A 110,689-nucleotide genomic window follows, 5' to 3' on the forward strand; every position below is an offset into this window, starting at 1 on the left:
TGCAGCGTGGCCCGCTGATCGACTGGGTAAGCCGCGGGCCATTCCAGGCCAGCGGCCAGGCGCAGCCGGTCGAGCCGGACAGCGCCGATGCGCTGCGCTTCGTCTGTTGCGGGCGGCCGCTGCCGGGGCATCAGGTGCGCGTGGTCGACGGCCGCGACGTGGAGCTGCCCGAGCGCACCGAGGGCCATGTGCAGTTCAGGGGGCCTTCGACCACCGCCGGCTATTTCCGCAATGCCCAGGAGAGCGCGCGGGTTCGGCATGGCGAGTGGCTGGACTCCCTCGATCTCGGCTACATGGCGGGCGGCGAGCTCTACCTCAGTGGCCGCGCCAAGGACCTGATCATCCGGGGCGGGCGCAACATCTACCCCTATGACCTGGAGACCGCCGTCGGCAACCTGCAGGGCCTGCGCAAGGGCTGCGTGGCGGTGTTCGGCAGCGGCGCCGCCAGCCATGGCGGCGAGCGCCTGGTGGTGCTGGCCGAGACCCACGAGCAGGACAGTGCGGCGCGGCGTGACCTGCAGCAGGCGATCAGCCGCGTCGCCGTGGACCTCACCGGGGTGGCGCCGGACGATGTGGTGCTGGCGCCGCCGCACAGCGTGCTGAAGACCTCCAGCGGCAAGATCCGCCGCGCCGCCAGTCGCGAGCTGTACGAGCGCGGCGAGGTCGGCCAGCCGCGCCGCGCCGTGTGGCGGCAGCTGCTGCGCCTGGGCCAGGCGGCGCTGGGTGCCCAGGCCGGACGTCTGCTGCGGGCGCTGGGCGCCTTGCTCTACGCCGGTTATTTCTGGGCCCTGCTGCTGATCATCGCCAGCCTGACCTGGCTGGCGGTGGCGCTGCTGCCGCGGCGCAGCTGGTGCCGACGCCTGACCCGGGTGGCGGCGCGGGGCTTCCTGCGCCTGGCCGGGGTGCCGTTGAGCACCAGCGGCCTGGCCCAGCTGCGCGCGTCCGAGGTACGGGTGCTGGTCGCCAACCATGCCAGCTACCTGGACGGGGTGGTGCTGTGCGCCGTGCTGCCGCCGACCTTCAGTTTCGTCGCCAAGCGCGAGCTGGCCGAGCAGTTCGTCGCCGGGCGCTTCCTGCGCCGGCTCGGCACCTGCTTCGTCGAGCGCTTCGACGTCCAGCGCGGCGCCGCCGATGCCGAGGCCCTGGCGGCGACCCTGGCCAGTGGGCAGTCGCTGCTGTTCTTCCCCGAGGGCACCCTGAGCCGCGAGCCGGGGCTGCAGCCGTTTCGCATGGGCGCCTTCGTCCTCGCCGCGCGTGCCGATGTGCCGCTGCTGCCGATAGCCCTGGGCGGCACGCGCATGGTGTTGCGCGACGGCCAGTGGTTCCCTCACCGGGGCGAGGTCCGGGTCAAGCTGTGCGGCCAGTTGCTGGCCGACGGTCACGACTGGCTGGATGCGATCAAGCTGCGCGACAAGGCGCGGGCGGTGCTGCTGCAGCAGCTGGATGAGGCGGATCGGCTGCTGCTGGCCGGCTGAGCCCGGCAATCGCGCCCAGCAAAAAGCCCGCAGCAGGCGGGCTTTTTGTGTGTCGGCCGAGTGGCTCAGTGGTGTTTGTGCTTCTTGTGCTTCTTGTGTTTGTGGCCATGGTGATGGCCGTGGTCGCCGTGGGAGTGGCGATGGCCGTCATGGTAGTGGCCACGGTCATCCTGGCGGTTGTCGTTGGCGATGACGTTGCCCAGGGCACCGCCGGCGGCGCCGCCGAGGCCGGCGCCGATGGTCGAGCCGGTGCTGCCGCCGACCTTGCCACCGATCACCGAGCCGCCGGCGGCGCCCAGGCCGCCGCCGATGGCCGCCTCGGTCTTGTTGCCGCGCGGTGCGGTGATCACCCCACCGGCGGCGCCGCCGAGGCCGGCACCGACGGCCGCGCCGGTGCTGCCGCCGACCTGCTGGCCGATGACGTTGCCCAGGGCGCCGCCGACACCGCTGCCGATGGCGACCTTGGTGCTGTCGCCGGCGAAGGCGAGCGGGGACGCCAGGGCGCAGAATGCCAGGGCGGTGAGAAGTGTGCGCATAGGGTCGATCTCGCTAAGGTGGAAAGGGCTTGGTCCGGGGGCGATCGGTTTCAGTCGTCGTCGTGGTCGTGACCGTGATGCCAGCCGTGGCGCTTGCCGTGCTTGTGGTGCTTATGCTTGTGGCGGTGGCCATGGTGATGGTCGTCGCGGTAGTGGCGGCGGTCATCGTAGCGGCTCTTGTTGCCGTAGTAGTTGCCCAGGGCGCCGCCACCGCCGCCGCCGATCGCGGCGCCGATCAGGCCGCCGGTGGTGCCGCCGACCTGGCGACCGATGACGTTGCCACCGGCGCCGCCCAGGGCGCCACCGATGGCCGCCTCGGTGCGGCTGCGGCGGTCGGCGCCGACCACGCTACCGGCCGCGCCGCCAACCCCGGCACCGATGGTCGCGCCGGTGTTGCCGCCGACCTGCTGGCCGACCACCGCGCCCAGGACCCCGCCCAGGGCGCCGCCGATTCCGGCTTCGCTGGTGCCGGCCATGGCCGCGCCACTGACCAGGCCCAGGGACATCAGGAGGATCGAGAAATACTTCATGGCTGGGAGGACCTCTTGGTGAACATGGCGGCGATCCTCGGGCCGCGTGACGGTCCGCGCAAGCGCCTGCCGACGAGCTGCACGACTTTGCTCGCAGTTCATAAATATTTGTTTTTTGCGGAGAACTCCGGCGATCTGTGGCGGTCTGAGGCTTCTTGGTCCGGCCAGGATGGGGCGTTTTTCGCCGCGCCGGCAGTGGCGTACTGATGGCTACCCTCGGCCCGCTCCCGGCACCTGTCGGAATGTCCCAGGCCTTGCCGGAGCTGGGCGAGTGGCGCGCGCGGCTAGAGCAGGTTTTCCTTGCGCCATTGCTCCAGGGCCTGGGCCAGTGGCAGCACCTCGCCGGGACGGCTCAGGGCGTAGCCCGGCAACTGGCTGATCTGCGCCTGGAACTGCGGGTTCTGCAAGACCTTGAGCAGGGCGCCCATGGCCGGCAGGCCGAGGCTGTCCTCGCGGCACAGCAGGCAGTAGTTCTCCCGGGCCATGGGGATGAAGGTCAGGCCGAACTGGCGCGCCGCCGCCTCGACGCCGAAGCCGGCGTCGGCCATGCCGCTGGCCACGTAGGCGGCCACGGCGGCGTGGGTGAACTCCTCGTTGTGGAAACCCTTGATCGCCGCGCTGTCCAGGTTGTCGCGACGCAGCAGGCTCTCCAGCAGCATGCGCGTGCCCGAGCCCTGCTCGCGGTTGACGAAGCGCAGGTCGCCGCCCGCCAGATCGGCCAGGCCCTGGACGCCGCGTGGGTTGTCGGGGGCGAGGATCAGGCCCTGGGTGCGCATGACGAAGGTGATCACCCGCAGGTCCGGCCGCAGCCAGGGCTGGATGCGGCTCATGCTCAGGGCGCCGAGCGGGCCGAAGGGCACATGCAGGCCGGCCACCTCGCAGTCGCGGCGGTGCAGGGCGATCATCGCCTCGCTGCCGCTGCGGAACTGCACGTCCCACTCCCAGCTCGGGTCCTGTTCCAGCCATTCGCGCAGCGCCGCCACGGCGAAACCGTGGCTGGCGAAGATGCGCAGGCCCGGGTTGCCAGCCTGCAGCACCCGGTTGAGCTCCAGTTCCAGCTCGCCGGCCAGGTTGTCCAGTTGCGGCGACAGGCGTGCGCGAATCCGCTGGTCGGCCCACAGCAGCTTCTCCCCCAGCGGCGCCAGGCGTGCGCCCTTGCCGCGCTCCAGGTCGATCAGCGGGCTGCCGAAGAACGCTTGCCATTTGCCCAGCAGGTTCCAGGCGTGACGGTAGGAGTAGCCGACCCGGGCGGCGGCCTCGGTGAGCTTGCCGGTGTCGTGCACCGCTTGCAGCAGCTCCAGGCCCTGGGGGTCGAGGCTGCTGCCGTCACCCTGGTGGAAGCGCCAGCGGGGTTGGATTTCGATACGGATCATATGCTCGGTACTTCATATTTGATCGGGGGGTGGCCCATGATACTTTGCCTCATCGGGGCTTTTCTGTGCCCGAGTATAAGAACTTTATTTCATATGTGGCGAGCCAATAGGCACCGCCAGAGATAACCGGTCCATATACCGTGAATGGATCGAGTCGTCTCCCCGACAGCACCGGCTATGCCTGCCGGCTGGAGCAACGAACATGGCCACTCTTCCCCAGCGCTTCGACCCCGAGCAGTGCCAGGCCGTTACCCGTGAGGTACTGGCCGCCCACCGTGGTCAGCCCGGCGCACTGCTACCCATCCTCCACGACATCCAGGACCGCCTCGGCGCCGTGCCGCCCGAGCTGCTGCCGATGATCGCCGAGGACCTCTGCCTGTCGCGCGCCGAGGTGCATGGGGTAGTCAGCTTCTACCACGACTTCCGCGCCAGCCCGCCCGGGCGCCAGCACCTCAAGCTGTGCCAGGCCGAGGCCTGCCAGTCGATGGGGGTCAAGGCGCTGACCGCCGAACTGGAGGACAAGCTGGGCCTGCAACTGGGCGAGACCCGCGAGGACGGCAGCCTGACCTTCGAGGCGGTGTACTGCCTGGGCAACTGCGCCTGCGCGCCGAACGCCATGCTCAACGGTGAGCTGCACGGGCGGGTCGACGCCGAGGACCTGCTGGCCCTGCTGGCAGAACAGGAGGCACAGGCATGAGCGAGGCGAACATGAAAGCAGGCACCCTGACCGTCTACGTGCCGCGTGACGCCACCGCCCTGAGCCTAGGTGCCGACCGCGTGGCCCAGACCATCGCCGCCGAGGCCAAGGCGCGCAACCTGGAGATCAAGCTGGTGCGCAACGGCTCGCGCGGGCTGTTCTGGCTCGAGCCCATGGTGGAAGTGGCGACTCCGGCCGGCCGCGTGGCCTATGGCCCGGTCAAGGCCAAGGACGTGCCGGGCCTGTTCGACGCCGGCTTCCTCGAAGGCAAGGAACATGCCCTGGGCCAGGGCCTGACCGAGGAGATCGACTACCTCAAGCGTCAGGAGCGCCTGACCTTCGCCCGTGCCGGCATCACCGATCCGCTGTCGCTGGAGGACTATATCGCCCACGACGGCTACCGCGGCCTCAAGCGCGCCCTGGGCATGAGCCCCGAGGCGATCGTCGCCGAGGTCACCGAGTCCGGCCTGCGCGGCCGTGGCGGCGCGGCCTTCCCCACCGGCATCAAGTGGCGCACCGTGCTCGGCTGCCAGGCTGAGCAGAAGTACATCGTCTGCAACGCCGACGAGGGCGACTCCGGCACCTTCTCCGACCGCATGGTGATGGAAGACGACCCCTACGTGCTGATCGAGGGCATGACCATCGCCGGTCTCGCCGTCGGCGCGACCAAGGGTTACATCTACCTGCGTTCCGAATACCCGCATGCCGAGGCGGTGCTGCTTGAGACCATCAGCCGTGCCAGCGCCGCCGGCTACCTGGGCGACGACGTGCTCGGCAGCGGCAAGGCCTTCCACCTGGAGCTGCGCCGCGGCGCCGGCGCCTACATCTGTGGCGAGGAAACCGCACTGCTGGAGAGCATCGAAGGCAAGCGCGGCACCGTGCGGCCGAAGCCGCCGCTGCCGGCCATCGAGGGCCTGTTCGGCCAGCCTACGGTGATCAACAACGTGATCTCCCTGGCCTCGGTGCCGATCATCCTCGACAAGGGCGGCGCCTACTACAAGGACTACGGCATGGGCCGCTCGCTCGGCACCCTGCCGATCCAGCTGACCGGCAACATCGCCCGCGGCGGCCTGATCGAGAAGGCCTTCGGCGTCACCCTGCGCGAGCTCCTCTACGAATACGGCGGCGGCTCGGCCAGCGGCCGGCCGATCCGCGCGGTACAGGTCGGCGGCCCGCTGGGCGCCTACCTGCCGGAGTCGCAGTTCGACACCCCGCTGGACTACGAGGCCTTCGCCGCCCTCGGCGCGGTGCTCGGCCACGGCGGCATCGTGGTGTTCGACGACACCGTCGACATGGCCGACATGGCCCGCTACGCCATGGAGTTCTGCGCGGTGGAGTCCTGCGGCAAGTGCACCCCGTGCCGGATCGGTTCGACCCGCGGCGAGGAGCTGCTCGAGCAGATCATCGTGGCCCGTTCCGAAGGCCCGCAGCCGGGTCGCATCGAGCTGCTCAAGAGCCTCTGCGACACCATGCTCGGCGCCTCGCTCTGCGCCCTCGGCGGCATGACGCCCTATCCGGTGATGAGCGCTATCAACCACTTTCCCGAGGACTTCGGGGTGTCGCCAGACACCACCGAAGCCCGCTGATCCGGAGGCACTCTCATGGCCCTGTATCGTGAACTCGACTATGGCACCCCCGCCCGCACCGGCGCCCCGGTAACGGTGGAAATCGACGGCACCGCCATCACCGTGCCGGCCGGCACCTCGGTGATGCGCGCGGCCCAGGAGGCCGGTATTGCCGTGCCCAAGCTGTGCGCCAGCGACAGCCTCGAGCCGTTCGGCTCCTGCCGCCTGTGCACCGTGGAAATCGAAGGCCGCCGCGGCTATCCGGCGTCCTGCACCACCCCGGTGGAGCCGGGCATGAAGGTGCGCACGCAGAGCCCGAAGCTGGCCGAACTGCGCCGCGGCACCATGGAGCTGTACATCTCCGACCACCCGCTGGACTGCCTGACCTGCTCGGCCAACGGCAACTGCGAGCTGCAGGACATGGCCGGCGTGGTCGGCCTGCGCGAGGTGCGCTACGACCCGGTGAAGACCCACCTGGCCGAGGCCAAGGACGAGTCCAACCCCTATTTCAGCTACGACCCGGCCAAGTGCATCGTCTGCAACCGCTGCGTGCGCGCCTGTGAAGAGGTGCAGGGCACCTTCGCCCTGACCATCGACGGTCGCGGCTTCGATTCGCGGGTGGCCGCCGGCCAGGACGAGGACTTCCTCGACTCCGAGTGCGTGTCCTGCGGCGCCTGCGTGCAGGCCTGCCCGACCGCCACGCTGATGGAAAAGTCGGTGATCGAGATGGGCCAGGCCGAGCGCAGCGTCACCACCACCTGCGCCTACTGCGGCGTCGGCTGCTCGTTCAAGGCCGAGGTCAAGGGCAACGAAGTGGTGCGCATGGTGCCGAACAAGGATGGCCACGCCAACCACGGCCACTCCTGCGTCAAGGGCCGCTTCGCCTGGGGCTACGCCACCCACCCGGACCGCATCAAGGCGCCGATGATCCGCGACAGCATCGACCAGCCCTGGCGCACCGTCAGCTGGGACGAGGCGATCGGCTACGCGGCCAAGCGCTTCAAGGACATCCAGGCGCAGTATGGGCAGAACGCGGTCGGCGGCCTGACCTCCTCGCGCTGCACCAACGAAGAAGCCTACCTGGTGCAGAAGCTGGTGCGCGCCGCGTTCGGCAACAACAACGTCGACACCTGCGCCCGCGTCTGCCATTCGCCGACCGGCTATGGCCTGAAAGTCACCCTCGGCGAGTCGGCCGGCACCCAGGACTTCGACTCGGTGCTGGAAGCCGACGTGGTGCTGGTGATCGGTGCCAACCCCACCGACGGCCACCCGGTATTCGCCTCCCAGCTCAAGCGCCGCCTGCGCGAGGGCGCCAAGCTGATCGTCGCCGACCCGCGCGGCATCGACCTGGTGCGCAGCCCGCACATCAAGGCCGAGCATCACCTGCAGCTGCGCCCCGGCAGCAACGTCGCCCTGCTCAACAGCCTGGGCCACGTCATCGTCACCGAGGGCCTGGTCAACGAAGCCTTCGTCGCCGAGCGCTGCGAGCGTGATGCCTTCGAACAGTGGCGCGACTTCGTCGCCGACCAGCGCCACAGCCCCGAGGCCATGGAAGCCAACACCGGCGTGCCGGCCGCCTCGGTGCGCGCCGCGGCGCGTCTGTACGCCACCGGCGGCAACGCGGCGATCTACTACGGCCTGGGCGTGACCGAACACAGCCAGGGCTCCTCGACCGTGATGGCGATCGCCAACCTGGCCATGGCCACCGGCAACATCGGCCGCGCTGGCGTCGGCGTCAACCCGCTGCGCGGGCAGAACAACGTGCAGGGCTCCTGCGACATGGGCTCCTTCCCCCATGAGCTGCCGGGCTATCGCCACGTCTCCGACCCGGTGATCCGTCCGCAGTTCGAACAGGCCTGGGGCGTGACCCTGCTCGACGAGCCGGGCCTGCGCATCCCCAACATGCTGGCCGCCGCCCATGCCGGCACCTTCAAGGGCATCTACATCCAGGGCGAGGACCCGGCGCAATCCGATCCGGACACCCAGCACGTCACCGACGCGCTGAAGGAAATGGAATGCGTGGTGGTGCAGGACCTGTTCCTCAACGAGACCGCCAAGTTCGCCCACGTGTTCCTGCCGGGCGCCTCGTTCCTCGAGAAGAACGGCACCTTCACCAACGCCGAGCGGCGTATCTCGCCGGTGCGCAAGGTGATGCCGCCGCTGGCCGGCAAGGAAGACTGGGAAGTGACCGTGGCGCTGTCCAACGCCCTCGGCTACCCGATGAACTACACCCACCCGTCGCAGATCATGGACGAGATCGCCAGCCTGACCCCAACCTTCACCGGGGTCAGCTACGCCAAGCTCGACCGCATGGGCAGCATCCAGTGGCCGTGCAACGACGAGGCGCCGGACGGCACGCCGATCATGCACGAGGACGCCTTCGTGCGCGGCAAGGGTCGCTTCATGGTCACCGAGTACATCCCCACCGAGGAGCGCACCTCGCGCAAGCGGCCGCTGATCCTCACCACCGGACGCATCCTCTCGCAGTACAACGTCGGCGCGCAGACCCGCCGCACCTCGAACAGCTCCTGGCACTCCGAGGACGTGCTCGAACTGCATCCGGTGGACGCCGAGGACCGCGGCATCAAGGACGGCGACTGGGTCGGCATCAACAGCCGTGCCGGTGAGACCGTGATGCGTGCGGTGGTGACCGAGCGCATGCAGCCGGGGGTGGTCTACACCACCTTCCACCATCCGGAGTCCGGCGCCAACGTGATCACCACCGACAACTCGGACTGGGCGACCAACTGCCCCGAGTACAAGGTCACCGCGGTGCAGGTCAGCAAGGTCGAGGCGCCGTCCGAATGGCAGAAGGAGTTCCAGAGCTTCACCCAGGAGCAGCTCGACTTCCTGCCGCGGATCAAGGTGACCCAGCTCTGACCGACGCCGGCGGGCCCTCCGGGTGAGGGCCCGCCGACATTCTTCCTCCACTCTTCGAGCGCAAAGAGGTTCGCAGATGGGCATGAACGCCACGCAACTGATCAAGATGGCCAACCAGATCGGCGCCTTCTTCGCTTCCCAGCCGAATCCCGCGCAGGCCCGCGCGGATTTCGCCCTGCACCTGAAGAAGCAATGGGACCCGCAGATGCGCACCGCGCTCTACGCGCACATCGACGCCAGCAGCGGCGAGGGCCTGAGCCCCTTCGTCCTCGAGGCCATGCAGGGTGAGCGCGAGCATATCGAGCCGGTGGCCCGGAGCGCCTGATCGATCGGTCGGCACCTGGCCTGGTTCAGGTGTTGCCTACAACAAAAAGCCCGCGCGATGCGGGCTTTTTGTTGTCTGGACCAGACCGGGTTTAGCCCCCGCCGGCAAACGGCGCCGGGCTGTATACCCGCGGGGCGCTGTGGTGCGGCAGGTGGATCAGGTTGAGGTGGTGGCGGCGTGCCCATTGCACGGTGAGGCTGGTCGGCGCCGACAGGCTGACCAGGGTGCCGATCCTGGCGCGCACCGCCTTGTGGATCAGTTCCAGGCTGCAGCGGCTGGTGACCAGGGCGAAGCCTAGCTGCGGCTCGAGGCGCTCGCGCAGCAGGGCGCCGATCAGCTTGTCCAGGGCGTTGTGGCGGCCGATGTCTTCGCGGCACAGGCGGATCTCGCCGCTGCCGTCGACGAAAGCCGCGGCGTGCAGGGCGCCGGTCTGCCGGGCCAGGCGCTGCGCGCTGCCGATGCGCTCGCGCAGCCCCTGCAGGTGTTCGGCCGGCGGCAGCGGGCTGGCGGTCAGGGTGTCGAGTTGCGGCAGTGCCTGCTCCAGCGCCTCGACGCCGCACAGGCCGCAGCCGCTGGTGCCGGCCAGGTTGCGCCGATGCTGCTTCAGGGCCCAGAAGGCGCGGCTGCTGATCTGCACCTCGGCGCTCAGGGCGGCGCCGGCGCGTTTGACCTGGATGTCGTAGATGTCGTCGAGGCCGTCGACCAAGCCGCCGCTGAGGCTGAAACCGGCGACGAAGTCCTCCACCGCCGAGGGCGAGACCATCATCACCGCGTGGCTGATGCCGTTGTAGCTGATCGCCAGGGCGCATTCCTCGGCCAGCACCGCCTCGCCGCGCGCGCCGGCGCCATCCAGTTCCTGGTAGGCGTAGGCATCCCGGGGCTGGTCGTTGGCGCTTTCGCCTGTCGGCGAGTCGAGTGCGGCGCGCGGCATGTTCGGCGTTCCGTAAGGGTTATGGGCCTAGCCTAAGCCCGTGGGGCGCGGGCGTCTAATGCTGCGCGCGGCGATGCCGAGCGCAGGCAGCCGCGGGTCGCTTTTGCCGACGGCCGGGCGCGCTTCATGGCAGCAGCGCGCGGTAATCCTCGACCGCGGCGAATTCCTCGGTGTCCTTCGGCCCCTGGCGGCTGTCCGGCTGGCGCACCGCCAGCAGGTGGGCGACGCCGAACTCGCGGGCGCTGCGCAGCACCGGCAGGCTGTCGTCGATGAACAGGCTGCGCGCCGGGTCGAAGGTCAGGTCCTGGCGCAGGGCGTGCCAGAACTGCTGGTTCTCCTTGGGGAAGCCGTAGTCGTGTGAGCTGATCAGGCGTTCGAAGTAGGGCGCCAGCTCGATGCGCTCGAGCTTGAGCGATAGCGAGTCGCGGTGGGCGTTGGTGATCAGCACCACCTGCTTGCCGGCGGCGCGCAGGGCGGCGAGGAAGGTGTCGGCATCCGGGCGCAGGGCGATCAGCTCGGCCACCTCGCGCTTGAGCTCGCGGATCGACAGTTTCAGCTCGCGGGTCCAGAAGTCGGTGCAGTACCAGGTCAGCTGGCCGGCATGTTCGCGGAACAGCGGCAGCAGTTCGGCGTCGGCCAGTTCACGACTGATGCCGTGGTGCTCGGCGTAGCGCTGCGGCAGGTGCTCGAGCCAGAAGTGGTTGTCGAAGTGCAGGTCGAGCAGGGTGCCGTCCATGTCCAGCAGGACGGTGTCGATCTCGCTCCAGGGTAACGGCGGCATGGCAGGGTCTTCGGCGTCTGGTGCGGAGTCTGTCGCGATTCGGTCGGCGGCCGTCGTCCATCGCGCAATCTCCGGCGGGGCTAATGGAAAAAGCCGGGGTATGATAACCCGCCCGGTCATGCCAAGGAGCCGCACCATGCGCCAGAAGCCCACCGTACTCGCCCGCGAGATAGTCGCCAGCAGTCGCCTGTTCCGCGTCGAGGAGTTGCAGCTGCGTTTTGCCAACGGCGTGGAGCGCACCTACGAGCGCCTGGTTGGCAAGGGCGTCGGCTACGGCGCGGTGATGGTGGTGGCGATGGCCGACGCCGAGCATGCGCTGCTGGTCGAGGAGTATTGCGGCGGCACCGACGCGTACGAGCTGTCGTTGCCCAAGGGCCTGATCGAGCCGGGTGAGGACGTGTTGGCGGCGGCCAACCGCGAGCTCAAGGAGGAGGCCGGCTTCGGTGCCCGCCAGCTCGAGCACCTCACCGAGCTGAGCCTGTCGCCCGGCTACATGAGCCAGAAGATCCAGGTGGTGCTGGCCCGCGACCTCTACGAGGAGCGCCTGCCGGGCGATGAACCGGAGCCGATGCGGGTCGACCGGGTCAACCTGCGCGAGCTGTCGAGCCTGATGCAACATCCCCAATTCAGCGAGGGGCGCGCCCTGGCCGCCCTGTACCTGGCGCGCGACCTGCTTAGCCAACGAGGAGACTTCGTCCTGTGAACCACCCCCTGATTCCCGCGGTGATCCAGCTGGTCCGCGCCGCCGGCAAGGCGACCCTGCCGCACTGGCGCGCCGGCGTGACCGTCACCGAGAAGGCCGATGCCTCGCCGGTGACCGCCGCCGACATGGCCGCCCACCATCTGTTGGCCGATGGCCTGCGGGAGCTGGACGCGAGCATCCCGGTGCTGTCCGAGGAGGCGGCCAACATTCCCCTGAGCGAGCGCAGCGGCTGGAGCCGCTGGTGGCTGGTCGACCCGTTGGACGGCACCAAGGAATTCATCGCCGGCTCGGAGGAGTTCACCGTCAACGTCGCGCTGATCGAGCGCGGGCGGGTGGTGTTCGGCGTGGTCGGCATCCCGGCCAGTGGCCGTTGTTATTACGGCGGCGCCGGGCTGGGAGCCCGGCGTGCCGAGGCCGATGGCACGGAGCAGGCGATCAGCGTGCGCCTGGCGCCGGCGGAAGCCTTCACCCTGGTCGCCAGCCGCCGCCATTCCAGCCCGGCCCAGGAGCGCCTGCTGGAGGGGCTCGTCGAGCGTTTCGGCGACCTGCAGCTGACCAGTGTCGGCAGTTCGCTGAAGTTCTGCCAGCTGGCCGAGGGCCTGGCCGACTGCTATCCGCGCCTGGCGCCGACTTCGCAGTGGGACACCGCCGCCGCCCAGGGCGTACTGGAAGGCGCCGGCGGCGAGGTGCTGACGCTCAAGGGCGAGGCGCTGACCTACGAGGCCCGCGAGTCCCTGCTCAACCCGTCCTTCCTGGCCCTGCCGGCTGCCGCCGAATGGCGCGCCGAACTGATCCAGCTGGCCCGCGCCCTCGACTGAGACTCAGTGGGATGAGGTGGCCCGGATGCAATCCGGGCTACGGGGTTTCGCCGCGCTCAACACGACCGCCGTAGGGTGCGCCGCGCGCACCACAGCAGCGGCAATCAATGCGCCGCGCAGGACGCACCCTGCGCGGATCAGTCGAGCATGTCGCGGTAGCGGTCGTCCTGCTTGAACACCAGGGGCTGGGCGAAGCCGGGCACCTTGACCTGGGTGTCGCCCAGCTCGATGGCCTGATCGTCGATCAGGTCGTTGCCGAAGTTGTAGATGATGTCCAGCTGGCCCAGCAGCGCCTGCTGGTCGTACTGCCGGGCGGCGGCGCGGGTCTGCTCGCGGCGCGCGCAGTAGTCGGCGAAGGCCGCTTCGCCATGGCGCTTGCGCAGCATGCGCTCGACCACATGGGGCGCCAGCACCACGCCGCTGGCGTTGTTGCCGCCGAAGCCCTTGGAGTTGATAAAGCACACGTCCAGCGCCTGCGCGCCGACCTTGCGGTCTTCGGTGGCGATGCTCAGGTGCTGCTGATGGACGTCGTCGGCGACCCCGTCGATGGTCTTGATCCCCGGAATCACCCCGTACTTGAAGCTGCCCAGGGCGGCGATCAGCTGGTCGCCGCTGGCGGTGGCCAGGGAGTGGCCGACGAAGGCCTTGACCGCGGTGACCGGCCATTGCTCGATGGCGAAGGCGGCGGCGATGCGGTCGAGCAGTTCGGACTCGGTGACCCGGTTGGCCGGGGTGCTGGAGCCGTGGGCGTGGATGAAGCTGCGCTGGCGCACGGCGTCGCTGCCCAGCAGCTGCACGGCGCTGGCCACGGCCTTGGCCATGGTCAGGTAGTTGCCCGGACCAGGGGCGGAGATGGACTTCTTGAAGCCGTCGGCGTTGATGAACACGTCCGGCACCGCGCCGTGGATGTCGGCGCCCAGCTCGAGGGCCAGGGCGTCGTCCATCAGCACCACGAACTGGCAGGCCTCGGCCAGGGTGAAGCCGCAGTTCTCGCCGAACGGGCGGCTGGCGCGGCGGAAGTCCACCTGCTCCTTGCCCTCGATCTGGCGCAGGCCGTCTTCGGTAGCGAGGGCGCCCATGGCGCCGTAGCCCTCGATGCACTCCTGGTTGATCGGCGCCTCGCTGCTGCCGACGATGACCACCCGCGCCTTGCCGGCGGCGATCTGCTCGATGCCCTTCTGCAGGTTGTAGAGGAAGGTGGCGCAGGCGCCGGTGATGGCGCCGGTGGTGCCGACGCTGCCGAGCACGTAGGCGTTGATGAAGTCCGCCGGCATGGTATTGAGGCCCAGGGCCAGCTGCTTGGCGGTGACCCGGCCGCCCTTGAGGCGCGACTGCATCAGGCCGCCGAAGCCGTTCTCGTCCAGCTGGCTCATGATGCAGCTGGCGAACACGGCGATCTCGTCCGGGGCCACGCGGTCGACGATCGACTGCCAGGGCAGGCCGGTGGAGCGCAGGGCGTCGGTCACCCCGACCACGGCCATGCTCAGGCCGCGCGGGTGGAAGCGCGAGTTGTACAGCTCGGCCGGCTCGAAGCCGCTGGGCAGCTGGCCGGCGGACTTGACCGGCAGGGCGCGGTAGCTGTCGACCTTGAATTCGCAGTTGTCGTGCAGGGTGACGCGTACCTCGGCGGCGTTGAGCGGCTCGACCGTCCAGTTGGCCGGCAGCGGTTCGGGCAACTGCTTGCGGCTGGCGATAAAGCTCAGCTGGCTGCCGGAGGTCTCGCTGAGGGTGATGCTCTTCTGCCAGTGGGCGGCGTCGACGTCCAGGTAGCTCTTCTCGATGCGCCGCACCAGGGTCGAGGCGAGGATCTGCTCGCCCAGGCGCGCGTCGATCTCGGCCAGGCTCAGGGTCTTGCCGTCCTGGTCCTGGTAGGCGCCATCGACCACGCGCAGCAGCTTCATCATCACCGCCAGGCCGGCGAGGGTTTCCTGGCGCGCCTGGGTGTCCATGGACTCGAGCACGGTGCGACGGAAGCCATGGTGAAAGGAGCTGCGCCCGGCAGCGTTGTAACCACCAAAGCCAACGATCACGGGTAAGCGAGATATCACGTGGAAAACTCCTTCAAATGAATTCGTCAGGACAGGCGCGGCTGACGCGGAGCCGGCTTGTCGCACGGAACGGGAGCCCTCTGGCCCGCGCAAGGGCCGCAAGGGCGAGCGCCGGCTCGACTGTTCGGATGCCTATGCTGACGAGGTTAATGACCTGTGAGTCACGGCTTCGACCAAGGTAGGGCTTGGATAAGGCCCTACGGCTGCTAGGGTTAATGGCGCCCAAGCTTGAGCTGGAGAACAACAATGAACAGCGTCAACCCTTACGAACACGGCATGCCGCGCGATGCGGCGAACTTCCAGGCGCTCAGCCCCTTGAGCTTTATCGAGCGGGCGGCCAGCGTCTATCCGCAGCGCCTGGCGCTGATCAACGGTAGTCTGCGCCAGTCCTGGGGCGAGACTTACAGCCGCTGCATCCGCCTGGCCTCGGCCCTGGCCGGGCGCGGCATCGGCCTGGGCGACACGGTGGCGCTGATCGCGCCCAACGGCCCGGCACTGTTCGAGGCGCACTTCGGCGTGCCCATGTGCGGCGCGGTGCTCAATGCCATCAACACGCGCCTGGATGCCGAGGCCATCGCCTTCATCCTGCAGCACGGCGAGGCCAGGGTGCTGCTGGTCGACAAGGAGTTCGGCGAGCTGGTGCAGCGCGCCGTCGCCCAACTGAGCAATCCGCCGCTGATCATCGGCATCGACGACCCGGAGTACGCCGAAGGCCTGCTGCTCGGCGAGCTGGACTACGAGGCGCTGCTGGCCGAGGGCGATCCCGGATACGCCTGGCAGATGCCGGCAGACGAGTGGCAGGCCATCGCCCTCAACTACACCAGCGGCACCACCGGCAACCCCAAGGGGGTGGTCTACCACCACCGCGGCGCGCACCTCAACGCACTGTCCAATGCATTGTGCTGGGACATGCAGCGCTTCCCGGTGTACCTGTGGACCCTGCCGATGTTCCACTGCAACGGCTGGTGCTTCCCCTGGGCCCTGGCCGCCTACGTCGGCACCAGCGTATGCCTGCGCCAGGTGCGCGCCGAGGCAATCTACCCGCTGCTGGCCGAGCATGGCGTCGACCACTTCTGCGGTGCGCCCATCGTGCTGAACATGCTGGCCAACGCCGCCGATGAACTGAAGGCGCTGAAGACCCGGCCGGTCAAGGTGCTGACCGCCGGCGCGGCGCCGCCGGCGGCGGTGATCGAGGCCATGGAGGCCCTGGACTTCCGCGTCACCCACGTCTACGGCCTGACCGAGACCTACGGCCCCAGCGTGGCCTGCGAGTGGAAGGCCGAGTGGGACGGCGAGAGCCCTGAGCAGCGGGCGCGCCTCAAGTCCCGTCAGGGCGTGCGCGCGCCGCTGCTCGACGGCCTGATGGTCGCCGACCCGGATACCCTGCAGCCGGTGCCCAAGGACGGCCAGACCATCGGCGAGATCTTCATGCGTGGCAACGTGGTGATGAAGGGCTACCTGAAGAACCCCACGGCCACCGCCGAGGCCTTCGCCGGCGGCTGGTTCCATTCCGGCGACCTGGCGGTGTGGCACGCCGATGGCTATGTGGAGATCAAGGATCGCTCCAAGGACATCATCATCTCCGGCGGCGAGAACATCTCCTCCATCGAGGTGGAGGACGTGCTCTACCGCCATCCGCAGATTCTCGAGGCCGCGGTGGTGGCCATGCCCAGCGCCAAGTGGGGCGAGACCCCCTGTGCCTTCGTCACCCTCAAGCCGGGCGCAGAACTCAGCGCCGAGGCGGTGATCGCCTTCTGCCAGGAGCGCATGGCACGCTTCAAGGCGCCGGGCTGCGTGGTCTTCACCAGCCTGCCGAAGACCAGCACCGGCAAGGTGCAGAAGTTCGTCCTGCGCGAGCAGGCCAGGGCCATGGCGGCGGGCGGGCAGACGGCGGCCTAGGCGGCGCGGTCCGCCGCACGGCCGAGCGACGGCTCTGCTGCTACAGGTAGCCCGGATGCAATCCGGGGTTGGTTGGCGGCATGGCACCGCCGCCCCGGATTGCATCCGGGCTACTGGGTCTGGATGTCAGCGAAAAAAAGCCCGGCGCTAAGGCCGGGCGGAGTGGGTACAAAAGCTACCAAGGAAGCGGGTTTCAGTTCATCCCCAGCCAGTTCGGCAGGGCCATGGACACGGCCGGGATATAGGTGATCACCAGCAGGAAGCTCAGCAGCAGCATCAGCCACGGCCAGGCCGCGCGGATCACCGAGGTCAGCGGCATGCCGGTCACCGCCGAGGTGACGAACAGGTTCAGCCCCACCGGCGGGGTGATCAGGCCGATCTCCATGTTCACCACCATGATGATGCCCAGGTGGATCGGGTCGATGCCCAGCTGCACGGCGATCGGGAAGAGGATCGGCGCAAGGATCAGGATGATCGCCGAAGGCTCCATGAAGGCGCCGGCGATCAGCAGCACGATGTTCACCACCAGCAGGAACTGCCAGGGCTGCAGGCCCATCTCGATCACCCAGGCGGTGATGGTCTGGGGGATCTGCTCGGTGGTCAGCACGTGGGCGAAGAGCATGGCGTTGGCGATGATGAACATCAGCATGATGGAGAGCTTGCCGGACTCCAGCAGCACCTTGGGGCACTCGCGGATGGTCATGTCCTTGTACACGAACAGCGCCACGAAGCCGGCGTAGACCGCCGCCACCGCAGCCGCCTCGGTGGGGGTGAACATGCCCGAGTAGATGCCGCCGAGGATGATCACCATCAGCAGCAGGCCCCAGATCGCCTTGCGCCCGGTGGCGATCAGCTCGCGCAGGCTGGCCCGCGGCATGGCCGGCAGGTTCATCTTGCGCGCGACGATGTAGATCGCCACCATCAGCGCCACGCCGAGCAGCAGACCGGGCACCACGCCGGCCATGAACAGCTTGCCCACCGACTGCTCGGTGGCCGCGGCGTACACCACCATGACGATCGATGGCGGAATCAGGATGCCCAGGGTGCCGGCGTTGCAGACGATGCCGGCGCCGAAGGCCTGGGGGTAGCCGGAGCGCACCATGCCGGCGATGGCGATGGAGCCGACCGCGGCCACCGTGGCCGGACTGGAGCCGGACAGCGCGGCGAACAGCATGCAGGCCAGCACCGCGGAAATCGCCAGGCCGCCGCGGATATGGCCGACGCAGGCGTTGGCGAAGTCGATCAGGCGCCGGGCCACGCCGCCGGTGGTCATGAAGGCGCCGGACAGCAGGAAGAACGGAATGGCCAGCAGGGTGTAGTGCTCGCTGGTCTCGAACAGCTTGATCGCCAGCGAGCGCACCGAGTCGGGACTGAACAGCATGATGGTCATGGAGCCGGCCAGGCCGAGGGACACGGCGATCGGCACGCCGATGAACATCAGCAGGAACAGCAGGGCGAAGAGGAACAGGATGGTCATGGCTTGGAGTCCTTCTTCGTGTCGTCGTCGTGCTCGGTCAGCTTCATCGCCTCGGCGGCCTCGTCGGCCAGGCCCAGGCCGGTCTGCTGGTTGCGCAGGATGCGCACGAAGATTTCGAGGAAGCGGATGAACACCATGGCGTAGCCGAACGGCACGATGGCATTGATGTACCACTGCTGGATGCCGTAGTGGCCGAGGTCTTCGGCGCCGATGTCGGCGATCAGCAGGGTGCGCACCCAGTCGAAGCTGGCCACGCTGATCAGCCCGGCGTAGCCCAGGCAGCACAGGCAGGCGATCAGGCCGATGATGCGCTGGGTCGGCTTGTTGGCCAGCTTGACCAGGGCGTCCACGCCGATATGGCCGGCAGTGCGCACGCCGTAGGCCAGGCCGAAGAAGATCAGCCAGGCGAACAGGGCCTTGGTCAGGGCGATGCTCCAGGTCATGGCCTGGGCCATCTCGATCACGCTGTCACCGATGGCGAAGAACAGGTCGCTGGCCGCCGGCCAGCTGTCGCCAAGGCTGTAGAACACCGTGTAGAGGTTGTTGAGGATCACATAGACGAATGTCACTAGCGTCATGGTGCCCAGCAGGAAGGCGATAAAGCCCTCCTCGAAGTGGTCCCAGACGCGCCGCAAGGCGTTCATCGTTCGAGTCTCCCGGTGAACAGAAAGGAAAAGCGCGGGGTGGGTCGGGCGCATGCGCCGACCCACCGGGTGTGGCGAGGCGCTGTCGGCGACAGCGCCGCTATGCCGCCCGGGCGGGAAGTCCGGCCGCGGGCGGCTTTGCCCTTACTGCTGGTTGGCCGCGTCGGCCGCCTTGATCAGGTCGGCGCCGATTTCCGCTTCGAACTTGCTCCAGACCGGCTTCATGGCGTCGCGCCACTGACCGCGCTGCTCCGGGGTGAGGGTGATGATCTCGCTGGTGCCGGCGGCGACGATGGCCTGCTTGGCTTCCTGGTTCAGGGCGTCGGCCTGCTTGTTCACTTCGGCGGCGACTTCGACGTTGATCTTCTCCAGCTCGCTGCGCACATCGGCCGGCAGCTCGTTCCAGAACTTGGTGTTGGTGATCAGCATGTAGTCCAGGACGCCGTGATCGGACTCGGTGATGAACTTCTGCACTTCATGCATCTTCTGCGAGTAGATGTTCGAGTAGGGGTTCTCGGCGCCGTTGACCACGCCGGTCTGCAGGCCCTGGTAGACCTCGGCGAAGCTCATCTTGCGCGGGTTGGCGCGCACGGCCTTGAACTGCTCCTCGAGCACGGCGCTGGCCTGCACGCGGAACTTCAGGCCGCGGGCATCCTTCGGCTCACGCAGGGCCTTGTTGGCCGACAGCTGCTTCATGCCGTTGTGCCAGTAGCCGAGGCCGGTGATGTTCTTGCTTTCCATCGACTTGAGCAGCGCCTGGCCTTCGGCGCTCTGCTGGAAGCGGTCGACCGCATTGATGTCGTTGAACAGGAAGGGCAGGTCGAATACCTGCAGCTGCTTGGTGTACTGCTCGAACTTGGCCAGGGACGGGGCGATCAGCTGCACGTCGCCGAGCAGCAGGGCTTCCATTTCCTTGCCGTCGCCGAACAGCGAGGAGTTGGCGTAGACCTCGACCTGGACCTTGCCCGGCAGACGCTCTTCGGCGAGCTTCTTGAACAGCAGCGCACCCTGGCCTTTCGGGGTGTTCTCGGCGACCACGTGGGAGAACTTGATGACGATGGGATCGGCCGCCTGGGCCAGGCCGGCGATGGTCAGGGACAGGGCGCACGCCAGCGCCTTGGCAGTCAGTTTGAACATGTGAGTGCTTCCTCTTGTTGTGCTTATCGCGTTGAGCGCCGCAGCGCCGGAAACGGGCGAACAGGTTCAAGTCTAGGCGGCCTGTCGGAACACGACGGACGCTGGGCAGCTATGGCCTGGACTCGAGCCTGGTGGATCGCCTGAGAGGAGTAGAGCAACCGCCATGCCAGTCCAGGGGCAAGCGCTGCGCCAGGTGCTGTTCAGGCTGGCACATGGCGCGCCAGGGGCGCGCGCGAGGCGTATATCGGGGGGAGCAGGGCGGCCAACTGGAGGGCTGCCCCGGCGGATTTGGCGGATATCCGCCAGTCACCCGGCCTCGTCTGGCGAGCTTCCGCCAGCATCGGCGAAGCTCAGGCCGTGCTTGCGCAGTTTGTCGTGCAGGGTCTTGCGCGGCACGCCGAGGGCCTCGGCCACGCTGCGCAGCGAACTGTGGGGGCGGCCCAGCTCGGCGGCGATCAGCGCCCGCTCGAAGGCTTCTACCTGCTCGCTGAGGTTGCCGCTCGGCGCCGCGTCGTCGCCCGGAGCCGGGGACTCGAGCTGCAGCTCCAGGCCGAGGTCCAGGTCCAGGCCCAGGGCGAAGCGCTCGGCGGCGTTCTGCAGCTCGCGCACGTTGCCCGGCCAGGGATGGCGCAGCAGCTGCGCGCACTGGGCCGATTGCAGCTCGCGCAGCGGCAGGCCGTGGCGGCTGCCGGCGGCGTCGGCGAAGTGCTGGAACAGCAGCAGGATGTCGTCGCCGCGTTCGCGCAGCGGCGGGATGCGCAGCGGCGCAACGTTCAGCCGGTAGTACAGGTCGGCGCGGAAGCGCCCCTGATCGGCGGCCTGGCGCAGGTCTTCCTTGGTCGCGGCGATCACCCGGATGTCCAGGGGAATCAGCTGGTTGCCGCCGAGGCGTTCGACCACCCGCTCCTGCAGCAGGCGCAGCAGCTTGACCTGCACCTCCAGGCTCATGCTCTCGATCTCGTCGAGGAACAGGGTGCCGCCGTTGGCGAACTCGAACTTGCCGATACGGCGCTTCTGCGCGCCGGTAAAGGCCCCCGGTTCGTGGCCGAACAGCTCGCTTTCCACCACCGACTCGGCCAGGGCGCCGGCGTTGATCGCCACGAAGGGCCCGCCGCGGCGACTGGACAGATCGTGCAGGGCGCGCGCCACCACCTCCTTGCCGGCGCCGGTTTCACCGAGGATCAGCACGTCCGCGGCGATCCCGGCGAGGGCGCCGATCTGCTCGCGCAGGCGCAGCATGGCGGCGGACTGGCCGACCAGGCGGGCCGACAGCTCGTTGCGGTCGCTCAGGGCCAGGCGCAGGCTGCGGTTGTCCAGCACCAGGCGGCGCAGGGCCAGGGCGCGGCGCACGCTGTCGAGCAGGTGCTCGCTGGGAAAGGGCTTCTCGAGGAAGTCGTAGGCGCCGGCGCGCATCGCCTGCACCGCCAGGGGCACGTCGCCGTGGCCGGTGATCAGCAGCACCGGCAGCTCCGGGTCCTGCTGGTGCAGCTGTTCGAGCAGCTGCAGGCCGTCGATGCCCGGCATGCGGATATCGCTGACCACCACCCCCGGCCAGTCGCGCTCGATGCGCGCGGCGGCGCCCTGGGCATCGGCCAGGCTGGCGACCTTGAGGCCGGCCAGGTCGAGGGTCTGGCTCAGGGCCTGGCGCAGGTGGGGATCGTCGTCGATCAGCAGGACCTGGGTGCGGGCGTCGAGGGGCAGGGTCATGGGGCAGAGTCCTCAGGCGGCTGGATATTCACGCCGTGCTCGGCGGTGCGCAGGCGCAGGGTCAACAGGGCGCCGCCGGCGGGGTGGTTGGCCAGCAGCAGCTCGCCACCCAGGGCACGCATCAGGGTATCGCAGATCGCCAGGCCCAGGCCGAGGCCCTGGGCGCTGGTCTTGGTGGTGAAGAAGGGCTCGCGGGCGCGTTGCAGGGCCTCGGCGGAGAAGCCCGGGCCATTGTCGCGCAGCTGCAGCTCGACGCCCTCGGCGGTGCGCCCGGCGCTGAGCCACAGGCGCCGCGGCGGCGGCACTTCGGCCAGGGCATCGAGGGCATTGGCCAGGAGGTTGCCGAGCACCTGGCGCAGGCGGGTCTCGCCGGCCTGGACCCACAGGGTGGCGTCCGGCAGGTCGCGAATCAGCTCGACCTGCAAGCCCCGCCGGCGCTTGGCCAGCAGCGCCAGGGCATCGTCGATGGCCGGCTGCAGGGCGACGCTCTCCGGGGCGTGGCGATCGCGGCGGGCGAAGGCGCGCAGGTGGGCGATGATCGAGGCCATGCGCTCGGTGAGCTGGCTGATCAGGCGCAGGTTTTCGCGGGCGTCCGCGCCGCGCTGGTGGTCGAGCAGCACGCCGGCGTTGTCGGCATAGCTGCGAATCGCCGCCAGGGGCTGGTTGAGCTCGTGGCTGATGCTCGCGCTCATGGTGCCGAGGGCCGACAGCTTGCCGGCCTGGACCAGTTCGTCCTGGGCGCGCACCAGCTCCTGCTGGGCCTGCTCGCGCTCCAGCACCTCCTGTTTCAGGCGGCTGTTGAGCAGTTCCAGGTCATGGGTGCGCTCCTGTACCCGTTGCTCCAGCTGCTGACGGGCTTGCGCGTCCAGGGCGATGCGCTCGAGGTAGTGGCGGCGCCGTTGCATCAGCAGGCCGAGCAGCAGGATGAGCACCAGCAGCGCGGCGCCGCCGATGGCAACGGCCGCGCGCACGGGGCGGTCGAGCAGGCTGCGCGGCGCGAGAATGCTGGCCGTCCAGCCGATGTCCTCCAGGTCGCGCGCCTGGCGCAGCCAGGCACTGTCATCGAGGCGCAGCGGCGGCGGCGACTGGATCAGGTAGGGCTGGGTGTCGGCGATGGTCGCCCGTTCGGCCTTGTCCAGCTTGCGGGTGGCATGGAAGCGCCAATCGGCGTTGGAGGTGAGGATCACCACGCCATGGTTGTCGGTCACCAGTAACTGCTCCGGGCGACTGCCCCAGAGGGTTTCGCTGTGGTCCAGATCGACCTTGACCACCAGCACGCCGATGATCTGCTGGCCTTCGCGTACCGGCGAGGCGAAGAAATAGCCGCGCTTGCGCGAGGTGGTGCCGAGGCCGAAGAAGCGCCCGGCGCGGCCCTGCATGGCCTCGATGAAATAGGGCCGGTAGGAAAAATTGCGCGCGACGAAGCTGTCCGGCCGCTGCCAGTTGGAGGCCGCCAGGGTCTGCCCGTCGACGTCCATCAGGTAGATCACGTCGGCGCCGGTCTGCTGCTGCAGGTCGTCGAGCAGACGGTTGGCGCGCTCGTGCAGCGGGGCCTGGTCGCCCTCATGCAGCAGCTGGCGCAGGGCCGGCAGCTGGCTGAGGATCGGCGGCAGCACCTCGTAGCGGCGCAAGGTGCCGAGCAGGTTGGCCACGTAGAGGTCGAGGGTCTGGCCGCTCTGCCTGTCCAGTGCGTCACGGTAATAGCGTTCGGCCAACTGCTGCAGGGGCCAGAGCAGCGACGCCAGGATCAGCGCCAGCAGGGCCAGGCTGCGCCAGCGCGGGCGGCTGTGTAATGCGGTGGAGGGCATGGGCGGATGACTCGGTCGCGGTAAGGCTCAGTTTAGTAAGGGACGAGGCGCCCCGGAACCGAGCCTGAAGCAATTGTCGGACCAGGCGGCGCCAGGGAGGGCGCTCCACCGGGGGGGCCTGGATCTGGCGCGCGAGCGGCGGCTGATCCTGCTGTTCAACGGTGGGCGCTCGACAACCCGGCGTTGGCTGGCTCGAGCGGTCGATCAAGCCCGGGCCGCGCCGGGCTGCGGCCTGGGGGGTTGGCTTCGACTCCTAGCGCGGACTGGCCAGGCACTCCAGCAAGGCGTCATCCCAGTCCGGCAGCTGGATATGCCAGTCGTGCTGCAAGCGCGTGCAGTCCAGGCGCGAGTTGAGCGGGCGCTGCGCCGGGGTCGGATAGGCGCTGGTCGGAATTGCTTCGAGCTGGGCGGCAGGCTTGCCCTGGGCGCGCAGCTGTTCGGCGATGGCACTGGCGAAGCCGAACCAGGAGGTCTCGCCCTGCCCAGTCAGGTGGTAAGTGCCCCAGGGGCCGGCCTGGCCGGCACGCCAGTGGGCGATCAGCTCGGCGCTGGCGCGGGCGATGCTGCCGGCCCAGGTGGGCGCGCCGATCTGGTCGGCCACCACATTGAGGCTGTCGCGCTCCTGCAGCAGGCGCTGCATGGTCAGCAGGAAGTTGCGCCCGTGCAGCGAGTACACCCAGCTGGTGCGAAGGATCAGGTGCTCGCCACCGGCGGCCCGGATGGCCTGTTCGCCGGCCAGCTTGCTCTGGCCGTAGACGCCCAGCGGGTTGGGCGTGTCGTCCTCGGTGTAGGATGCCGCCTTGCCGCCGTCGAACACGTAGTCGGTGGAGTAGTGGATCAGCGGCGCGCCCAGGACCGCCGCCTCCTCGGCCAGGACGCCGGGGGCCGTGGCGTTGATCGCGAAGGCCAGCTCGGGCTCGCTTTCGGCCTGGTCGACCGCGGTGTGCGCGGCGGCATTGATGATCAGCGCCGGGCGCAGTTCGCGGACCTGCCGGCGAATCTGCTCGGGCTGACCGAGGTCGAGCTGGTCGCGTCCGCGCACCACCAGTTCTGCCTGCCCCGCAAGACTCAGTTGCAGCTCGCGGCTGACCTGGCCGTGCTGGCCGAGCAACAGGATTTTCATGGGAACAGCTCCGCCTCGTTGAGCGGGAGGCCGGCCTGATCCTTGGCCGACAGTTGCGGCGCGGTGACGAGCGGCCAGTCGATGGCCAGGCTCGGGTCGTCCCAGCGGATGCAGCGCTCGTGGGCCGGGGCGTAGTAGTCGGTGGTCTTGTAGAGGAATTCGGCGAACTCGCTGAGCACCAGGAAGCCGTGGGCAAAGCCCTCCGGCACCCACAGCTGGCGTTTGTTCTCGGCGGACAGCTGCACGCCTATCCAGCGGCCGAAGGTGGGCGAGGCGCGGCGGATATCCACGGCCACGTCGTAAACTTCGCCGGCGGTCACCCGCACCAGCTTGCCCTGGGCCTGCTGCACCTGGTAGTGCAGGCCGCGCAGCACGCCACGCTGCGAGCGCGAATGGTTGTCCTGGACAAACTCGCGGGTCAGGCCGGTGGCCTCGGCGAAGGCGCGGGCGTTGAAGCTCTCGTAGAAGAAGCCGCGCTCATCGCCGAACACCTTGGGCTCGAGGATCAGTACGCCTGGAAGGTCGGTCTGGATGACGTTCATGCATGCTCCTCCGCCAGCTTGAACAGGTACTGGCCGTAGCCGGTCTTGCCGAAGGCCTGGGCCTGGCGGAGCAGCTGGTCGCGATCGATCCAGCCATGCCCGTAGGCAATTTCCTCCAGACAGGCGACCTTCAGCCCCTGGCGGTGCTCGATGGTCTGCACGTACTGCGACGCTTCCAGCAGGCTGTCGTGGGTGCCGGTGTCGAGCCAGGCGAAGCCGCGGCCGAAGCGCTCGACGCGCAGGTCGCCGCGCTTGAGGTAGGCGTTGTTGATGTCGGTGATCTCCAGCTCGCCGCGGGTCGACGGTTTCACCGCCTTGGCGATCTCGACCACGTCGTTGTCGTAGAAGTACAGGCCGGTGACGGCATAGCTGGACTTCGGCTTGGCCGGCTTCTCCTCGATGGAAATGGCGCGTCCCTGGGCGTCGAATTCGACCACGCCGAAACGCTCGGGGTCACTGACCCAGTAGCCGAACACGGTGGCACCGCTAGGGTGGCTGGCCGCGCGCTGCAGTTGTTCGCCGAAGTGCTGGCCGTGGAAGATGTTGTCGCCGAGGATCAGGCACACCGGGTCGCTACCGATAAACGACTCGCCGATCAGGAAGGCCTGGGCCAGGCCGTCCGGCGAGGGCTGTTCGGCATAGCAGAAGCGCACGCCGAACTGGCTGCCGTCGCCGAGCATCTTCTCGAACTGCGGCAGGTCGTGGGGGGTGGAGATGATCAGGATGTCGCGGATGCCGGCGAGCATCAGTACCGAGATCGGGTAGTAGATCATCGGCTTGTCGTAGATCGGCAGCAGCTGCTTGGACACGCCCAGGGTGATCGGGTGCAGGCGGGTGCCGGAACCGCCGGCGAGGATGATGCCTTTCATGGCTGTCGCTCCGTCAGGGCGCCGAGGCGCTCGCGTTGATAGCTGCCGTCCTGGACGCGACGGCACCAGTCGAGGTTGTCCAGGTACCAGCGCACGGTCTTGCGCAGGCCGCTGGCGAAGGTTTCCTGGGGCTTCCAGCCCAGTTCGCGCTCGATCTTGCTGGCGTCGATGGCGTAGCGCTGGTCGTGGCCGGGACGATCGGCGACGAAGGTGATCTGCTCGCGGTAGGCGCCGCCTTGTTGGCGCGGCGCCAGCTCATCCAGCAGCGCGCAGATGCTTTCCACCACGTGCAGGTTCTTCTGTTCGTTGTGGCCGCCGATATTGTAGGTCTCGCCGACCTGGCCCTCGGTCACCACCTTGAGCAGGGCACGGGCGTGGTCCTCGACGTACAGCCAGTCGCGCACTTGCTGACCGTTGCCATAGACAGGCAGCGGCTTGCTGTCCAGGGCGTTGAGGATCACCAGGGGTATCAGCTTCTCCGGGAAGTGATAGGGGCCGTAGTTGTTCGAACAGTTGGTCAGCAGTACCGGCAGCCCGTAGGTGCGCTGCCAGGCGCGTACCAGGTGGTCCGAGGCCGCCTTGCTCGCCGAATAGGGTGAGCTGGGGGCGTAGGGCGTGGTTTCGCTGAACAGGTCGTCGACACCGTGCAGGTCGCCGTAGACCTCATCGGTGGAAATGTGATGGAAGCGAAACGCCTGCTTGCGCTCGGCCGGCAGCGCCGACCAGTAGGCGCGGGTGGCTTCCAGCAGGCTGTAGGTGCCGACGATGTTGGTTTGAATGAACTCGGCCGGACCGTCGATGGAGCGGTCGACATGGGACTCGGCGGCCAGGTGCATCAGTGCATCCGGCTGGAACTGGGCGAGCGCCTCGGCCACCGTGGCCTGGTCGCCGATGTCGGCCTGGAGAAACTGATAGCGCGGGTTGCCGGCGACACTGGCCAGGGACTCGAGGTTGCCGGCGTAGGTCAGTTTGTCCAGATTGAGCACCTGGTGCTCGGTTTCGTTCAACAGATGGCGGATCAGTGCCGAGCCGATAAAGCCGGCACCGCCGGTGACCAGAATTCGCATGGGAAAGATTTGCCTCATAGTCCAGGCCGCGGGTGCGCTGCCTAGCTTGTCGGCTGAGTGCATCATCTGCAAGCGTTGCTTAGGATGGCACGGAGCCCCCAATCAACTCGGGGCACAGAAACGACAAAGGCCTGCATCGCTGCAAGCCCTTTTGATCTTGATGGTGCCGGCACCAGGAGTCGAACCCGGGACCTACTGATTACAAGTCAGTTGCTCTACCAGCTGAGCTATACCGGCACTGAAGGGCCGCCATTATATCCATTAGTTTGTGCGAGTAAAGCCGTTCCGGCGCAGATCGAAACAGTCCCGGCTATCAGCAGTCAGGTGCTTATGCACAATGGATAGGCTAGTGCGGCCGAGGTCGAGAAGAACTGTGAGGTCGTTCACGGACTTGTGTAAGGGGCTGTTTTTGTTGATGTTTATCAACTGGCCAAAAAAGCAGCAGATAACCCATGGGGTGATAGGCAGGGCTTTGCAGGCGTTTGCTCAGAATCTATCAACACAGTTATCCACAGATTGTGTGGGCAACTCGCAGGCGGGTCGTTCGGCGAGCAGCAGCAGGTTGCGCGGGCTGAGCTGTCGGGTGCAGAAGGTGCCCAGGCGCACGGCGAAGCCCTGATCCTGCAGGTAAAGCGCGCGGTCGAGTAGCAGCCACAGTTCCAGCGGGCGGCGAAACAGGGCGCGCAGCAGCTCGAGGTTGCGCACCTCGGCCAGGCGCTGCCAGCCCTGTGCCAGCAGGCCCGACCAGTCGCGAGTCGGGCCGGGGTCGGCCAGCCCCTTGAGGGTTGCCAGGTCGCGGCAGTAGCTGGAGAAGTCCTTGTCCAGCCAGGCCGGTGGCAGTGAGGGCGTTGGCAGGTATTCATCGACGCCGCGCAGCCGCCGCTGCAGCAGGTCGAAGGCCAGCCGCCGGGCCATGGACAGGTCCCGTTGGCGGCGTACCCGGGCACCGGCGGTGACGGTCTCCTTGAGCGGTAGGGCGAGGTCGTCCCGCGACAGGTGCAAGGCCGAGGCCTTCGCGGCGGCCGATAGGGGCTGGTAGTCGGGGGTGGCGATGCGGTTGTAGCAGCAGGGGGCGATGGCCAGTTGGCTGCAGCCGGCCTGGCTGGCCAGGTGCATCAGCCGCATATGCAGATCGCCGCAGGCGTGCAGGGCGACCGGGGTGTGCTCGGCTAGCAGTCGCTCAGCGGTATCCATGGCCAGCACGTCCTGGCGCAGATGCCTGGCGGCGAGCCCCAGGCGCTGGCTGAGGCGCTGGCCGCTCTCTACCAGCTGTGGGTCGTGCTCCAGGCAGGTCAGCGGGCGGCCATCATGGGCCAGCAGGCGACCGAGGTGGCCCTTGCCGGCGCACCAGTCGAGCCAGTGCCGTGGTTCGCCTTGAAACTGCAGGCGGCTGGCGAAGGCCTGTATCTGCTGCCATTTGCGACCCGGCACATCGAGCGAGAAACGGGCGGGCAGTTCGGGCTGGGGCCGTGGTGGCAGTTCGCCGAGCTGGGCCAGTGCGTTGGCCTGTCTGGCGAGTTCGGCAAAGGGCTCTGGGGCGTCCAGCAGATGGGGTTGGCCATGGTCGGCTTCGGCCTGTTCAAGGCTGCGGGCGCGCAACCAGCGGGACAGCTCGGGATGGCTGTCTTCCCAGGGCAGCCGGTGCTGGGTGAAGGGTTGCGGTCGCCAGAGGTGCTGATGCCCGGTCAGCAACGCATCCAGCGCCTGGAAGCGCTGGAGCAGGGCGTCGCCACTGAGGGGGTGTGCTGGCATGGTGGGCAGGGTCGCTGGCGACAGCGTCAGCGACCCTGGCAGGCGTCGACGCGCAGCCAGTGCTCCAGCAGCTTGAAGGCGCGCACCAGGACGAAGGCGATGCCCAGGTAGAAGAGGCCGGCGGCGAAGAAGATCTCCACCGGCAGGTAGGTGCGGGCAATGATGGTGCGGGCCATGCCGGTGAGTTCCAGCAGGGTCACGGTGCTGGCCAGGGCGCTGGCCTTGAGCATCAGGATCACTTCGTTGCTGTAGGCCGGTAGGCCGATGCGCGCGGCCCGCGGCAGGACGATATAGAGCATGGTCTGCCAGCGTGCCATGCCCAGCGCTCGCGCTGCCTCGACCTCACCCGACGGTACGGCCTGGATGGCGCCACGGAGGATCTCGGCGATGTAGGCCGCGGTGTGCAGGGTCATGGTGATGATGGCGCACCAGTAGGCGTCGCGCAGGTAGGGCCACAGTGGGCCTTCACGCACCGCGTCGAACTGCGCCAGGCCGTAGTAGACCAGGAACAGCTGCACCAGCAGCGGCGTGCCGCGGAAGAAGAAGATGTAGCCGTAGGGCAGGGCGCGCACGTACCAGTGCTTGGACGCGCGGGCGATGCCCATGGGGATCGCCAGGATCAACCCGGCGATCACCGCGATGCCGACCAGCTCCAGGGTCAGCAGGGCGCCTTCGGCCAGGCGTGGCAGCCACTTGATGATGACTTCCCAGTTCATGCGGCGCTCCTGACGAAGCCACGACTGGCGCGTTTCTCGAGGAAATACAGGCCGATCATGGCGAGGATGGTCAGGCCGAGGTAGATCAGCGCTGCCACCAGGAAGAAGGTGAAGGGTTCCTTGCTCGAGGTCACCGCAATCTGCGAGCGGCGCATGATCTCCTCCAGGCCGATCACCGAGACCAGCGCGGTGTCCTTCATCAGGATCATGAACAGGTTGCCCAGCCCCGGCAGGGCGATGCGCCACATCTGCGGAAGGATCAGGCGCCAGAAGATTCGCGGCTTGGACAGGCCGAGGGCCTGGCCGGCTTCACGATGGCCCTTGGGGATGGCCAGGATGGCGCCGCGGAACACCTCGGTGGCGTAGGCGCCGAAGCACAGGCCGAGGGCGATGGTGCCGGCGGCGAAGGGCGACAGCTCCAGGCTTTCCATGCCGAGCAGGTCGGCCAGTTCGCGCATCAGGTTGACCGTGCCGAAATAGATCAGCAGCACCCAGAGTAACTCGGGTACGCCGCGCACGATGGTCGAATAGGTGCCGCCGAGCCATTGCAGCGGCTTGTACGGCGAGGTCTTGGCCAGGGCGCCGAGCAGGCCGAGCACCAGACCCACGCTGAGCGCGCTGAGCGCCAGCTTGATGGTCATCAGGGTGCCGGCGGCCAGGGCGGGGCCGAATCCGTAGAGGTCTAGGGTCATGGAGGCTCAGGTGCCTGCGTCGCCGGCAGCGGCGACGCAGGACAGGCTGCTCAGTAGATGCTGAACGGGAAGTACTTGTCGTTGATCTGCTTGTAGGTGCCGTCGGCGACGATTTCCTTCAGCGCGGCATTGAGCTTCTCGCGCAGCGGGTCGCCCTTGCGCACGGCGATGCCGATCTTGTCGTTGTCGAACACAGGCTCGCCCTTGAACTCGAAGCCCTTGCCGGCGTCGCTCTTGAGCCATTCCCAGTTGACGAAGGTGTCGGCCAGTACGCCGTCGAGGCGGCCCGAGGACAGGTCGAGGTAGGCGTTCTCCTGGGTGTCGTAGAGCTTGATGTCGACCACGTCATCGAGGTTGTCTTCCAGCCAGGTGCCGGCGATGGTCGCGCGCTGGGCGCCGATCACCTTGCCCTTGAGGCTGGCTTCGTCGGTCTTGAACTCACTGCCTTTCGGGGCGATGAACTGCAGCTTGTTGGTGTAGTAGGGCTCGGTGAAGTCGACCGCCTGCTGGCGCTCTTCGGTGATCGACATCGAGGCCACCAGGAAGTCGAACTTCTTGGCGTTCAGCGCCGGGATGATGCCGTCCCAGTCGGAGGTGACCACTTCGCACTCGGCCTGCATCTTGGCGCACAGGGCCTGGGCGATCTCGATGTCGAAGCCGACCACCTGCCCGCTGGCGTCGATCAGGTTGAAGGGGGGGTAGGCGCCTTCGGTACCGATCTTCAGCTTGTCGGCGGCCACGGCGCTGGTGCCGAAGGCCAGGGTGGCGGCCGCAGCCAGCAGGATCTTCTTATATTTCTGCATGCGATGTAGCTCCATTTTAGTGATTGCTGGACATGAACTGTTTGCAGCGCGCCGATTGCGGGTTGTCGAACACCAGCGCCGGCGGACCCTGCTCCTCGACCAGGCCCTGGTGCAGAAACACCACTTCACTGGACACCTGGCGGGCAAAGTTCATCTCGTGGGTCACCAGCAGCATAGTGCGGCCTTCTTCGGCCAGGGCGCGGATCACGTTGAGCACTTCCTGGACCATCTCCGGGTCGAGGGCCGAAGTCGGCTCGTCGAACAGGATCACCTTGGGCTCCATGCACAGCGTGCGGGCGATGGCCGCGCGCTGCTGCTGGCCGCCGGACAGCTGGTTGGGGTAGACATGGCGCTTGTCGGCGATGCCGACCTTGGCCAGCAAGGCCTCGGCGCGCTCGGTGGCCTCGGCCTTGCTCAGGCCCAGCACCCGGCGCGGCGCCTCGATGATGTTGTCGAGCACGCTCATGTGCGGCCACAGGTTGAAGTTCTGGAAGACAAAGCCCAGTTCGCTGCGCAGGCGATTGATCTGCCGGTTGTCCGCCGCGACCAGTTCGCCCTGCTTGCCGGGTTTGAGCTTGAGCTCTTCTCCGGCGACGAGTATCTGGCCCTGGTTGGGGTTCTCCAGCAGGTTGATGCAGCGCAGAAAGGTCGACTTGCCGGAGCCGGAGGAGCCGAGGATGGAAATCACGTCGCCATCTTTGGCCGTGAGGGAGATGCCCTTGAGCACCTCGAGGTCGCCGTAGCGTTTGTGCAGATTACGAATTTCCAGCGCGGGCGTGGCCTCGGCCATGGGGGGTCCTCTTCTCGTTCGGATGCGCTCCGGGCTATGGTCAGGCCTTCCTGGCGTGGCGCCAAGCTAGCATAGCGTTTCGCTGACCGCCAAGCCGTTTACTGGGCGGCTTTAGCCTGATCGGTCACGGGTGTCGCCTGGTTGCAGCTGCCTGTCGCGCGAATGCAAGAATGCTAATGCGGTGTTGCCCGTGGGGGCTGAGCGATGGCCGAGGTGCGTCTGTTGGCCGGCAATCGGTCGCAGCTGGGGTAGGTGCCCCTATTTGTCAGCGGCAAGTCGCGATGTTCTATCTGGAAGGGGGCGGCCAGTTGCGCTCAGTTGCAACGGCAACCTGCGGGCCCTGGGCAGCTAAGCGGCTTTGAGCTCGCTGATCAGGATGCCGTGGCGGACCACGCAGGTGCGACCAGCGGACTCGAGGCGCAGCGGATCTCGGCCAGTGATCGACCAGCCTTTCGCCACCATCAGGTCGATGTGTTGGCGCATCGAGTGAAGCGTGCGCTGTTCCGATGCCGTGCTTTGCATGTTGAATGGCCTACCGTTGCGTTTACGCGCTCGGCCGGATGCTGAGCGCGCAGGTGTATGCGCTTGTGGGCGCCCGAATGTCTGCGGTCGCGCGATGATAAACCAGCCGCGTGGGTTTTTAGATCGGACAAAACGTGATGCGTTCCGCATTTTCGTTTATGTGCCGGATTGCTGGGGCCTGTGTTCCAAGTCACTTCGCCTGGCAGGTCGACCGGTCAGTCGCTGCCGGGCAGCGCCCGGAACGCTGCCTGTCGGCGGGGAGCGATTCAAGTGTCCTGTCCAGGCTGTTCGACTGACGCAGGTCAGTAGCGCCACGCCGCGCGCATGCTCCAATGCGCCTGTGGCGAGCACATGCTGGTTGGCAATGGATCTCAGCCTGTAGCTAATCGACTGATATCACTGCTCAGGTGGAGCGACTCGCAAATTGTTCTACGACCTTGTTCAAGGCGCCGCAGTGCTCCTGTCACTGTGCTGGCTGCAAGCGCTCAACGTCCGTTTCTGGGGCGCCAATAGTACTGTCGGCCAGCTGATGGCGGCGCTGTTGTTTGGGGGCACCAGCGTGTTCGGCATGCTGACCCCGATCACCCTGGCCGATGGACTGATCCTGGATGCCCGCAGCGTCATCCTGAGCATGGCTGCGTTGTTCAGCGGGCCGCTGGTTGCCGGCGTGGCTGGGGCGATAGCGAGTGGCTTTCGGGTCTGGCTGGGCGGCGTCGGCATGTGGTCCGGTCTTGCCGAGATCCTTTTATCGGTAGGCTTGGGTCTCGTCTACCGACGACTCTACCTGCGCCGGCGAGTCGGCGTAGGGGTCTCGCAATTGCTCGCCTTCGGCTTGATCCTGCAAGTACTGGGTCTGCTGCTCTACAGCCTGCTGCCCAGCGAGTATGTCGCGTTCGCCTTGCAGCAAGTGGGCGTGCCGGTGCTGCTGGTGATGCCGGTCGCCACGCTGTTGCTGGGGCTGATGCTCAAGGAGATATTGCAGCGTACAGATGACGAGCGAGAGCTGCGGATAGCGGCCATCGCCTTCAATTCGCTGAACGGCATGCTCATTACCGATGCCAGCAATCGCATCCTGCGAGTCAACGAGGCGTTCTGCGCCATCACCGGTTACAGCCGTGCGGAGGTCATCGGCCAGAAGACCAGTCTGCTCAGCTCCGGGCGGCAGAGCCAGGCGTTCTATCAGGCGATGTGGCAACAGCTCAAAGAGACGGACTCCTGGCATGGCGAGGTGTGGAACCGGCGGAAAAACGGCGAGGTGTTCCCCGAGTGGTTGTCGATCAACGCAGTGCGCAACGCGCAGTGGCAGGTCATCAATTACGTCGCCTCGTTTGCCGATGTTTCGGAGCGCCAAGCGGCCCAGGAGCATATCGAGCGACTGGCCTTCTTCGATCCGCTTACCGGGCTGCCGAACAGGCGCCTGCTGCTCGATCGCCTGCAGCATGCGATGGCCACCAGCGTGCGCAGCGCGCAGAGTTCGGCGCTGATGTTTCTCGACTTGGACAATTTCAAGAACATCAACGACTTTCATGGGCATCAAGCCGGAGACGAACTCCTGCGGCTGGCCGCCGAGCGCCTCACTGGCGCCGTGAGGTCCAGCGATACCGTGGCGCGCCTGGGTGGTGACGAGTTCGTGGTGATGCTGGAGGGTCTTGCCGGTCCGCCGGAAGCGGTAGCGGCTCAGGCTGAACACGTAGCCGAACAGCTGCTGAGGGCTGTCGGTGCGCCTTACCGGATCGGCCCATTGACCTTGCGCAGCAGCACCAGCATCGGTGTCGTGCTGTTTAGCGACGACGCCTGTCCGGTCGAGGAGCTGATGAAGCGCGCCGACCTGTCGATGTATGCCGCCAAGGCCGCGGGCAAAAATGCGGTGCGCTTCTTCGATCCACGGATGCAGGAGGCTGTCAGCAAGCGCTTGCGCCTCGAGGAGGAGATTCGCGAGGGGCTGCAAACGAACGGTTTCATCCTCTATCTGCAGCCGCAGCTGGATGGGAAGGGCGGCTTGATCGGCGCCGAGGCGCTCGCTCGCTGGCAGCATCCGCAGCGCGGTCTGCTTTCCCCCGTAGCCTTTATCGAGGTCGCCGAGCAGGCAGGGCTGATCGATGAGCTGGATCTCCAGATGCTCAAGCAGACCTGTCGTCAGCTGGCGCTATGGCGCAACCATCCGCAAGCGGAGTCGCTCAGCCTGTCGGTCAACGTCAGTGCGCGGTTTCTATATCAGGCGGATTTTGTCGAGCGCCTGGTCCTGCTCCTGGAGCAGAGTGGCGCGAATCCGCAGCGGCTCAAGCTTGAACTGACCGAAACGCTGCTGCTGGACGATCTGCCGGGCGCGGTCATCCGGATGAACGCGTTAAAGGCGCTGGGCATCCGATTCTCGATCGACGACTTCGGCACTGGCTACTCATCGCTGGCCTATCTGCAGCGCTTGCCTCTCGATCAGCTGAAGATCGACCAGTCCTTTGTCAAAGCCTTGCCGGAGGACGGAAACAGCGCGTCGATCATTCGCGCCATCTGCGCGCTGGCCAGCAGCCTCAAGCTGGAGGTGATCGCCGAGGGCGTCGAGACCGATGAGCAGTACAGGGCGCTGCTGGGGATGGGCTGCCAGAGCTTCCAGGGCTACCTGTTCGGCCGGCCGATGCCCGTCGAGGAACTCGAGCGGCTGATGGCTGCTGGCGTGGAGGGGGAGTGTCGCGTGCTTGCGCCCTGCGCAGCGGTCCCGCTGATCTGCGCCGAGTAATGGCCTCCCCGGGCGTTAACCGATGCCGGGAAGCAGCCTGTGTTATCCATGTCGCTGGGTTTCGCAGCGCCTCTCCGTCGACATTGGCGCGACTCTCGCGCCAGTAGTTCATCGGCCAGCTCCGAGGCGCCAGGTTCTGGTCTAGGCGCTTTTCCCGTTGCTTCGGTCGCAGCGTCTGGCTAACGGCTCTGGAATTGCGAATCAGAGCCACAGCTGACTGGCTGGGTTGGGCGTATCTAAGCCAAGCGCCGGCCTCAAGTGAGCCGAGACGGTGGTAGAGGTGGAGAGCCATTTGGGGCTCGGATTTGCGCGCCTGGTCGGCACAAGTGAGGCCGGCGGGTGAGATCCCGCCGGAGCGTCTTTTAAGCCGCGGCTGTCTGATCAGGAGCCGGTTTTAAGCTCAAGGGTCGGGAAAAGTTCGCGAAACTTCTGTTCGCTTTCTTGGATGAGCTTTTGCCCTTCAGTAACTTCATTTCTGCCCTGGGCAACCTGCTCATTTCCTTTTCTCAGGTTTTCTTCGGCAGAGCTGATCTGCTTTTCGCCTTTTTCTACCCGCTTCTCGCCGTTACGGATCAGCTCTGAACCTCTATCCCAGTCGCTGGCCAACTGCGTGCGCAGATCGACATTGGCTTGGGCGGCGTCGGCATGGGCGCGCATCAGATCGGCGGTACTGGGCTGGCTGGAGCATCCTGCGAGTGCGGCCATGGTGGCTACAGCAGAAACGAAAGCAGTAATTCTCTTCACTAGTTTGCTCACTTCAAGTAGGTAGGGGGCCAGTTTGCGGGTGGTCATTCAGGCAAACGAATGGCTCTTTGTAACAGCTTTCGAGGTGCTCCCCCCATAAAGCCTCTGAATCGGGCTGATCCAAATTTATTCGTTGGAGGCGCCGCGGCGATTGACTCAGATCAACTGCGGTAGAAATCCAGGCTGGCCAGCGACCTGTCGCCGCGGCGCGTATCTCGCATGGGCCTGCGGCGCTATTGGGGCTGTCTTCATCGGGGGCAAAGGTCTGGGGCTGGCTTCTGCCGGCAGGCGTGTGGCGCTAGTGCCCACCTTTTCAGGATTCGCAACTCGGTTGCTTTCAGGTTGTGGCAGCGTGGAGGTGTGGGATGCTGGCGTCTGTATGCGCCATGAGGCGCCCCTTGCACGCCCTGCGAGTCAGGCGCCCTGTGGCCTTGCTGTGAGTAGATTCTTGGGCCGAACCGGTTCAACTCACGAATCTACTCACGAGGTTCTGGGGTGGCGAGGGCCGGGGTGGGAATCACAGGCAACAAAAAACCCGCACTAGGCGGGTTTCTTGTGGGCTTTCGGGTGGTTTTGGCACCACCTGAAAACGAAAGGTGGTGCCCAGGGACGGAATCGAACCGCCGACACGGGGATTTTCAATCCCCTGCTCTACCGACTGAGCTACCTGGGCAACGGGGCGCTATTAGACGGTTTTGGCTTATGCCTGTCAAGCGCGAGATTGAAAAATATTTAACTATTTCGGGTGTTTACGTTCAGGGCCTATTCGCTGGGCGGCACATAGCCTTCAGCCTGGGCGTATTCCTCGCCGGAGAGGAACTTGTCCATCTCGGCCTGGAGGAACTTGCGGTCCTCGGCGTTCATCATGTTCAGACGGCGTTCGTTGATCAGCAGGGTCTGGTGCTTCTGCCATTCGTCCCAGGCTTGCCTGGAGACGTTGTTGTAGATGTCTTCGCCCTTGGCGCCCGGATAGGGTGGGCGATCCAGGCCGGGCAGTTCTTGCTTGTGCTTGCGGCACATCACGGTGCGGGTCATGGCTGCTCTCCAGAAATGGGATGGGCATTGAGGGTGTCGGCCGCGCGCTTAAGCAGTTTCTTCACCGGGGCGGCGAGGCCCAGGCGCGGCGGGGTGGCGAGGTTATACCAGAGCCAGTCGGCCTCGGCCACGGCGTGGGCGGCGACCTTTGCGTGGATCAGCCAGGGCTCGATGGTCAGTTGGAAGTGGCTGAAGGTGTGGGTCAGCCCGTCCAGTTCCTGGCGCGCGCCGAGGCGCAGGGCGTGGCGTTCGGCCAGGGCGTCGAGGCCCTGCAGGTCGTCGAGTTCCGGGAGGCTCCACAGGCCGCCCCACAGGCCGCTGGAGGGGCGCCGGTAGAGCAGGATCTCGCCGGCGCCATTGGTCAGCAGCGGCATCAGCGTGCGTTTCTGCGGCAGGGCCTTGCGTGGCTTGGGCATCGGGTAGCGAATTTCCAGGCCGAGCAGGTGCGCCTGGCAGCCGCCGCGCAGCGGGCACAGCAGGCAGCTCGGCTTGCTGCGCGTGCAGAGGGTGGCGCCCAGGTCCATCATCGCCTGGGTGTAGTGATTGACCCGGGCCTGCGGGGTCAGGCGCTCGGCGACCTGCCACAGCTGTTTCGCCACCTTGGGCTCGCCGGGGTAGCCCTGCTGGGCGACATAGCGGGCCAGCACGCGCTTGACGTTGCCGTCGAGAATCGGCGCGCGCAGGCCCATGCTCAGGCTGGCGATGGCGCCGGCGGTGGAGCGGCCGATGCCCGGCAGGGCGGTCAGGGTCTCGACATCGCGGGGGAACTCGCCGCCATGCTCGGTCATGACGATTCGCGCGGCCTTCTGCAGGTTGCGGGCGCGGGTGTAGTAACCCAGGCCCGTCCACAGGTGCAGCACTTCGTCCTCGGCCGCTTCGGCCAGGTCGCGCACGGTCGGCAGCGCGGCCATGAAGCGGTCGAAGTAGCCGAGCACGGTGCTGACCTGGGTCTGCTGCAGCATGATTTCCGAGACCCACACGCGGTAGGGGTTGATGCCCTGTTGCCAGGGCAGATCCTTGCGTCCGTGGCTGTCGTACCAGTCGAGTACCGCCGCGGAAAACTGCTCGGGACTCATTGCTTGAACAGGCCCTTGAGCGCGTCCTTGAGTTCCGGGCTGACCTTGTCGCCGAGCTTCTCCTCGAGCTTCTCGGTGAGCTTGCCGCCGGCCAGGCGCGCGGCGATCTTGCCCAGGCCCTCCTGGTCCAGCCGGCAGGCCTTGGCGCCGAGTTCCAGGGGGCCGCGGCAGCGCAGCGGCCACTCGATGCCGACGTAGCGCTCATTGACCTGGCAGGCCGGGTCGGGCATGGCGCGCTGGTCGCCCTCGATGGTGACGCCGACGCGGTAGTCGAGGCCGAGTACGCGCAGGTCGAGGTCGCCATCGCCCTTGGCGCTGAGGCCGGGGATGCGGGCCTTGAGGTCGTTGTTGCTGGCCACGCCATTGCGCAGGGTCAGGGTGCCCTGCAGGGTCTCGAACGGCGTGTCCTTGCCGCCTGGCGGGTTGCTCGGGACCTTGCGGTTGAGGGTGGCAATGCCCCGGCACAGCTGGTGCTCGAGGTTGGCATCGACCAGCACGCCGTCGGCGAGGGCAAAGCTGGCGGTGCCATTGAGGCCGTCGATCCAGGCCTTTTCGCTGTTGCCGCTGGTGTTCAGGTCGGCCTGCAGGTCGAGCAGTCCCTTGATCGGCGAGGCTTGCTCGTCGCTCTTCAGGAAGGGTTCGAGCTGAATCCGCTTGAGGCGCTGCTGCAGGCTGAGCAGGGGGATGGCCGGACGCACGTCGATGCGGCCCTTGGCGTCGAAGCTGCCGCCGCCGAGCTTGCCGCGCAACTCCTCCAGGGTCACGACGCCAGCGGCGCTCTTGGCCTTGAGGGTCAAGGCGTCGATCACCTGCTGGTCGAAGGTCAGTCGGTCGAGGTCGAGGGCCAGCTGCAGGTCGAGCTTGCGCAGCTGGTCGATCGGCAGCAGCGCCTTGGAGCTCCAGGCCTGCTGGGTCGGCGCGTCGGGCAGCGGACTGCTGCCGTTGCTGCCGGCACGGGAGACGGCTTCCTTGACCTCGACCCGGCGCGCGCTGTCGGCATCCTCGGTGTCCTTGGCCGGCGGCGGCAGGTAGCGGTCGAGGTTGAGGCTGTCACCCTTGAGCTTGACCCGCAGGGCCTGCTTGCTCAGGTCGCTGACCGCCAGCTGGCCGCTGAAGCTGCTGTCGTCGAGCTTCAATTGCAGCTCGTCCAGGCTCAGGCTGTTCGGCGTGCCGTTCAGGCGGGTGACCAGTTCGAACTCGCCGAGGGCCTTGACGTCGCTCATCGGCGGCAATGGTTGGCCGATGCCGCTGAGGAAATCGCGCAGGTTGAGCGGCGCGATGGACAGGCCGCCGGACAGCTTCGCCGTCTTGTCCAGGTCGCGCACCTTGAGCTCGCCGAGGGCGCGCAGCTGGTTGGCCGAGAGCTTCAGGCCATTCCATTCGGCGACCTGGGCGGCCAGGTCGACCAGCAGTTCGCCCTGCAGCGCGTAGGTCAGGGTCTGGCCATCGAACGGTTCGCCCGACGCCTCGCCGGAGAGGCGGGTGCCCTCCAGCTGGTAGCGCTTGAGCGCGCGGTCGAAGCGCAGCCGGCCCTGCAGTTCGCTGCGCGCACGCAGCAGCGGCTGGTTGGTGCCGAAGAAGGCGCTGAGCTTGACCGGGATGCTGGTGCCTTCGCGGATGGCGCCGGTGGTCAGCTGGATGCTTTCGGCGCTGAACTGCTGGCCCTTGCGCTCGTCGCGGTAGTCGATGCGCGCGTTGTTGACGATCAGGCTGTCGATGTCCAGCTTGATCGGCTGGCTGCGTTCGGCCGGGCTGGCCGGCGCCTCGCCGTTCGCCGCGTTGCCGGCGCTCGTGCTCGGCGCGGGCGTGGACCCGGCGGCAGGCGCGGGGCGGCCGACGTCTTCCCAGTTGCCGCGGCCCTTGGCGTCACGCTGCAGGCTGAGGTTGAGGCCGTCGATGCGGATGTCGCTCATCTGCACTTCCTTGCGCAGCAGCGGCAGCACGCGCACCGACAGGCCGAGCAGGCGCAGGTCGGCGAACGGCTGGTTCGGCGTGGTGGCGCTGGCCAGGGTGGCGTCGGTCAGCTCCAGGCCGAGCCAGGGGAACAGGCTCCAGCCGATGTCGCCTTTGAGCGTCAGCTCCAGGTTGGCCTTGTCGTGGGCCAGCTGACGGATCTCGTCTTTGTAGTCGTTGGGATCGAACAGGTGGGTCAGGGCGAAGCCCAGGGCCACGATGATCAGCAACAGTCCGAGGAAAAACAGACCCAGGATCTTGCCGAGCGCTTTCATGGACGATTCCTTGTTTTGAATGGCATGGAGGGAGAACGCGAAAGTATAACGCCGCGTGGATCAAAGCGACTGCGCCACGCGCTCGGCGATGGCCAGGCTGGCGGTCAGCCCCGGCGACTCGATGCCGAACAGGTTGACCAGCCCGGCCAGGCCGTGCTCGCCAGGCCCTTGGATGATGAAGTCGGCGGGTGGTTCCCCGGGGCCGCAGAGCTTCGCCCGGATGCCGCTGTAGGCGGGCATCAGGCGGGCACTGTCGAGGGCCGGGAAATAGCGGCGGATCGCCTCGGCGAACGGCTCGCGCAACTGCTCATCGACGCGGTAGTCGATCTGCTCGAGGTAGCGGGTGTCGGGGCCGAAGCGCAGCTGGCCGGCCAGGTCCAGGGTGGCGTGGATGCCCAGGCCGGCGCCGTTGGCTTCCGGCAGCGGGTAGATCAGGTGGCGAAAGGGCGAGCGGCCGCTGTAGGCGAAGTAGCGCCCCTGGCACAGGTGCAGGGGTGGAATCTGCGTCGCTACCAGGCTGGCGGTACGCCGCGCCAGCTGCTGGGCGAATAGGCCGGCGGCGTTGACCACCCGCTGGGCCTTGAGCTGGAACGGCTCGCCGGCACTGCTGCCGCTGGCGATCCAGCCGTCGCCAGCGGGCTCGAGGTGCGCGACCCGGGTGTCGAGGACCAGTTGTGCGCCGCGCTGCTCGGCGGCGGCCAGCAGCGACTGCAGGTAGGCGTGGCTGTCGATGATCCCGGTGCTCGGCGACAGCAGGGCGGCGACCCCGCGCACCGCTGGTTCCAGCTCGTGCAGCTGGTCGTGGCCCAGCGCCTGCAGGTCGCGCACGCCGCAGCGCTCGGCATTGGCGGCGAGGGCCTCGAGCTTGGCGCGCTCGGCTTCGCTGACCGCCACCAGCAGCTTGCCCAGGCGCCGGTGGCCGACCCGGTATTTGGCGCACCAGGCGTACAGGCGCTCGCGGCCCTCCAGGCACAGCTCGGCCTTCAGTGAGCCTGGGCTGTAGTACAGACCGGCGTGGATGACCTCGGAGTTGCGGCTGGAGGTGTGGCTGCCGATGAGCTTTTCCGCTTCGACTATCAGGCTGCTCTGTCCCGGTCGGGCCAGGCGCGCGGCGCAGGCCAGGCCGAGGGCGCCGGCGCCGATTATCAGGGTGTCGATACTGTCCATGGCGCAGTCGCTCCTGGGGGCGGCTGAGGAGGCCGCCTCGAGTGTCGGCGGTCGTGGGCGGCGACAGCATAGCAAGAGCCCGGGCACTTCCCGGTTGGCCGGCCGCCTGGAAAGAGGGCGTCCTGCGGTCAGAGGCTGTCCAGGGGCAGGCCGCGGCGCGCAGCCAGTGCCCGGGCCTCCAGCTGGCCCTCGGGGGCGGCCAGGTGCAGTGGCTTGCCGGCCTCTCGCGCCATGCGGCTGGCCTCGTCCAGCAGGCGCCGGGCGACGCCGCGGTTGCGCGTAATGGCGCGCACGCACAGGTGCGACAGGCGCCAGCAGTCCTCGCCGCGCTCGAGCAGGGCGGCGCCGAGCAGGCGGTCGTTGAAGCGCCCGGCGAGCAGTCGGCCGCTGTTGAGGTTCGCCTGGATCAGCGCCTCGCCGTCGGCATAGGGCGGCAGCAGCCAGTCCGGCGCGTCCCGGTAGATCTTGGCCAGGTCGATGAGGTCCTGGGCGCTGGCAGGGGAGGGGCGTTCGACGATAACGGGCATGTTCCGACCTGTAGCTATTCGATTGATTGATGGCGCCTTGCCGGTTGGGGTGTGGGCAAGGCAGGTAGCGGCTTCGGCATCCGGTGGGGAGAGACTGCTGACGACTGTTGCGCCGTCGCGCCTGCCCCTGGGCCTGCCAAGAGAATACCGCTTATGGCTGCTCTTCTCGTACCGCCCGGGCCCCTCGGACAGGCGGTTTTTCTGCTCAGCAGATGCATGCTCGCCTCCCCGGTCCGCGAGCGCTGGCTGGCTGGTGCTGGGGTTGCGCGCCTGCAGTTCCTTGCAAATGGTCGGCTTGCTTCAAGCTTTCGAGCATATCGGCCTATAATGTCGCCCCTTTCGCACACTGATTTTGTGGAGCAGGTGATGGCCGAACGTACGGCATTCGTCGAGCGCAACACCCTGGAGACCCAGATCAAGGTCTCGATCAACCTGGATGGCACCGGCAAGGCGCGCTTCGCTATCGGCGTACCCTTCCTCGAGCACATGCTCGACCAGATCGCCCGTCACGGCCTGATCGACCTGGATATCGAGTGCCAGGGCGACCTGCATATCGACGACCACCACACCGTCGAGGACGTCGGCATCACCCTCGGCCAGGCCTTCACCAAGGCCATCGGCGACAAGAAGGGCATGACCCGCTACGGCCATTCCTACGTGCCGCTGGACGAGGCGCTGTCGCGCGTGGTGATCGATTTCTCCGGTCGCCCGGGGCTGCAGATGCACGTGCCCTTCACCCGCGCGGTGGTCGGCGGCTTCGATGTCGACCTGTTCCAGGAGTTCTTCCAGGGCTTCGTCAACCACGCCCTGGTGTCTCTGCATATCGATAACCTGCGCGGCAGCAACACCCACCACCAGATCGAAACCGTATTCAAGGCCTTCGGCCGCGCCCTGCGCATGGCCGTGACCCTGGACGAGCGCATGGCCGGGCAGATGCCGTCGACCAAGGGTTGCCTGTAAATGCAAACAGTTGCAGTAATCGACTATGGCATGGGCAACCTGCACTCGGTGGCCAAGGCGCTGGAGCATGTCGGCGCCGGTCGGGTGCTGGTGACCAGCGACGCCCAGGTGATCCGCGAGGCCGACCGGGTGGTGTTCCCCGGGGTCGGCGCGATTCGCGACTGCATGGCCGAGATCCGCCGCCTGGGCTTCGATCAGCTGGTGCGTGAGGTCAGCCAGGATCGCCCCTTCCTTGGCATCTGCGTCGGCATGCAGGCGCTGCTCGAGCGCAGCGAGGAGAACGACGGGGTCGACTGCATCGGCTTGTTCCCCGGCCAGGTGCGCTTCTTCGGCAAGGGCCTGGTGGAAGAGGGCGAGCAGCTCAAGGTGCCGCACATGGGCTGGAACCAGGTGAGCCAGTCGGTCAGGCATCCGCTGTGGCACGACATTCCCGACCAGGCGCGCTTCTACTTCGTGCACAGCTACTACGTCGAGGCCGGCAAGGCCCAGCAGGTGGTCGGTCGCGGCCATTACGGCAAGGACTTCGCCGCGGCGCTGGCCGACGGCTCGCGTTTCGCCGTGCAGTTCCACCCGGAGAAGAGCCACACCCATGGCCTGCAGCTGCTGCAGAACTTCGCCGCCTGGGACGGCCGCTGGTAGATGAGCCGGGGCAAGCTACAGGCGCCGCAGTTGCGCCTGGAGGGCGAGCAGGAGCAGGCCGCGCTGCGGCTGCTCCAGAGCTTCATGGTCGAACGCTTCGAGCTGCAACTGGGCAGCTTCGAGGTGCAGGAGCTACTCGACCTGTTCGCCCGTGACATTGCCCCACAGTTTTACAACAAGGCGATCTTCGATGTGCAGGCGCACCTGAAGGACAGGTTCGACAGCATCGAAAGCGACTTGTGGGCGCTCGAGAAGAGCTGACCCGCACCGACTTCCACAGACTCGAACAGGTTCACCCAATGCTGATTATCCCCGCTATCGATCTCAAGGACGGCGCCTGCGTGCGTCTGCGCCAGGGCCGTATGGAAGACTCCACGGTGTTTTCCGACGACCCGGTGAGCATGGCCGCCAAGTGGGTGGAAGGCGGCTGCCGCCGGCTGCACCTGGTCGACCTCAATGGCGCCTTCGAGGGCCAGCCGGTCAACGGCGAGGTGGTCACCGCCATCGCCAAGCGCTATCCCAACCTGCCGATCCAGATCGGCGGCGGCATCCGCTCCCTGGAAACCATCGAGCACTACGTCAAGGCCGGGGTCAGCTACGTGATCATCGGCACCAAGGCGGTCAAGCAGCCCGAGTTCGTCGCCGAGGCCTGCAAGGCCTTCCCGGGCAAGGTGATCGTCGGCCTGGATGCCAAGGACGGTTTCGTCGCCACCGACGGCTGGGCCGAGGTCAGCAGCGTGCAGGCGGTCGACCTGGCCAAGCGCTTCGAGGCCGATGGCGTCTCGGCGATCGTCTACACCGACATCGCCAAGGACGGCATGATGCAGGGCTGCAACGTCGAGGCCACCGCCGCGTTGGCCGCCGCCAGCCGTATCCCGGTGATCGCCTCCGGCGGCATCCACAACCTCGGCGACATCGGCAAGCTGCTGGCCGCCAAGGCGCCGGGGATCATCGGCGCCATCACCGGCCGGGCGATCTACGAAGGCACCCTGGACGTGGCCGAGGCCCAGGCCTACTGCGACGCCTACAACGGCTGAGGTCGGGCGTGCGCGGCCGTCCAGGCCGCGCGCACCTGTGACGGTTTACGGTGCGCGCGGCGCACCCTACGAGAGAGATTGCCATGGCCCTCGCCAAACGCATCATCCCCTGCCTCGACGTGGACAACGGCCGCGTGGTCAAGGGCGTCCAGTTCGAGAACATCCGCGACGCCGGCGACCCGGTGGAGATCGCCCGCCGCTACGACGAGCAGGGCGCCGACGAGATCACCTTCCTCGACATCACCGCCAGCGTCGATGGCCGCGACACCACCCTGCACACCGTCGAGCGCATGGCCAGCCAGGTGTTTATCCCGCTGACCGTGGGCGGCGGCGTGCGCACCGTGCAGGACATCCGCAACCTGCTCAACGCCGGCGCCGACAAGGTGTCGATCAACACCGCCGCGGTGTTCAACCCGGAATTCGTCGGCGAGGCGGCGCAGCGTTTCGGCTCGCAGTGCATCGTCGTTGCCATCGACGCGAAGAAGGTCTCCGGCCCCGGCGAGACGCCGCGCTGGGAGATCTTCACCCATGGCGGGCGCAAGCCCACCGGCCTGGACGCGGTGCTCTGGGCGAAGAAGATGGAAGACCTCGGCGCCGGCGAGATCCTCCTGACCAGCATGGACCAGGACGGTGTGAAGAGCGGCTATGACCTCGGCGTCACCCGCGCCATCAGCGAGTTCGTCGGCATCCCGGTGATCGCCTCCGGCGGCGTCGGCAACCTCGAACACCTGGCCGCCGGCATCCTCGAGGGCAAGGCCGACGCGGTGCTGGCCGCGAGCATCTTCCACTTCGGCGAGTACACGGTGCCGGAAGCCAAGGCCTACCTGGCCAGCCGTGGCATCGTGGTGCGCTGACCGGCCGAGCACGCCCAGCGGCATGGAGTGCGGCGGAGTCGACAGACCTGCCGTACCCGCTTCGTTAAAATTTCAGCGTCCGCGCACCGGCCGTTCAGGCCGCTCGTGCGCCCCCTATCGCTGTTTCTCGACACGGAGTCCCCGATGCCTGCCGTACGGCTGCTCGCTGTTGTTGTGCTGCTGCTTGGCGCCAGCCTGGCGCATGCCCAGAACCTGGTCCTGCTCACCGAAAACCTCGCCCCCTTCAATCAGTCGGTCAGTGGCCGCAATTTCGCCAAGAACGATGGCATCACCGGCATCAGCTCCGACACCCTGCGCGCGGTCTGCAAGCGCGCCCAGGTCGAGTGCCAGCAGATCCTCAGGTTTCCCTGGGAACGGGTCTATCAGCAGGCGCTCAACGAGCCGGGCTATGGCCTGTTCTCCACCGCCCGCACGCCGGCGCGGGAGAAACTGTTCAAGTGGGTCGGGCCGATTGCCAGCAACGACTGGGTGCTGATGGCCAAGGCCGACAGCCCGATCCAGCTGGGCGACCTGCAGGCGGCGGCGCAGTACCGCATCGGCGGCTACAAGGGCGATGCCATCAGCCAGTACCTGATCGACCGCGGCCTGCCGGTGCAGACCGCGCTGCGGGATAACAAGAACGTGGAGAAGCTGCTCAAGGGCCAGATCGACCTGTGGGTGACCGCCGATCCGAGCGGGCGCTACCTGGCCAAGCAGGAGGGCCTGGATGGCCTCAGGGTGGTGCAGCGCTTCCATACGGCCGAGCTCTATCTGGCGCTGAACCTGGCCACGCCCGATGACCTGGTGGGGCGCCTGCAGGAGGCCCTGGACGCCTTGCGCGCCGAGGGGGAACTGGGCGCGATAGTGGCGCGCTACTGAGGTCCGTCGCGCGCATGGCCGCGATTTGCCGATGGAGGCTGGGCGAAGCGCGGCGGGCTGGGTATGCTGGCCGGCCTGTGCATTAATAACTACGGGAGCATCCATGTTCAAACGCCTGTGGCTGGCCTTGGCCGGCACCCTGATGCTGACGACTGGCGCGGCCCAGGCGGCCATCGACCCGGACTACCGCATGGTGCTGCTCACCGAGAACTTTCCGCCCTACAACATGGCGGTCAATGGCAAGAATTACGCCCGTGAAGAGAACCTCGACGGCATCGCCGTGGATATCGTCCGCGAGATGTTCAAGCGCGCCGGCATCCAGTACAACCTGACCCTGCGCTTCCCCTGGGCCCGTATCTACAAGCTGGCGCTGGAGAAGCCGGGCTACGGCGTGTTCGTCGCCGCGCGCCTGCCGGAGCGCGAGGCGCTGTTCAAGTGGGTCGGGCCGATCGGTCCGGATGACTGGGTGCTGCTGGCCCGGGGCGACAGCTCGATCCGTCTGAACAGCCTGGAAGAAGCCAAGCAGTACCGGGTTGGCGCCTACAAGGGCGATGCGATCGCCGAGCACCTGGAAGAGCAGGGCCTGCAGCCGATCACCGCGCTGCGCGATCAGCTCAACGCCAAGAAGCTCATGGAGGGCAAGATCGACCTCTGGGCCACCGGCGACCCGGCCGGCCGCTACCTGGCGAAACAGTCGGGCATCAGCGGGCTGAAGACCGTGCTGCGCTTCGACAGCGCCCAGTTGTACCTGGCTCTCAACAAGGAGGTGCCGGACGAAGTGGTGCGCAAGCTGCAAGGCGAGCTGGACAGGATGCGTGACGAGGGGTTCGTCGACGCTGTCCTCAACAAGTATCTGTAAGACCTGTGTGCCGGCCACAAGCCGGCGCACTGCCAAGGATGGCCGACGCCGAGCGTCATACGTCGCCGGGGCTTCGCCCGAGCAGGGAAGCCGCTAGCCATAATCACAAATCAAGCGAGCGGGGAGACTTATGTTGAAAACTCTGAAAATCGGCCTGTTGTTCGGCCTCATCCTCAGCGCCTGCACGGCCCAGGCCGAGTTGCCCTATGGCTACAAGGTGGTGCTGCTGACCGAGAACTTCCCACCGTTCAACATGGCGGTGGACGACAAGAACTTCGCCCGCGATGACGGCATCGACGGCATCAGCGCCGAGATCGTCCGCGCCATGTTCAAGCGGGCCAAGATCGACTACAGCCTGACCCTGCGCTTTCCCTGGGATCGCCTGTACCGTCTGACCCTGGACAAGCCCAACTACGGGCTGTTCTCCACCACCTTCACCCCCGAGCGCCAGCCGCTGTTCAAGTGGGTCGGGCCGATCGCCAAGAGCGGCTGGGTGCTGCTCGCCGCGCCGGGCAATAACCTCAGTCTGAAGAGCCTGAAGGACGCCGCGCAGTACAAGGTCGGCGCCTACAAGAACGACGCGGTCAGCCAGCACCTGGAAAGCCAGGGGCTGCAGCCGATCAACGCGCTGCGCGATCAGCAGAACGTGCAGAAGCTGCTCAAGGGGCAGATCGACCTGTGGGCCACCACCGATCCGGTCGGCCGCTACCTGGCCAAGCAGGAGGGCGTCAGCGGCCTGACCACGGTGCTGCGCTTCAACGAGGCCGAGCTGTACCTGGCGCTGAACAAGGACACCCCGGACGAGGTGGTGCAGCGTCTGCAGAAGGCCCTGGACGAGTTGCGTAGCGAAGGTTTCGTCGACGACATGACCAACAGCTACCTGTAGCCGCCAAGGCAACAAAAAAGCCCGGACTCAGTGCCGGGCTTTTTGTTGGCCGGGCGACTATTCGCCGCGGGTTACGTTCAGCCCCTTGAGCAGGTTGAGGGCCTGGGCCAGCTGGTAGTCGTCGTCCTGCGGCCGGGTCGGCCGGGCGCTCTGGCCCTTGCTCGGCTTGTCGGCGCCGCCGTTGCCATTGCCCAGGTGGCCCTGCAGGTCGGCTTCCTTGAAGTTGCCGTCGTCCTGCTCGCGGGTCAGCTTGGCCCGCGCCACCTCGATGTCCGGCACGATGCCCTGGGCCTGGATCGAGCGGCCGTTGGGGGTGTAGTACAGCGCGGTGGTGAGCTTCAGCGCGCGGTCGTTGTTCAGCGGCAGGACGGTCTGCACCGAGCCCTTGCCGAAGCTGCCGGTGCCCATCAGCACGCCGCGCTTGTGGTCCTGCAGGGCGCCGGCGACGATCTCCGAGGCCGAGGCGCTGCCACCGTTGATCAGCACCACCAGCGGCACGCCTTCGCTGGGGTCGGCCGGATCGGCGGAGAAGCGCAGCTCGGAATTGGCGATGCGCCCCTCGGTGTAGACGATCAGGCCCTTCTTGAGGAAATGGTCGGAGACCTCGACCGCCGCCTGCAGCACGCCGCCGGGGTTGTTGCGCAGGTCCAGGACCAGGCCGTTGAGCTTGTTGCCGTTGTCCTTGCGCAGCTTGTTCAGGGCCTTGAGCACCTCGTCGCCGCTGTTGACCTGGAACTGGGTGATGCGCAGGTAGCCGTAGCCGTCCTCGAGCAGCTGGCTCTTGACGCTGCGTACCTTGATCACCGCGCGGGTCAGCTCGACGTCGAACGGCTTGCCGCCCTCGCGGACCAGGGTCAGCTGGATCTTGCTGCCGGCTTCGCCGCGCATCTTGTCCACCGCCTCGAGCATCGACAGGCCCTTGGTCGGCTGGCCGTCGATCTTGATGATCAGGTCGCCGGGCTGGATGCCGGCTCTGGACGCCGGGGTGTCGTCGATCGGCGAGACCACCTTGACGAAGCCGTCCTCCATGCCGACCTCGATGCCCAGGCCGCCGAACTCGCCGCTGGTGCTCTCCTGCAGCTCGCGGAAGGCATCGATGTCGAGGTAGGCCGAGTGCGGATCGAGGTTGCTGAGCATGCCCTTGATCGCGTTTTCCAGCAGGGTCTTGTCGCTGATCGGCTCGACATAGGCCGCCTTGATGCGGTCGAGCACCTCGGCGAAGGTGCGCAGGTCCTCCAGCGGCAGCGGTGCCTTGCCGCTTGCCGTGGCAGCAGCCTCCTCCGCCGGTTCCGCCGCGTGCAGCAGGGGCGCGCCACCGAGCAGGGCGATGCTCAGGGTCAGAGTGGTGAGGCGGGGCAGATGCGGCATGTCGAACTAACTCCTACGGAATGAGGTGGCGCCTATCCTTGCGCCCGGCACCATTGTGCCGGATCGCTGGGGCGGCCCTGCTGGCGAATCGCGAAATACAGGGCCGGCGTGTCCTGGCCGCCACTGGTGCCGACGGTGGCGATGGGCTCGCCGGCCTTGACCAGATCGCCTGGGTCTTTCAGCAGGCTCTGATTGTGCCCGTACAGGCTCAGGTAGCCATTGCCATGGTCGAGAATGACCAGAAGCCCGGCGCCGCGCAACCAGTCGGCGAATACCACGCGCCCGCCATGCACGGCACGCACCTGGCTGCCGGCGGCGGCGCCGATCAGCACGCCGTCCCACTTGGTCCGGGCATCGCCGCCGCGCGGTGCGCCGTAACGCGCCACCAGGTGGCCGTCGACCGGCCAGGGCAGCTTGCCGCGGGCCTGGGCGAACGGGCCGCCATAGGTCGCGCCGGCGCTGACCATGGGGCCGCTGGCGCTGGCGCTGGCGCTGGCGCTGGCCGGGCCGTCCTGGCGTGGGCGCTGGCGCGCCTCTTCGGCTTCGCGGGCCTGGCGGGCGAGGGTCGCCTCGATGGTCTTCAGCACCCGCGCCAGTTGTTCCTGCTCCTGCTGGCGAGCCTTGAGCTTGCGGTCGCGGGCGGAGAATTCCTGGTTCAGCTTGGCCAGCGCCTGCTGGCGCTCCTGGCGGGCCTGGGCGAGTTCTGCGCGGCGGCTGTCGAGGGCGCTCTTGTGCTCCTGCAGCTGACGCTGCTGGCTGGCGATGTCCTGCTCGACGTTGTTTAGCTGGCGCAGGGTCTCGTTGAACGTGGCCAGCTGCTCCATGCGCGCTTCGCTGAGGTAGTCGTAGTAGGTCAGGGTGCGCGAGAACTTTTCCGGGTTCTGCTGGTTGAGCAGCAGCTTGAGGTATTCCTGGCGCCCGCTCTGGTAGGCGGCGCGGGCCTGGATGCCGATCAGGCGTTGCTGCTCAAGGCGCGCGCCCTGGAGTTTTTTTTTCTCCTGGTCGAGGCGCTGGATCTCCTCTTCGCCCTGCTGCAGCTCCTGCTGCAGGCCCTTGACCTGCTTCTCCAGCTGGCCCATCTCGGTCTCGGTCTTCTGCAGGTCCTGCTGCACCCCGGATTTTTCCTGCTGCAACTGCTGCAGCAGCTTCTTCAGCTCGGCCACGTCGGCGCGGGCGGCTTCCAGCTGTTTCTGGGCATCGGCCTTGTCATCGGCGAAGGCCGGGATGAGCAGGCAGGACAGGACAATCAGGGCGAGGGCGCGAAACATGGAGTCGACGGCACCGGGGGCGGGGAGTGGCCTTAGTATGCCCGGGGTGACGGGCAAAAAAAACGCCCCAGTCCGCAGGGAGTGGGGCGTTTAACCATTTATCGCGGCTACTGCAGGCTGATGATGCTGGTGCCGGTCATTTCCGCCGGCTTGGCCAGGCCCATCAGCTCCAGCAGGGTCGGCGCGACGTCGGCCAGGACGCCGCCGTGGCGCAGGCTGACGGGGCGCTTGCCGACATAGATGAAGGGCACCGGCTCGCAGGTGTGGGCGGTATGGGCCTGGCCGGTGCAGGTGTCTTCCATCTGCTCGACGTTGCCGTGGTCGGCGGTGATCAGCGCCTCGCCGCCGACCTTGTCCAGGGCCTCGACGATGCGTCCGACGCAGCTGTCCAGGCACTCCACCGCCTTGACCGCGGCGCTGAACACGCCGGTGTGGCCGACCATGTCGCCATTGGCGTAGTTGACCACGATCAGGTCGTAGCGCTGCTGCTCGATGGCCTCGACGATGCGGTCGGTGACCTCGGGTGCGCTCATCTCCGGCTTGAGGTCGTAGGTGGCGACGTTCGGCGAGGGGATGAGGATGCGCTCTTCGCCGGCGAACGGCTCTTCACGGCCGCCGGAGAAGAAGAAGGTGACGTGGGCGTACTTCTCGGTCTCGGCGATGCGCAGCTGGGTCTTGCCCTGCTTGGCCAGGTATTCGCCGAGCACGTTGGTCAGCGCCTCCGGCTTGAAGGCGCTGGGCGCCGGGATGCTCGCGGCGTACTGGGTGAGCATGACGAAGTCGGCCAGCTGCGGCTGGCGGGTTCGGGCGAACTCCTTGAAGTCCGCCTCGACGAAGGCGCGGCTCAGTTCGCGGGCACGGTCGGCGCGGAAGTTCATGAACACCACGGCGTCGCCGTCCTCTACCTGCACCGGTGCGCCAATGACCGTGGCCTTGACGAATTCGTCGCTCTCGCCGCGGGCGTAGGCGGCCGCCAGGCCGGCGCTGGCGTCGGCGGCCTGGAACTGGCCCTGGCCGTCGACGATCAGCTGGTAGGCCTGCTCGACCCGGTCCCAGCGGTTGTCGCGGTCCATGGCGAAGTAGCGGCCGATCAGGCTGGCGATGCGTCCCTTGCCGAGCTTGGCGAAGGTGGCGTCGAGCAGTTCGATGGACGACTGGGCGCTTTTCGGCGGGGTGTCGCGGCCATCGAGGAAGGCGTGCAGGTAGATCCTGTCGGCGCCGCGCTGGGCCGCCAGTTCGGCCATGGCGGCGATGTGCTCCTGGTGGCTGTGCACGCCGCCGTCGGAAAGCAGGCCGAGGATGTGCACCGCCTTGCCGGCGCCCACCGCCCGGTCGACCGCGCCGCAGATGGCCGCGTTGTCGAAGAACTCGCCATCGCGAATGGCCTTGGTCACCCGGGTGAAGTCCTGATACACCACGCGGCCAGCGCCGAGGTTCATGTGGCCGACCTCGGAGTTGCCCATCTGGCCGTCCGGCAGGCCGACGTCCATGCCGCTGCCGGAGATCAGGCTGTGGGGCTGGGTGGCGCGCAGGCGATCGTAGACCGGGGTGTTGGCCGCGTGGATGGCGTTGTGCTCGGGACTGTCGCTGTGGCCGAAGCCGTCGAGGATGATCAGTACCAGGGGTTTGGGCGTGGCGCTCATAAAGCTGGCTCGCTCTGCTTGAGGGGGCAAAAAAGGCTTGGCATTTTACGGCCAAGTGGCGGAGGCGTCACCGCCGGGCGGGCTTTGGCCGACCTGTGGGGCTGTGTATACTGGCCGGCATTTTACCGTCCCGGAACCGCGCAATGCTTGCCAACCTGATTGAATTTGCCACTACCCACTATGTACTGAGCGGATCGTTCGTCGTCCTCCTGGCCCTGCTGCTGTTCACCGAGATGCACAAGGGCGGCAAGAGCCTGAGCAGCCGCGAGTTGACCGCGCTGATCAACAACGAACAGGGCCTGGTACTGGACGTGCGGGCGCAGAAGGACTTTTCTGCCGGGCATATCGCCGGTGCCCTGCACATCCCCTACGAGAAGCTGGCCGCGCGCGTCGCCGAGCTGGAGAAGCACAAGGCCAAGGTGCTCATCGTGGTCGATGCCATGGGCCAGCACGCCGGCGGCGCCAGCCGCGAGCTGAAGAAGGCCGGTTTCAATGTCGCCAAGCTGTCCGGCGGGATCGCCAGCTGGCGTGGCGACAACCTGCCGCTGGTGAAGTGATATGGCCGACGTCGTCATCTATTCCAGCGATTGGTGCCCCTACTGCATCCGCGCCAAGCAGCTGCTGGCCAGCAAGGGCGTCGACTTCGAGGAAATCAAGGTCGACGGCCAGCCCGAGCTGCGCGCCGAGATGGCGCGCAAGGCGCAGCGCACCTCGGTGCCGCAGATCTGGATCGGCGCCACCCATGTCGGTGGCTGCGACGAACTGCATGCCCTGGAGCGCGCCGGCAAGCTGGACGCGCTGCTCGAGGCATGAGATCAATACGCTCTACCTAGTACCCCCAAACAACAAGGATTTTCCATGACTGAACAAGCCAGCAGTGAAGCCGCACAGGACGAGCAGAGCCCGCAGTTCTCCCTGCAGCGTATCTACATCCGCGACCTGTCCTTCGAGGCGCCGAAGAGCCCGGAAATCTTCCGCCAGGAGTGGAAGCCGAGCGTTGCCCTGGACCTGAATACCCGCCAGAAGAGCCTGGACGGCGATTTCCACGAAGTGGTGCTGACCCTCTCGGTCACCGTGAAGAACGGCGAAGAAACCGCCTTCATCGCCGAAGTGCAGCAGGCCGGGATCTTCCTGATCAAGGGCCTGGACGCCCCGTCCATGAGCCACACCCTGGGCGCCTTCTGCCCGAACATCCTGTTCCCCTACGCCCGCGAGACCCTGGACAGCCTGGTGGTGCGCGGCTCCTTCCCGGCCCTGATGCTGGCGCCGGTGAACTTCGATGCGCTCTACGCCCAAGAGCTCAAGCGCATGCAGCAGAGCACCGAGCAGGCCCCGACCAACTGAGCCGCGTTTGCTACGGCCCAATAAAAAACGCCCCGCGGGGCGTTTTTTATTGCCGGGCGGCGGCCTCAGTCCATGGCGAAGCCCTGCTGGCGCCAGGCCTCGTAGACCGCCACCGCGACCGTGTTGGACAGGTTGAGGCTGCGACAGCCCTCGCGCATCGGCAGGCGCACGCGCCGCTCGACCGGCAGGGCGTCGCGAATCTCCTGGGGCAGGCCGCAGCTTTCCGGGCCGAACAGGAAGGCGTCGCCGGGGCGGTACTGCACTTCATGGAAGGGCTGCGAGCCCTTAGTGGTGAAGGCGAATACCCGTGGCTGGCCGAGGCTCGCCAGGCAGCTGTCGAGGTCGGGATGGCGCTTGAGCGTGGCGTACTCGTGGTAGTCCAGGCCGGCCCGGCGCAGGCGCTTGTCGTCCAGCTCGAAGCCCAGGGGATCGATCAGGTGCAGCTGGCAGCCGCTGTTGGCGCACAGCCTGATAATGTTGCCGGTGTTCGGTGGAATTTCCGGTTGAAAGAGGATCACGTGAAACATGCGCGGCTCCCGGCCTGAAGACGGCCAGCATTCTACCTCCGATAGCGGCGAGCGGCCGCGTCCCTGGCTGAAGGTGATCGCCTCGCTGGCGCTGTTCGGCTTTCTCATCGGCCTGATGATCGGCCGCCTGCTGCAGCCGGCCGAGTTGCGCCTGGGCGAGGTGGTGGCGACGGAGCAGGGCTTGCAACTGTGGTTCAACGAGCGGCCCGAGGTGCGTGCCGGGCATTTCCAGGGTGCCTTCGTGCTGCGCGTGGCAACCCTCGGACGCGAGCAGCAGGGGCAGCTGCGGCTGAACGGTCGGCTGGTGAGCTGGCGTCTGCAGCGCGAGCGCCGCGAGTTGCTGTTGCGGGTGGTGGCGGCCCGTCCCCTGCGCGGCGAGTGGCATGCCGAGCAAGTGGACGGGCGCTGGCGGTTGACGGTCCGCCTGGAGGAGCAATAAAAGCGGGGAATCCCCGGCCTGCCTGTACCAAGGTCCCCGAAACTGGGAATGTCTTACTCTATGCACTCGCTGTGCCAGTTTTATTGCAGTGTTGCTGAAGCCCGTAATTAGCGGCCTGTAGGGCCATAGCCGGGCTGCGGCGGGCGCGGCGCCGGCGGCGACTGAACCGCGACGGTGCAGCAGCGCTGCCCGTGGCGCCGAGACGGGGCGTGACAGCGGCGCATAAAAAAGCGGGCACTCGGCCCGCTTGTCGTGCATTGCTGCGATCGTCAGTTGTCGTCGCTGTCGTCATCGTCGCTGCCGTCGACCTTCATGCCGAGTTCCTTGATCTTGCGCGTCAGGGTGTTGCGCCCCCAGCCCAGTAGCACGGCGGCATCGCGGCGGCGGCCGGCGGTGTGCTTGAGGGCGGTCTCGATCATGATCCGCTCGAAGGCCGGCACCGCGCTGTCGAGCAGGCTCGACTGGCCGCGGCTCAGGGCCTGGTCGGCCCACTGGCGCAGGCCCTGTTCCCAGCTGCTGACCGGGGCGCTGTCCTGGGGCTGGGCCAGCAGCTCCGGCGGCAGGTCGCCGACATGCACCTCGCGCCCGGAGGCCATCACGGTGATCCAGCGGCAGGTGTTCTCCAGCTGGCGCACGTTGCCCGGCCAGGACAGGTGCTGCAGGTAGTCCTCGGTCTCGCTCTTCAGCAACTTGGGCTCCACCGCCAGTTCCAGCGCCGCGCGGCTGAGGAAGTGGCGGGCCAGGGTGGGGATGTCCTCGCGACGATCGGCCAGGCGCGGAATGTGGATGCGGATGACGTTGAGGCGGTGGAACAGGTCCTCGCGGAACTTGCCGGCCTGCACCAGGCTTTCCAGGTCCTGGTGGGTCGCGGCGATGATGCGCACGTCGACCTTCACTGGCGTATGGCCGCCGACCCGGTAGAACTCGCCGTCGGCCAGCACGCGCAGCAGGCGGGTCTGGGTGTCGGCCGGCATGTCGCCGATCTCGTCGAGGAACAGGGTGCCGCCGTCGGCCTGTTCGAAGCGCCCGCGGCGCAGGTTGGCGGCGCCGGTGAAGGCGCCCTTCTCGTGGCCGAACAGCTCCGACTCCATCAGGTCCTTGGGAATCGCCGCCATGTTCAGGGCGATGAACGGCGAAGCGGCGCGCGGGCTGTGGCGGTGCAGGGCGTGGGCGACCAACTCCTTGCCGGTGCCGGACTCGCCGTTGATCAGCACGGTGATGTTGGAGTGCGAGAGGCGGCCGATGGCGCGGAACACCTCCTGCATGGCCGGCGCTTCGCCGATGATTTCCGGGGTGCGTGGCTGTTCCACCGGCGCCGCCAGGCTCTGCTGCTCCTGGGCGTGCTGGTTGGCGCGCTTGACCAGGGCGACCGCTTCGTCGACGTCGAACGGCTTGGGCAGGTACTCGAAGGCGCCGCCCTGATAGGAAGCCACCGCGCTGTCCAGGTCGGAGTGGGCGGTCATGATGATCACCGGCAGGCGCGGGTACAGCTCGCGAATCCGCGCCAGCAGGTCGAGGCCGCTGGAGCCGGGCATGCGGATGTCGGAGATGATCACGTCCGGTTGCTCGCGGCCGAGGCGGCCGAGCACGCCGTCGGCGCTGTCGAAACTCTGGGTGGTCATGCCTTCCTGCTGCAGGGCCTTTTCCAGGACCCAGCGGATGGAGCGGTCGTCATCGACGATCCAGACGGTTTCACTTCGGCTCATGCAGCGGGTGCTCCTTGTTCCAGCGGCAGGAAGATCGAGAACAGCGTATGGCCGGGATGGCTCTCGCACTCGATCAGGCCTTGATGCTGACTGATGATGTTCTGGGTAATGGCCAGGCCGAGGCCGGTGCCGTCGGCGCGGCCGCTGACCATGGGATAGAAGATGGTTTCCTGCAGCTCCTGGGGGATGCCCGGGCCGTTGTCGATGATCTCGATGCGCGCCACCAGGCGGTGGCGAGTGTGGCCGATGGTGAACTGGCGCAGGGTGCGGGTGCGCAGGGTGATGCGCCCCAGGCCCAGGTCGTGCTTCTGCGTGGCGATGGCCTGCATGGCGTTGCGCACGATGTTGAGCACAGCCTGGATCATCTGCTCGCGATCGATCAGCAGGTCGGGAATGCTCGGGTCGTAGTCGCGCACCAGAATGATGCCGCCCTGGCTTTCCGCTTCGACCAGGCTGGCGACCCGCTCCAGCACCTCATGCACGTTGGTCAAGGCCAGCGACGGCAGCTTGTTCGAGCCGAGCATGCGGTCCACCAGATTGCGCAGGCGGTCGGCCTCTTCGATGATCACGTCGGTGTAGTCCTTGAGCTCGGCGTCCGGCAGCTCGCGGGCCAGCAGCTGGGCGGCGCCGCGGATGCCGCCGAGGGGGTTCTTGATCTCGTGGGCCAGGCCGCGCACCAGCAACTTGGTGGTTTCCTGCTTGGACAGCTGGGCCTCTTCCTTGGTGATCTTCAGCATCCGGTCGCGCGGGTGCACCTCGAGCAGCAGCAGGGTGGCGCCGCGGCTGAGAATGGGGGTCACCGCATAGTCGACGGTCAGGGTCTGGCCGGTCACGGCGGTCAGCACCGCTTCGCGCTTGTTGAACGGATGCGCCTGTTCGACCGCCTGGCGCAGCGCGCTCAGGGCTTCCGCCGACTCGGTGAACAGCTCGCTGATGAACTGGCCGTGGCTGCGCTGGCCGCTGACGGCCAGGAGCATCTCCGCCGCCGGGTTCATGTACTCGAGCCGCAGTTGGGCGTTGAGCAGCAGGGTGGCGGTGGTCAGGTTGTCTAGCAGCAGGCGGTGCAGTGCGTCGTTGATAGTCATAGGCTAGGGCTTGGCGGCGATGAACAGAAAAATGCAAGAAGCAAACCAAAGCCCCGAAAAGACGCGCGCGGCGCGGACAGCGGACGGCGGCCGCCGTGTTTCGGCGCATGGCCGGCAACTGTGGGCGAACCAAAACAGGGAGAGTATAGGAAGGGAGTGGCGGCGGCGCACCGATATGGTGCGCCGGCATTGAGGGTCAGATGAAGGGGATCAACGGGATGTCTTTCTTCTCCGGCGGTTTGTCCTTCAACGGACACTCCGGGCGCACGCCGTAATCGTCTTTCTGGCACGGCCGCACCATGCGCTTCTGCGCCAGGGAGATGCGCAGCATGTGGAAGGGTTGACTCGGGGTGCGCTCGAGGGTGCGGCCCTGCGCGTCGATGATTTCCACCGCCAGCTGGTGGGTGCCGCGGTCGATGTTCTCCAGGGGAAAGACCGGGCTGCGGCTTGGCTCGCCCAGCGGTTCGCCGTCCAGCAGCAGGCGGTAGCTGTGGCCTGGGAGCAGGGCCGGGTCGCTGCTGGCGGTGACGATCAGGTTGCCGGCGCTGTCGCGGATGGTCGCATCGGGTTGCGGCACCAGGATGCGCAGCAGCTGATAGGCCGGCGCCTGGGGCGCGCTCGGCGCGTTCACGGGCGGCGGCGCGGGGGCGGTCGCGGGCATGCTGTTGGAGGGTGCCAGCTGGATGCGCTGGGCATTGCCGGTTCCGGGGCGGTCGGTGAAGACCCGGTTACCCTCGGCATCTATATAGGTGTAGACGTCCGCCTGCAGCGGCAGGCAGCAGAGCAGGCTCAGGCAGAGCAGGGCGATTCTCATGGTCAGGGCGCAGGCTTGGGCGGAGGAGGTGGGCGCAGGGCCGGGCTACTGGTATGCACCCGCTGTACGGTAAAGGTGACCGCGTCGCTTTGCTGGATCGGCTTGCCGCCGCTGAGTACCTCGACCGCCAGGCTGTGCTCGCCACGGTCGACGTTGGTCAGCTGCAGGCGCGGCACGTTGCTCGGCTGGCCGTACGGTTGGCCGTCCAGCAGCAGGCGCAGGCGATGGGAGGCGGCCAGGCGCGGCGACAGCGCCACCCCGACGCTGAAGGTGCCGTTGTTGGCGCGCAGCGCCTCGTCGTCGGGCAGGCCGGTCAACTTGAGGGTGTTGTAGGGCGGCGCGGCATTGACCTCGGCGCCGGCGCTGCCGGTGGGCGTCGCCTGCGGCTGTTGCATGTTCACGGTGTTGGTCGGCGGCAGTTCGACGCTCTGTGCGGCGCTGCCGTCCGGCGGCTGGTTGGTGAAGACCGTATTGCCCTTGGCATCGGTGTACTTGTAGATCTGTGCACTGGCCAGCAGGGGCAGGTACAGCAGCAGGCAGGTGAGCATCCGGCGCATGGCCATTCTCCCGGGTATCGTGCAGCTAAGCCTTGCACCGCTGGGGCGCGCTGGCAAGCGCGGCCGCGCGGCCCTGTGACTGTCGGCCACAAAAAAGGCCCCGCCGGCTGAGCCGGGCGGGGCCTTGTGCGTCACGCCGCCGGAGCGGCGCGCAGCGGTTTTAGACGCTGTAGTACAGGTCGTATTCCAGCGGGTGCACGAAGGTGCGCACCTTGATCTCTTCTTCGCTCTTCAGCTCGATGTAGGCATCGATGAAGTCGTCGGAGAATACGCCGCCCTTGGTCAGGAACGCGCGGCCCTTGTCCAGCTCTTCCAGGGCCTCCTTCAGGCTGCCGCACACCTGCGGGATCAGCTTGCCTTCTTCCGGCGGCAGGTCGTACAGGTTCTTGTCGGCCGCATCGCCAGGGTGGATCTTGTTCTGGATACCGTCCAGGCCGGCCATCAGCAGGGCGGCGAAGCACAGGTACGGGTTGGCAGCCGGGTCCGGGAAGCGCGCCTCGATGCGGCGGGCCTTCGGGCTCGACACATAGGGGATGCGGATCGAGGCGGAGCGGTTGCGTGCCGAGTAGGCCAGCATCACCGGCGCTTCGAAGCCCGGGACCAGACGCTTGTAGGAGTTGGTCGACGGGTTGGTGAAGCCGTTCAGCGCCTTGCCGTGCTTGATGATGCCGCCGATGAAGTACAGGGCGGTGTCGGACAGGCCGGCATAGCCTTCGCCGGAGAAGGTGTTCTTGCCATCTTTGGAGATGGACATGTGCACGTGCATGCCCGAGCCGTTGTCGCCGTACAGCGGCTTCGGCATGAAGGTGGCGGTCTTGCCGTAGGCGTCGGCGACGTTGTGCACGCAGTACTTCAGGGTCTGAACTTCGTCAGCCTTGGCGACCAGGGTGTTGAACTTCACGCCGATTTCGTTCTGTCCGGCAGTGGCCACTTCGTGGTGGTGTACTTCGACGACCAGGCCCATTTCTTCCATGGCGTTACACATGGCGGTACGGATTTCGTGGTCGTGGTCGCACGGCGGAACCGGGAAGTAACCGCCCTTGACGGCCGGGCGGTGGCCCTTGTTGCCGCCTTCGACGTCCTGGTCGGTCATCCACGAGCCCTGCTCGGAGTAGATCTTGAACATCGAGCCGGAGATGTCGGACTTGAACTTCACTTCGTCGAAGATGAAGAACTCAGGCTCCGGGCCGACGAATACGGTGTCACCGATGCCGGTGGTCTTGAGGAATTCCTCGGCGCGCTTGGCGATGGAGCGCGGGTCGCGGTCGTAGCCCTGCATGGTGCTCGGCTCGACGATGTCGCAGACCAGGATCAGGGTCGGCTCTTCGGTGAACGGGTCCAGGACGGCGGTCTCGTCGACCGGCATCAGGATCATGTCGGAGGCTTCGATGCCCTTCCAGCCATGGATGGAGGAACCGTCGAACATCTTGCCGTGCTCGAAGAAGTCTTCGTCCAGGGCGTCGCGAGCCGGCATGGTGACGTGGTGCTGCTTGCCCTTGGTGTCGGTGAAGCGCAGGTCAACCCACTTCACGTCGTGTTCTTTAATCAGTTGAATCGACTTCGACATGCTGTCCTCCAGATGGATAAGGCTCGGATGCGAGCCCTCAATAGTTCGATGAAGCCCGGCGCGATAGTCGGCCAGGACAACCTGCCTCACAAGGGAGCAAATTGCATGCCAGTGCCCCGGAATGGGCGTAAAGCCTGAAACTCAGCAGTGGCGCGGGCTGCGCGGCGAGATCGCGGTATTTTTTGCACCAATATAGAGCGGTAAATTTATCCTTCGCACAATAATGGTGCGCTATGGCAGGTGAGTGGGATTTTTGATCAAAGCTTGAACAATTTCCGCTATAATCCGCGCCCCTGTTTTTCGGCTGCCCCGGCACGCACTGTTTTCATGAAACTGATCGTTAAAGTTTTCCCCGAAATCACCATCAAGAGCCGGCCGGTGCGCAAGCATTTCATCCGCCAGCTGGCCAAGAACATCCGTACCGTGCTGCGCGATCTCGATCCGCAGCTGCAGGTCAGCGGTGTGTGGGACAACCTCGAGGTGGAAACCGCGATCGCCGAGCCGAAGGTGCTGCAGGAGATGATCGAACGCCTGCGCTGCACCCCGGGGCTGATCCACTTCCTCGAGGTCCACGAGTACCCCCTGGGCGATTTCGACGACGTGCTGGACAAGTGCAAGACCCATTTCGCCGACCAGCTGCCGGGCAAGGTCTTCGCCGTGCGCTGCAAGCGCGGCGGCAAGCACGCGTTCACTTCGATGGACATCGAGCGCTATGTCGGCAGCCAGCTGCGCCAGCAGTGCGGCGCCGCCGGCATCGACCTGAAGAAGCCCGAGGTCGAGGTGCGCATGGAGATCCGCGACCAGCGCCTGTTCATCGTCCATCGCCAGCACGACGGCCTGGGCGGCTATCCGCTGGGTTCGCTGGAGCAGACCCTGGTGCTGATGTCCGGTGGCTTCGACTCCACCGTCGCCGCCTACCAGATGATGCGCCGCGGCCTGGTCGCCCATTTCTGCTTCTTCAACCTCGGCGGCCGCGCCCACGAGCTGGGGGTGATGGAAGTGGCCCACTACCTGTGGCAGAAGTTCGGCCGCTCGCAGCGCGTGCTGTTCATCAGCGTGCCGTTCGAGGAAGTGCTGGCCGAGATCCTCGGCAAGGTCGACAACAGCCAGATGGGCGTGATCCTCAAGCGCATGATGCTGCGGGCCTCCACGCGCATGGCCGAGCGTCTGCAGATCGATGCCCTGGTCACCGGCGAGGCGATTTCCCAGGTGTCCAGCCAGACGTTGCCGAACCTCACGGTGATCGACTCGGCCACCGACAAGCTGGTGCTGCGCCCGCTGATCGCCAGCCACAAGCAGGACATCATCGACACCGCCTACGCCATCGGCACCGCCGAGTTCGCCAAGCACATGCCCGAATACTGCGGGGTGATCTCGGTCAACCCGACCACCAAGGCCAAGCCCGAGCGCATCGCCTACGAGGAATCGCACTTCGACATGGCGATTCTCGAGCGCGCCCTAGAGCGCGCCACCCTGCTGCCGATCGACAAGGTGATCGACGAGCTCGGCAAGGACGTGCAGGTCGAGGAAGTCGACGAGGCCCTGGCCGGCCATGTGGTGATCGACATCCGCCACCCCGACGCCGTCGACGACGAGCCGCTGGAGCTGCCCGGCATCGAGGTGCAGGCGCTGCCCTTCTATGCCCTGAACAGCAAGTTCAAGGAGCTGGATGAGACCCGCCAGTACCTGCTGTATTGCGACAAGGGGGTGATGAGCCGCCTGCATGCCCACCACCTGCTGAGCGAGGGGCATGCCAATGTGCGCGTTTATCGTCCGGCATAGGACCCCAGGGCTGAATGGCGGCAGCATCCGCCATCGCCCCCCCGACCGCGAGGCAGCCTGAAGCTGCCGCCAGGTCTTTGCACCGCCTGGCTGAATTCGCAATCAGTTAATCTCCGCCGCCTAGACTTCGCGGCACACCGAATCCTCTGATCGAGATACAAAAGTGATCGAAAATCTACGTAACATCGCCATCATTGCCCACGTCGACCATGGTAAGACCACCCTGGTAGACAAACTCCTGCGTCAGTCCGGCACCCTGGAGCGCGGCGAGCTCAACGACGAGCGCGTGATGGACTCCAACGACCAGGAAAAGGAACGCGGCATTACCATCCTGGCGAAGAACACCGCCATCCGTTGGAACGACTACCGCATCAACATCGTCGACACCCCCGGCCACGCCGACTTCGGCGGTGAAGTAGAGCGCGTGATGTCGATGGTCGACTCGGTACTGCTGCTGGTCGACGCCCAAGACGGCCCGATGCCGCAAACCCGCTTCGTGACCAAGAAGGCCTTCGAAGCCGGCCTGAAGCCGATCGTGGTGATCAACAAGGTCGACCGTCCGGGCGCGCGTCCCGACTGGGTGCTGGATCAGATCTTCGACCTGTTCGACAACCTCGGCGCTACCGAAGAGCAGCTCGACTTCCAGGTCGTCTACGCCTCGGCCCTGAACGGCATCGCCGGTCTGGATCACACCGCCATGGCCGAAGACATGACCCCGCTGTACCAGGCCATCGTCGACCACGTACCGGCTCCCAAGGTCGACGTTGACGGCCCGTTCCAGATGCAAATCTCGGCACTGGACTACAACAGCTTCCTGGGCATCATCGGCGTTGGCCGTATCGCCCGCGGTCGCGTCAAGCCGAACACCCCGGTCGTCGCCATCGACACCGAAGGCAAGAAGCGCAACGGCCGTATCCTCAAGCTGATGGGCCACCACGGCCTGCACCGTGTGGACGTCGAAGAAGCCACCGCTGGCGACATCGTCTGCATCAGCGGCATGGACGAGCTGTTCATCTCCGACACCCTGTGTGACATCAACAACGTCGAAGCGATGAAGCCGCTGACCGTCGACGAGCCGACCGTTTCCATGACTTTCCAGGTCAACGATTCGCCGTTCTGTGGCAAGGAAGGCAAGTTCGTCACCAGCCGTAACATCAAGGAGCGTCTGGACAAGGAGCTGCTGTACAACGTGGCCCTGCGCGTCGAAGAGGGCGACTCGGCCGACAAGTTCAAGGTCTCCGGCCGTGGTGAGCTGCACCTGTCGGTACTGATCGAGAACATGCGCCGCGAAGGCTTCGAGATGGGCGTAGGCCGTCCGGAAGTGATCATCCGTGAAGTCGACGGGGTCAAGCAGGAGCCGTTCGAGAACGTCACCATCGACATCCCGGAAGAGGCTCAGGGCAAGGTCATGGAAGAAATGGGCCTGCGCAAGGGCGACCTGAGCAACATGGTGCCGGACGGCAAGGGTCGTGTTCGCCTGGAGTACAACATCCCGGCTCGCGGTCTGATCGGTTTCCGTAACCAGTTCCTGACCCTGACCAACGGTGCCGGCATCCTGACCTCGATCTTCGACCGTTACGACACCATGAAGTCCGGCCACATGTCCGGCCGTCAGAACGGCGTACTGGTTTCGATCGATACCGGCAAGGCCCTGACCTATTCTCTGGAAACCCTGCAGGCACGCGGCAAGCTGTTCGTCGAGCACGGCCAGGAAATCTACAACGGTCAGATCGTCGGTCTGAACAGCCGCGACAACGACCTGGGCGTGAACCCCACCAAGGGCAAGAAGCTCGACAACATGCGTGCTTCCGGTAAAGACGAAACCATCGCGCTGGTGCCGCCGGTTCGTTTCACCCTGGAGCAGGCTCTGGAATTCATCCAGGACGACGAGCTGTGCGAAGTCACGCCGAAGTCGATCCGCCTGCGCAAGAAGATCCTGGACGAAGGCGAGCGCACCCGCGCTGCCAAGAAAGCCAAGAACTGATTCGTCAGGTTGAATGAAAAAGCCCCCGTCGGCGCAGGCCGGCGGGGGCTTTTTCTATTCTGCTCTGCGCCGTTACTGCAGCGGCTTGGGCTTGTAGGCGCAGTAGCCCGGGCGCGGGCCGACCTTGGGGTGGTTGCGGCAGGTGTCCGGGCGCTTGTCGTAGATGGTGCACAGGCGCGACTTGCGATCCAGGTACAAGCAGTCGTTGTTGCTCATGCGCGCCAGGGTGAAGACCCCGCTCTTCTGGTTGAAGCGCTCGACGATGCCTTCCTTCTGCAGGCGCTTGGCGATGTTCTTCGCCGGCTCGCCGCGCTCGAACTCGTCGACCACGCCGATGCGGATCAGGTCGCCGATGCGCGCCTCCACCGGCAGGGTGCAGCAGCTGGACATGCAGCTGTGGCACATGTCGCTGGTGTATTTGGCCCAGGTGTCCAGGCGGTCGAGTTCGGCGGCGGCGATCAGGTTGTTCTTCATCGGGCTATCGGCAGGTATCGGCTGTGCGGCGGGCGATGATAACGGCGCTGGTGAAAAAGTGAACAAACTTCTGCCGGTTGGTCGGCTTTTCGCACCGTCGGTGCGGTTCGTGTGCCTGCCATGCAATCCTTGGACGTCTCCCTGGGTGACGAGGATGTCGGCCCCTATACTGGGGCATCGCCCCGGGCACCGGGCTTTTGAGCAGGGAAGCGGGCGAACCTGTCTAGCAAATCGGGAACTGCTGCATGCAATGGATATTCATGCTGGTCGGCGTGGTGCTGGGGGCTCTGGTCGGCGAGTCGCCGAGCGCTGCGCTGTTGGGTGGCGTGCTGGGCCTGAGCCTGGGCCAGGCGTTCAGGCTGCAGGCGCTGGCCCGGCAGAGTGCCGAGCTGACGGCGCAGCTGGAGACTTTCGCCGCGCGCTTCGAGCGCGGCACCGCGGCGGTTCACGAGCGCCTGCTCAAGGTCGAGCGGGACCAGGTGCAGGCTGCGCCGCCGCCTGCGGCGCAATTCCCCGCGCCAGCGCCTGTCGCGGCGGCCGAGACGGAGCTGGACTGGAGCCTGGATGTCCAGCCGCAGGCCGCCGCCGGACCTGAATCGGACGCGGTGCCGTCAGCGGCCGAGGCCCTGGCGACACCTGAGCAGGCGGCGCAAACCGCCGCGCCGGACGGTTGGTCCCAGGCGCCAGGCGAGCCTGGGCTGCTGGCCCGTGCGCTGAGCAAGGCCAAGGCCTGGCTGCTGGGCGGCAACACCCTGCTGCGGGTCGGCGTGCTGCTGCTGTTCCTCGGCCTGGCCTTCCTCCTGCGCTACGCCACCGAGGGCCTGGTGCTGCCGGTGGAGCTGCGCTATGCCGGGGTCGCCGCCAGTGCCATCGCCCTGCTCGGCCTGGGCTGGTGGCTGCGCCGGCGCAATCCCGGCTACGCCCTGATACTGCAGGGCGCCGGGGTCGGCGTGCTCTACCTCACGGTGTTCGCCGCGATGCGTCTGCACCCACTGTTGCCCGCTGGCCTGGCCCTGGCCCTGCTGGTGCTGGTGACCTGTTCCTCGGCGATCCTCGCGGTGGCGCAGAATGCCCTGGGCCTGGCTGCCGCGGCGGCCCTCGGCGGGTTCGCCGCGCCCATCCTCACCTCCACCGGCAGCGGCGACCATGTGGCGCTGTTCAGCTACTTCGCCCTGCTCAACGCCGGTATCTTCGCCATCGCCTGGTTCAAGGCCTGGCGCCTGCTCAACCTGATCGGCTTCGTCGGCACCTTCAGCATCGGCCTGGCCTGGGGCCTGCGCGCCTATACCCCGGAGCTGCTGTGGAGCACCGCGCCCTTCCTGTGGCTGTTCTTCCTGATGTACCTGGCGATCGGCCTGCTGTTCGCCCGGCGCAAGTTGCGCGAGGCGGCGCAGGCGCCAACCGGGCGTGGCGAGCTGCTGCGCTGGTCGGCAGGGCAGGGTGACTACATCGACGCCACCGTATTGCTCGGCCCGCCGCTGGTCGGCTTCGGCCTGCAGTTCGCCCTGGTGCAGCACCTCGAGTTCGCCGCGGCCTTCAGCGCCCTGGGCCTGGGCGTGCTGTACCTGGCGCTGGCCCGCCTGCTGGCCGGACGCACCGCCGGCCGGGCGCTGCTGCTAGTGGAGACCTGCCTGGCCCTGGGCGTGGTGTTCGCCAGCCTGGCCATTCCCCTGGGCCTGGATGCCCGCTGGACCTCGGCGGCCTGGGCGGTGGAGGGCGCCGGCGTCTACTGGCTGGGGCTGCACCAGCGTCGTGGCCTGGCGCGGGCCTTCGCCCTGTTGCTGCAGGGCGGCGCGGCGCTGGCCTACCTGGGCGAGCTGCGCGACGGTCACGACAGCCTGCTGAGCGGCGCGGTGCTGGGCGCGCTCTTGCTCGGCGTGGCGCTGTCGTTCAGTGCCTGGCAGCTGCGCCAGGCGCCGGCGGACGCGAGCAGTCGCTGGGAGCGCCGCGCCCTGCCACTGCTGGCCTGCAGCGGGTTGGCCTTCTTCTACCTGATGGCGCCGTTGAGCTTCGCCGCTGCCGGCACGGTCATCGTCTGGGCGATCGCGGGGTTGCTGACCCTGCTGCTCGGCCTGCGCCTGCATGAGCGCGCGCTGCTGCTCGCGGCCTGCTCCGTGCAACTGCTCGGCGGCCTGCTGGCGCTGCTGCACCTGGCTGGTGCCAACGCTGTTGGCGGCGTAACGCTGGGCTCGGCGCTGCTGGGCCTGATGCTGATCGCCGGGCTGTTCGGCCTGGTCCGGCTTGCCCCGCTGGGGGCTGGCCGGCGGCGCGTGCTGGGCTGGGCTGCGCTGTTGCTGGCCGGCCTCGGCTGGCTCTGGCTGATGCAGCGCTTCGTCCTTCCCGGCGACGCGTTGTGGGGAGCCGGCGCGTTACTGGTTGTCTGGTTCAACCTGCAGTTGCAGCGGCGCGCCGGGTACCTCTCGGCCCTGGCGCTGCAGATCGCGGCCGGCCTGGCCCTGCTTGTCGCCTCCACGTTGCTGCTGGTGCAGGGCGGCGCGGACGGAGTGCGACCGCTGGCCCATGCCGAGTTCTGGGCCCCGGCCGCCCTGGCGGCGGCCGCGTTGTTCGCCGCCTGGCGCCTGCAGGCGCTGGCCGCGGAGGCGTCGCCGCTCCTGGAGCGGCTTGGCGTGCCGCTGGCCCAGCTGTCGCTGGTGTGGGGCGTGGCCTGGCTCGGGCTGGCCCTGGCCGGCGAAGTGCTGCGCTTCGTCGCCGGTGCCGCGCTGCAGGACACGGCCCTGCTGCTGGCGGCGGCGCTCGGCGCGCTGCTGGCCGGGGCGCTGGCCCGGCGCAAACACTGGCCAGAGCTGGCGCTGCTCTGCTGCCTGCTGATGCCGGTGGCGGCGGCCGTGCTGCTGCAGGCCTGGAACCTGCGCTACCAGCCGTCGGCGCAATTCGGCTGGCTGGCCTGGGCGGCGCTGTTCGCCGTGCATTTCTGGCTGCTGCGGCGCCTGGCTCCGCTGCTGCCGGCCGGCGCCCGCAGCGCCGCCCACGTACTCGGCTGCTGGCTGCTGCTGACGGTCATCGCCCTGGAGCTGCGGTACCAGTTCCTCGCCCTGGCCACGCACTACAACGCCTGGCGCTGGCTCGGCTGGGCGCTGCTGCCGAGTGTCTACCTGTGTCTGATGGCGACCCCGCGCAGCCGGCCCTGGCCGCTGGCGGAGTATCCCCGCGAGTACCAGGTGCTGGCGGCGCTGCCGCTGGCCCTGCTGATGCTCGCCTGGTTCTGGCTGGCCAACGCCCTCAGCGCCGGTGACGCCGCGCCGCTGCCCTATCTGCCGCTGCTCAACCCGCTGGAGCTGGGCCTGCTGTTCACCCTCGGCGCCTTGTACCTCTGGTCGTCGGCGAACCTGCCGCAGCTGGGTGTGCAGGGCCTGCCCGGGCGCCGGCTGATCCTGGTGCTGGTCGGCGCCTCGCTGTTTGCCCTGTGCACCGCCATGGTGATGCGCACGGCCCACCACTGGGGCGGCGTGCCCTACCGCCTGCAGCCGCTGCTCGATTCGATGCTGGTGCAGGCCGGGCTGTCCATCGTCTGGACCCTGATCGCCCTGCCGCTGATGGTCTTCGGTCATCTGCGCCGGCGCCGCGAGCTGTGGCTGGTCGGCGCGGCGCTGATCGCCGTGGTGGTGGCCAAGCTGTTCTTCGTCGAACTGGGCAATCGCGGTGGGCTGGAGCGCATCGTGTCGTTTATCGGGGTCGGGGTGCTGCTGCTGGTGGTCGGCTACTTCGCCCCCTTGCCACCGGCCAGGCGCGATGAAGAGGCGCCGATGGAACAGGAGCAGGCATGAACACGAAAACTCGACCAGGCGCCTGGCTGCTGCTCAGCGGGCTGCTGTGCAGCCTCGCCGCCGCGGCGGCGGAGCATCCCGCCGACTACACCTGGCATCTGCCCTTGCAGCTGAATGGCGAGGGCCCCTGGTATCGCCTGGAGCTACCCATGGCCGCCCACCTCGCCGCCCGCCACGGCGACCTGCGCGACCTGCGGGTGTTCAACGGCGAAGGCGAGGCGCTGGCCTATGCGCTGGTGCGCAGCCCGCACGAGGAACGCCTGGATGAGCAGGACGTGCGCTGGTTCCCGCTGTACGCCGAGGGCGAAGGCGAGGCCGGGTTGCCCGGCCTGCGGGTGGAGCGCAGCGCCAGTGGCACGCTGATCGAATTGCTGGAGGCGGATGCTGCGCCGTCTCCGGCCAGCTTGCGCGGCTGGCTGCTCGACGCCAGCGCCGTGGAGCAGCCGCTGGTGCGCCTGACGTTGGACTGGAGCAGCGACCAGGAGGGCTTCCAGCGCTTTCGCATCGAGGCCAGCGACGACCTGCGCAGCTGGAGATCCTGGGGGCACGGCCAGCTGGCGCGCCTGTCGTTCGCCAACGAGTACATCGAGCAGCGCCAGGTCGAGTTACCGGGGCGCCGCGCCCGCTACCTGCGCCTGCTGTGGGAGAGCCCGCAGCAGGCCCCCCAGCTGATCGCCGCGCGGCTGTTCAGTCGTCCCCATGACAGCCTGTCGCTGCCCCTGGTGTGGTCCGAGCCGATGCCGGCGGATCGCGCCGCGGACGGCGCCTACCAGTGGCGTTTGCCGCTGGCGCTGCCGGTGCAGAGGATCAGGCTCGAACTGGGGACGGACAACCGTCTGGTGCCTGTCCAGGTCAGTGGTCGGGGCGGCGCCCAGGGGCGCTGGCGCCCCCTGGGCGGCGGCCTGCTCTATCACATGCCGGAGCAGGGCGGGGAGTTGCGCCAGGATGAGCTGGCCCTGGCCGGGCTCACTGTGCAGCAGCTGCGCCTGCAGGTCGACCAACGCGGTGGCGGGCTCGCCCCCGAGCCACGCCTGCAAGTCGGCGTGCGCGCCACCCGGCTGGTGTTCCTCCTGCGCGGCAGCCCGCCCTATCGACTGGCCCTGGGCAACCCGGATGCGCTGTCCGCCGCCTTGCCCGTGCAGGCCCTGATCCCCGGTTATCGCCCGGAGCGCCTGGCGCAGCTCGGCGTGGCCGAGGTGTCGCCGGGCGCTACGCCGCAGGCCGCCTCGCCGGCCGACGGCACGGTCGACTGGCAGCGCTGGGGGCTCTGGGCCGTGCTGCTGCTGGGGGTGGCCGTGCTGGCGCTGATGGCCGTGAGCCTGCTGCGCAAAGCGCCTGAGGCTTGAGGCACATGGCCCGCCCTTGCGCCGAGCCCAGGGCCCTTCTATCCAGCTGCTGAGGCGCCGAAGGTGATAAAGGGGTAAACTGCGCGCGATTTTTCTTCCTTCCCGGAGCCGTCCATGTCCCGCGTTACCCTGAGCCGCTATCTGATCGAGCAGACCCGCAGCCACAACACCCCTGCCGATCTGCGTTTCCTTATCGAAGTGGTGGCGCGGGCCTGCAAGGCGATCAGCCATCAGGTGTCCAAGGGCGCCCTGGGCGGCGTGCTCGGCAGCATGGAAACCGAGAACGTGCAGGGCGAGGTGCAGAAGAAGCTCGACGTGCTGTCCAACGAGATCCTCCTGGAAGCCAACGAGTGGGGCGGCCACCTGGCCGGCATGGCGTCGGAGGAGATGGACAAGGCCTACCAGATTCCCGGCCGCTACCCCAAGGGTGCCTACCTGCTGGTCTTCGATCCGCTGGATGGCTCCTCGAACATCGACGTCAACGTCTCGGTCGGCACCATCTTCTCGGTGCTGCGCTGTCCGGAGCGCAACGGCGATGTGGGCGATCTCGGCGAGGACGCGTTCCTCCAGCCGGGCACCCAGCAGGTCGCCGCCGGCTATGCGATCTACGGCCCGCAGACCATGCTGCTGCTGACCCTGGGCAATGGCGTCAAGGGCTTCACCCTGGACCGCGAGCTGGGCAGCTTCGTGCTGACCCACGACAACATCAAGGTGCCGGAGACCACCAAGGAATTCGCCATCAACATGTCCAACCAGCGCCACTGGGAGGCGCCGGTGCAGCGTTACGTCTCCGAGCTGCTGGCCGGCGAGACCGGGCCGCTGGAGAAGAACTACAACATGCGCTGGATCGCCTCGATGGTCGCCGACGTGCACCGCATCCTCACCCGTGGCGGCATCTTCATGTACCCGCGCGACGCCCGCGAGCCGGAGAAGCCGGGCAAGCTGCGCCTGATGTACGAGGCCAACCCGATGTCCTTCATCATCGAGCAGGCCGGCGGCGCCGCCACCAACGGCACCCAGCGCATCCTCGACATCCAGCCCAGCTCGCTGCACCAGCGCGTGGCGGTGTTCCTCGGTTCCAAGCAGGAAGTCGAGCGCGTCACCGCCTACCATCAGGAGTAAACCCACGAGAGGAGCGGCGATGAGCGCACCCTGGCAGCCCTTGCTCGATTGGTGGTTCGGCCCCCTGACGACGGCGGGGGAGGTGGCCGCGGCGCGTAACGGCCTGTGGTTTGGCAAGCGCGACAGCCAGGATGCCGAGGCCCGCGAGCGCTTCGGCGCCCTGGTCGAACAGGCCCTGGCCGGCGAGCTCGCCGACTGGACCGAGCAGGCCGAAGGCTGGCTGGCCCTGGTCCTGCTGCTCGACCAGCTGCCGCGGATGATCCATCGCGACAGCCCCCGCGCCTTCGCCGGCGACGCCCGCGCCCGCCAATTGGTGCTGGACCGCCTGGATGGCGCGCATGAGGCGGCGCTGGCGCCGATCCAGCGGGTGTTCGTCTACCTGGTGCTGGAGCACGCCGAAGACCTGCTGCTGCAGGACGAAGCGCTGCGGCGCTTCAGCCGACTGCTCGATGCGGCGCCCGCCGCCGAGCGCACGCTGTTCGCCGGCTTCCTCGATTATGCCGAGCAGCATCAGCGGATCATCGCCCGCTTCGGCCGCTTCCCCCACCGCAACGCCATTCTCGGTCGCCCCTCGAGCGAGGAAGAGTTGCGCTTTCTCGAGGAACCCGGCTCGCGTTTCTGACGTCCAACCGAGCGAATCACGGGCCTCACTTCAGTCGGGCCCGAACATCCATCCAGCGGAGTCCCTGCATGTCGTTTCGCGCCCTCACCCTGATCGCCGCCTGTGTGCTGCTGGTCGCCTGCAACAAGGTCAATCAGGCCAATTACTCGAAACTGCAGGCCGGCATGAGCAAGCCCGAGGTCGAGCAACTGCTCGGCGCACCGAGCGAATGCGCCGGCGCCCTGGGCATCACCAGCTGCACCTGGGGCGACGAGAAGAGCATGATCAGCGTGCAGTTCGCCGGCGACCAGGTGCTGATGTTCTCCGGCAAGGGGCTCAAGTAGGGAGGTCGACATGCGTGGCTTGTTGGGCTTGTTGATGGTGGCGCTGCTGGCCGGCTGCGCCAACTTGGGCACCGGGCCGGTGCCGCCGCAAACCGTCGAGCGGGTCGACCTGCAGCGCTACCAGGGCACCTGGTACGAGCTGGCGCGTCTGCCGATGTTCTTCCAGCGCAATTGCGCCCAGTCCGAGGCGCACTATGGCCTGCAGGCCGACGGCAGCCTGCAGGTGGTCAATCGCTGCCGCAGCCGCGAGGGCGAGTGGCAGCAGGTCGAGGGCGTGGCCGTGCCGCAGGTGGCAGGTGATACCGACAAATTGTGGGTGCGCTTCGACAACTGGTTCAGCCGCCTGCTGCCGGGCATGGCCAAGGGCGAGTACTGGGTGCTCTACCTGGACGACGCATACCAAACCGCCCTGGTCGGCCATCCGGATCGTGACTACCTGTGGCTGCTGGCGCGCAGTCCGCAGGTCGACCCGGCGCTGCGCGACAAGCTGCTGCAGGTGGCGCGCGAGCAGGGCTACGACACCGACGCGCTGATCTGGCGGGTGGCGGACGGCGAGATCGCGCCTTAGCCGAACCGCTCCGGCCGTGGGCCTGCGAGGTGGCGCGGGGCGGCGGCGGAAAACTGGGCAAACGCCGCGCCCCGGTCTAAACCCTAGGTAGTCGTCTGCCGCCGGTGCTCAACAGCAGCCGGCGCGACGCACCCTTCGCGGTTGACCTGGAGATCGCCATGCCGCTGTTTCGTCCCCTGCTTGCATTCCTGGCCCTGGTGGCCGCATGGCTCGGCGCCCCGGCCCACGCCGCCCCGGCCACCTGCCCCTATCCCAGCACCGTGGTGTTTGCCGGGCTCAACTGGGAAAGCGGCATGTTCGCCACCCAGGTGCTGCGCGATCTGCTGGAGAAGGGCTACGGCTGCCAGACCGACGCCCTGCCCGGCAATACCCTGACCATGGAGAACGCACTCAAGCAGAACGATGTGCAGGTGATCGCCGAGCAATGGGCCGGGCGCAGCGAGCTGTGGCGCAAGGCCGAAGCGGCCGGCGAGGTGTTCGCCGTCGGCGAGCCGGTGCAGGGCGCCACCGAGGGCTGGTGGGTACCGGAGTACCTGGTCGGCGGCGCCGACGCGCCGGCTGCCGGGCTCAAGTCGGTGAGCGACCTGCCGCGCTACAAGGCGCTGTTCCGCGACCCCGAGGAGCCCGGCAAGGGGCGCTTCTACAACTGCCCGAGCGGCTGGACCTGCGCGGTGGTCAACTCGCAGAAGCTCAAGGCCTATGGCCTGGAGGACAGCTACGTGAACTTCCGCACCGGCGCCGGGCCGGCCCTGGATGCGGCGATCAGCTCGGCGATCCGCCGCCAGGAGCCGATCCTCTTCTACTACTGGTCGCCGACGCCGCTGATGGGCCGCTACAAGCTGGTGCAGCTGGAGGAGCCGCCGTTCGACCCCGAGGCCTGGGAGACCCTGATCGACGGCAATCACCCCAACCCCGTGGGGACCCGTTCGTTGCCGGCGAAGATCTCCATCGGCCTGTCGCGCGACTTCCACGAGCGCGCGCCCGAACTGGTTCAGGTGTTCGACAAGGTGCAGATTCCCCTGCCGCTGTTCAACGGCATCCTGGCGCGGATGTCCGAGCAGCGCAGCGAGGCGGAAGAGGTCAGTCGGCAGTTCTTCCGCGAGCACCGGGATATCTGGTCGACCTGGGTGCCGGCCGAGGTGGCCGGGCGTATCGACGCGGCCCTCGACTGAGGGGCTTGTTACCTCGGGCCCCATCCTGGGGCCCGCGGCGCTCCCTATCTGTGCGCCGCTGTGCTCGGGTAACAGCTCACTACTCCGGGCATGTCTTCCATTTTGGTGACTGACCGGTCACCTTTCTCCAGATTTTTCGCGCTCTTCAGCGATGCGTCGATGAAATCCTTCGCAGCGAGACGGGGTTGGCCTTCTGCTTGCATATGCTTGTGTGTACAAGTAAAGGGGTGTGCGGCAGCGCGCGCCACCTCTGCCCATGCTCAAGGCCTGCATTTGCACCACCGTTAAACACCACGCATTAGGAGTGTCGCTATGGGAAGTAAGAAAAAGCTGCTGAGCACCCTGCTGTCTCTTGGCCTGCTGGCTGGGTCGGTATCCGCCCAGGCTGCCGGCTGGTGCGAATCCGGTAAGCCGGTGAAGTTCGCCGGACTCAACTGGGAGAGTGGCATGCTGCTCACCGACGTGATCCAGATCGTTCTCAAGGAAGGCTACGGCTGCACGACCGACAGCTTGCCGGGCAACTCCATCACCATGGAGCAGGCCCTGAGTACCAACGACATCCAGGTGTTCGCCGAGGAGTGGGTGGGCCGCAGCGATGTGTGGAACAAGGCCGCGGCGGCCGGCAAGGTCGTCGGCGTCGGCGCGCCCATCGTCGGCGCCGATGAGGGTTGGTATGTGCCGCGTTACCTGGTGGAGGGGGACGCCAAGCGCAAATTGGAGGCGAAGGCCCCGAACCTCAAGAAGGTCGCCGACCTGGCCCAGTACACCGAGGTGTTCCGCGATCCTGAGGAGCCGGCCAAGGGCCGCTTCTACAACTGCCCGGCCGGCTGGAGCTGCGAGCAGGAAAACAGCAAGAAGCTGCAGGACTCGGGCCTGGAGAGCAAGTTCACCAACTTCCGTCCTGGCACCGGTCCGGCACTGGATGCCGCAGTGCTTTCCAGCTACAAGCGCGGCGAGCCGATCCTGTTCTATTACTGGTCGCCGACCCCGCTGATGGGCCAGGTGGATCTGGTCAAGCTGGAGGACGAGCCGGGCCATGCCCACAGCATTTCCATCCAGATCGGCCTGTCCAAGGAGTTCCACGAGCAGGCACCGGAACTGGTCGCGGTACTCGAGCAGGTGAACGTACCGATCGATCTGCTCAACCAGAACCTCGGACGGATGGCCAAGGAGCGCATCGAGTCGCCCGAACTGGCCAAGGCGTTCCTCAAGGAGAACCCGGGAATCTGGCACCGCTGGGTGAGCGCTGAGGCGGCGAAGAAGATCGAAGCGAGCTTGTAAGCTGAAACCGGGAGGGCCAGGGTGGTCCTCCCGGCGGTTGCATGAGCAGCCACCCCAAGTCTATCGATCGAGAGCACTCTATGTTTCCCGAGCAATTCACTTTCTCTATCGCCAACCTGGTCAATGATTGGGTTGATGCCTTGGTGGTCAATTACGGCGATGTGTTCCGGCAGATTTCGGACTCGGTCCTGTGGGCCATCGTCAATCTCGAGAGCTGCCTGCGCGCGACGCCCTGGTGGCTGATGCTCGGCATCTTTGCCGCCATCGCCTGGCACGCGACCCGTCGGGCGCTGCCGACGCTGGTGATCGTCGGCCTGCTGTTCCTGGTCGGCGCGGTGGGGCTGTGGGACAAGCTGATGCAGACCCTGGCGCTGATGCTGGTGGCTACGCTGATTGCGGTCCTGATCGGCATACCCCTGGGGATTCTCTCTGCCCGCAGCGACCGTCTGCGTACCGTGTTGATGCCGCTGCTCGACATCATGCAGACCATGCCCAGCTTCGTGTACCTGATTCCGGTGCTGATGCTGTTCGGCCTGGGCAAGGTGCCGGCCATCTTCGCCACGGTGATCTATGCCGCACCGCCGCTGATCCGCCTCACCGATCTGGGCATCCGCCAGGTCGACCGCGAGGTCATGGAGGCGGTCAACGCGTTCGGTGCCAACCGCTGGCAACAGCTGTTCGGCGTGCAGTTGCCCCTGGCGCTGCCCAGCATCATGGCAGGGCTCAACCAGACCACCATGATGGCCCTGTCGATGGTGGTGATCGCCTCGATGATCGGCGCCCGCGGCCTTGGCGAAGACGTGCTGGTCGGAATCCAGACGCTGAACGTCGGCAAGGGCCTGGAGGCCGGACTGGCCATCGTCATCCTCGCCGTGGTCATCGATCGCATCACCCAGGCCTACGGCCGTTCCCGGCATGAGGTGAGCCAATGAGCAAGATAGTGGTCAACCACGTCTTCAAGATCTTCGGTTCGCGGGCCGATGAGGCCCTGGCCATGATCCGCGAGGGCAAGAGCAAGGATCAGGTGCTGGCCGCGACAAACTGCGTGGTCGGGGTGAACGATCTGTCGCTGGCCATCGAGCCGGGGGAGATCTTCGTCATCATGGGCTTGTCCGGTTCGGGCAAGTCGACCCTGGTGCGCCATTTCAATCGGCTGATCGACCCGACCAGCGGCGAGATACTGATCGATGGCCAGGACATCCTGCGCTATGACCTGAACGCGTTGCGGCAGTTTCGCCGCGAGAAGATCAGCATGGTGTTCCAGAGCTTCGGCCTGCTGCCGCACAAGAGCGTGCTGGACAACGTCGCCTATGGCCTCAAGGTGCGGGGCGAGAGCAAGGCCCGCTGCGCCGAGCGGGCGCAGCACTGGATTGCCATGGTCGGCCTCAAGGGCTACGAGAAGTCCTACCCGCACCAGCTGTCCGGGGGCATGCGCCAGCGCGTCGGCCTGGCGCGCGCGCTGGCCGCGGACACCGACATCATCCTGATGGATGAAGCGTTCAGCGCCCTCGATCCGCTGATTCGCGCGGAAATGCAGGATCAGCTGCTGGAACTGCAGAAAGGCCTGAACAAGACCATCGTCTTCATCACCCACGATCTCGACGAAGCGGTGCGCATCGGCAACCGCATCGCCATCCTCAAGGATGGCCGCCTCATTCAAGTGGGAACCCCCAAGGAAATTCTCTACCAGCCCGCCGACGAATACGTAGACCGTTTCGTTCAGCGCCACGTGACCTCTCTCGAAGGAAACCTCTTAGATGTCGTCAGCTGAAACCCTTGGCTCGGAAGCAAACCTAGCGCTCTCGACAGTTGAGCGCGTCGTCATCGGTGATGCGCCGCTGCGCTGGCAGGACGTGGTCGCGGTGGCTCGCCACCGCGCGCCGCTCGAGCTGTCGGAGCAGGCTTGGGCGCGGATCGACAACGCCCGCGCGATCGTCGAGCGCATTGTCGCCAGTGGCGAGCGCGCCTACGGCGTCAATACCGGCCTCGGCGCACTGTGCAACGTCACCCTGCAGGACGAGCAACTGTCCGCGCTGTCCTACAACACGCTGGTCAGCCATGCCTGCGGTGTCGGCGCGGCCCTTACCGAGGAGCAGACCCGGGCGATCATCTGCGCGGCCATCAGCAACTACAGCCAGGGCAAGTCCGGCCTGCAGCGGCATCTGGTCCAGGCGCTGCTGGACCTGCTCAATCGCGGCATCACCCCGCTGGTGCCGGCACAGGGCTCGGTGGGCTACCTGACCCATATGGCCCACGTTGGCATCAGCCTGCTGGGCATTGGCGAGGTGAGTTACCAGGGACAGATCGTACCCGCCAGCCAGGCCCTGGAGGCCGAGGGGCTGGCGCCCGTGCTGCTCGGCGCCAAGGACGGACTCAGTCTGGTCAACGGCCCGCCCTGCATGACTGGCTTGAGTTGTCTGGCGCTGGCGGACGCTACTCGCCTGATCGAATGGGCCGACGTGGTCGGTGCCATGAGCTTCGAGGCCCTGGGTGGGCAGATCAACGCCTACGACCCGGAGATCATCGCGCTGAAGCCGCATGCCGGCATGCAGGCAGTGGGTAACAACCTGCGCGCGCTGCTCGCCGGCAGTGAGGTCGTCGCCCGCAATCTGGGTATCCGCACCCAGGACGCGCTGAGCATCAGGTCCATTCCCCAGGTGCATGGCGCCTGTCGGGACCAGCTGGCACATGCGGCCCGGCAGATCGAGACCGAGCTCAATTCGGTGAATGACAACCCGCTGGTGCTGGGCACCCCGGACGACTATCGGGTGGTCATGCAGGCCAACCCCCATGGCCAGCAGGTGGCGATGGCCGCCGACCTGCTGGCGATCGCCATGGCCGAGATCGGCAGCATCTCCGAACGTCGCCAGGACCGCTTGATCAACCCCCTGGTCAGTGGCCTGCCAGCGTTTCTGGTCAGCCAGCCGGGCGTGAACAACGGGATGATGATCGTTCAGTACGTTTCCGCGTCGCTGTGTGCGGAAAATCGCCAACTCGCTCAGCCGGCGGTGATCGACAACTTCGTGACCTCGGCACTGCAGGAAGACCATCTGAGCATGGGCACCAATGCCGCCTTGAAACTGCATCGGTTGCTGGACAATTGCGCGCAGATCCTCGCCATCGAGTACCTGTTGGCGGGCCAGGCGTTCGAGTTCCTCAAGGAACACAGCTTTGGCGCAGGCACCGGCTACGCCTGGAAGTTGCTGCGTCAGCGCGTACCGGCTTTTGACCAGGACCGCTGGCTGGCGCCGGATATCGCCAGCGCCGCGAAGCTCATGCGTGAACAGCTGGTGCAGGGCGAACTGTGCACGGGGTTCGATGCCCGGCAGTGAGCTGCCGGGGTAACAGCTTCACGCCGCAACCCTGGCAGACGGCCCCACCCGAGCATCGCGTGGGGCCGTCTGACGCAAAGAGTCTGGTGATTCGACCCGGAGGTGGTTCGGTCGTCATGGAAGTGGCGCTAGCTCAGGGGAGGCTGTGACCAGCCCTGTCTTTTCATTCATTAAGGGGCTGAATGAGTCGGCTCAGGTGTTTTTTTAATCGCCCATTTGGGTGAGCGTCTATTTTGTGTGGACTGGCTACTCTGCCGTGCTTGCCTGCTGGCAAACTAACATGACGGAGTAGCCATGACTTTTCCCCTCAAAGCTTTGACCGCTGCAGTACTCCTCGCCGGGCTGCCTGCCGCGGCCCACGCCATGCCCTATTCGCAGCTGGTGATATTCGGTGACTCGCTGAGCGATAGCGGCCAGTTTCCCGACTCTGGCGGCCCGGCATTTCCGAACGGTGGCAACCGATTTACCAACCGCACTGGCCCTAATTTCAATAGCACCGAATACTTCGCTGCTGTTTCGACCCAGCGCCTGGGCGCCCATCTCGGCCTTCAGGCCCTGCCGTCCACGCCATACCTGTTGCAGCCAGTTACCGGTAATCCAGACGGCACCAACTACGCGGTGGGTGGCTACCGTACGGGCCAGATCCTCAGCTCCATCACTACCACATCTGAAACGATTGTTCCGGTGGGCCAGCCCGGCGCAGGCACCGTCCTCCGATCGCGGTCTGGCTATCTAGCCGAATTCGGCCGTGCCGATGCCAACGCGCTCTACTACATCAACGGTGGCGGTAATGATGTGTTGCAGGGTTTCATAACCGATCAGACCAGTGCGGCGGTCGCGGCCAAAAATCTGGTCGATGGTGTCGTCGCCCTGCAACGAGCCGGTGCGCGCACCATCATCGTCTCCGATCTGCCGGACGTGGGTATGACCCCTTTCGGACTTGAACCCCAGCCAGGCTTCCCGTCGGGGATGCGCGCGTTCTTTTCCAATGGGGCTTCGCTGTTCAACGATGCGCTAGCCACCCAGCTGTCGGCCCTCGGCGGCAACGTCATTCGCCTGAACTACCGTGGCCTGTTGAGCGAAGTGCAGGCTGATCTTGTAGCCTTTGGCTTCGACCCGCTGGTCGCGCAGACTGATGTTTGCTTCAGCGGCAGCGGTTGCACCGCCGATCCGACCTGGGGCTTGGGGGGGATCTCGCCCAACCCTAACAAGTTGCTGTTCAACGACGGCGTGCACCCGACCGCCGCTGTACAGCAGATCACCGCCGACTACACCTACTCGATCCTCTCGGCACCCTGGCAGGTTTCCCTGCTGCCGGAGATGGCCATGGCCAGCCTCAACGGTCACCAGCAGCAGCTGCGCAGCGAGTGGCAGGCCGATCGCGGTGCCTGGCAGGCGGTGGGCCAGTGGCGCAGCTTCGTCGCCGCCAGCGGTCAGCGTCAGCAGTTCCAGGAAGGTGCGGCGGTGGCCAGCGGCGACAGCCATGGCCTGGGCCTGAACCTGGGTGGCAGCTACCGGCTGGATGACAGCTGGCGCCTGGGCCTGGCCCTGGGCCTGCAGGAGCAGAGCCTGGAGGCCGGCGAGGCCGATTCCGAGTACGACCTGAGCAGCTACCTGCTCAGCGCCTTCGCCCAGTACCAGAATGGCCGGGTGTGGGCCGATACCAGCCTGAGCCTGGGCCATCTCGACTACGGCGACCTCAACCGCCAGTTCGCCCTGGGCATTGCCGAGCGCAGCGAGAAGGGCGACACCGATGGCCAGCTGTGGGCGCTGTCTGGGCGTCTGGGCTATGACCTGGCCAATGCCGGCACCGGCTGGCGGGTCAGTCCGTTCATCAGCGCCGACTACGCCCGGGTCGATGTGGATGGTTACCGCGAGCGTGGCATGAGCTCCACGGCCCTGAACTACGACGACCAGCAGCGTGACAGCATGCGTCTGGGCCTGGGTCTGCAGATGAACTACCAGCTGAGCCCGGCGACCCAGGTGTTCGCCGAAGTCGCCCGCGAGCGCGAGTTAGAGGACGATCCGCGGCAGCTGCGCATGGGCCTCAACTCGGTGGCCGGCAACCGCTTCGAGCTGCAGGGCCACACCCCGGCCAGCGGCCAGACCCTGGCTGGCCTGGGCGTGAGCCATGCTCTGAGCTCGGAGCTGCAGTTGCGTGCGGCCTATCAGTTCCGCGGCACCACCGATCGCCAGCACGGCGTCAACCTGTCCCTCAACTGGGACTTCTAAGACGCCGGACCGTCACGCAGCGCAAGGCTGCGTGGCGGTTTCACTGCCAGTTCAGCCGCGCCAGCCGCCACTCACCGTCATCCCGCCACCACTCCAGCTTGACCGCGTAATAGCGCGCGCTGTCCGGTATCAGCCCGTCTGCGCCGCTCAGGGCCAGGCGCGCCTCGGTGTGGCCCTTCTCGCTATAGGTCGAATCCAGGTAACTGTCCTGGCTCACGGGCAGCACCCGCACCTGCTTGTGTCGCAGGAACAGCAGGGCCATGGTGCGCCTGGCCCATTCACGGTCGTGCTGCTGCTGGGCAAAGAACTGCGGGTGCAGCTGCTCCAGCACTGCCGCCTTGTCCTTCGCCTCCAAGTTGTCCTGCAACTGCTGCACGGCGGCCTCTAGGGCGGCCTGCGGGTCGTCCCGCTCGCTGCAGCCGGTGAGCAGAGTCAAAAGTGCCAGGAAAGCCAGGGCAAATCGCCGTATCGGCATGCCGAACTCCTTTTTCATGGTTATGATGCGGGGCAGAGCGGGACCCGGCAGCATAGCGCCCCGAGGACGCGAAGCGCTCTCGTCGACGCCTGGAACGCACCGTACGCATACATTCAGGAGCATGCCATGCAGACTTTGTATCCGGAGATCAAACCCCACGCCCGCCACGAGTTGGCGGTGGACGAGCCGCACGTGCTCTACGTGGACGAGAGCGGCTCGCCGGACGGTCTGCCGGTGGTGTTCATCCACGGCGGTCCCGGCGCCGGTTGTGATGCCATGAGCCGGCGCTTCTTCGATCCCAACCTGTACCGCATCGTCACCTTCGACCAGCGTGGCTGCGGGCGCTCAACGCCCCATGCGAGCCTGGAGAAGAACACCACCTGGGACCTGGTCGCCGACATGGAACGCATCCGCGAGCACCTGGGCATCGACAAGTGGGTGCTGTTCGGCGGCTCCTGGGGCTCGACCCTGGCCCTGGCCTACGCCCAGACCCATCCCGAGCGCGTGCATGCGCTGATCCTGCGCGGCATCTTCCTGTGTCGTCCCCAGGAATTCCACTGGTTCTACCAGGAGGGCGCCAGCCGCCTGTTTCCCGACTACTGGCAGGACTACCTGGCGCCGATTCCGGTCGAGGAGCGTGGCAACCTGATGCAGGCGTTCTACAAGCGCCTGACCGGCTCCGACCAGATCGCCCAGATGCACGCGGCCAAGGCCTGGTCGAGCTGGGAGGGGCGCACCGCCACCCTGCGGCCCAACCCGCAGGTGGTCGAGCGCTTCAGCGAGGCGCACCGCGCCCTGTCGATCGCCCGCATCGAGTGCCACTACTTCGTCAACAACGCCTTCCTCGAGGCCGACCAGTTGATCCGCGACATGCCGAAGATTGCCCACCTGCCGGGGGTCATCGTGCATGGCCGCTACGACGTGATCTGCCCCCTGGACAACGCCTGGGAGCTGCACCAGGCCTGGCCCAACAGCGAGCTGCAGATCATCCGCGACGCCGGCCACTCGGCGGCCGAGGTCGGTATCACCGACGCCCTGGTGCGGGCGGCCAACCAGATTGCCCGGCGCCTGCTCAACCTGTCGCCGGACGAAGCATGAAGGCGCTGATCCAGCGGGTGCGCGGCGCCCGTGTCGAGGTCGCCGGCGAGGTGGTCGGGGCCATCGACCAGGGCTTGCTGGCGCTGGTCGGCGTGGAGCCCCAGGACAACCCCGAAAGCGTCGCCAAGCTGCTGCACAAGCTGCTCAACTACCGGGTGTTCAGCGATGCCGAGGGCAAGATGAACCTGTCCCTCGGCGACGTCGGCGGCGGCCTGCTGCTGGTCTCGCAGTTCACCCTGGCCGCCGATACTAGGAGCGGCCTGCGGCCGAGCTTCTCCAGCGCCGCACCGCCGGCCCAGGGCGCCGCCCTGTTCGAGTTGCTGGTCGAACAGGCTCGTGCCAGGCACCCGCAGGTGGCCACCGGGCGTTTCGGCGCCGAGATGCAGGTGCACCTGGTCAATGATGGGCCGGTGACCTTCCTCCTCGAGGTCTGAGCTCATCGATGGGCGCATGTGCGGCCCGCTCCAGGCCGTTGTCCTGCAGCCACTCCAGTGCCAGCTCGCGAACCTGCTGGGCCTGAAAGGCCAGCCAGGCGTCGCGCACCCGCGGCAGCGCTTCCAGCTGGTAGTCGAAGGTACGCAATGGCTTGCGCCCGGCCAGGGCGTGGCGCAGCAGGGTATGTGCGTGCGGGTCGTGCAGGCCGAACAGGAAGGCTTCGCGCAGGGCCAGGGCCTGGCCGTGGGGCAGGGGCTCGATGGCCAGGTAGCGATCCGGCTGCACGTCGTACTTCTCGTCGGCGCCCGGAGGCGGGTCGCCGGGGATGATGCTCAGCACGCTGCCGGTGGCCAGGTCGAGGTAGTGCTCGAGTTCGGCCTGGCTCAGCAGGGCCTGTTCGATACGTGCTAGGTCGAGGGTCAGGGGGCGCATGGTGGTGTGCTCCGAGTCGGGTCCTGCCCCGACAATAGCCTCGCGAGCGGGGCGCTGTCATGCCGTTCGGCGCCTATTGCCGCCGCCGGGCGGCAATAGGCGCGTGCCGCTGACGGGTCAGCCGCGCGCCAGCGCTTCGGCGACGAAGTCCAGGCGATCCTGGCCGAAGTACAGGGTGTCGCCGACGAAGAAGCTCGGTGCGCCGAACACGCCGCGCTCGACCGCCTCCTCGGTATTGGCCTTGAGCCGCTGCTTGACCGAATCCTCACCGATCAAACGGGCGAACTCGGCGCTGTCGAAACCGGCCGCTTCGAGCACCTCGGCCAGTACCTCGGGCTTGTCGAGGTGCTTCTTCTGCTGCCAGACCGCCTCGAAGATTGCGCTCATGTAGGCGTCGAAGCGGGGCGTGTCGAGATAAGCGACGGCGCCGCGCATCAGCGGCAGGGAGTTGAGCGGAAAGTGCGGGTTGAACACCAGCGGCACCCCGTAACGCGCGGCGAAGCGGTTGAGGTCCTGGAGCATGTAGCGGCCCTTGGTCGGCACACTTATCGGCGGCATGTTGCCGGTGGCCTTGAACACCGCGCCGAGCAGCATGGGCCGCCAATGGATCTGCGCATCGGCCTGTTCGGCAATTCGCGGCAGCTGGGTCCAGGCCAGGTAACTGGCGGGGCTGCCGAAGTCGAAGAAGAACTCAAACGATTTGCTCATGGTGATCCTCGTGGCGTCTTGGGTTGGGGTGGTGGAGGGGCTTTGCTGTGCGGCGCTGGTATCAAGGCGGCTGCCACTAGAAATTTTCCGTCCAGGGGCGCAGGTCCAGTTCGTGGACCCAGCAATCGCGCGGCTGACAGTGGATCTGCCAGTAGGTATCGGCAATGTGCTCGGGTTCGAGGATGCCGTCCTGTTCCTTGCGTTGGTACAGCTCGGGAAAGTTGTCGCGGATGAAGGCTGTGTCGATGGCGCCGTCGATGATCGGATGGGCGACATGGATGCCCTGGGGGCCGAGTTCCCGGGCCATGCTCTGGGCCAGGGCGCGCAGGGCGAACTTGGCGCCGGCGAAGGCGGCGAAGTTGGCGCGGCCGCGCAAGGAGGCGGTGGCACCGGTGAACAGGATGGTCCCGCGAGCCCGCGGCAGCATGACCCTGGCCGCCTCGCGGCCGGTGAGGAAGCCGGCCAGGGCAGCCATCTCCCAGACCTTGCGGTAGACCCGCTCGGTGGTATCGGTGATGGAAAACTGCACGTTGGCGCCGATGTTGAACACCACCACCGTCAGCGGCGCGACCTCGCGCTCGATGGTGGCGAACAGCTCGAGCACCTGCGCCTCCTCCCGGGCATCGCAGGCGAAGGCGCGGGCCTGGCCGCCCTCGGCCTCGATAGCGTCGACCAGCGGCTGCAACTGCTCGCCTTGACGGCGGGCGACGCAGGCGATGTAGCCCTCGCGGGCGAAGCGCCTGGCGATGGCACCGCCTGTGGCGTCGCCGGCGCCCATGACCAGGATTGCCTTGCGTTCGCTCATGCCTGTTCTCCTTGGTTCTTTTTTGGAACTGACAGGCATAGTCAATTCCATTTTGGAACCTGTCAAGCTATGGTGAGCCATTCTTTGCTGGAGACCCGTGCATGCGCTGGGAAGAACTCGATCAACAATCCTGCTCGCTGGCCCGCGCCCTGTCGGTGATTGGCGACCGCTGGACGTTGCTGGTGCTGCGCGAGTGCTTTCTCGGCATACGCCGCTTCGACGGCTTCGAGCAGCGCCTGGGGATTACCCGGCACGTGCTGGCGGACCGCCTGAAGAAGCTGGTGGAGGCGGGGCTGCTGAGCAAGGAGGCCTACCAGCAGCGGCCGTTGCGCGAGGAGTATCGGCTGACCGCCAAGGGCCTGGACCTGTATCCGGTGATGCTGGCGCTGGCCAACTGGGGCGACCGGCATATGAGTGGCACCGAGGGGCCGCCACTACGGCATGTGCACCGCGGCTGCGGTCGGCAGATGCACGGTGTGCTGGTCTGCTCGGAATGCGGCGAGGCCTTGGCGCCGGGCGCTGTGCGCCTGGAGGAGGCGCCGGGGCTGGAGGGCCAGGTGCTGCCGGCGCATTGGCAGCAAGCGCGCGGCGGCGAATCGACCTAGGGCGGCGCGGCCCCCGCGCCGGGCCTTCAGAACAGGCGGGCGAGCAGGGCGCTGACCGCCGTTTCCACGCGCAGGATGCGTTCGCCGAGCTGCACCGGCTGCAAGCCGGCCTGTTGCAGCTTTTCCACCTCGTAGGGAATCCAGCCACCTTCCGGGCCGATGGCCAGGGTCACGGCCTCGCTCACGGCTCGCGGGCAGGCCGGATAGGGCCCGGGGTGGCCGACCAGGCCGAGGCTGCCGGCGGCCAGCTGCGGCAGGCGGTCCTCGACGAAGGGTTTGAAGCGTTTCTCGATGATCACCTCGGGCAGCACGCTGTCGCGTGCCTGCTCCAGGCCGAGGATCAGCTGCTCGCGGATGGCCGCAGGCTCGAGGAAGGGGGTCTGCCAGAAGCTCTTCTCGACCCGGTAGCTGTTCAGCAGGATCAGTCGCGGTACGCCCATGGCGCTGACCGTCTGCAGCACCCGGCGCAGCATCTTCGGTCGCGGCAGGGCCAGCAGCAGGGTCAGGGGCAGCTTGGCCGGCGGAGCCTGATCGAGCTCGACCTGCAGTTCGGCGGCATCGGCGCTGAGGCTGAGCAACTGCCCACGGCCCATCAGGCCGTCCAGGCGACCGACTCGCAGGCTGTCGCCGGCTTCGGCGCGGTGCACCTCATGCAGATGCTTGAGGCGCCGGCCGCTGAGGCGCACGCGATCGGCGGCGACGAAGTCGCCGTCTTCCAGCAGCAGCAGGTTCACGGTTGCGGCGCGGGCGGCTGGTCTTCGGATTTCGCCGCTGCCTCGGCGTTGTCCTCGGTTTCCGCGTCGTGCTCGGCGCGGCGCTTGACCAGGCTGCCGAAGAATACCCCGGCCTCGAACAGCAGCCACATCGGCAGCGCCAGCAGGGTCTGGGAGAAGATGTCCGGCGGGGTCAGCACCATGCCCACGGCGAAGCAGCCGACGATGACGTAGGGGCGGCTCTTGCGCAGGCTGTCGACCTCGACGATGCCGACCCAGATCAGCAGGAAGGTCGCCACTGGGATCTCGAAAGCCACGCCGAAGGCGAAGAACAGGGTCAGGACGAAGTCCAGGTACTGGCCGATATCGGTCATCATCGCCACCCCTTCCGGGGTCACGCTGGCGAAGAAGCCGAACATGATCGGGAACACCACGAAATAGGCGAAGGCCATGCCGCCGTAGAACAGCAGGATGCTGGAAATCAGCAAGGGCACGGCGATGCGCTTCTCGTGCTTGTACAGCCCCGGCGCGATAAAGCCCCAGATCTGATGCAGGATGATCGGCATCGACAGGAACAGGGCGACCATCATGGTCAGCTTGAAGGGGGTCAGGAAGGGCGAGGCGACGCCGGTGGCGATCATCGTCGCGCCTTCCGGCAGGTAGGCCCGCAACGGTGCGGCGACCAGGGCGTAGATGTCCTGGGAGAAATAGAACAGCCCGGCAAAGAGCGCCAGAACGGCGACGACGCTGCGCAGCAGGCGCGTGCGCAGCTCGGTCAGGTGCGAGACCAGGGGCATCTCCTGGTCGCCTTCCGTTAGTCGGCTCATGGTTGTGCGGATTTATCCTGGCTGGGTTCTTTCGGGGCGCTGGCGGCGGGCTCAGCGGTCGCAGCGGGCTGCTCGGCCTTGGCCGGAGCTTCGGAGCCGGCGGGGGCCTCGCTCTTGGTCGCCGCGCCGGGGGAGAGCAGGTCCTGCTTCATCGCCTTCATTTCCCGCTCCAGCTCGAGGATCTGCTCGTTGTGCAGCTGGCGGCGGATCTCGTCGGCGCCGATCTCGCGTTCGACCTCGGCCTTGATCGCGCTGAAGCTGCGCTTGATCCGGCCGATCCACAGGCCGGCCGTGCGCACGGCGCCGGGCAGGCGCTCGGGGCCGAGCACCAGCAGGGCCACCAGGCCAATCAGCAGCAGCTCGCTAAAACCTATGTCGAACATGATGGTCGGCTCTTAGTCTTTCTTCGCCGGCTCTTCGACCTTGCGCGCCTGGGCGTCGATGGTCTGTCCCTTGTGCTCGTCCACCGCCGGCTTGTCTTCCTCGGTGTTGCCCATCGACTTGCGGAAGCCCTTGATCGCGTCGCCGATGTCGGAGCCCATGCCCTTGAGGCGCTTGGTGCCGAACAGCATGACCACGATCAGCAGGATGATCAGGAGTTGCCAAATGCTAATGCCACCGAATCCCATGATGCGTACTCCGTAATAAGTGGGGTGATCAGGTTTGCGGGCGCGCGGCTTTTTCCGCGTGCCCGGACAGGCCGAAGCGCCGGTCCAGTTCGTCCAGCACGGCCTGCGGATGCTGGCCGAGGGCGGCGAGCATGACCAGGGTGTGGAACCACAGGTCGGCGGTCTCGTAGATCAGTTCGCTGCAGTCGCCGCTGGCGGCCGCGTCCTTGGCGGCGAGAATGGTTTCCACCGATTCCTCGCCGACCTTCTCGAGAATCTTGTTCAGGCCCTTGTGGTAGAGGCTGGCGACATAGGACGAGTCGGCCGCGGCGCCCTTGCGCGCCTCCAGCACTTCGGCCAGGCGGCTGAGGGTGTCAGTCATGGCGGTGTCCTGCGCTGTAGATGGCATGCGGGTCTTTGAGCACCGCATCGACGGTTTTCCAGGCGCCGTTGTCGAACACCCGGTAGAAGCAGCTCTCGCGGCCGGTGTGGCAGGCGATGCCGCCCAACTGTTCGACCTTGAGGATGATCACGTCGGCGTCGCAGTCCAGGCGCAGCTCATGCAGCTTCTGCACATGGCCGGACTCTTCGCCCTTGCGCCACAGCTTGCCGCGCGAACGTGACCAGTAGATGGCGCGCTGCTCACTGGCGGTCAGGGCCAGGGCCTCGCGGTTCATCCAGGCCATCATCAGCACGCGGCCGGTCTGGTGGTCCTGGGCGATCGCCGGCACCAGGCCATCGCTGTTCCAGTTGATCTCGTCGAGCCAATCGTTCATCGCTACTTCCGCCCGTTTCGGGCCTGTTGGATAGAGGTCTAGTGTGCCAGTGCGGCTCGGGCCTGGCTATCGGCGCAGTACCAGGAACAGCCCGCCGGCGAGCATGGCCCAGCTCGGCCAGGCCGGCAGGCTGAGCGCCAGGCCCTGGGCGGCGGCGCCGGCCACCAGCAGGGCGCCGAGCAGGCGCGCGGGCCACTGGCGGTGGTCGGGCGCTTCGACCTGGACCAGCGGCTGCTGCTGATTGAGCCGTTCCAGGGTGTCGCGGGCCATCTGTGACAGGTGCGGCACCTGCTCGACCTGCTGTTGCAGGTTGCGCAGTAGATGGCGCGGGCTGATGCGTTCGCGCATCCAGCGCTCGAGGAAGGGCTGGGCGGTGCTCCACAGGTCCAGGTCCGGGTACAGCTGGCGGCCCAGGCCCTCGATGTTGAGCAGGGTCTTCTGCAGCAGCACCAGTTGCGGCTGCACCTCCATGTTGAAGCGTCGCGCGGTCTGGAACAGGCGCAGCAGCAGCTGGCCGAAGGAAATGTCCTTCAGCGGCCGCTCGAAAATCGGCTCGCAGACGGTGCGGATGGCCGCCTCGAAGTCGTTGACCCGGGTGGTGGCCGGCACCCAGCCGGAATCGATGTGCAGCTGGGCGACGCGGCGGTAGTCGCGCTTGAAGAAGGCGATCAGGTTGCGCGCCAGGTAGTCCTGGTCCTCGGGCGTGAGGCTGCCGATGATGCCGCAGTCGATGGCGATGTATTGCGGGTTCCACGGCTGGTGGGTGCTGACGAAGATGTTGCCGGGGTGCATGTCGGCGTGGAAGAAGCTGTCGCGGAACACCTGGGTGAAGAAGATCTCCACGCCGCGCTCGGCCAGCAGCTTCATGTCGGTGCGCTGGTCGGCGAGGCTGGCCAGGTCGGTCACCGGCAGGCCGTAAATGCGCTCCATCACCAGCACCTTGGGCCGGCACAGGTCCCAGTACACCTGGGGCACGTAGAGCAGCGGCGAGCCCTCGAAGTTGCGCCTCAGCTGGCTGGCGTTGGCCGCCTCGCGCAGCAGGTCGAGCTCGTCGTAGATGGTCTTCTCGTAATCGCCGACCACTTCCACCGGGCGCAGGCGGCGGGCATCCGGCGAGGCCTTCTCGGCCAGCTTGGCGAGCAGGAACAGCCAGGCCAGGTCCTGGCGGATCACCGGCTTGAGGCCGGGGCGGATCACCTTGACCACCACTTCCTCGCCGCTCTTGAGCTGCGCCGCATGCACCTGGGCGACCGAGGCGGAGGCCAGCGGCTTGGTGTCGAAGCGGGCGAACACCTCGCCGACCTTGGCCCCCAGCTGGGCCTCGATCAGGGCCAGGGAGTGGGCCGGGTCGAAGGGCGGCACCTGGTCCTGCAGCTTGGCCAGCTCGTCGGCCACGTCCGGGGGCAACAGGTCGCGGCGGGTGGACAGCAGCTGGCCGAACTTGATGAAGATCGGCCCCAGTTCCTCCAGGGCCAGGCGCAGGCGGGCGCCGCGCGACAGCGCATGCACGCGGCGCGGCAGCCAGTGCCAGGGCAGCGCATAGCGCAGGGCACGCAGCCACAGCGGCAACGGCAGGTCGAACAGCAGATCGTCCAGCTGATAGCGGATGATCACGCGCTGAATGCGCAACAGGCGGCGAACGGCGAGCAGCTTCATGGGGTGGGCTTATGGCGTTGGGCGATGCGTTCGATACGCGCATCGAGACGATCGAGGGCGAGCTTGAGGCCGTCCAGCTCGGCGAAGCGCGCATCGGCTTCGCGGCGGCCGACCAGGCTGCGCGACTCCTCGCTGAGGTAGTCGGCGAGGTTCAGGCGCAGGCTGTCGAGGCTCTGTGCGGTCCAGCTGGCGCGGCTGCGCAGGTGGTTGCCGAGCAGCTGGCCGGCGACCGGGCCGAGCCAGCGCGCCAGCTCGTACTCCCAGTCCAGCTCGAGGTCCTGGAGAATGCCGACCAGCTCCAGCAGTGCCGCGCTGTCGCCATCCAGGTCGACCTCGGGGCTGTGCAGAACGGCGCTCTTGTCCGCGCTGGTGGCCAGTCGCAGCAGGCTGGCGGCCGGCCCGCGCAGGCGGCAGTCGGCGTCGCCGGCCCAGTTGGCCGCCAGGCGCAGGCCTTGCTCGTCGGCCAGGATGAACAGCTGCAGGCTGGGTTGCCGGCAGTCGAGTTCGATCACCCGGCCGCGCAGGCGGGCCAGGCGCGGCAGCGCCGTGCCGTCCATGGCCAGTACCCGGTTGAGGCCGTGTTCGACCCCGGCCAGCAGCCCGTCCAGCAGCATCAGGGCTTGATACCGCGGTGCAGGGCGACGATACCGCCGGTCATGTTGTGGTAGGTGACCCGCTCGAAGCCGGCATCGGCCATCATCGCCTTGAGGGTGTCCTGGTCCGGGTGCATGCGGATCGACTCGGCCAGGTAGCGGTAGCTCTCGGCGTCGTTGGTGATCAGCTTGCCCATCAGCGGCATGAAGCTGAACGAGTAGGTGTCATAGACCTTCGACAGCAGCTCGCTGGAGGGCTTGGAGAACTCCAGCACCAGCAGGCGGCCGCCGGGCTTGAGCACGCGCAGCATGGAGCGCAGGGCGTCTTCCTTGTGGGTCACGTTGCGCAGGCCGAAGGCAATGGTCACGCAGTCGAAGTGGTTGTCCGGGAACGGCAGCTTCTCGGCGTCGGCCTGGACGAACTTGACGTTGCCGGCCACGCCGCGGTCGAGCAGGCGGTCACGGCCGACCTTGAGCATCGACTCGTTGATGTCGGCCAGCACCACCTCGCCCTGGGGGCCGACCAGGCGGGCGAACTGCTTGGTCAGGTCGCCGGTGCCGCCGGCGATGTCCAGCACCCGGTTGCCCAGGCGCACGCCCGACAGTTCGATGGTGAAGCGCTTCCACAGGCGGTGCATGCCGCCGGAGAGCAGGTCGTTCATCAGGTCGTATTTGGCGGCCACCGAGTGGAAGACTTCGGCGACCTTCTGCGCCTTCTGGCTTTCCGGAACATCCTGGAAGCCGAAGTGCGTGGTGGGTTCGCTGTCGCTGCGCTTGTCGGTCATGACGCCCTTACCTAAAGAGAGGCTGAATCAAAGTGGCGGCCATTCTAAACCTGCGGCCTACCTTTGTCTTGACGTGCGCGGCGCCGCGCCGCGCGAGGACCGGCCCGGGGCTGATATAGTCGCGCGATCGAAGGTCGCAGTGAGGAGAAAGGCCATGACCAGAATCACCGTGGAACGCCCCCATAGCCTCGGCCGCGAGGCGGCCCGGGCGAAAGCCGAACAGCTGGCCGAGCGCCTGGCCCGCGAGTTCGACGTGAAGTATCGCTGGACTGGCGACACCCTGGAGTTCAAGCGCAGCGGCGCCGATGGGCGTATCGAGGTCGGCGAGGACCGGGTCCACGTGGAGCTCAAGCTCGGCCTGCTGCTGTCGGCCATGGGCGGCAGCATCAAGCGGCAGATCGAAGAGGTGCTGGACAAGAGTCTCAAGGCCTGAGACGAGTTCGTCGCACGATTTTCGGCGGCTAGTATGCGGTTTCTAATTTTCCTCGATACCTTGGTGCCAAGCCTGCATTCCGTGGGCGTTTCCTCAAATCACCGCGCATGAGGTGCACCATGTCGAAAGTCGCAATCAAGAAGAAAGCCGAAGTCGAAGCCGAAGCCAAAGCCGGCGTGCTGGGTGACGTCAAAGTCTACGCCCGCAAGGTCTGGCTGGCCGGTCTCGGAGCCTACGCCAAGGCGGGTCAGGAAGGCGCCGAATACTTCAAGGAACTGGTCAAGGCCGGTGAAGGCGTCGAAGAGCAGGGCAAGAAGCTGGTCGGTGAGCAGGTCGAGGCGGCCAACAGCCAGCTCGACGGCGTGAAGAACCGCGTCAGCAGCGTCAAGGGCAAGGTCGACGTGCAAATCGACAAGATCGAGAAGGCTTTCGACAATCGTGTGGCCGGCGCCCTCAAGCGTATCGGCATCCCGACCAAGCAAGATATCGAAGAGCTCTCTGCTAAGCTGGATGAACTGGGCGCATTGCTCGAGCATGTCGCGCGTAGCAAATAAAGGAGAGCAGGATGGCTGTTAAGAAGAAATCCGAGAAACAGACCAGCTCCTGGATCGGCGAGGTCGAGAAGTACTCGCGCCAGATCTGGTTGGCCGGCTTGGGTGCCTACTCCAAGGTCAGCAAGGACGGCACCAAGCTCTTCGATTCACTGGTTCAGGATGGCGAGAAGGCCGAGAAGCAGGCCAAGAGCGGCGTCGACAAGCAGGTCGATGCGGTGAAGTCCACTGTCGAGTCGAAAGTGGGCTCCGCGCGCTCCAAGGTCGACGAAGTCAAGGACAAGGCCATCGGCAAGTGGGGCGAACTGGAGGAGGCTTTCGACAAGCGCCTGCACAATGCCATCTCGCGTCTCGGCGTACCCAGCCGCAGCGAGGTCAAGGCGCTCAACGACAAGGTCGAGAGCCTGACCAAGCAGATCGAGCAGCTGACCGGCGTCAGCGCCAAGTCGGTCGCGCCTGCCCGCAAGACCGCCACCAAGGCAGCGGCCAAGCCCGCCGCCAAGGCTGCCGCTAAGCCGGCGACCAAGGCCGCGGCCAAGCCTGCGCCGAAAGCCGCCGCGAAACCGGCGGCCAAGGCGGAGCCGGTTGCCGAGGCGGTAGCCAAGGCTGCCAAGCCGGCGGCGGCGAAGAAGCCGGCGGTGAAGAAGACGCCGTTGGCCAAGGTCGTGGCGCCGGCTTCTTCCGAGCCGGCGGTGCCTGCGGCCGCAGTGGCGCCGGCCGATGCGCCAGCAGCAACCACGCCTACCAGCCAGTCCTGAGGCTGAGCGTGTTACCCGCAAACGCCCGACCTCGTGTCGGGCGTTTGCGTTTCCGGGCTCAGGCTTCCAGGTAGCGCCGGGCCAGCTGCTCGGCAGCCTGTCGCGATTCGCTGGTCAGGTGCGGGGCCACCAGCATCATCACCTGATACACCACCAGGCGGCTCTCGCCCTCTTCGCCGAGAATGCGCTGGTAGTCGAGGGAGAACAGCAGGGTCAGGGTGATCTGCTCGACCAGCTGGCCCAGGGCCTGGGTCTCGCTGACCAGCTGATCCTCCGCTTTCAGCCGCGCCAGCAGGGTGGCCAGGGTGCGCTTCAGCACGTTGAGCCACTGGCGGATGCCGCGGGCCAGCTTGGGCAGGCGTCCGGCCAGGTTGGACAGGTCCTGGAACAGGAAGCGGTAATGGGCCAGGCGCTCGACGATCAGGTGCAGGAACAGCCAGTAATCCTCGACATCCAGACGCGCGTCGGCGGGCGGGTCGAGCAGCGGGGCCAGTTCCTCCTTGAAACGCTCGAACAGGCCGAGGATCAGCGGCTCCTTGCCGTGGAAGTGGTAGTACAGGTTGCCCGGGCTGATGCCCAGTTCGTTGGCGATCTCCAGGGTGGAGACATTGGGTTCGCCCTGCTGATTGAACAGCAGCAGGGCGCATTCGAGGATGCGGTCACGAGTTTTCATCGACTGTTCTTATAGGGCCGCGTGAGGGGGGTACAGCCTGCCCGGGCAAATGTCCGGGCAGCGGTTGATCGACTCAGCGCACGTGCACATAGGTGCCAGGCGCCGCTTCCAGGCTCGGGTATTGCGCGCTGCCCAGGGCAGGGTCGGTCTCGCGCTGCTCGCCGGAGCGCTGCTGGATCCATTCCAGCCACTGCGGCCACCAGCTGCCATCGTGTTTGCGGGCGTCGTGGTACCAGGCGCGCGGGTCGCCGGTCAGCTTGGGGCTTTCCAGGAAGGTCGCCTTGGGGTTGCCGGGCGGGTTGAGGATGCTCTGGATATGCCCGCTGTTGGACAGGATGAAGCGCCGCTCACCGCCCAGCAGCAGTGTCGAGCGGTACACCGAATCCCAGGGCGTGATGTGGTCGTTGATCCCGGCCACGCTGAAACTGTCGACGCCGACTTTGCGCAGATCGATCGGGGTGCCGCAGACTTCCAGGCCACCGGCGTGGCTCAGCGGGTTGTACTTGAAGAAGTCGATCAGGTCGCCGTGCAGCGCGGCCGGCAGGCGGGTGCAGTCGTTGTTCCAGTAGAGGATGTCGAAGGCCGGCGGCTGTTTGCCGAGCAGGTAGTTGTTGACCCAGTAATTCCAGATCAGGTCGTTGGGGCGCATCCAGGCGAATACCCGGGCCATGTCGCGGCCGTCCAGCACGCCTTGCTGGTAGGAGCGACGCTTGGCGGCCTCGAGGGTCTGCTCGTCGGCGAAGAGCATGGCCGGGCTGTCCACCTGGCTGTCGAGCAGGCTGACCATATAGGTGGCGCTGGCGACCTTGCGCAGTTGCCGCTTGGCCTGCAGGTGGCCCTGCAGGGCGGCAATGGTCAGGCCGCCGGCACAGGCCCCCAGCAGGTTGACCGATTTGCTGCCGGTGATCGCCCGGCAGGCGTCCATGGCTTCTTCCAGGGCCTGCACATAGGTCGACAGGCCCCACTCGCGGTGGCGGGCATCGGGGTTGCGCCAGCTGATGATGAAGGTCTGCAGGCCGTTCTTCAGGGCGTACTGGACGAAGCTCTTCTCGTTGGACAGGTCGAATATGTAGTACTTGTTGATCTGCGGCGGCACGACCAGCAAGGGCTGCAGGTACTGCTTCTCGCTCATCGGCTTGTACTGGATCAGCTCCAGCAAGTCATTGCGAAACACCACCGCGCCAGGCGTGGCGGCCAGGTTGCGACCGACCTCGAAGGCCTGCTTGCTGACCTGACTGGGCAGCCCATGGTTGTGCAGCAGGTCGTCGAGCAGCTGGCCGAGGCCCTTGATCAGGCTGGTGCCGCCACTGTTGAGCAGTTCCTTGAGTGCCAGCGGGTTGAGCGGGGAGTTGGAGGGCGCCAGGGCATCATTGAGCATGGCCGTGACGAAGCGGGCGCGGGCGCGGTCGTCGGCGGACAGGCTGCTTTCGTCGATCCAGCGATTGAGCTGCTGTTGCCAGGCCAGATAGGCCTGCAGGCCACGGCGGTACAGGGGGTTGAGCTGCCAGGTGGGGTCGGCGAAGCGCGTATCCTGCGGGTTGACCTTGTGTGGCGTGTCGCCGAGCAGCACTCGCCCCAGCTGCCCGCCCAGGGCCAGGGCATGGCGGGCGCTGTGCACCGGCTGCCGGATGCCCTGCAGGGCCAGGGTGCGCAGGGTCGACAGCAGGTCGCGGCCGCGCAGGCCGACCACCGCATTCTGGGCAGTCATGAAGGTGGCAGGGGCTGGTAAGGCGCCGATACGTGGCTTTTCTCGCATGGGGCAACACTCCGTCGTCTATCCGCTGAGATCCGAATACCGCTGCTCGCAGCAAGGCCTGTACCAAGGCGCGCAAATGGCAGCGCGCAGCGCCGCTGCCGGGTTAGTGTTATTAGCCTGAGCCCTCTGTTGGGTCAAGTGGCTGAGTGCCGCACTGCGCTGGTGCGGCAGCCTGCCCGCTCACTGGCCGCGCGCACTGCTCGGATGCGGGTGCATCACGGCGCGCTGCCGTTCTTCTTCGAGAAACTTCATGATGGTCGGCGCCACTGCCTCGGCACGGGTCACCAGGAACAGGTGGCCATCGTCGATCACGTGCAGCTCCGAGTTGGGGATGCGCCAGGCCAGCAAGCGCATGTTGATCAAGGGAATCAACGGGTCGTCGTCCCCCGCCATCACCAGCGTGGGTTGGCGAATCTTGTGCAGCCAGTGGATGCTGGTCCAGCCGAGGCCGGCGAACAGCTGCCAGTAGTAGCCCATCTTGCCGCCCGAGCGCACCTTGCTGGCATGGGCCAGGGCTAGCTTGGGATCGCGGCGGAAGGCGCCTCCATAGATGTCCGGGGCGATCTGCACGCCGTAGGACGGCTGGATGTAGCGCCGCGGGCTGGCCATGCGCCAGAGCACCTTGGGTTTGCCCGGCACCATCACCGCGCCGGCCGAGGTGGCGGCGAGGATCAGCTTCTTGCAGCGTTCCGGGTAGTCGTGGGCAAATTGTTGCGCCAGCGCGCCACCCCAGGACACGCCGATGGCGTTGACCTGGCCGTAGTCGAGGTAATCGAGCATGCGCGCGGCCAGTTTGGCCAAGCCAGGGAAGCGATAGGGCGTGCTGGGGGTGGAGGAGCCGCCCACCCCCGGCACGTCGAAGGCGATCACTTCCAGGTCCGGGTCGAGGGCGCGGACGAAGGGCATGACCAGCTCCAGGTTGGCGCCGATGCCGTTGAAAATCAGCAGGGGCGTCAGCTTGCCGTTGCCCGGGCGAACGGCGGTACGCAGGGTCTGGCCGTCCAGCTCGATGGTGCGAAATACGAAAGGTAGCGACATGCGCAAGGGCCCTATCAATTAAAACGCTGGGTCATACCTTCCAGGTCGTGCCCAGATCCACCAGGGCGAAACCTGGTTCGCCCACCCGGCCATAGTGGTCGGATGGACGAGCGGCACGTCCGGTGCCGCGGGCAGCGCCGCGCAGTGCGCAGGCGATCAACGCTCGTGAACGTAAGTACCCGGAGCCGCTTCGCCGGGGGCGTGTTTCTTGTTGCCCAGGTGGGTGGGCGCTTTCTTCTTCTCGCCCGAGCGCTCGGCCAGCCAGTTCTGCCAGTGCAGCCACCAGGAATCGGTGTGCTTGGTCGAGCTCTCCTGCCAGTCCTTCGGGTCCTGGGGCATTTCCGTGTTGGTCATGTAGCGCGCCTTGGGGTTGCCAGGCGGGTTGAGAATGCTCTGGATATGCCCGCTGTTGGACAGCACGAACTCCACCTTGCCGCCGAACAGGTTGGCCGACTTGTAGCAGGACTCCCAGGGCGTGATGTGGTCGGTGGTGCCGGCGACGCAGTACAGGTCGGCAGTGATCTGCTTGAGGTCGATCGGCGTGCCGCAGACCTCCAGGGCGCCGGGGCGGATCAGCGGGTTGGTCTTGAACATCTCGATGAACTCGCCATGCAGGGCGGCCGGCAGGCGGGTGGTGTCGTTGTTCCAGTAGAGGATGTCGAACACCGGTGGCTCATTGCCGAGCAGGTAGTTGTTGACCCAGTAGTTCCAGATCAGGTCGTTGGGCCGCATCCAGGCGAACACCTTGGCCATGTCGCTGCCTTCCAGCACGCCGGCCTGGTAGGAGCGCCGCTTGGCCGCTTCCAGGCTCTTCTCGTCGGCGAACAGGGCGACGTCGGTCTCCAGGCGGTTGTCCAGCACGCTGACCAGCAGGGTCAGGGCGTTGACCTTGTGCTCGCCGAGGGCGGCGTAGTGGCCCAGCAGGGAGGTGGTGGTCAGGCCGCCGGAGCAGGCGCCGAGCATGTTCACGTCCTTGCTGCCGGTGACGGCCGTGACCACGTCGATGGCTTCCTTGAGCGCCTCGATATAGCTGGTCAGGCCCCATTCGCGGTGGGCCTTGGTCGGGTTGCGCCAGCTGATCACGAAGGTCTGCACGCCGTTGCGCAGGAGGAAGCGGGCCACGCTCTTCTCCGGCGACAGGTCGAACACGTAGAACTTGTTGATCTGCGGCGGCACCACCAGCAGCGGGCGCTCATGCACCTGCTCGGTGATCGGCCTGTACTGGATCAGCTCCAGCACCTCGTTGCGGAAGATCACCGCGCCGTCGGTGGTGGCCAGGTTCTTGCCGACCTCGAAGGCGTTCATGTTGACCTGGCTGGGCATGCCGCCGTTGTTGACGATGTCCTTGGCCAGGTGCGAGAGGCCGTCCAGCAGGCTCTTGCCGCCGGTCTCGAAGAAGCGCTTGACCGCGGCCGGGTTGGCCATGCCGTTGCTCGGGGCCATGGCCTCGGTCATCAGGTTGATGACGAAGTGGCTGCGGCTGGCGTCCTGTTCGGACAGGTCGCTTTCCTCGACCCAGTCGTGCAGTTCCTTGCGCCAGGCCAGGTAGGTCTGCAGGTAGCGCTTGTACAGCGGGTTCTGGCTCCAGGCCGGGTCGGTGAAGCGGCGGTCGCCGGCCTCGGGGGCGAGCTCGGACTGGCCGAACAGCACGTTCTTCAGCTCCAGGCCGAAGTGGGCCACGTGCTTGGCGCTGTGCAGGGGCTGCTTGATGGCTTGGGTGAGCACGGTACGCGCCGAGCTCAACAGATCCTTGCCGCGAATGCCGATTACCGGACTCAGGCCGAGGGTGTTCTCGGAGGCTTGATTCTTCAGGTCATCACTGGGTTTATCTGTCATCAACGACGCTCCATTGTCCTGAGGCGAATACCGGCGTACTGCTGTGCACGGAGACACGAGGCCAAGGGGCCAGGTATTGCTCGGGTTACCTAAGGCGGACTATTCCGCGATTTTGTTGCATTTGCCGGTTCGGCAAATGCAGGGAACCTGCCAGCTCCCTGGTTACCCGAGTTTTTATATTTGCGCAAGCAGGCTGCGATTCGGGCCGAATATGCAGGGAGTATGCCGGGAAGGATTAGAAAATGCGCTCTAACCGGGCGGATAGGTAGGGTGCCGCCGGCAGCGGCGGCGGGTTTGTGCGAGGCGCTATTGAGGCGGGGCGAGCGGGACGTGGGCCCGGCAGGTGCCGGGCCCTGCTGCGTTCTACAGCATCAGTTTGACCACGGACTCGTCCGGGTCGCGGGTCTTGCCAGCGGCGGCCAGGGCGGCCAGGTACTCGGCCCAGAGGGCGTCCTGCTGGGTGGCCAGGCGGTACAGGTAGTCCCAGGTGTACAGGCCGCTGTCATGGCCATCGTCGAAGCACAGTTTCAGGGCGTAATTGCCCGCCGGCTCGAGGCGGCTGAGGCCGACGTGCAGCTTGCCGGTCTGCAGGATCGGCGTGCCGTGACCCTGCACCTCGGCCGAGGGCGAGTGCACGCGCAGGAACTCGGCGGAGAGGGTGTAGCTGTCCTGGCCGTATTTCAGGGTCAGGGTCTTCGAGGCTTTGTGCAGCTCTATGGCGCTGGGGATCTGGGTCATGGTCGTCGACTGCGGCGCCGCCCGGAGAGGCTCCGGGCGGTTTGGGTGGCTGGTCTAGAGAATATAGCGCGACAGGTCTTCGTCCTCGGCCAGTTCGCCGAGGTGACCGTTGACGTAGGCCGCATCGATGATGATCGGCGCGTCCTCTTGCTTGGACGCCAGGTCGCCGGCGCTGAAGGAGACTTCTTCCAGCAGGCGCTCGAGCAGGGTGTGCAGGCGCCGCGCACCGATGTTCTCGGTCTTCTCGTTGACCTGCCAGGCGATCTCGGCGAGGCGCTTGATGCCGTCGGCGGCGAACTCGATGTTCAGCCCTTCGGTATTGAGCAGCGCGGCGTACTGTTCGGTCAGCGAGGCGTGGGGCTCGGTGAGGATGCGCTCGAAGTCCTCGGGGCTGAGGGCCTTGAGTTCCACACGGATCGGCAGGCGGCCCTGCAGTTCGGGCACCAGGTCGCTGGGCTTGCTCAGGTGGAAGGCGCCGGAGGCGATGAACAGGATGTGATCGGTCTTGACCATGCCCAGCTTGGTGTTGACCGTGCAGCCCTCGATCAGCGGCAGCAGGTCGCGCTGCACGCCCTCGCGGGACACGTCGGCGCCACCGGTGTTGCCACGCTTGGCGACCTTGTCGATCTCGTCGATGAAGACGATGCCGTTCTGCTCCACCGCCTCCAGGGCGCGGGCCTTGAGTTCCTCCTCGTTGACGAGGCGCGCGGCTTCCTCGTCGCGCACCAGCTTGAGGGCTTCCTTGACCTTGAGCTTGCGGCTCTTCTTCTTGCCCTTGCCCAGGTTGGAGAAAAGGCTCTGCAGCTGGTTGGTCATCTCCTCCATGCCTGGCGGGGTCATGATCTCGATGCCGGCGGCGGACTCGGCCACCTCGATTTCGATGTCCTTGTCGTCCAGCTGGCCTTCGCGCAGGCGCTTGCGGAACAGCTGGCGGGTGTTGGAGTCGCCGCTCGGCACCGGGTCCTCGTTGAAGCCGGTGCGCGCCGGTGGCAACAGGGCGTCGAGGATGCGCTCCTCGGCGGCGTCTTCGGCTCGGTGGCGGACCTTGGTCATTTCCTGCTCGCGCAGCATCTTCACCGCAGCATCGGCCAGGTCGCGGATGATCGACTCGACGTCGCGGCCGACATAGCCGACCTCGGTGAACTTGGTCGCCTCGACCTTGATGAACGGGGCGTTGGCCAGCTTGGCCAGGCGGCGGGCGATCTCGGTCTTGCCGACCCCGGTCGGGCCGATCATCAGGATGTTCTTCGGGGTGACTTCGGCGCGCAGCTCGGCCGGCAGCTGCATGCGCCGCCAGCGGTTGCGCAGGGCGATGGCCACGGCGCGCTTGGCATCGTCCTGGCCGATGATGTGGCGGCTGAGCTCGTGGACGATCTCGCGAGGGGTCATGGACATGGTACGGCTCCTGAACGGACGGCGGCTCAGATGGCCGAGTCCAGTTCCTCGATGGTCAGATTCTGGTTGGTGAACACGCAAATGGACCCGGCGATGTTCAGCGCGGTCTCGGCGACCTCGCGGGCGCTCATTTCCTCGGTGTGCTGCAGCAGGGCCATGGCCGCGGCCTGGGCATAGCCGCCGCCGGAGCCCATGGCGATCAGGCCGTGCTCGGGCTCGACCACGTCGCCGGTGCCGGTGATGATCAGCGAGGCGTCCTTGTTGGCCACCGCCAGCATGGCCTCCAGGCGGCTGAGCGAGCGGTCGGTGCGCCAGTCCTTGGCCAGCTCGACGGCGGCGCGGATCAGGTGGCCCTGGTGCTTTTCCAGCTTGCCCTCGAAGCGTTCGAACAGGGTGAAGGCGTCCGCGGTGGCACCGGCGAAGCCGGCCAGCACCTGGCCGTGGTAGAGGCGCCGGACTTTCTTGGCGTTGCCTTTCATCACGGTGTTGCCGAGGGAAACCTGGCCGTCGCCGCCCATGACGACTTTGCCGTGGCGGCGCACTGAAACGATGGTGGTCAAGGGGAGAGTCTCCACGCAGCGGGGCGAAAATGCCCAATGCAGACTCAGATGGGGTGGCGTGTGGCGCTTTTCAACCGACGCTGGGCGATTCTCGGCCGAATGGCCGTGGCCCGGCTGTAACAGCGGATTACCGCGGCCCCGTCGCGGGCGAGGCGGGGCCCGCGACGCTCAGCGCACCTGGCGCTGCTGCAGCAGCAGGTTGCTGAAGCCGTTGGCGGCCATGGCCTTCTGCGACTGGGCCAGCTGCTGGCGGTCGGCGAAGGGGCCGATCAGCACCCGGTGCCAGACTTCCTCGCGCACCGTGCCGGATTCCACGCGCACGTTCTGGCCGAGCAGGATGATCTGCGCGCGCAGGCTTTCCGCGTCGTCCTTGCGGCGGAACGAGCCGGCCTGGAGGAAGAACTGGGTGGTCAGTGGGGCCTGGGCGACCACCGGCGGCGGAGGCGGCACCTCGCCGTTGAGCGCCGCCTCGGCGCGCGCGGCGTCGATCTTGGCCGCTTCCTCGGCGCTCACCGGCTTCTGTTCGGCCGCTGGCGCCGGCTGCTCCAGGGCCTGGGGCGGCACTATGACCTCCGACTCGGGCAGCAGGGTATAGAAGTCGTACTTGGGCTTGGCCGGCTCGGCCTTGCCCGGTTTGTCCTGGGCCGGCTTGCCGCCCTGCTTGCCGCTGGCCTGCGCGGCCTTGTCGCGCTTGATCTCGTCGCGGCCGGGCTCGAGGCTGAACAGGAACGTCATGAAGCCGCCGATCGCCAAACCGCAGGCCAGCCAGATCCAGGCCGGCACCGGTTTCTTCGCCGGCGCCTTGTAGCGGCTGGCGCCGCGCTTGGCGGCCGGCTTCTTGCGGGCGGCGGCCACTTACATGCGCTCCAGGGTTTCCAGGCCGAGCAGTTGCAGGCCCTGCTGCAGGGTGCGGCCGGTCAGCGCCGCCAGGCGCAGGCGGCTCTGCTGGGTGGCCTGGTCCGCGGCGGCGAGGATCGGGCAGTTCTCGTAGAAGCTGGAGAACAGACCGGCCAGGTCGTACAGGTAGGTGCACAGCACGTGCGGGGTACCCTTGTCCGCGACGTTGTTCAGCACCTCGCCGAACTGCGCCAGCTTGGCCGCCAGGGCCTGCTCCTGCTCGGCCACCAGGCTGATCTGGCCGCCGATCTCGTCGATGCCCTTGCCCAGCTTGCGGAACACGCTGGCCACCCGGGTGTAGGCGTACAGCAGGTAGGGCGCGGTGTTGCCCTCGAAGCTGAGCATCTGCTCGAAGTTGAAGCTGTAGTCGCTGGTGCGGTGCTTGGACAGGTCGGCGTACTTCACCGCGCCGATACCCACCGAGCGGGCGATCTGCCGCAGTTCGGCCTCGTCCAGTTCCGGGTTCTTGCCCTTGACCAGGGCGTAGGCGCGTTGCTCGGCTTCGTCGAGCAGGTCGATCAGCTTCACCGTGCCGCCGTCGCGGGTCTTGAACGGACGACCGTCGGCGCCGTTCATGGTGCCGAAGCCCATGTGTTCCAGCTCCATGGCCGGATCGACGAAGCCGGCGCGGCGCGCCACCTCGAAGGCCATCTGGAAGTGCAGGGCCTGGCGCTGGTCGACGAAGTACAGGGCGCGGTCGGCCTTCAGCACCTGGCTGCGAAAGCGCATGGCGGCCAGGTCGGTGGTCGAGTAGAGGTAGCCGCCGCCGGCCTTCTGCACGATCACCGGCAGCGGGTTGCCTTCGGCGTTCTTGAACTCCTCGAGGAACACGCACTGGGCGCCGTTGTCCTCGGTCAGCAGGCCCTTGTCGCGCAGGGCCTGGACGATGCCCGGCAGCTCGGCGTTATAGGCGCTCTCGCCCTTGACGTCGGCCTTGCTCAGCTTGACGCCGAGACGGTCGTAGACCTCCTGGGCGTGACCGAGGGACAGGTCGTTGAACTGGTTCCACAGGCGCAGGCATTCGCCGTCGCCGGCCTGCAGCTGGACCACCAGCTGGCGGGCGCGGTCGGCGAACTCGGGCGACTCGTCGAAGCGCTTCTTCGCTGCGCGGTAGAAGGTCTCGAGGTCCGCCAGCTCGGGCGAGCTGAAGCCCTTGGGCTGCTCCATCACATAAGCCAGCAGCATGCCGAACTGGGTGCCCCAGTCGCCGACGTGGTTCTGCCGGATCACCTCGTCGCCGAGGAACTCGAGGACCCGCGCCACGCCGTCGCCGATGATGGTCGAGCGCAGGTGGCCGACGTGCATCTCCTTGGCCAGGTTGGGCGAGGACAGGTCGACCACCACGCGCTGCGCCGAGCCGGCCTTGCGCACGCCGAGGCGCGCGTCGGCCAGCGCCGCCTCCAGGCGCCCGGCCAGGGCGTCGCTGTTCTGGAAGAAGTTGAGGAAGCCCGGGCCGGCGATCTCCACCTTGCTGATCTGCGGGTCGGCCGGCAGCGCGGCGATCAGCTTCTCGGCCAGCTCGCGCGGCTTCATGGCCGCCGGCTTGGCCAGCATCAGGGCGATGTTGCTGGCGAAGTCGCCGTGGCTCTTGTCCTTGGTGTTCTCCACCTGGATCGCCGGGCTCAGGCCTTCGGGCAGCACGCCTTCGGTGGTCAGGCGGGTCAGGGCTTGCTGGATCAGGTGGCGAATGCTGTCTTTCATGGTCTGCTCGTCCGGCCGCGTGGGGCGGCGGCGCCCTGGGGCGCTGGTTGAAAACTGCGCATTATCCGTGGCCCATCCGGGCTTGCCAACCGCTGTCGTCTTTGATCAGAACAGATCGATCGGGTCGACATCCAGCGACCAGCGCACGGCGCGGCCGCTGGGCATCTGCTCCAGCGCCGCCAGCCAGCTGTGCAGCAGGCGGTGCAGCGGTGCCCTGGCGCTGCTCTGCAGCAGCAATTGGGCGCGGTAGCGGCCGGCGCGGCGCTCCATCGGCGCCGGCACCGGGCCGAGCAGTTCGATGCCGTCCAGTTGCAGCTCGTTCACCAGCAGTTCGGCCTCGTGGCACGCCTCGTCGAGGAAGCCCTCGGCCTGCCCCGGCTTGTGCGCCTCGGCGCGCAGCAGGGCCAGGTGGCAGAAGGGCGGCAGGCCGGCGTCGCGGCGCTCGCTCAGCGCCTGCTCGGCGAAGGCGAAGTAACCCTGCTCGGTCAGCTGCACCAATAAAGGGTGGTCGGCCAGGTGGCTCTGGATGATCACCTTGCCCGCTTCCTCGGCGCGGCCGGCGCGACCGGCGACCTGGACGATCAGCTGGGCCATGCGTTCGCTGGCGCGGAAGTCCGCGGAGAACAGGCCGCCGTCGGCATCGAGGATCGCCACCAGGGTGACGCGGGGGAAGTGATGGCCCTTGGCGAGCATCTGGGTGCCGACCAGGATGCACGGCTCGCCGCGCTGGATGGTGTTGAACAGCGTGTTCATGGCCTCCTTGCGCGCCGTGCTGTCGCGGTCCACGCGCAGCACCGGTACCTGGGGGAAGAGGATCGCCAGGCGCTCCTCGGCGCGCTCGGTGCCGGCGCCGACCGGGCGCAGGTCGAGCTTCTGGCATTTCGGGCAGTGACTGGGGCGGCGTTCGACGTGGCCGCAATGGTGGCAGCGCAGTTCGTTGGAGCGCTGGTGCACGGTCATTCGCGCATCGCAGCGCGGGCACTCGGAGAGCCAGCCGCAGTCGTGGCACAGCAGGGTCGGGGCGAAGCCGCGGCGGTTGAGGAACACCAGCACCTGCTGGCCGGCCGCCAGGGTCTGGCGGATGGCCTGCTGCATCGGGCCGGAGATGCCCGAGTCCAGCGGCAGGCTTTTCACATCCAGGCGCAGGAAACGCGGAGGCTGGGCGCCGCCGGCGCGCCGCTCGAGGCGCAGCAGCTGGTAGCGACCGCTGTTGGCATTGTGCAGGCTTTCCAGCGAGGGGGTGGCCGAGCCGAGCAGGATCGGCACGTTCTCCTGGCGGGCGCGCACCAGGGCCAGGTCGCGGGCGTGGTAGCGCAGGCCCTCCTGCTGTTTATAGGAGGCGTCGTGTTCCTCGTCGATGATGATCAGCCCCGGGCGCTGCATCGGCGTGAACAGCGCCGAGCGGGTGCCGATGATGATGTCGGCCTCGCCGTCGCGCGCCGCCAGCCAGGCGTCCAGGCGCTCGCGGTCGTTGACCGCCGAGTGCAGCAGGGCGATGCGTGCATTGAAGCGCCGCTCGAAGCGCGCCAGGGTCTGTGGGCCGAGGTTGATCTCCGGGATCAGCACCAGAGCCTGCTTGCCGGCCTCCAGGGTGGCGCGGATCAGTTGCAGGTAGACCTCGGTCTTGCCGCTGCCGGTCACTCCGGCCAGGAGAAAGGCGCCGAAGCGGCCGAAGCCGGCGCGCACCGCACGCTCGGCGACCTGCTGCTCGGCGTTAAGCGGCAGCTCGGGCTGCGCCAGCCAGCTGGCGTGCCGCTCGCGGGCGGCGTGGCGGCGCACCTCGATGCGCACCAGGCCCTTCTCCCGCAGCAGCTCGAGGCTGTCCTTGTTCAGCTGCAGCTGGCTGAGCAGCTGGTGGGCGACCCCGTGGGGGTGCTGGGCGATGACCTTCAGCGCCTGTCGCTGGCGCGGCGCCCGGACCAGGCGCGGATCGTCCGGCTGGGCGCCTTCGCTGAGCAGCCAGAAGCGCTCCTGGCGGGCCTCGGCGGGCTCGCCCTGGCGCAGCAGCACCGGCAGCGCCCAACTGAGGGTGTCGCCGAGGCTGTGTTGGTAGTACTGCGCCGTCCACAGGCACAGGCGAAACAGCGCCGGTGGCAGCGGCGGTTGGCTGTCGAGCAGCGCCAGGGCCGGCTTGAGCTTGTCCGCCGGCACCTCGCTGTGGTCGCACACCTCGATCAGGATGCCGATCAGCTCGCGGCGGCCGAACGGTACGCGCAGGCGCATGCCCGGTTGCAAGGCTGCGCGCGGCACGCCGGGGGGCGCGCGGTAGTCGAACAGGCGGCGCAGCGGTGACGGCAGGGCGAGGCGCAGAATGGCGTCGGGCACGCAGAGGCTCCAGGCAAGGGTGCGGCGATCTTAGCATGGGCGCGCGCGACGGCCGGCAGGGGCCCTGGCTTGCATCGGGTTGTCGGTCTGGTATCATCCGCGACCTATTTCCGTGCGGTATCCAACAATAGTGTTGGGTGGCGGCACGTCAGCCCCGAGGAATGCACCATGAAAGCCGATATCCACCCGAACTACGAAGCAATCACCGCTACCTGCAGCTGTGGCAACGTGATCGAAACTCGCTCCACCCTGGCCAAGCCGCTGAGCCTGGACGTGTGCAACGAGTGCCACCCGTTCTACACCGGCAAGCAGAAGATGCTGGATACCGGCGGCCGTGTTGACCGCTTCAAGCAGCGCTTCGGCATGTTCGGCGCCAGCAAGTAAGCAGGCGACCCGCGAGGAAGAGCCGCTTGGCTGGTTCCGCGCTACTGAGAAAGGCGTCCCTTGTGGGCGCCTTTTTCGTTTGTGCAGTGTTCCAGGCCCCGGTGCAGGCGTTGTGCCCGCCGGCGGGGCCGTTGCAGGTCGCCGAGGTGCAGCGGGTGGTGGATGGCGACACCCTGCGCCTGCTGGACGGCCGCAGCGTGCGCCTGATCGGCCTGAACAGCCCCGAGTTGGGGCGCCAGGGGCGTTCCGCCGAGGCGTTCGCCGAGACAGCCAGGCGGCGCCTCGTCGAACTGGTGGCGGCCAGCGACGGGCGTGTCGGCCTGCGCCTGGGGCGCGAAGCCCGGGACCGTTATGGGCGCGTACTGGCCCATGCCTACGACGCCCGGGGGCATAATTTAGAGGCGCAGTTGTTGGCCGAGGGGCTCGGTTACCTGGTGGCGATTCCGCCCAATCTGGCGCTGCTGGAGTGCCAGCGTGCCGCCGAGCGTGCCGCGCGCGGCGCCCGTGCCGGATTGTGGCGGCGCGAGCCGCTGCTGTCGCCGCAGCAGCTCGCGCGCAGCGGCTTTGCCCTGGTGCGCGGGCGGGTCGAGCGGGTCGAGCGCAACGGCGGTGGCGTCTGGCTGGAGCTGGACGGCCCCCTGGTGCTGCGCGTGGCGCCCTCGGCCCTGCGCTATTTCGACTCCCAGCGCCTGCAAGGCCTGGTCGGGCAGCGGGTCGAGGCCCGCGGCTGGGTGGTTGACCGCCAACGGCGCGGCGGCGTAAAACCAGGACAGGCCCGTTGGCTCTTGCCGCTGAGCCATGAGGCGATGCTGGAGGTGGTGCGATGAAGCTGCGTTGCGTGCTTGTGCTGCTGGGGCTGCTGCAGCTCGTGGGGTGTGCGGTCAATCCCGCGACCGGGCGCAGTGACTTCGTGATGATGAGCGAGGCTCAGGAGCTGGAACTGGGTCGGCGCTACAATCAGCAGATTCTCAAGCAGTACCCGCGCTACCCCGACGAACAGCTGCAAGCCTACGTCCAGCAGGTCGGCGAGCGTGTCGCCCGGCACAGCCATCGCAGCCAGCTCAACTACCAGTTCACCGTGGTGGACAGCCCCGACATCAATGCCTTCGCCGTGCCGGGCGGCTACATCTATATACACCGTGGGCTGCTGGCCTATCTCAACTCGGAAGCCGAGCTGGCAGCCGTGCTGGGGCATGAGGTGGGGCACGTCACCGCGCGCCACAGCGTGCAGCAGCAGAGTCAGTCGAGCGCCTGGAACATCCTCGGCCAGGCGGTGGCGATCGGCACCGGTATCGGTGCCGCCGGCGACCTGGCCAATGTCCTCGGCGGGGCCTTCGTCCGCGGTTACGGCCGCGACATGGAGCTCGAGGCCGATGGTCTCGGGGCGCAGTATCTGGCGCGCAGCGGCTACGATCCGCAGGCGATGATCGAGGTGGTCAAGGTGCTCAAGGCGCAGGAGGATTTCGCCCGCGATCAGGCCGCCCAACGTGGCCAGTCCAGTCCGCCGAGCGGCTACCACGGGGTGTTCGACACCCATCCGGACAATGACCGGCGCCTGCGGCAGGTGCTGGGCCCGGCCCGGGCGCTGGCAACGGGGCAGCAGGAGGTCAATCGCGAGACTTTTCTCAAGCGCCTCGACGGTCTGCCGTTCGGTGATTCGGCGGCCACTGGGGTGCGCCGGGGGCAGCGTTTCTACCATGGCGAACTGGGCATCACCCTGGGCTTTCCCGATGGCTGGAGCCTCATCAATCGCGCGGATGCGCTGATCGGCCACTCCGTCGACCAGCAGGCATTCATCGCCATGACCCTGGAAGGCAATCCCAGGGGCCTGAGTGCCAGGCAGCTGCTGCGTCAGCGCGTCGGCGGCCAGCCCCTCGCGGCGGAGCGCGAGCTGCGGCAGGCCGGCTTGTCGGGATACAGCGCGATCATTCCCGGCAGCGCCCCGCGGCGCGTCGCGGCACTGCTGCACGGCGAGCGAGCCTACCTGTTCGTCGCCGCCGTGCGCGGGAGTGCCTCGCTGGAAAGCCAGGATGCCCGCTTTCTCGAGGTGATCGGCAGCTTTCGGCCGATCACGGCCGCCGAACGCAGGCTGGCCGAGCCGCTGCGCCTGGATATCGTCACGGTGAAACAAGGACAGACCATGGCCGAGCTGGCCAGGCGCAGCAAGCTGCCGGGGGATGCCGAGGCCAGCCTTCGTTTGCTCAACAACTTCTACCCGGTGGGCGAGCCGCGTCCCGGTGATCGCGTCAAGGTCGTGCATTAGCGCACTGTCGTCAGGCTGACCTGACGGTCTTGTGCCCTTGTATACAAGTTGCGTATCCTCGCACGCCAGCCTGTTCAACAGCCAAAAAGCGGAAATGCCACTATGTCTGATCTGAAAACTGCCGCTCTCGAGTATCACGCCCAACCCCGCCCCGGGAAACTGAGTGTCGAGCTGACCAAGCCCACCGCTACCGCCCGCGACCTGTCGCTGGCCTACAGCCCGGGCGTCGCCGAGCCGGTGCGTGAGATCGCCCGAGATCCCGAGCTTGCCTACCGCTACACCGGCAAGGGCAACCTGGTGGCTGTCATTTCCGACGGTACCGCGATTCTCGGCCTGGGTGACCTCGGCCCGCTGGCGTCCAAGCCGGTCATGGAAGGCAAGGGTGTGCTGTTCAAGCGTTTCGCCGGCATTGACGTGTTCGACATCGAAGTCGATTCGGAAAGCCCGCAGGCCTTCATCGATACCGTCAAGCGCATTTCCATCACTTTCGGCGGCATCAACCTGGAAGACATCAAGGCACCCGAATGCTTCGAGATCGAGCGTGCGTTGATCGAGCAGTGCGATATTCCGGTGTTCCACGATGACCAGCACGGCACCGCGATCGTTACCGCGGCCGGTATGCTCAACGCCCTGGAGATCGCCGGCAAGAATCTGGAAGAGGCGAAGATCGTCTGCCTCGGTGCCGGTGCCGCGGCGGTTTCCTGCATGAAGCTGCTGGTGAGCATGGGCGCCAAGGTCGAGAACATCTACATGATCGACCGCAAGGGCGTGATCCACGCCGGCCGCGACGACCTGAACCAGTACAAGGCCGTATTCGCCACCGAAACCGACAAGCGCACCCTGGCCGATGCCCTGGAGGGTGCCGATGTGTTCGTCGGCCTGTCCGGCGCCAACCTGCTGAGCCAGGACGATCTCAAGCGCATGGCGGCCAACCCCATCGTGTTCGCCTGCTCCAACCCCGATCCGGAGATCAAGCCGGAGCTGGCCCATGAGGCGCGTAACGACGTGATCATGGCCACCGGTCGTTCGGATTACCCGAACCAGGTCAACAACGTGCTGGGCTTCCCCTTCATCTTCCGCGGTGCGCTGGACGTTCGCGCCACGCGCATCAACGAGGAAATGAAGATCGCCGCCGCCCTGGCCCTGCGCGACCTGGCCAAGCTGCCGGTACCGCAGGAAGTCTGTGACGCCTACGGCGGCATTAGCCTGGAGTTCGGTCGCGAGTACATCATTCCGAAGCCGATGGACCCGCGCCTGATCACCCTGGTGTGCGATGCGGTGGCCAAGGCCGCCATCGAGAGCGGTGTGGCGACCCTGCCCTACCCGAAGCACTACCCGCTGCAGTCGGTGGATGACGTGTTCAACGGCTAAGGCCGGCGCAATAAAAAAACCCGCTTCGGCGGGTTTTTTGTTTTCGGCTTCAAGGTGGCGGGCGCTTCGGGCCGAAGCGCACCACCTCCGGGTGTTTAGAACAGGTCCAGCGGCGCCACTTCGTCTGCGGGCAGCGGGCTGCCGGGAATACCCAGCCCCGGATCGAGCTCGCTCATCGGCGGCGGCGAGTCCTCGCTCTTGAAGACCTCGAAGTAGGCATCCGGCGTGCCGGGCAGGGCCGTACGGCCACTGTGTGGATCAATGCGCAGGGTCAGCAGCCCGCTGGGTTCCACCGGCGGGTGGCTGGGCTTGTCCTTGAGAGCTTCGCCCATGTAGCTCATCCAGATCGGCAGGGCGACGGTGCCGCCGTACTCGTGGCGCCCGAGACTTTCCGGCTGGTCGAAGCCGGTCCAGACCGTGGTCACATAGTCGGCGTTGTAACCGGAGAACCAGCTGTCCTTGGACTCGTTGGTGGTGCCGGTCTTGCCGGCCAGGTCGTCGCGGCCCAGGGCCATGGCCCGCCGCCCGGTGCCGCGTCTGATCACATCCTGCAGCATGCTGGTCATGATGTAGGCGGTGCGTTCGTCGATGATCTGCTCGGCGACCACGGGCTCGCTGGGATTGGATGGCGTGGCGTTCGCGTGGGCGGTGGTGATCAGGCCGTCCTCGTTCGGCTTCGCCTCGCCGGCTTGCGCGCTCGGTACGCTCGGCGGGTTGGCGATGAACAGTGGCTGGCCCTGGCGGTCCTCGATGCGCTCGATCAGGTAGGGCTGGATCTTGTAGCCGCCGTTGGCGAAGGCCGTCCAGCCGGTGGCCACCTCGAGGGGCGTCAAATTCGCCGTGCCCAGGGCCAGCGACAGGTTGCGCGGCAAATCCTGCTTGTTGAAACCGAAGCGGCTGACGTAGTCCAGGGCCTGCTCGATGCCGATGGCCTGCAGCAGGCGGATCGACACCAGGTTGCGCGACTTGTACAGGGCCTCGCGCAGGCGAATCGGGCCGAGGAAGGTGTTGTTGTCGTTCTTCGGCCGCCACACCTGATCCAGGTAGTCGTCGACGAACACGATCGGCGCATCGTTGACCAGGCTGGCGGCGGTGTAGCCGCTGTCCAGTGCGGCGCTGTAGATAAACGGCTTGAAGCTCGAGCCCGGTTGGCGCTTGGCCTGCGCCGCGCGGTTGTAGTTGCTTTGCTCGAAGGAGAAGCCGCCGACCAGGGCACGAATGGCGCCGTTGCGCGGGTCGAGCGAGACCAGCGCGCCCTGCGCCGCGGGGAGCTGGACGAAGCGCAGGCTGCCGTTCTCCTGGCGCTGCACGCGCACCA

Annotated in this window: 106 protein-coding genes and 2 tRNA genes (2 of these 108 only partly in view); 45 read left to right on the forward strand and 63 right to left on the reverse strand. The window is 66.9% G+C overall.

The window, feature by feature from the left end; all coding sequences use genetic code 11:
- Positions 1-1,475, forward strand: partial view of an AMP-binding protein gene (locus tag LPB260_RS06935; protein WP_208707963.1) — the 3' portion only. Its footprint begins 1,363 nt before the window's first position; 1,475 of the gene's 2,838 nt are visible here — the last part of the coding sequence; the start codon falls outside the window, past its left edge; the stop codon is at positions 1,473-1,475.
- A gap of 65 nt (positions 1,476-1,540) precedes the next feature.
- Here LPB260_RS06935 and LPB260_RS06940 read toward each other — a convergent pair whose 3' ends face one another.
- From LPB260_RS06940 to LPB260_RS06950, 3 genes are all read right to left on the reverse strand, one after another.
- Complete coding sequence (locus LPB260_RS06940; RefSeq protein ID WP_208707964.1) at positions 1,541-2,011, reverse strand: glycine zipper domain-containing protein; 471 nt, start codon at positions 2,009-2,011, stop codon at positions 1,541-1,543.
- Positions 2,012-2,061: 50 nt separating this feature from the next.
- Positions 2,062-2,541 (reverse strand): glycine zipper 2TM domain-containing protein, encoded by a 480-nt coding sequence (locus LPB260_RS06945; protein WP_208707965.1) that lies wholly within the window; start codon positions 2,539-2,541, stop codon positions 2,062-2,064.
- 284 nt (positions 2,542-2,825) lie between these two features.
- Entirely contained in the window at positions 2,826-3,914 is a 1,089-nt protein-coding gene (locus LPB260_RS06950; RefSeq protein WP_208707966.1) for a substrate-binding domain-containing protein, read from the reverse strand.
- Between the two features lie 202 nt (positions 3,915-4,116).
- Between LPB260_RS06950 and LPB260_RS06955 the strand changes: the two genes are divergently transcribed.
- The 4 genes from LPB260_RS06955 to LPB260_RS06970 all read left to right on the forward strand — a co-directional run bounded on the left by LPB260_RS06955 (position 4,117) and on the right by LPB260_RS06970 (position 9,381).
- On the forward strand, positions 4,117-4,611 hold the full coding sequence (locus LPB260_RS06955) for a formate dehydrogenase subunit gamma (RefSeq protein ID WP_208707967.1): 495 nt from the start codon (positions 4,117-4,119) through the stop codon (positions 4,609-4,611).
- Positions 4,608-6,197 (forward strand): NADH-quinone oxidoreductase subunit NuoF, encoded by a 1,590-nt coding sequence (locus tag LPB260_RS06960; RefSeq protein ID WP_208707968.1) that lies wholly within the window; start codon positions 4,608-4,610, stop codon positions 6,195-6,197. The genes LPB260_RS06955 and LPB260_RS06960 overlap by 4 nt, the downstream gene beginning before the upstream one ends.
- 15 nt (positions 6,198-6,212) lie before the next feature.
- Positions 6,213-9,056 (forward strand): formate dehydrogenase subunit alpha, encoded by a 2,844-nt coding sequence (gene fdhF, locus LPB260_RS06965; RefSeq protein WP_208707969.1) that lies wholly within the window; start codon positions 6,213-6,215, stop codon positions 9,054-9,056.
- Between the two features lie 82 nt (positions 9,057-9,138).
- A complete protein-coding gene (locus LPB260_RS06970; RefSeq protein WP_256625539.1) occupies positions 9,139-9,381 on the forward strand; it encodes a formate dehydrogenase subunit delta in 243 nt (80 codons plus the stop codon).
- Positions 9,382-9,472: 91 nt separating this feature from the next.
- On the opposite strand, the gene fdhD is transcribed toward LPB260_RS06970, so the two are convergent.
- Positions 9,473-10,312, reverse strand: a complete 840-nt coding sequence (fdhD, locus tag LPB260_RS06975; protein WP_208707971.1) for a formate dehydrogenase accessory sulfurtransferase FdhD — start codon at positions 10,310-10,312, stop codon at positions 9,473-9,475.
- A 124-nt stretch (positions 10,313-10,436) separates the two neighbouring features.
- A complete protein-coding gene (yrfG, locus tag LPB260_RS06980; protein ID WP_208707972.1) occupies positions 10,437-11,093 on the reverse strand; it encodes a GMP/IMP nucleotidase in 657 nt (218 codons plus the stop codon).
- A gap of 136 nt (positions 11,094-11,229) precedes the next feature.
- Here yrfG and nudE point away from each other — a divergent pair, with 136 nt between their 5' ends.
- Both nudE and cysQ read left to right on the forward strand, forming a co-directional pair.
- Entirely contained in the window at positions 11,230-11,796 is a 567-nt protein-coding gene (nudE, locus tag LPB260_RS06985) for an ADP compounds hydrolase NudE (protein WP_208707973.1), read from the forward strand.
- Positions 11,793-12,614, forward strand: a complete 822-nt coding sequence (cysQ, locus tag LPB260_RS06990) for a 3'(2'),5'-bisphosphate nucleotidase CysQ (protein ID WP_208707974.1) — start codon at positions 11,793-11,795, stop codon at positions 12,612-12,614. Before nudE ends, cysQ begins: the two co-directional genes overlap by 4 nt.
- A gap of 137 nt (positions 12,615-12,751) precedes the next feature.
- Here cysQ and LPB260_RS06995 read toward each other — a convergent pair whose 3' ends face one another.
- Positions 12,752-14,659, reverse strand: a complete 1,908-nt coding sequence (locus LPB260_RS06995) for a beta-ketoacyl synthase (RefSeq protein ID WP_208710110.1) — start codon at positions 14,657-14,659, stop codon at positions 12,752-12,754.
- Positions 14,660-14,908: 249 nt separating this feature from the next.
- On the opposite strand from LPB260_RS06995, the gene LPB260_RS07000 reads away from it, so the two are divergent.
- A complete protein-coding gene (locus LPB260_RS07000) occupies positions 14,909-16,561 on the forward strand; it encodes an acyl-CoA synthetase (protein ID WP_208707975.1) in 1,653 nt (550 codons plus the stop codon).
- A gap of 193 nt (positions 16,562-16,754) precedes the next feature.
- Here LPB260_RS07000 and dctM read toward each other — a convergent pair whose 3' ends face one another.
- The 16 genes from dctM to LPB260_RS29005 form a co-directional block, all read right to left on the reverse strand.
- Complete coding sequence (gene dctM, locus LPB260_RS07005) at positions 16,755-18,038, reverse strand: TRAP transporter large permease (RefSeq protein ID WP_208707976.1); 1,284 nt, start codon at positions 18,036-18,038, stop codon at positions 16,755-16,757.
- Positions 18,035-18,682 (reverse strand): TRAP transporter small permease, encoded by a 648-nt coding sequence (locus LPB260_RS07010; RefSeq protein WP_208707977.1) that lies wholly within the window; start codon positions 18,680-18,682, stop codon positions 18,035-18,037. Before LPB260_RS07010 ends, dctM begins: the two co-directional genes overlap by 4 nt.
- A 144-nt stretch (positions 18,683-18,826) precedes the next feature.
- The gene (gene dctP, locus LPB260_RS07015) at positions 18,827-19,819 is read right to left on the reverse strand and encodes a TRAP transporter substrate-binding protein (RefSeq protein ID WP_208707978.1); all 993 of its coding nucleotides are present in this window, start codon (positions 19,817-19,819) and stop codon (positions 18,827-18,829) included.
- Positions 19,820-20,125: 306 nt separating this feature from the next.
- Positions 20,126-21,526 carry a sigma-54 dependent transcriptional regulator gene (locus LPB260_RS07020; RefSeq protein ID WP_208707979.1) on the reverse strand — a complete coding sequence of 467 codons (1,401 nt, stop codon included), beginning with the start codon at positions 21,524-21,526 and terminating at the stop codon, positions 20,126-20,128.
- Positions 21,523-23,334, reverse strand: a complete 1,812-nt coding sequence (locus LPB260_RS07025; protein WP_208707980.1) for an ATP-binding protein — start codon at positions 23,332-23,334, stop codon at positions 21,523-21,525. The genes LPB260_RS07020 and LPB260_RS07025 overlap by 4 nt, the downstream gene beginning before the upstream one ends.
- Positions 23,335-23,587: 253 nt before the next feature.
- Positions 23,588-24,457 carry a dTDP-4-dehydrorhamnose reductase gene (rfbD, locus tag LPB260_RS07030; RefSeq protein WP_208707981.1) on the reverse strand — a complete coding sequence of 290 codons (870 nt, stop codon included), beginning with the start codon at positions 24,455-24,457 and terminating at the stop codon, positions 23,588-23,590.
- Positions 24,454-24,999: a dTDP-4-dehydrorhamnose 3,5-epimerase gene (rfbC, locus tag LPB260_RS07035; protein ID WP_208707982.1), complete on the reverse strand. Its 546-nt coding sequence runs from the start codon at positions 24,997-24,999 to the stop codon at positions 24,454-24,456. The genes rfbD and rfbC overlap by 4 nt, the downstream gene beginning before the upstream one ends.
- Positions 24,996-25,868, reverse strand: a complete 873-nt coding sequence (gene rfbA / locus LPB260_RS07040; protein WP_208707983.1) for a glucose-1-phosphate thymidylyltransferase RfbA — start codon at positions 25,866-25,868, stop codon at positions 24,996-24,998. The genes rfbC and rfbA overlap by 4 nt, the downstream gene beginning before the upstream one ends.
- Positions 25,865-26,935 carry a dTDP-glucose 4,6-dehydratase gene (gene rfbB, locus LPB260_RS07045; protein WP_208707984.1) on the reverse strand — a complete coding sequence of 357 codons (1,071 nt, stop codon included), beginning with the start codon at positions 26,933-26,935 and terminating at the stop codon, positions 25,865-25,867. Before rfbB ends, rfbA begins: the two co-directional genes overlap by 4 nt.
- A gap of 161 nt (positions 26,936-27,096) precedes the next feature.
- A tRNA-Thr gene (locus LPB260_RS07050) sits at positions 27,097-27,172 on the reverse strand.
- 249 nt (positions 27,173-27,421) lie between these two features.
- On the reverse strand, positions 27,422-28,687 hold the full coding sequence (locus LPB260_RS07055; RefSeq protein ID WP_208707985.1) for a methyltransferase: 1,266 nt from the start codon (positions 28,685-28,687) through the stop codon (positions 27,422-27,424).
- Between the two features lie 26 nt (positions 28,688-28,713).
- Positions 28,714-29,403, reverse strand: coding sequence for an ABC transporter permease (locus LPB260_RS07060; protein WP_208707986.1), 690 nt, complete (start codon positions 29,401-29,403; stop codon positions 28,714-28,716).
- Complete coding sequence (locus tag LPB260_RS07065) at positions 29,400-30,095, reverse strand: ABC transporter permease (protein ID WP_208707987.1); 696 nt, start codon at positions 30,093-30,095, stop codon at positions 29,400-29,402. Before LPB260_RS07065 ends, LPB260_RS07060 begins: the two co-directional genes overlap by 4 nt.
- A gap of 50 nt (positions 30,096-30,145) precedes the next feature.
- A complete protein-coding gene (locus LPB260_RS07070) occupies positions 30,146-30,898 on the reverse strand; it encodes an ABC transporter substrate-binding protein (RefSeq protein ID WP_208707988.1) in 753 nt (250 codons plus the stop codon).
- A gap of 16 nt (positions 30,899-30,914) precedes the next feature.
- Positions 30,915-31,688, reverse strand: a complete 774-nt coding sequence (locus tag LPB260_RS07075) for an ABC transporter ATP-binding protein (RefSeq protein ID WP_208707989.1) — start codon at positions 31,686-31,688, stop codon at positions 30,915-30,917.
- 348 nt (positions 31,689-32,036) lie between these two features.
- The gene (locus tag LPB260_RS29005; RefSeq protein WP_256625541.1) at positions 32,037-32,171 is read right to left on the reverse strand and encodes a hypothetical protein; all 135 of its coding nucleotides are present in this window, start codon (positions 32,169-32,171) and stop codon (positions 32,037-32,039) included.
- Positions 32,172-32,676: 505 nt separating this feature from the next.
- On the opposite strand from LPB260_RS29005, the gene LPB260_RS07080 reads away from it, so the two are divergent.
- On the forward strand, positions 32,677-34,944 hold the full coding sequence (locus LPB260_RS07080) for a putative bifunctional diguanylate cyclase/phosphodiesterase (protein ID WP_371926164.1): 2,268 nt from the start codon (positions 32,677-32,679) through the stop codon (positions 34,942-34,944).
- A 381-nt stretch (positions 34,945-35,325) separates the two neighbouring features.
- On the opposite strand, the gene LPB260_RS07085 is transcribed toward LPB260_RS07080, so the two are convergent.
- The 7 genes from LPB260_RS07085 to LPB260_RS07115 form a co-directional block, all read right to left on the reverse strand.
- Positions 35,326-35,736, reverse strand: a complete 411-nt coding sequence (locus LPB260_RS07085; protein ID WP_208707991.1) for a hypothetical protein — start codon at positions 35,734-35,736, stop codon at positions 35,326-35,328.
- Positions 35,737-36,285: 549 nt separating this feature from the next.
- Positions 36,286-36,361: transfer RNA gene (locus tag LPB260_RS07090), tRNA-Phe, on the reverse strand.
- A gap of 89 nt (positions 36,362-36,450) precedes the next feature.
- Entirely contained in the window at positions 36,451-36,723 is a 273-nt protein-coding gene (locus tag LPB260_RS07095) for an oxidative damage protection protein (RefSeq protein ID WP_208707992.1), read from the reverse strand.
- Positions 36,720-37,799: an A/G-specific adenine glycosylase gene (mutY, locus tag LPB260_RS07100; protein ID WP_208707993.1), complete on the reverse strand. Its 1,080-nt coding sequence runs from the start codon at positions 37,797-37,799 to the stop codon at positions 36,720-36,722. Before mutY ends, LPB260_RS07095 begins: the two co-directional genes overlap by 4 nt.
- Positions 37,796-40,027 (reverse strand): AsmA family protein, encoded by a 2,232-nt coding sequence (locus LPB260_RS07105; protein WP_208707994.1) that lies wholly within the window; start codon positions 40,025-40,027, stop codon positions 37,796-37,798. Before LPB260_RS07105 ends, mutY begins: the two co-directional genes overlap by 4 nt.
- A gap of 60 nt (positions 40,028-40,087) precedes the next feature.
- Positions 40,088-41,194, reverse strand: a complete 1,107-nt coding sequence (locus LPB260_RS07110; protein ID WP_208707995.1) for an NAD(P)/FAD-dependent oxidoreductase — start codon at positions 41,192-41,194, stop codon at positions 40,088-40,090.
- Positions 41,195-41,322: 128 nt separating this feature from the next.
- The gene (locus LPB260_RS07115) at positions 41,323-41,721 is read right to left on the reverse strand and encodes an acetyl-CoA sensor PanZ family protein (protein WP_208707996.1); all 399 of its coding nucleotides are present in this window, start codon (positions 41,719-41,721) and stop codon (positions 41,323-41,325) included.
- A gap of 366 nt (positions 41,722-42,087) precedes the next feature.
- Here LPB260_RS07115 and hisB point away from each other — a divergent pair, with 366 nt between their 5' ends.
- From hisB to LPB260_RS07155, 8 genes are all read left to right on the forward strand, one after another.
- Complete coding sequence (gene hisB / locus LPB260_RS07120; RefSeq protein WP_208707997.1) at positions 42,088-42,681, forward strand: imidazoleglycerol-phosphate dehydratase HisB; 594 nt, start codon at positions 42,088-42,090, stop codon at positions 42,679-42,681.
- Positions 42,682-43,320 (forward strand): imidazole glycerol phosphate synthase subunit HisH, encoded by a 639-nt coding sequence (gene hisH / locus LPB260_RS07125; protein ID WP_208707998.1) that lies wholly within the window; start codon positions 42,682-42,684, stop codon positions 43,318-43,320.
- Positions 43,321-43,581 (forward strand): DUF2164 domain-containing protein, encoded by a 261-nt coding sequence (locus LPB260_RS07130; protein WP_208707999.1) that lies wholly within the window; start codon positions 43,321-43,323, stop codon positions 43,579-43,581. It begins immediately after the preceding gene.
- A 38-nt stretch (positions 43,582-43,619) separates the two neighbouring features.
- Complete coding sequence (hisA, locus tag LPB260_RS07135; RefSeq protein ID WP_208708000.1) at positions 43,620-44,357, forward strand: 1-(5-phosphoribosyl)-5-[(5-phosphoribosylamino)methylideneamino]imidazole-4-carboxamide isomerase; 738 nt, start codon at positions 43,620-43,622, stop codon at positions 44,355-44,357.
- A gap of 83 nt (positions 44,358-44,440) precedes the next feature.
- A complete protein-coding gene (gene hisF / locus LPB260_RS07140; protein WP_208708001.1) occupies positions 44,441-45,211 on the forward strand; it encodes an imidazole glycerol phosphate synthase subunit HisF in 771 nt (256 codons plus the stop codon).
- A gap of 144 nt (positions 45,212-45,355) precedes the next feature.
- Positions 45,356-46,090: an ABC transporter substrate-binding protein gene (locus LPB260_RS07145; RefSeq protein ID WP_208708002.1), complete on the forward strand. Its 735-nt coding sequence runs from the start codon at positions 45,356-45,358 to the stop codon at positions 46,088-46,090.
- Positions 46,091-46,193: 103 nt separating this feature from the next.
- The gene (locus LPB260_RS07150; protein ID WP_208708003.1) at positions 46,194-46,949 is read left to right on the forward strand and encodes an ABC transporter substrate-binding protein; all 756 of its coding nucleotides are present in this window, start codon (positions 46,194-46,196) and stop codon (positions 46,947-46,949) included.
- A 130-nt stretch (positions 46,950-47,079) separates the two neighbouring features.
- Complete coding sequence (locus LPB260_RS07155) at positions 47,080-47,835, forward strand: ABC transporter substrate-binding protein (protein ID WP_208708004.1); 756 nt, start codon at positions 47,080-47,082, stop codon at positions 47,833-47,835.
- 57 nt (positions 47,836-47,892) lie between these two features.
- On the opposite strand, the gene LPB260_RS07160 is transcribed toward LPB260_RS07155, so the two are convergent.
- The 3 genes from LPB260_RS07160 to gpmI all read right to left on the reverse strand — a co-directional run bounded on the left by LPB260_RS07160 (position 47,893) and on the right by gpmI (position 52,114).
- Positions 47,893-49,203 carry a S41 family peptidase gene (locus tag LPB260_RS07160; RefSeq protein WP_208708005.1) on the reverse strand — a complete coding sequence of 437 codons (1,311 nt, stop codon included), beginning with the start codon at positions 49,201-49,203 and terminating at the stop codon, positions 47,893-47,895.
- A gap of 32 nt (positions 49,204-49,235) precedes the next feature.
- Complete coding sequence (locus LPB260_RS07165; RefSeq protein ID WP_208708006.1) at positions 49,236-50,471, reverse strand: murein hydrolase activator EnvC; 1,236 nt, start codon at positions 50,469-50,471, stop codon at positions 49,236-49,238.
- Positions 50,472-50,578: 107 nt separating this feature from the next.
- Positions 50,579-52,114 carry a 2,3-bisphosphoglycerate-independent phosphoglycerate mutase gene (gpmI, locus tag LPB260_RS07170; RefSeq protein ID WP_208708007.1) on the reverse strand — a complete coding sequence of 512 codons (1,536 nt, stop codon included), beginning with the start codon at positions 52,112-52,114 and terminating at the stop codon, positions 50,579-50,581.
- Between the two features lie 143 nt (positions 52,115-52,257).
- Here gpmI and LPB260_RS07175 point away from each other — a divergent pair, with 143 nt between their 5' ends.
- Genes LPB260_RS07175 through secB form a run of 3 tightly spaced genes read left to right on the forward strand, consistent with a single transcriptional unit; the run spans position 52,258 to position 53,458 of the window.
- Positions 52,258-52,671 (forward strand): rhodanese-like domain-containing protein, encoded by a 414-nt coding sequence (locus LPB260_RS07175; protein ID WP_208708008.1) that lies wholly within the window; start codon positions 52,258-52,260, stop codon positions 52,669-52,671.
- Position 52,672: 1 nt separating this feature from the next.
- Positions 52,673-52,927, forward strand: a complete 255-nt coding sequence (gene grxC / locus LPB260_RS07180) for a glutaredoxin 3 (protein WP_208708009.1) — start codon at positions 52,673-52,675, stop codon at positions 52,925-52,927.
- A gap of 45 nt (positions 52,928-52,972) precedes the next feature.
- A complete protein-coding gene (secB, locus tag LPB260_RS07185; RefSeq protein ID WP_208708010.1) occupies positions 52,973-53,458 on the forward strand; it encodes a protein-export chaperone SecB in 486 nt (161 codons plus the stop codon).
- A gap of 65 nt (positions 53,459-53,523) precedes the next feature.
- On the opposite strand, the gene trmL is transcribed toward secB, so the two are convergent.
- The gene (gene trmL / locus LPB260_RS07190) at positions 53,524-53,985 is read right to left on the reverse strand and encodes a tRNA (uridine(34)/cytosine(34)/5-carboxymethylaminomethyluridine(34)-2'-O)-methyltransferase TrmL (RefSeq protein ID WP_208708011.1); all 462 of its coding nucleotides are present in this window, start codon (positions 53,983-53,985) and stop codon (positions 53,524-53,526) included.
- Here trmL and LPB260_RS07195 point away from each other — a divergent pair.
- Positions 53,984-54,424, forward strand: a complete 441-nt coding sequence (locus LPB260_RS07195; protein WP_208708012.1) for a hypothetical protein — start codon at positions 53,984-53,986, stop codon at positions 54,422-54,424. The genes trmL and LPB260_RS07195 overlap by 2 nt on opposite strands.
- A gap of 269 nt (positions 54,425-54,693) precedes the next feature.
- Here LPB260_RS07195 and ntrC read toward each other — a convergent pair whose 3' ends face one another.
- The 5 genes from ntrC to glnA all read right to left on the reverse strand — a co-directional run bounded on the left by ntrC (position 54,694) and on the right by glnA (position 60,153).
- The gene (ntrC, locus tag LPB260_RS07200) at positions 54,694-56,130 is read right to left on the reverse strand and encodes a nitrogen regulation protein NR(I) (RefSeq protein ID WP_208708013.1); all 1,437 of its coding nucleotides are present in this window, start codon (positions 56,128-56,130) and stop codon (positions 54,694-54,696) included.
- Complete coding sequence (glnL, locus tag LPB260_RS07205) at positions 56,127-57,215, reverse strand: nitrogen regulation protein NR(II) (RefSeq protein ID WP_208708014.1); 1,089 nt, start codon at positions 57,213-57,215, stop codon at positions 56,127-56,129. Before glnL ends, ntrC begins: the two co-directional genes overlap by 4 nt.
- Before the next feature lie 196 nt (positions 57,216-57,411).
- The gene (locus LPB260_RS07210) at positions 57,412-58,029 is read right to left on the reverse strand and encodes a DUF4124 domain-containing protein (RefSeq protein ID WP_208708015.1); all 618 of its coding nucleotides are present in this window, start codon (positions 58,027-58,029) and stop codon (positions 57,412-57,414) included.
- Between the two features lie 2 nt (positions 58,030-58,031).
- Positions 58,032-58,586, reverse strand: a complete 555-nt coding sequence (locus LPB260_RS07215; protein ID WP_208708016.1) for a DUF4124 domain-containing protein — start codon at positions 58,584-58,586, stop codon at positions 58,032-58,034.
- Between the two features lie 160 nt (positions 58,587-58,746).
- Complete coding sequence (gene glnA / locus LPB260_RS07220; RefSeq protein WP_208708017.1) at positions 58,747-60,153, reverse strand: glutamate--ammonia ligase; 1,407 nt, start codon at positions 60,151-60,153, stop codon at positions 58,747-58,749.
- 327 nt (positions 60,154-60,480) lie between these two features.
- On the opposite strand from glnA, the gene thiI reads away from it, so the two are divergent.
- Positions 60,481-61,935 carry a tRNA uracil 4-sulfurtransferase ThiI gene (gene thiI, locus LPB260_RS07225; RefSeq protein WP_208708018.1) on the forward strand — a complete coding sequence of 485 codons (1,455 nt, stop codon included), beginning with the start codon at positions 60,481-60,483 and terminating at the stop codon, positions 61,933-61,935.
- A gap of 163 nt (positions 61,936-62,098) precedes the next feature.
- Positions 62,099-63,919 (forward strand): translational GTPase TypA, encoded by a 1,821-nt coding sequence (typA, locus tag LPB260_RS07230; protein WP_208708019.1) that lies wholly within the window; start codon positions 62,099-62,101, stop codon positions 63,917-63,919.
- A 72-nt stretch (positions 63,920-63,991) separates the two neighbouring features.
- Here the strand turns inward: typA and LPB260_RS07235 are convergent, their stop codons facing one another.
- Entirely contained in the window at positions 63,992-64,393 is a 402-nt protein-coding gene (locus LPB260_RS07235) for a YkgJ family cysteine cluster protein (RefSeq protein ID WP_208708020.1), read from the reverse strand.
- A 245-nt stretch (positions 64,394-64,638) separates the two neighbouring features.
- Here LPB260_RS07235 and LPB260_RS07240 point away from each other — a divergent pair, with 245 nt between their 5' ends.
- From LPB260_RS07240 to LPB260_RS07295, 12 genes are all read left to right on the forward strand, one after another.
- Complete coding sequence (locus LPB260_RS07240; RefSeq protein WP_208708021.1) at positions 64,639-68,178, forward strand: DUF2339 domain-containing protein; 3,540 nt, start codon at positions 64,639-64,641, stop codon at positions 68,176-68,178.
- A complete protein-coding gene (locus LPB260_RS07245; RefSeq protein WP_208708022.1) occupies positions 68,175-69,524 on the forward strand; it encodes a DUF3999 domain-containing protein in 1,350 nt (449 codons plus the stop codon). The genes LPB260_RS07240 and LPB260_RS07245 overlap by 4 nt, the downstream gene beginning before the upstream one ends.
- Before the next feature lie 114 nt (positions 69,525-69,638).
- A complete protein-coding gene (locus tag LPB260_RS07250; protein ID WP_208708023.1) occupies positions 69,639-70,646 on the forward strand; it encodes a class 1 fructose-bisphosphatase in 1,008 nt (335 codons plus the stop codon).
- Positions 70,647-70,665: 19 nt separating this feature from the next.
- The gene (locus LPB260_RS07255; RefSeq protein ID WP_208708024.1) at positions 70,666-71,268 is read left to right on the forward strand and encodes a DUF924 family protein; all 603 of its coding nucleotides are present in this window, start codon (positions 70,666-70,668) and stop codon (positions 71,266-71,268) included.
- 68 nt (positions 71,269-71,336) lie between these two features.
- Positions 71,337-71,591: an outer membrane protein assembly factor BamE gene (gene bamE, locus LPB260_RS07260; RefSeq protein ID WP_208708025.1), complete on the forward strand. Its 255-nt coding sequence runs from the start codon at positions 71,337-71,339 to the stop codon at positions 71,589-71,591.
- A gap of 10 nt (positions 71,592-71,601) precedes the next feature.
- The gene (locus tag LPB260_RS07265) at positions 71,602-72,159 is read left to right on the forward strand and encodes a lipocalin family protein (RefSeq protein ID WP_208708026.1); all 558 of its coding nucleotides are present in this window, start codon (positions 71,602-71,604) and stop codon (positions 72,157-72,159) included.
- A gap of 158 nt (positions 72,160-72,317) precedes the next feature.
- A complete protein-coding gene (locus tag LPB260_RS07270) occupies positions 72,318-73,331 on the forward strand; it encodes an ABC transporter substrate-binding protein (RefSeq protein WP_208708027.1) in 1,014 nt (337 codons plus the stop codon).
- 312 nt (positions 73,332-73,643) lie between these two features.
- Positions 73,644-74,612: an ABC transporter substrate-binding protein gene (locus LPB260_RS07275; protein ID WP_208708028.1), complete on the forward strand. Its 969-nt coding sequence runs from the start codon at positions 73,644-73,646 to the stop codon at positions 74,610-74,612.
- Between the two features lie 80 nt (positions 74,613-74,692).
- Positions 74,693-75,544, forward strand: coding sequence for a proline/glycine betaine ABC transporter permease (locus tag LPB260_RS07280; protein WP_208708029.1), 852 nt, complete (start codon positions 74,693-74,695; stop codon positions 75,542-75,544).
- A complete protein-coding gene (locus tag LPB260_RS07285; RefSeq protein ID WP_208708030.1) occupies positions 75,541-76,383 on the forward strand; it encodes a glycine betaine/L-proline ABC transporter ATP-binding protein in 843 nt (280 codons plus the stop codon). The genes LPB260_RS07280 and LPB260_RS07285 overlap by 4 nt, the downstream gene beginning before the upstream one ends.
- Complete coding sequence (gene hutH, locus LPB260_RS07290) at positions 76,370-77,944, forward strand: histidine ammonia-lyase (RefSeq protein WP_208708031.1); 1,575 nt, start codon at positions 76,370-76,372, stop codon at positions 77,942-77,944. The genes LPB260_RS07285 and hutH overlap by 14 nt, the downstream gene beginning before the upstream one ends.
- Positions 77,945-78,238: 294 nt before the next feature.
- The gene (locus LPB260_RS07295; protein WP_208708032.1) at positions 78,239-80,176 is read left to right on the forward strand and encodes an autotransporter domain-containing protein; all 1,938 of its coding nucleotides are present in this window, start codon (positions 78,239-78,241) and stop codon (positions 80,174-80,176) included.
- Between the two features lie 40 nt (positions 80,177-80,216).
- Here LPB260_RS07295 and LPB260_RS07300 read toward each other — a convergent pair whose 3' ends face one another.
- Positions 80,217-80,651, reverse strand: coding sequence for a hypothetical protein (locus tag LPB260_RS07300; protein WP_208708033.1), 435 nt, complete (start codon positions 80,649-80,651; stop codon positions 80,217-80,219).
- Between the two features lie 126 nt (positions 80,652-80,777).
- On the opposite strand from LPB260_RS07300, the gene pip reads away from it, so the two are divergent.
- Both pip and dtd read left to right on the forward strand, forming a co-directional pair.
- A complete protein-coding gene (pip, locus tag LPB260_RS07305) occupies positions 80,778-81,749 on the forward strand; it encodes a prolyl aminopeptidase (RefSeq protein ID WP_208708034.1) in 972 nt (323 codons plus the stop codon).
- Positions 81,746-82,183 carry a D-aminoacyl-tRNA deacylase gene (gene dtd, locus LPB260_RS07310; RefSeq protein WP_208708035.1) on the forward strand — a complete coding sequence of 146 codons (438 nt, stop codon included), beginning with the start codon at positions 81,746-81,748 and terminating at the stop codon, positions 82,181-82,183. The genes pip and dtd overlap by 4 nt, the downstream gene beginning before the upstream one ends.
- On the opposite strand, the gene LPB260_RS07315 is transcribed toward dtd, so the two are convergent.
- From LPB260_RS07315 to LPB260_RS07325, 3 genes are all read right to left on the reverse strand, one after another.
- The gene (locus tag LPB260_RS07315; RefSeq protein WP_208708036.1) at positions 82,146-82,616 is read right to left on the reverse strand and encodes a UPF0158 family protein; all 471 of its coding nucleotides are present in this window, start codon (positions 82,614-82,616) and stop codon (positions 82,146-82,148) included. The two genes, dtd and LPB260_RS07315, sit on opposite strands and share 38 nt — an antisense overlap.
- A gap of 117 nt (positions 82,617-82,733) precedes the next feature.
- A complete protein-coding gene (locus LPB260_RS07320; RefSeq protein WP_208708037.1) occupies positions 82,734-83,324 on the reverse strand; it encodes a 2-hydroxychromene-2-carboxylate isomerase in 591 nt (196 codons plus the stop codon).
- Positions 83,325-83,400: 76 nt separating this feature from the next.
- On the reverse strand, positions 83,401-84,129 hold the full coding sequence (locus LPB260_RS07325; protein ID WP_208708038.1) for an SDR family oxidoreductase: 729 nt from the start codon (positions 84,127-84,129) through the stop codon (positions 83,401-83,403).
- 101 nt (positions 84,130-84,230) lie between these two features.
- Here LPB260_RS07325 and LPB260_RS07330 point away from each other — a divergent pair, with 101 nt between their 5' ends.
- A complete protein-coding gene (locus tag LPB260_RS07330; protein ID WP_208708039.1) occupies positions 84,231-84,734 on the forward strand; it encodes a helix-turn-helix domain-containing protein in 504 nt (167 codons plus the stop codon).
- A gap of 26 nt (positions 84,735-84,760) precedes the next feature.
- Here LPB260_RS07330 and LPB260_RS07335 read toward each other — a convergent pair whose 3' ends face one another.
- The 9 genes from LPB260_RS07335 to ubiE form a co-directional block, all read right to left on the reverse strand.
- Positions 84,761-85,468, reverse strand: coding sequence for a 16S rRNA (uracil(1498)-N(3))-methyltransferase (locus LPB260_RS07335; RefSeq protein WP_208708040.1), 708 nt, complete (start codon positions 85,466-85,468; stop codon positions 84,761-84,763).
- The gene (gene tatC / locus LPB260_RS07340) at positions 85,465-86,274 is read right to left on the reverse strand and encodes a twin-arginine translocase subunit TatC (protein WP_208708041.1); all 810 of its coding nucleotides are present in this window, start codon (positions 86,272-86,274) and stop codon (positions 85,465-85,467) included. The genes LPB260_RS07335 and tatC overlap by 4 nt, the downstream gene beginning before the upstream one ends.
- A complete protein-coding gene (gene tatB, locus LPB260_RS07345) occupies positions 86,271-86,657 on the reverse strand; it encodes a Sec-independent protein translocase protein TatB (RefSeq protein WP_208708042.1) in 387 nt (128 codons plus the stop codon). Before tatB ends, tatC begins: the two co-directional genes overlap by 4 nt.
- A 12-nt stretch (positions 86,658-86,669) precedes the next feature.
- Positions 86,670-86,903 (reverse strand): twin-arginine translocase TatA/TatE family subunit, encoded by a 234-nt coding sequence (gene tatA / locus LPB260_RS07350; RefSeq protein WP_208708043.1) that lies wholly within the window; start codon positions 86,901-86,903, stop codon positions 86,670-86,672.
- A gap of 28 nt (positions 86,904-86,931) precedes the next feature.
- On the reverse strand, positions 86,932-87,264 hold the full coding sequence (locus LPB260_RS07355; protein ID WP_208708044.1) for a phosphoribosyl-ATP diphosphatase: 333 nt from the start codon (positions 87,262-87,264) through the stop codon (positions 86,932-86,934).
- Positions 87,257-87,658: a phosphoribosyl-AMP cyclohydrolase gene (hisI, locus tag LPB260_RS07360; RefSeq protein ID WP_208708045.1), complete on the reverse strand. Its 402-nt coding sequence runs from the start codon at positions 87,656-87,658 to the stop codon at positions 87,257-87,259. Before hisI ends, LPB260_RS07355 begins: the two co-directional genes overlap by 8 nt.
- Before the next feature lie 66 nt (positions 87,659-87,724).
- Entirely contained in the window at positions 87,725-89,314 is a 1,590-nt protein-coding gene (gene ubiB, locus LPB260_RS07365; protein ID WP_208708046.1) for a ubiquinone biosynthesis regulatory protein kinase UbiB, read from the reverse strand.
- Positions 89,311-89,928, reverse strand: a complete 618-nt coding sequence (locus tag LPB260_RS07370; protein WP_208708047.1) for an SCP2 domain-containing protein — start codon at positions 89,926-89,928, stop codon at positions 89,311-89,313. The genes ubiB and LPB260_RS07370 overlap by 4 nt, the downstream gene beginning before the upstream one ends.
- The gene (ubiE, locus tag LPB260_RS07375; protein WP_208708048.1) at positions 89,928-90,692 is read right to left on the reverse strand and encodes a bifunctional demethylmenaquinone methyltransferase/2-methoxy-6-polyprenyl-1,4-benzoquinol methylase UbiE; all 765 of its coding nucleotides are present in this window, start codon (positions 90,690-90,692) and stop codon (positions 89,928-89,930) included. Before ubiE ends, LPB260_RS07370 begins: the two co-directional genes overlap by 1 nt.
- A 154-nt stretch (positions 90,693-90,846) precedes the next feature.
- Here ubiE and LPB260_RS07380 point away from each other — a divergent pair, with 154 nt between their 5' ends.
- The 3 genes from LPB260_RS07380 (at position 90,847) to LPB260_RS07390 (ending at position 92,434) form a co-directional block, all read left to right on the forward strand.
- The gene (locus tag LPB260_RS07380; protein ID WP_208708049.1) at positions 90,847-91,125 is read left to right on the forward strand and encodes a polyhydroxyalkanoic acid system family protein; all 279 of its coding nucleotides are present in this window, start codon (positions 90,847-90,849) and stop codon (positions 91,123-91,125) included.
- Between the two features lie 119 nt (positions 91,126-91,244).
- Positions 91,245-91,679 (forward strand): phasin family protein, encoded by a 435-nt coding sequence (locus LPB260_RS07385; RefSeq protein WP_208708050.1) that lies wholly within the window; start codon positions 91,245-91,247, stop codon positions 91,677-91,679.
- A gap of 11 nt (positions 91,680-91,690) precedes the next feature.
- On the forward strand, positions 91,691-92,434 hold the full coding sequence (locus tag LPB260_RS07390) for a phasin family protein (RefSeq protein ID WP_208708051.1): 744 nt from the start codon (positions 91,691-91,693) through the stop codon (positions 92,432-92,434).
- 58 nt (positions 92,435-92,492) lie between these two features.
- Here LPB260_RS07390 and LPB260_RS07395 read toward each other — a convergent pair whose 3' ends face one another.
- The 10 genes from LPB260_RS07395 to LPB260_RS07440 form a co-directional block, all read right to left on the reverse strand.
- Positions 92,493-93,107, reverse strand: coding sequence for a TetR/AcrR family transcriptional regulator (locus LPB260_RS07395; RefSeq protein ID WP_208708052.1), 615 nt, complete (start codon positions 93,105-93,107; stop codon positions 92,493-92,495).
- Positions 93,108-93,180: 73 nt separating this feature from the next.
- Positions 93,181-94,863 carry a class II poly(R)-hydroxyalkanoic acid synthase gene (gene phaC, locus LPB260_RS07400; RefSeq protein ID WP_208708053.1) on the reverse strand — a complete coding sequence of 561 codons (1,683 nt, stop codon included), beginning with the start codon at positions 94,861-94,863 and terminating at the stop codon, positions 93,181-93,183.
- A gap of 180 nt (positions 94,864-95,043) precedes the next feature.
- A complete protein-coding gene (gene phaZ, locus LPB260_RS07405) occupies positions 95,044-95,901 on the reverse strand; it encodes a poly(3-hydroxyalkanoate) depolymerase (protein WP_208708054.1) in 858 nt (285 codons plus the stop codon).
- 156 nt (positions 95,902-96,057) lie between these two features.
- A complete protein-coding gene (gene phaC / locus LPB260_RS07410) occupies positions 96,058-97,737 on the reverse strand; it encodes a class II poly(R)-hydroxyalkanoic acid synthase (protein ID WP_208708055.1) in 1,680 nt (559 codons plus the stop codon).
- Between the two features lie 363 nt (positions 97,738-98,100).
- Entirely contained in the window at positions 98,101-98,475 is a 375-nt protein-coding gene (locus LPB260_RS07415) for a gamma-butyrobetaine hydroxylase-like domain-containing protein (protein ID WP_208708056.1), read from the reverse strand.
- A gap of 54 nt (positions 98,476-98,529) precedes the next feature.
- Positions 98,530-99,870, reverse strand: coding sequence for an HslU--HslV peptidase ATPase subunit (gene hslU / locus LPB260_RS07420; RefSeq protein ID WP_208708057.1), 1,341 nt, complete (start codon positions 99,868-99,870; stop codon positions 98,530-98,532).
- Between the two features lie 26 nt (positions 99,871-99,896).
- A complete protein-coding gene (hslV, locus tag LPB260_RS07425; RefSeq protein ID WP_208708058.1) occupies positions 99,897-100,430 on the reverse strand; it encodes an ATP-dependent protease subunit HslV in 534 nt (177 codons plus the stop codon).
- Positions 100,431-100,598: 168 nt separating this feature from the next.
- Entirely contained in the window at positions 100,599-101,285 is a 687-nt protein-coding gene (locus LPB260_RS07430; RefSeq protein WP_208708059.1) for an SPOR domain-containing protein, read from the reverse strand.
- On the reverse strand, positions 101,286-103,028 hold the full coding sequence (argS, locus tag LPB260_RS07435; RefSeq protein WP_208708060.1) for an arginine--tRNA ligase: 1,743 nt from the start codon (positions 103,026-103,028) through the stop codon (positions 101,286-101,288).
- A 105-nt stretch (positions 103,029-103,133) separates the two neighbouring features.
- Positions 103,134-105,353, reverse strand: coding sequence for a primosomal protein N' (locus tag LPB260_RS07440; protein WP_208708061.1), 2,220 nt, complete (start codon positions 105,351-105,353; stop codon positions 103,134-103,136).
- 168 nt (positions 105,354-105,521) lie between these two features.
- Here LPB260_RS07440 and rpmE point away from each other — a divergent pair, with 168 nt between their 5' ends.
- The 4 genes from rpmE to LPB260_RS07460 all read left to right on the forward strand — a co-directional run bounded on the left by rpmE (position 105,522) and on the right by LPB260_RS07460 (position 109,371).
- Positions 105,522-105,737 carry a 50S ribosomal protein L31 gene (gene rpmE / locus LPB260_RS07445; RefSeq protein WP_208708062.1) on the forward strand — a complete coding sequence of 72 codons (216 nt, stop codon included), beginning with the start codon at positions 105,522-105,524 and terminating at the stop codon, positions 105,735-105,737.
- A gap of 62 nt (positions 105,738-105,799) precedes the next feature.
- Positions 105,800-106,564: a thermonuclease family protein gene (locus LPB260_RS07450; RefSeq protein WP_371926117.1), complete on the forward strand. Its 765-nt coding sequence runs from the start codon at positions 105,800-105,802 to the stop codon at positions 106,562-106,564.
- Positions 106,561-108,000 (forward strand): M48 family metalloprotease, encoded by a 1,440-nt coding sequence (locus tag LPB260_RS07455; protein ID WP_208708064.1) that lies wholly within the window; start codon positions 106,561-106,563, stop codon positions 107,998-108,000. Before LPB260_RS07450 ends, LPB260_RS07455 begins: the two co-directional genes overlap by 4 nt.
- Before the next feature lie 102 nt (positions 108,001-108,102).
- Entirely contained in the window at positions 108,103-109,371 is a 1,269-nt protein-coding gene (locus LPB260_RS07460) for a malic enzyme-like NAD(P)-binding protein (protein ID WP_208708065.1), read from the forward strand.
- Between the two features lie 95 nt (positions 109,372-109,466).
- Here the strand turns inward: LPB260_RS07460 and LPB260_RS07465 are convergent, their stop codons facing one another.
- Positions 109,467-110,689 carry the 3' portion of a penicillin-binding protein 1A gene (locus LPB260_RS07465; protein ID WP_371926118.1) on the reverse strand. The gene runs 1,204 nt beyond the window's last position, so 1,223 of the gene's 2,427 nt are visible here — the last part of the coding sequence; its start codon lies off the right edge, out of view; the stop codon is at positions 109,467-109,469.

It is taken from the genome of Pseudomonas sp. LPB0260 (assembly GCF_013388395.1).

Excerpts from the sequence above, each read along its gene's own strand:
- ubiE (WP_208708048.1), bottom strand. The coding sequence starts at position 90,692 with ATGACCGACAAGCGCAGCGACAGCGAACCCACCACGCACTTCGGCTTC.
- LPB260_RS07160 (WP_208708005.1), bottom strand. The coding sequence starts at position 49,203 with ATGCCGCATCTGCCCCGCCTCACCACTCTGACCCTGAGCATCGCCCTG.
- LPB260_RS07390 (WP_208708051.1), top strand. The coding sequence starts at position 91,691 with ATGGCTGTTAAGAAGAAATCCGAGAAACAGACCAGCTCCTGGATCGGC.
- pip (WP_208708034.1), top strand. The coding sequence starts at position 80,778 with ATGCAGACTTTGTATCCGGAGATCAAACCCCACGCCCGCCACGAGTTG.
- yrfG (WP_208707972.1), bottom strand. The coding sequence starts at position 11,093 with ATGCCGCCGTTACCCTGGAGCGAGATCGACACCGTCCTGCTGGACATG.
- secB (WP_208708010.1), top strand. The coding sequence starts at position 52,973 with ATGACTGAACAAGCCAGCAGTGAAGCCGCACAGGACGAGCAGAGCCCG.
- LPB260_RS07300 (WP_208708033.1), bottom strand. The coding sequence starts at position 80,651 with ATGCCGATACGGCGATTTGCCCTGGCTTTCCTGGCACTTTTGACTCTG.
- LPB260_RS07155 (WP_208708004.1), top strand. The coding sequence starts at position 47,080 with ATGTTGAAAACTCTGAAAATCGGCCTGTTGTTCGGCCTCATCCTCAGC.
- LPB260_RS07075 (WP_208707989.1), bottom strand. The coding sequence starts at position 31,688 with ATGGCCGAGGCCACGCCCGCGCTGGAAATTCGTAATCTGCACAAACGC.
- LPB260_RS07285 (WP_208708030.1), top strand. The coding sequence starts at position 75,541 with ATGAGCAAGATAGTGGTCAACCACGTCTTCAAGATCTTCGGTTCGCGG.
- LPB260_RS07250 (WP_208708023.1), top strand. The coding sequence starts at position 69,639 with ATGTCCCGCGTTACCCTGAGCCGCTATCTGATCGAGCAGACCCGCAGC.
- dctP (WP_208707978.1), bottom strand. The coding sequence starts at position 19,819 with ATGTTCAAACTGACTGCCAAGGCGCTGGCGTGCGCCCTGTCCCTGACC.
- LPB260_RS07280 (WP_208708029.1), top strand. The coding sequence starts at position 74,693 with ATGTTTCCCGAGCAATTCACTTTCTCTATCGCCAACCTGGTCAATGAT.
- LPB260_RS07380 (WP_208708049.1), top strand. The coding sequence starts at position 90,847 with ATGACCAGAATCACCGTGGAACGCCCCCATAGCCTCGGCCGCGAGGCG.
- tatB (WP_208708042.1), bottom strand. The coding sequence starts at position 86,657 with ATGTTCGACATAGGTTTTAGCGAGCTGCTGCTGATTGGCCTGGTGGCC.
- hisF (WP_208708001.1), top strand. The coding sequence starts at position 44,441 with ATGGCCCTCGCCAAACGCATCATCCCCTGCCTCGACGTGGACAACGGC.
- LPB260_RS06955 (WP_208707967.1), top strand. The coding sequence starts at position 4,117 with ATGGCCACTCTTCCCCAGCGCTTCGACCCCGAGCAGTGCCAGGCCGTT.
- LPB260_RS07095 (WP_208707992.1), bottom strand. The coding sequence starts at position 36,723 with ATGACCCGCACCGTGATGTGCCGCAAGCACAAGCAAGAACTGCCCGGC.
- rfbD (WP_208707981.1), bottom strand. The coding sequence starts at position 24,457 with ATGAAAATCCTGTTGCTCGGCCAGCACGGCCAGGTCAGCCGCGAGCTG.
- LPB260_RS07325 (WP_208708038.1), bottom strand. The coding sequence starts at position 84,129 with ATGAGCGAACGCAAGGCAATCCTGGTCATGGGCGCCGGCGACGCCACA.
- LPB260_RS07110 (WP_208707995.1), bottom strand. The coding sequence starts at position 41,194 with ATGGACAGTATCGACACCCTGATAATCGGCGCCGGCGCCCTCGGCCTG.
- LPB260_RS07320 (WP_208708037.1), bottom strand. The coding sequence starts at position 83,324 with ATGAGCAAATCGTTTGAGTTCTTCTTCGACTTCGGCAGCCCCGCCAGT.
- mutY (WP_208707993.1), bottom strand. The coding sequence starts at position 37,799 with ATGAGTCCCGAGCAGTTTTCCGCGGCGGTACTCGACTGGTACGACAGC.
- LPB260_RS07355 (WP_208708044.1), bottom strand. The coding sequence starts at position 87,264 with ATGACTGACACCCTCAGCCGCCTGGCCGAAGTGCTGGAGGCGCGCAAG.
- phaC (WP_208708053.1), bottom strand. The coding sequence starts at position 94,863 with ATGCGAGAAAAGCCACGTATCGGCGCCTTACCAGCCCCTGCCACCTTC.
- LPB260_RS07000 (WP_208707975.1), top strand. The coding sequence starts at position 14,909 with ATGAACAGCGTCAACCCTTACGAACACGGCATGCCGCGCGATGCGGCG.
- phaC (WP_208708055.1), bottom strand. The coding sequence starts at position 97,737 with ATGACAGATAAACCCAGTGATGACCTGAAGAATCAAGCCTCCGAGAAC.
- LPB260_RS07145 (WP_208708002.1), top strand. The coding sequence starts at position 45,356 with ATGCCTGCCGTACGGCTGCTCGCTGTTGTTGTGCTGCTGCTTGGCGCC.
- rfbB (WP_208707984.1), bottom strand. The coding sequence starts at position 26,935 with ATGCGAATTCTGGTCACCGGCGGTGCCGGCTTTATCGGCTCGGCACTG.
- LPB260_RS06940 (WP_208707964.1), bottom strand. The coding sequence starts at position 2,011 with ATGCGCACACTTCTCACCGCCCTGGCATTCTGCGCCCTGGCGTCCCCG.
- tatC (WP_208708041.1), bottom strand. The coding sequence starts at position 86,274 with ATGAGCCGACTAACGGAAGGCGACCAGGAGATGCCCCTGGTCTCGCAC.
- LPB260_RS07235 (WP_208708020.1), bottom strand. The coding sequence starts at position 64,393 with ATGAAGAACAACCTGATCGCCGCCGCCGAACTCGACCGCCTGGACACC.
- LPB260_RS06945 (WP_208707965.1), bottom strand. The coding sequence starts at position 2,541 with ATGAAGTATTTCTCGATCCTCCTGATGTCCCTGGGCCTGGTCAGTGGC.
- ubiB (WP_208708046.1), bottom strand. The coding sequence starts at position 89,314 with ATGAAGCTGCTCGCCGTTCGCCGCCTGTTGCGCATTCAGCGCGTGATC.
- bamE (WP_208708025.1), top strand. The coding sequence starts at position 71,337 with ATGTCGTTTCGCGCCCTCACCCTGATCGCCGCCTGTGTGCTGCTGGTC.
- argS (WP_208708060.1), bottom strand. The coding sequence starts at position 103,028 with ATGAAAGACAGCATTCGCCACCTGATCCAGCAAGCCCTGACCCGCCTG.
- LPB260_RS07275 (WP_208708028.1), top strand. The coding sequence starts at position 73,644 with ATGGGAAGTAAGAAAAAGCTGCTGAGCACCCTGCTGTCTCTTGGCCTG.
- thiI (WP_208708018.1), top strand. The coding sequence starts at position 60,481 with ATGAAACTGATCGTTAAAGTTTTCCCCGAAATCACCATCAAGAGCCGG.
- LPB260_RS07060 (WP_208707986.1), bottom strand. The coding sequence starts at position 29,403 with ATGAACTGGGAAGTCATCATCAAGTGGCTGCCACGCCTGGCCGAAGGC.
- trmL (WP_208708011.1), bottom strand. The coding sequence starts at position 53,985 with ATGTTTCACGTGATCCTCTTTCAACCGGAAATTCCACCGAACACCGGC.
- LPB260_RS07395 (WP_208708052.1), bottom strand. The coding sequence starts at position 93,107 with ATGAAAACTCGTGACCGCATCCTCGAATGCGCCCTGCTGCTGTTCAAT.
- LPB260_RS07370 (WP_208708047.1), bottom strand. The coding sequence starts at position 89,928 with ATGCTGCTGGACGGGCTGCTGGCCGGGGTCGAACACGGCCTCAACCGG.
- LPB260_RS07195 (WP_208708012.1), top strand. The coding sequence starts at position 53,984 with ATGCGCGGCTCCCGGCCTGAAGACGGCCAGCATTCTACCTCCGATAGC.
- hisB (WP_208707997.1), top strand. The coding sequence starts at position 42,088 with ATGGCCGAACGTACGGCATTCGTCGAGCGCAACACCCTGGAGACCCAG.
- LPB260_RS07150 (WP_208708003.1), top strand. The coding sequence starts at position 46,194 with ATGTTCAAACGCCTGTGGCTGGCCTTGGCCGGCACCCTGATGCTGACG.
- LPB260_RS07215 (WP_208708016.1), bottom strand. The coding sequence starts at position 58,586 with ATGCGCCGGATGCTCACCTGCCTGCTGCTGTACCTGCCCCTGCTGGCC.
- LPB260_RS07245 (WP_208708022.1), top strand. The coding sequence starts at position 68,175 with ATGAACACGAAAACTCGACCAGGCGCCTGGCTGCTGCTCAGCGGGCTG.
- gpmI (WP_208708007.1), bottom strand. The coding sequence starts at position 52,114 with ATGAGCGCCACGCCCAAACCCCTGGTACTGATCATCCTCGACGGCTTC.
- LPB260_RS29005 (WP_256625541.1), bottom strand. The coding sequence starts at position 32,171 with ATGCGCCAACACATCGACCTGATGGTGGCGAAAGGCTGGTCGATCACT.
- ntrC (WP_208708013.1), bottom strand. The coding sequence starts at position 56,130 with ATGAGCCGAAGTGAAACCGTCTGGATCGTCGATGACGACCGCTCCATC.
- rfbC (WP_208707982.1), bottom strand. The coding sequence starts at position 24,999 with ATGAACGTCATCCAGACCGACCTTCCAGGCGTACTGATCCTCGAGCCC.
- hutH (WP_208708031.1), top strand. The coding sequence starts at position 76,370 with ATGTCGTCAGCTGAAACCCTTGGCTCGGAAGCAAACCTAGCGCTCTCG.
- LPB260_RS07210 (WP_208708015.1), bottom strand. The coding sequence starts at position 58,029 with ATGAGAATCGCCCTGCTCTGCCTGAGCCTGCTCTGCTGCCTGCCGCTG.
- LPB260_RS07020 (WP_208707979.1), bottom strand. The coding sequence starts at position 21,526 with ATGACCCTGCCCCTCGACGCCCGCACCCAGGTCCTGCTGATCGACGAC.
- fdhD (WP_208707971.1), bottom strand. The coding sequence starts at position 10,312 with ATGCCGCGCGCCGCACTCGACTCGCCGACAGGCGAAAGCGCCAACGAC.
- LPB260_RS07105 (WP_208707994.1), bottom strand. The coding sequence starts at position 40,027 with ATGAAAGCGCTCGGCAAGATCCTGGGTCTGTTTTTCCTCGGACTGTTG.
- tatA (WP_208708043.1), bottom strand. The coding sequence starts at position 86,903 with ATGGGATTCGGTGGCATTAGCATTTGGCAACTCCTGATCATCCTGCTG.
- LPB260_RS07270 (WP_208708027.1), top strand. The coding sequence starts at position 72,318 with ATGCCGCTGTTTCGTCCCCTGCTTGCATTCCTGGCCCTGGTGGCCGCA.
- LPB260_RS07070 (WP_208707988.1), bottom strand. The coding sequence starts at position 30,898 with ATGCAGAAATATAAGAAGATCCTGCTGGCTGCGGCCGCCACCCTGGCC.
- LPB260_RS07175 (WP_208708008.1), top strand. The coding sequence starts at position 52,258 with ATGCTTGCCAACCTGATTGAATTTGCCACTACCCACTATGTACTGAGC.
- LPB260_RS07455 (WP_208708064.1), top strand. The coding sequence starts at position 106,561 with ATGAAGCTGCGTTGCGTGCTTGTGCTGCTGGGGCTGCTGCAGCTCGTG.
- nudE (WP_208707973.1), top strand. The coding sequence starts at position 11,230 with ATGCGCCAGAAGCCCACCGTACTCGCCCGCGAGATAGTCGCCAGCAGT.
- hslU (WP_208708057.1), bottom strand. The coding sequence starts at position 99,870 with ATGTCCATGACCCCTCGCGAGATCGTCCACGAGCTCAGCCGCCACATC.
- LPB260_RS07085 (WP_208707991.1), bottom strand. The coding sequence starts at position 35,736 with ATGACCACCCGCAAACTGGCCCCCTACCTACTTGAAGTGAGCAAACTA.
- LPB260_RS07025 (WP_208707980.1), bottom strand. The coding sequence starts at position 23,334 with ATGCCCTCCACCGCATTACACAGCCGCCCGCGCTGGCGCAGCCTGGCC.
- LPB260_RS07255 (WP_208708024.1), top strand. The coding sequence starts at position 70,666 with ATGAGCGCACCCTGGCAGCCCTTGCTCGATTGGTGGTTCGGCCCCCTG.
- LPB260_RS07265 (WP_208708026.1), top strand. The coding sequence starts at position 71,602 with ATGCGTGGCTTGTTGGGCTTGTTGATGGTGGCGCTGCTGGCCGGCTGC.
- glnA (WP_208708017.1), bottom strand. The coding sequence starts at position 60,153 with ATGTCGAAGTCGATTCAACTGATTAAAGAACACGACGTGAAGTGGGTT.
- dtd (WP_208708035.1), top strand. The coding sequence starts at position 81,746 with ATGAAGGCGCTGATCCAGCGGGTGCGCGGCGCCCGTGTCGAGGTCGCC.
- LPB260_RS07055 (WP_208707985.1), bottom strand. The coding sequence starts at position 28,687 with ATGCCAGCACACCCCCTCAGTGGCGACGCCCTGCTCCAGCGCTTCCAG.
- LPB260_RS07385 (WP_208708050.1), top strand. The coding sequence starts at position 91,245 with ATGTCGAAAGTCGCAATCAAGAAGAAAGCCGAAGTCGAAGCCGAAGCC.
- LPB260_RS07295 (WP_208708032.1), top strand. The coding sequence starts at position 78,239 with ATGACTTTTCCCCTCAAAGCTTTGACCGCTGCAGTACTCCTCGCCGGG.
- hisH (WP_208707998.1), top strand. The coding sequence starts at position 42,682 with ATGCAAACAGTTGCAGTAATCGACTATGGCATGGGCAACCTGCACTCG.
- rpmE (WP_208708062.1), top strand. The coding sequence starts at position 105,522 with ATGAAAGCCGATATCCACCCGAACTACGAAGCAATCACCGCTACCTGC.
- LPB260_RS07415 (WP_208708056.1), bottom strand. The coding sequence starts at position 98,475 with ATGACCCAGATCCCCAGCGCCATAGAGCTGCACAAAGCCTCGAAGACC.
- LPB260_RS07330 (WP_208708039.1), top strand. The coding sequence starts at position 84,231 with ATGCGCTGGGAAGAACTCGATCAACAATCCTGCTCGCTGGCCCGCGCC.
- LPB260_RS07065 (WP_208707987.1), bottom strand. The coding sequence starts at position 30,095 with ATGACCCTAGACCTCTACGGATTCGGCCCCGCCCTGGCCGCCGGCACC.
- LPB260_RS07115 (WP_208707996.1), bottom strand. The coding sequence starts at position 41,721 with ATGCCCGTTATCGTCGAACGCCCCTCCCCTGCCAGCGCCCAGGACCTC.
- LPB260_RS06970 (WP_256625539.1), top strand. The coding sequence starts at position 9,139 with ATGAACGCCACGCAACTGATCAAGATGGCCAACCAGATCGGCGCCTTC.
- LPB260_RS07130 (WP_208707999.1), top strand. The coding sequence starts at position 43,321 with ATGAGCCGGGGCAAGCTACAGGCGCCGCAGTTGCGCCTGGAGGGCGAG.
- hisA (WP_208708000.1), top strand. The coding sequence starts at position 43,620 with ATGCTGATTATCCCCGCTATCGATCTCAAGGACGGCGCCTGCGTGCGT.
- glnL (WP_208708014.1), bottom strand. The coding sequence starts at position 57,215 with ATGACTATCAACGACGCACTGCACCGCCTGCTGCTAGACAACCTGACC.
- grxC (WP_208708009.1), top strand. The coding sequence starts at position 52,673 with ATGGCCGACGTCGTCATCTATTCCAGCGATTGGTGCCCCTACTGCATC.
- LPB260_RS06960 (WP_208707968.1), top strand. The coding sequence starts at position 4,608 with ATGAGCGAGGCGAACATGAAAGCAGGCACCCTGACCGTCTACGTGCCG.
- LPB260_RS07010 (WP_208707977.1), bottom strand. The coding sequence starts at position 18,682 with ATGAACGCCTTGCGGCGCGTCTGGGACCACTTCGAGGAGGGCTTTATC.
- hisI (WP_208708045.1), bottom strand. The coding sequence starts at position 87,658 with ATGAACGATTGGCTCGACGAGATCAACTGGAACAGCGATGGCCTGGTG.
- LPB260_RS07240 (WP_208708021.1), top strand. The coding sequence starts at position 64,639 with ATGCAATGGATATTCATGCTGGTCGGCGTGGTGCTGGGGGCTCTGGTC.
- LPB260_RS06950 (WP_208707966.1), bottom strand. The coding sequence starts at position 3,914 with ATGATCCGTATCGAAATCCAACCCCGCTGGCGCTTCCACCAGGGTGAC.
- dctM (WP_208707976.1), bottom strand. The coding sequence starts at position 18,038 with ATGACCATCCTGTTCCTCTTCGCCCTGCTGTTCCTGCTGATGTTCATC.
- LPB260_RS07165 (WP_208708006.1), bottom strand. The coding sequence starts at position 50,471 with ATGTTTCGCGCCCTCGCCCTGATTGTCCTGTCCTGCCTGCTCATCCCG.
- LPB260_RS07460 (WP_208708065.1), top strand. The coding sequence starts at position 108,103 with ATGTCTGATCTGAAAACTGCCGCTCTCGAGTATCACGCCCAACCCCGC.
- phaZ (WP_208708054.1), bottom strand. The coding sequence starts at position 95,901 with ATGTCGCTACCTTTCGTATTTCGCACCATCGAGCTGGACGGCCAGACC.
- fdhF (WP_208707969.1), top strand. The coding sequence starts at position 6,213 with ATGGCCCTGTATCGTGAACTCGACTATGGCACCCCCGCCCGCACCGGC.
- rfbA (WP_208707983.1), bottom strand. The coding sequence starts at position 25,868 with ATGAAAGGCATCATCCTCGCCGGCGGTTCCGGCACCCGCCTGCACCCG.
- LPB260_RS07315 (WP_208708036.1), bottom strand. The coding sequence starts at position 82,616 with ATGCGCCCCCTGACCCTCGACCTAGCACGTATCGAACAGGCCCTGCTG.